Origin of the sequence: Pseudomonas sp. NFXW11 (assembly GCF_049887815.1) — a bacterium.
In the GTDB taxonomy this organism is placed as follows: Bacteria; Pseudomonadota; Gammaproteobacteria; order Pseudomonadales; family Pseudomonadaceae; genus Aquipseudomonas.
The window spans coordinates 55,956-168,635 of sequence record NZ_JAGEKI010000006.1 but is presented as its reverse complement, the minus strand read 5'-3'; the positions used below and the strand labels follow the sequence as shown (position 1 = coordinate 168,635).

At 64.3% G+C, this 112,680-nt stretch carries 105 protein-coding genes and 1 pseudogene (1 of these 106 cut by a window edge); 55 read left to right on the top strand and 51 right to left on the bottom strand.

Going from position 1 to position 112,680, the window contains the following annotated elements; translation table 11 throughout:
- Positions 1-677 precede the first annotated feature (677 nt).
- From J4P02_RS11810 to J4P02_RS11790, 5 genes are all read right to left on the bottom strand, one after another.
- Complete coding sequence (locus tag J4P02_RS11810; RefSeq protein ID WP_426190305.1) at positions 678-6,827, bottom strand: filamentous hemagglutinin N-terminal domain-containing protein; 6,150 nt, start codon at positions 6,825-6,827, stop codon at positions 678-680.
- 348 nt (positions 6,828-7,175) lie between these two features.
- On the bottom strand, positions 7,176-9,026 hold the full coding sequence (locus J4P02_RS11805) for an amidohydrolase (protein ID WP_426190303.1): 1,851 nt from the start codon (positions 9,024-9,026) through the stop codon (positions 7,176-7,178).
- A 25-nt stretch (positions 9,027-9,051) separates the two neighbouring features.
- Positions 9,052-9,630, bottom strand: coding sequence for an antibiotic biosynthesis monooxygenase (locus J4P02_RS11800; protein WP_426190301.1), 579 nt, complete (start codon positions 9,628-9,630; stop codon positions 9,052-9,054).
- 72 nt (positions 9,631-9,702) lie between these two features.
- Complete coding sequence (locus J4P02_RS11795; RefSeq protein WP_426190299.1) at positions 9,703-10,530, bottom strand: alpha/beta fold hydrolase; 828 nt, start codon at positions 10,528-10,530, stop codon at positions 9,703-9,705.
- Positions 10,531-10,635: 105 nt separating this feature from the next.
- Entirely contained in the window at positions 10,636-11,277 is a 642-nt protein-coding gene (locus J4P02_RS11790; protein WP_426190297.1) for a hydrolase, read from the bottom strand.
- 160 nt (positions 11,278-11,437) lie between these two features.
- Between J4P02_RS11790 and J4P02_RS11785 the strand changes: the two genes are divergently transcribed.
- The 7 genes from J4P02_RS11785 to J4P02_RS11755 all read left to right on the top strand — a co-directional run bounded on the left by J4P02_RS11785 (position 11,438) and on the right by J4P02_RS11755 (position 21,861).
- Entirely contained in the window at positions 11,438-12,334 is an 897-nt protein-coding gene (locus J4P02_RS11785; protein WP_426190295.1) for a LysR substrate-binding domain-containing protein, read from the top strand.
- Positions 12,335-12,470: 136 nt separating this feature from the next.
- Positions 12,471-16,199: a beta strand repeat-containing protein gene (locus J4P02_RS11780; protein ID WP_426190293.1), complete on the top strand. Its 3,729-nt coding sequence runs from the start codon at positions 12,471-12,473 to the stop codon at positions 16,197-16,199.
- Positions 16,200-17,024: 825 nt separating this feature from the next.
- Positions 17,025-18,389: a glutamine synthetase family protein gene (locus J4P02_RS11775; protein WP_426190291.1), complete on the top strand. Its 1,365-nt coding sequence runs from the start codon at positions 17,025-17,027 to the stop codon at positions 18,387-18,389.
- Positions 18,390-18,510: 121 nt separating this feature from the next.
- The gene (locus tag J4P02_RS11770) at positions 18,511-19,821 is read left to right on the top strand and encodes an NAD(P)/FAD-dependent oxidoreductase (protein WP_426190289.1); all 1,311 of its coding nucleotides are present in this window, start codon (positions 18,511-18,513) and stop codon (positions 19,819-19,821) included.
- A 113-nt stretch (positions 19,822-19,934) separates the two neighbouring features.
- A complete protein-coding gene (locus J4P02_RS11765; RefSeq protein ID WP_426190287.1) occupies positions 19,935-20,951 on the top strand; it encodes a DUF2628 domain-containing protein in 1,017 nt (338 codons plus the stop codon).
- A 65-nt stretch (positions 20,952-21,016) separates the two neighbouring features.
- A complete protein-coding gene (locus J4P02_RS11760) occupies positions 21,017-21,403 on the top strand; it encodes a GFA family protein (protein ID WP_426190285.1) in 387 nt (128 codons plus the stop codon).
- Positions 21,379-21,861 (top strand): hypothetical protein, encoded by a 483-nt coding sequence (locus tag J4P02_RS11755; RefSeq protein WP_426190283.1) that lies wholly within the window; start codon positions 21,379-21,381, stop codon positions 21,859-21,861. Before J4P02_RS11760 ends, J4P02_RS11755 begins: the two co-directional genes overlap by 25 nt.
- A 52-nt stretch (positions 21,862-21,913) precedes the next feature.
- On the opposite strand, the gene nadE is transcribed toward J4P02_RS11755, so the two are convergent.
- Genes nadE through J4P02_RS11740 form a run of 3 tightly spaced genes read right to left on the bottom strand, consistent with a single transcriptional unit; the run spans position 21,914 to position 24,644 of the window.
- Positions 21,914-22,756: an ammonia-dependent NAD(+) synthetase gene (gene nadE / locus J4P02_RS11750; protein ID WP_426190281.1), complete on the bottom strand. Its 843-nt coding sequence runs from the start codon at positions 22,754-22,756 to the stop codon at positions 21,914-21,916.
- A 1-nt stretch (position 22,757) separates the two neighbouring features.
- Positions 22,758-23,987 (bottom strand): nicotinate phosphoribosyltransferase, encoded by a 1,230-nt coding sequence (gene pncB / locus J4P02_RS11745; protein ID WP_426190279.1) that lies wholly within the window; start codon positions 23,985-23,987, stop codon positions 22,758-22,760.
- 9 nt (positions 23,988-23,996) lie between these two features.
- On the bottom strand, positions 23,997-24,644 hold the full coding sequence (locus tag J4P02_RS11740; protein WP_426190277.1) for a nicotinamidase: 648 nt from the start codon (positions 24,642-24,644) through the stop codon (positions 23,997-23,999).
- A 180-nt stretch (positions 24,645-24,824) separates the two neighbouring features.
- Here J4P02_RS11740 and J4P02_RS11735 point away from each other — a divergent pair, with 180 nt between their 5' ends.
- From J4P02_RS11735 to J4P02_RS11725, 3 genes are read left to right on the top strand one after another with little or no spacing between them, the layout of a single operon-like run.
- Complete coding sequence (locus J4P02_RS11735; RefSeq protein WP_426190275.1) at positions 24,825-25,370, top strand: adenylyltransferase/cytidyltransferase family protein; 546 nt, start codon at positions 24,825-24,827, stop codon at positions 25,368-25,370.
- A 1-nt stretch (position 25,371) separates the two neighbouring features.
- Positions 25,372-26,079: an NUDIX hydrolase gene (locus J4P02_RS11730; protein WP_426190273.1), complete on the top strand. Its 708-nt coding sequence runs from the start codon at positions 25,372-25,374 to the stop codon at positions 26,077-26,079.
- 8 nt (positions 26,080-26,087) lie between these two features.
- The gene (locus tag J4P02_RS11725; protein ID WP_426190271.1) at positions 26,088-26,594 is read left to right on the top strand and encodes an NUDIX hydrolase; all 507 of its coding nucleotides are present in this window, start codon (positions 26,088-26,090) and stop codon (positions 26,592-26,594) included.
- On the opposite strand, the gene J4P02_RS11720 is transcribed toward J4P02_RS11725, so the two are convergent.
- The gene (locus J4P02_RS11720) at positions 26,591-27,493 is read right to left on the bottom strand and encodes a LysR family transcriptional regulator (protein WP_426190269.1); all 903 of its coding nucleotides are present in this window, start codon (positions 27,491-27,493) and stop codon (positions 26,591-26,593) included. The two genes, J4P02_RS11725 and J4P02_RS11720, sit on opposite strands and share 4 nt — an antisense overlap.
- A 102-nt stretch (positions 27,494-27,595) precedes the next feature.
- Here J4P02_RS11720 and J4P02_RS11715 point away from each other — a divergent pair, with 102 nt between their 5' ends.
- Complete coding sequence (locus J4P02_RS11715; RefSeq protein WP_426190267.1) at positions 27,596-28,771, top strand: aspartate aminotransferase family protein; 1,176 nt, start codon at positions 27,596-27,598, stop codon at positions 28,769-28,771.
- A gap of 19 nt (positions 28,772-28,790) precedes the next feature.
- Here the strand turns inward: J4P02_RS11715 and J4P02_RS11710 are convergent, their stop codons facing one another.
- Positions 28,791-29,324, bottom strand: coding sequence for a DUF4174 domain-containing protein (locus J4P02_RS11710; protein ID WP_426190265.1), 534 nt, complete (start codon positions 29,322-29,324; stop codon positions 28,791-28,793).
- A gap of 273 nt (positions 29,325-29,597) precedes the next feature.
- Here J4P02_RS11710 and J4P02_RS11705 point away from each other — a divergent pair, with 273 nt between their 5' ends.
- On the top strand, positions 29,598-30,923 hold the full coding sequence (locus tag J4P02_RS11705) for a hypothetical protein (protein ID WP_426190263.1): 1,326 nt from the start codon (positions 29,598-29,600) through the stop codon (positions 30,921-30,923).
- Between the two features lie 7 nt (positions 30,924-30,930).
- Here J4P02_RS11705 and J4P02_RS11700 read toward each other — a convergent pair whose 3' ends face one another.
- Positions 30,931-32,058, bottom strand: a complete 1,128-nt coding sequence (locus J4P02_RS11700) for a saccharopine dehydrogenase family protein (RefSeq protein WP_426190261.1) — start codon at positions 32,056-32,058, stop codon at positions 30,931-30,933.
- A gap of 403 nt (positions 32,059-32,461) precedes the next feature.
- Between J4P02_RS11700 and J4P02_RS11695 the strand changes: the two genes are divergently transcribed.
- From J4P02_RS11695 to ppnN, 4 genes are all read left to right on the top strand, one after another.
- Positions 32,462-33,331 carry an isocitrate lyase/PEP mutase family protein gene (locus tag J4P02_RS11695; protein WP_426190259.1) on the top strand — a complete coding sequence of 290 codons (870 nt, stop codon included), beginning with the start codon at positions 32,462-32,464 and terminating at the stop codon, positions 33,329-33,331.
- Between the two features lie 83 nt (positions 33,332-33,414).
- Positions 33,415-34,164, top strand: coding sequence for an SIR2 family NAD-dependent protein deacylase (locus J4P02_RS11690; RefSeq protein ID WP_426190257.1), 750 nt, complete (start codon positions 33,415-33,417; stop codon positions 34,162-34,164).
- Positions 34,165-34,215: 51 nt separating this feature from the next.
- Positions 34,216-34,881, top strand: coding sequence for a suppressor of fused domain protein (locus tag J4P02_RS11685; protein ID WP_426190255.1), 666 nt, complete (start codon positions 34,216-34,218; stop codon positions 34,879-34,881).
- Positions 34,882-35,107: 226 nt separating this feature from the next.
- Positions 35,108-36,481: a nucleotide 5'-monophosphate nucleosidase PpnN gene (gene ppnN, locus J4P02_RS11680; protein WP_426190253.1), complete on the top strand. Its 1,374-nt coding sequence runs from the start codon at positions 35,108-35,110 to the stop codon at positions 36,479-36,481.
- 156 nt (positions 36,482-36,637) lie between these two features.
- Here the strand turns inward: ppnN and J4P02_RS11675 are convergent, their stop codons facing one another.
- Positions 36,638-37,672 carry a hypothetical protein gene (locus tag J4P02_RS11675; protein WP_426190251.1) on the bottom strand — a complete coding sequence of 345 codons (1,035 nt, stop codon included), beginning with the start codon at positions 37,670-37,672 and terminating at the stop codon, positions 36,638-36,640.
- A gap of 200 nt (positions 37,673-37,872) precedes the next feature.
- Between J4P02_RS11675 and J4P02_RS11670 the strand changes: the two genes are divergently transcribed.
- Together J4P02_RS11670 and J4P02_RS11665 are read left to right on the top strand one after the other, a co-directional pair.
- Positions 37,873-38,244, top strand: coding sequence for a DUF2784 domain-containing protein (locus J4P02_RS11670; RefSeq protein WP_426190249.1), 372 nt, complete (start codon positions 37,873-37,875; stop codon positions 38,242-38,244).
- Positions 38,245-38,382: 138 nt separating this feature from the next.
- Positions 38,383-39,120, top strand: coding sequence for a TetR/AcrR family transcriptional regulator (locus J4P02_RS11665; RefSeq protein ID WP_426190247.1), 738 nt, complete (start codon positions 38,383-38,385; stop codon positions 39,118-39,120).
- On the opposite strand, the gene J4P02_RS11660 is transcribed toward J4P02_RS11665, so the two are convergent.
- Together J4P02_RS11660 and J4P02_RS11655 are read right to left on the bottom strand one after the other, a co-directional pair.
- Positions 39,117-39,938, bottom strand: coding sequence for a helix-turn-helix domain-containing protein (locus tag J4P02_RS11660; protein WP_426190245.1), 822 nt, complete (start codon positions 39,936-39,938; stop codon positions 39,117-39,119). The genes J4P02_RS11665 and J4P02_RS11660 overlap by 4 nt on opposite strands.
- Positions 39,939-39,981: 43 nt before the next feature.
- Positions 39,982-40,440 (bottom strand): GNAT family N-acetyltransferase, encoded by a 459-nt coding sequence (locus J4P02_RS11655; protein ID WP_426190243.1) that lies wholly within the window; start codon positions 40,438-40,440, stop codon positions 39,982-39,984.
- 144 nt (positions 40,441-40,584) lie between these two features.
- On the opposite strand from J4P02_RS11655, the gene J4P02_RS11650 reads away from it, so the two are divergent.
- From J4P02_RS11650 to J4P02_RS11640, 3 genes are all read left to right on the top strand, one after another.
- Positions 40,585-40,971 carry a DUF6713 family protein gene (locus tag J4P02_RS11650; RefSeq protein ID WP_426190241.1) on the top strand — a complete coding sequence of 129 codons (387 nt, stop codon included), beginning with the start codon at positions 40,585-40,587 and terminating at the stop codon, positions 40,969-40,971.
- A 26-nt stretch (positions 40,972-40,997) separates the two neighbouring features.
- Positions 40,998-41,318, top strand: a complete 321-nt coding sequence (locus J4P02_RS11645) for a DUF2834 domain-containing protein (protein WP_426190239.1) — start codon at positions 40,998-41,000, stop codon at positions 41,316-41,318.
- Positions 41,319-41,885: 567 nt separating this feature from the next.
- On the top strand, positions 41,886-42,935 hold the full coding sequence (locus tag J4P02_RS11640) for a 3-oxoacyl-[acyl-carrier-protein] synthase III C-terminal domain-containing protein (RefSeq protein WP_426190237.1): 1,050 nt from the start codon (positions 41,886-41,888) through the stop codon (positions 42,933-42,935).
- A gap of 144 nt (positions 42,936-43,079) precedes the next feature.
- Here J4P02_RS11640 and J4P02_RS11635 read toward each other — a convergent pair whose 3' ends face one another.
- Entirely contained in the window at positions 43,080-44,435 is a 1,356-nt protein-coding gene (locus J4P02_RS11635) for an MATE family efflux transporter (protein WP_426190235.1), read from the bottom strand.
- Positions 44,436-44,568: 133 nt separating this feature from the next.
- A complete protein-coding gene (locus J4P02_RS11630; RefSeq protein ID WP_426190233.1) occupies positions 44,569-45,552 on the bottom strand; it encodes an MDR family oxidoreductase in 984 nt (327 codons plus the stop codon).
- 258 nt (positions 45,553-45,810) lie between these two features.
- Between J4P02_RS11630 and J4P02_RS11625 the strand changes: the two genes are divergently transcribed.
- Positions 45,811-46,746 carry an ankyrin repeat domain-containing protein gene (locus J4P02_RS11625; RefSeq protein ID WP_426190231.1) on the top strand — a complete coding sequence of 312 codons (936 nt, stop codon included), beginning with the start codon at positions 45,811-45,813 and terminating at the stop codon, positions 46,744-46,746.
- A 215-nt stretch (positions 46,747-46,961) separates the two neighbouring features.
- A complete protein-coding gene (locus J4P02_RS11620) occupies positions 46,962-47,903 on the top strand; it encodes a class I SAM-dependent methyltransferase (protein WP_426190229.1) in 942 nt (313 codons plus the stop codon).
- A 24-nt stretch (positions 47,904-47,927) separates the two neighbouring features.
- Here the strand turns inward: J4P02_RS11620 and J4P02_RS11615 are convergent, their stop codons facing one another.
- The 6 genes from J4P02_RS11615 to J4P02_RS11590 all read right to left on the bottom strand — a co-directional run bounded on the left by J4P02_RS11615 (position 47,928) and on the right by J4P02_RS11590 (position 54,752).
- Positions 47,928-48,386 carry a GNAT family N-acetyltransferase gene (locus J4P02_RS11615; RefSeq protein ID WP_426190227.1) on the bottom strand — a complete coding sequence of 153 codons (459 nt, stop codon included), beginning with the start codon at positions 48,384-48,386 and terminating at the stop codon, positions 47,928-47,930.
- 136 nt (positions 48,387-48,522) lie between these two features.
- Complete coding sequence (locus tag J4P02_RS11610; RefSeq protein ID WP_426190225.1) at positions 48,523-50,382, bottom strand: hypothetical protein; 1,860 nt, start codon at positions 50,380-50,382, stop codon at positions 48,523-48,525.
- Between the two features lie 88 nt (positions 50,383-50,470).
- Positions 50,471-51,592 carry an agmatine deiminase family protein gene (locus J4P02_RS11605; protein ID WP_426190223.1) on the bottom strand — a complete coding sequence of 374 codons (1,122 nt, stop codon included), beginning with the start codon at positions 51,590-51,592 and terminating at the stop codon, positions 50,471-50,473.
- A gap of 73 nt (positions 51,593-51,665) precedes the next feature.
- Positions 51,666-52,787, bottom strand: coding sequence for an extracellular solute-binding protein (locus J4P02_RS11600; RefSeq protein ID WP_426190221.1), 1,122 nt, complete (start codon positions 52,785-52,787; stop codon positions 51,666-51,668).
- Position 52,788: 1 nt separating this feature from the next.
- Positions 52,789-53,697, bottom strand: a complete 909-nt coding sequence (aguB, locus tag J4P02_RS11595) for an N-carbamoylputrescine amidase (protein WP_426190219.1) — start codon at positions 53,695-53,697, stop codon at positions 52,789-52,791.
- Positions 53,694-54,752: an agmatine deiminase family protein gene (locus J4P02_RS11590; protein ID WP_426190217.1), complete on the bottom strand. Its 1,059-nt coding sequence runs from the start codon at positions 54,750-54,752 to the stop codon at positions 53,694-53,696. The genes aguB and J4P02_RS11590 overlap by 4 nt, the downstream gene beginning before the upstream one ends.
- Positions 54,753-54,889: 137 nt before the next feature.
- On the opposite strand from J4P02_RS11590, the gene J4P02_RS11585 reads away from it, so the two are divergent.
- Positions 54,890-55,759, top strand: coding sequence for a LysR substrate-binding domain-containing protein (locus J4P02_RS11585; RefSeq protein WP_426190215.1), 870 nt, complete (start codon positions 54,890-54,892; stop codon positions 55,757-55,759).
- A gap of 148 nt (positions 55,760-55,907) precedes the next feature.
- A complete protein-coding gene (locus J4P02_RS11580) occupies positions 55,908-56,483 on the top strand; it encodes a LysE family transporter (protein ID WP_426190588.1) in 576 nt (191 codons plus the stop codon).
- A gap of 10 nt (positions 56,484-56,493) precedes the next feature.
- Here J4P02_RS11580 and J4P02_RS11575 read toward each other — a convergent pair whose 3' ends face one another.
- The gene (locus J4P02_RS11575) at positions 56,494-57,375 is read right to left on the bottom strand and encodes a LysR family transcriptional regulator (protein ID WP_426190213.1); all 882 of its coding nucleotides are present in this window, start codon (positions 57,373-57,375) and stop codon (positions 56,494-56,496) included.
- Between the two features lie 123 nt (positions 57,376-57,498).
- Between J4P02_RS11575 and J4P02_RS11570 the strand changes: the two genes are divergently transcribed.
- The 4 genes from J4P02_RS11570 (at position 57,499) to J4P02_RS11555 (ending at position 61,645) form a co-directional block, all read left to right on the top strand.
- Positions 57,499-58,026, top strand: a complete 528-nt coding sequence (locus J4P02_RS11570; RefSeq protein WP_426190211.1) for a GNAT family N-acetyltransferase — start codon at positions 57,499-57,501, stop codon at positions 58,024-58,026.
- Between the two features lie 109 nt (positions 58,027-58,135).
- The gene (locus tag J4P02_RS11565) at positions 58,136-58,852 is read left to right on the top strand and encodes a FadR/GntR family transcriptional regulator (RefSeq protein ID WP_426190209.1); all 717 of its coding nucleotides are present in this window, start codon (positions 58,136-58,138) and stop codon (positions 58,850-58,852) included.
- 120 nt (positions 58,853-58,972) lie between these two features.
- Complete coding sequence (lhgO, locus tag J4P02_RS11560; protein WP_426190207.1) at positions 58,973-60,166, top strand: L-2-hydroxyglutarate oxidase; 1,194 nt, start codon at positions 58,973-58,975, stop codon at positions 60,164-60,166.
- 150 nt (positions 60,167-60,316) lie between these two features.
- On the top strand, positions 60,317-61,645 hold the full coding sequence (locus tag J4P02_RS11555) for an MFS transporter (RefSeq protein ID WP_426190205.1): 1,329 nt from the start codon (positions 60,317-60,319) through the stop codon (positions 61,643-61,645).
- An 85-nt stretch (positions 61,646-61,730) separates the two neighbouring features.
- Here the strand turns inward: J4P02_RS11555 and J4P02_RS11550 are convergent, their stop codons facing one another.
- From J4P02_RS11550 to mqo, 3 genes are all read right to left on the bottom strand, one after another.
- Entirely contained in the window at positions 61,731-62,528 is a 798-nt protein-coding gene (locus J4P02_RS11550) for a DeoR/GlpR family DNA-binding transcription regulator (RefSeq protein WP_426190203.1), read from the bottom strand.
- A 68-nt stretch (positions 62,529-62,596) separates the two neighbouring features.
- Positions 62,597-63,319, bottom strand: a complete 723-nt coding sequence (locus J4P02_RS11545) for a GNAT family N-acetyltransferase (RefSeq protein ID WP_426190201.1) — start codon at positions 63,317-63,319, stop codon at positions 62,597-62,599.
- 254 nt (positions 63,320-63,573) lie between these two features.
- Positions 63,574-65,211, bottom strand: a complete 1,638-nt coding sequence (gene mqo, locus J4P02_RS11540) for a malate dehydrogenase (quinone) (RefSeq protein WP_426190199.1) — start codon at positions 65,209-65,211, stop codon at positions 63,574-63,576.
- A gap of 726 nt (positions 65,212-65,937) precedes the next feature.
- Here mqo and J4P02_RS11535 point away from each other — a divergent pair.
- The 4 genes from J4P02_RS11535 (at position 65,938) to J4P02_RS11520 (ending at position 68,946) form a co-directional block, all read left to right on the top strand.
- Positions 65,938-66,432 carry a PaaI family thioesterase gene (locus J4P02_RS11535; RefSeq protein WP_426190197.1) on the top strand — a complete coding sequence of 165 codons (495 nt, stop codon included), beginning with the start codon at positions 65,938-65,940 and terminating at the stop codon, positions 66,430-66,432.
- A gap of 174 nt (positions 66,433-66,606) precedes the next feature.
- Positions 66,607-67,302: a DUF1963 domain-containing protein gene (locus J4P02_RS11530; RefSeq protein WP_426190195.1), complete on the top strand. Its 696-nt coding sequence runs from the start codon at positions 66,607-66,609 to the stop codon at positions 67,300-67,302.
- Between the two features lie 99 nt (positions 67,303-67,401).
- Positions 67,402-68,247, top strand: coding sequence for a CAP domain-containing protein (locus J4P02_RS11525; RefSeq protein WP_426190586.1), 846 nt, complete (start codon positions 67,402-67,404; stop codon positions 68,245-68,247).
- A gap of 153 nt (positions 68,248-68,400) precedes the next feature.
- The gene (locus tag J4P02_RS11520; protein ID WP_426190193.1) at positions 68,401-68,946 is read left to right on the top strand and encodes a hypothetical protein; all 546 of its coding nucleotides are present in this window, start codon (positions 68,401-68,403) and stop codon (positions 68,944-68,946) included.
- A 121-nt stretch (positions 68,947-69,067) separates the two neighbouring features.
- Here the strand turns inward: J4P02_RS11520 and J4P02_RS11515 are convergent, their stop codons facing one another.
- Both J4P02_RS11515 and J4P02_RS11510 read right to left on the bottom strand, forming a co-directional pair.
- Positions 69,068-69,703 carry a hypothetical protein gene (locus J4P02_RS11515; RefSeq protein ID WP_426190191.1) on the bottom strand — a complete coding sequence of 212 codons (636 nt, stop codon included), beginning with the start codon at positions 69,701-69,703 and terminating at the stop codon, positions 69,068-69,070.
- A gap of 164 nt (positions 69,704-69,867) precedes the next feature.
- Positions 69,868-70,539: an ATPase gene (locus J4P02_RS11510; RefSeq protein ID WP_426190189.1), complete on the bottom strand. Its 672-nt coding sequence runs from the start codon at positions 70,537-70,539 to the stop codon at positions 69,868-69,870.
- A gap of 256 nt (positions 70,540-70,795) precedes the next feature.
- Between J4P02_RS11510 and J4P02_RS11505 the strand changes: the two genes are divergently transcribed.
- Both J4P02_RS11505 and J4P02_RS11500 read left to right on the top strand, forming a co-directional pair.
- Positions 70,796-71,434: a LysE family translocator gene (locus J4P02_RS11505; protein ID WP_426190187.1), complete on the top strand. Its 639-nt coding sequence runs from the start codon at positions 70,796-70,798 to the stop codon at positions 71,432-71,434.
- A gap of 11 nt (positions 71,435-71,445) precedes the next feature.
- The gene (locus J4P02_RS11500) at positions 71,446-71,931 is read left to right on the top strand and encodes a hypothetical protein (RefSeq protein WP_426190185.1); all 486 of its coding nucleotides are present in this window, start codon (positions 71,446-71,448) and stop codon (positions 71,929-71,931) included.
- 25 nt (positions 71,932-71,956) lie between these two features.
- On the opposite strand, the gene J4P02_RS11495 is transcribed toward J4P02_RS11500, so the two are convergent.
- The 3 genes from J4P02_RS11495 to J4P02_RS11485 form a co-directional block, all read right to left on the bottom strand.
- Positions 71,957-72,139 (bottom strand): DUF1289 domain-containing protein, encoded by a 183-nt coding sequence (locus J4P02_RS11495; protein WP_426190183.1) that lies wholly within the window; start codon positions 72,137-72,139, stop codon positions 71,957-71,959.
- A 3-nt stretch (positions 72,140-72,142) separates the two neighbouring features.
- Positions 72,143-72,514, bottom strand: coding sequence for a hypothetical protein (locus J4P02_RS11490; protein ID WP_426190181.1), 372 nt, complete (start codon positions 72,512-72,514; stop codon positions 72,143-72,145).
- Positions 72,515-72,781: 267 nt separating this feature from the next.
- The gene (locus J4P02_RS11485) at positions 72,782-74,347 is read right to left on the bottom strand and encodes a L,D-transpeptidase family protein (protein WP_426190179.1); all 1,566 of its coding nucleotides are present in this window, start codon (positions 74,345-74,347) and stop codon (positions 72,782-72,784) included.
- Positions 74,348-74,493: 146 nt separating this feature from the next.
- Here J4P02_RS11485 and J4P02_RS11480 point away from each other — a divergent pair, with 146 nt between their 5' ends.
- From J4P02_RS11480 to J4P02_RS11460, 5 genes and pseudogenes are all read left to right on the top strand, one after another.
- Positions 74,494-75,219: a murein L,D-transpeptidase catalytic domain family protein gene (locus J4P02_RS11480; protein WP_426190177.1), complete on the top strand. Its 726-nt coding sequence runs from the start codon at positions 74,494-74,496 to the stop codon at positions 75,217-75,219.
- A 180-nt stretch (positions 75,220-75,399) separates the two neighbouring features.
- Positions 75,400-75,921: an alpha-ketoglutarate-dependent dioxygenase AlkB family protein gene (locus J4P02_RS11475; protein WP_426190175.1), complete on the top strand. Its 522-nt coding sequence runs from the start codon at positions 75,400-75,402 to the stop codon at positions 75,919-75,921.
- Positions 75,922-76,008: 87 nt separating this feature from the next.
- Complete coding sequence (locus J4P02_RS11470; protein ID WP_426190173.1) at positions 76,009-76,890, top strand: alpha/beta fold hydrolase; 882 nt, start codon at positions 76,009-76,011, stop codon at positions 76,888-76,890.
- A gap of 237 nt (positions 76,891-77,127) precedes the next feature.
- Positions 77,128-77,898: pseudogene (locus tag J4P02_RS11465) on the top strand (MCP four helix bundle domain-containing protein); the annotation flags it as partial.
- Complete coding sequence (locus J4P02_RS11460) at positions 77,893-78,756, top strand: methyl-accepting chemotaxis protein (RefSeq protein WP_426190584.1); 864 nt, start codon at positions 77,893-77,895, stop codon at positions 78,754-78,756. The pseudogene J4P02_RS11465 and the gene J4P02_RS11460, both read left to right, overlap by 6 nt.
- Before the next feature lie 140 nt (positions 78,757-78,896).
- Here the strand turns inward: J4P02_RS11460 and J4P02_RS11455 are convergent, their stop codons facing one another.
- Positions 78,897-80,231 carry a PLP-dependent aminotransferase family protein gene (locus J4P02_RS11455; RefSeq protein WP_426190171.1) on the bottom strand — a complete coding sequence of 445 codons (1,335 nt, stop codon included), beginning with the start codon at positions 80,229-80,231 and terminating at the stop codon, positions 78,897-78,899.
- 97 nt (positions 80,232-80,328) lie between these two features.
- Between J4P02_RS11455 and J4P02_RS11450 the strand changes: the two genes are divergently transcribed.
- The gene (locus J4P02_RS11450; RefSeq protein ID WP_426190169.1) at positions 80,329-81,225 is read left to right on the top strand and encodes a DMT family transporter; all 897 of its coding nucleotides are present in this window, start codon (positions 80,329-80,331) and stop codon (positions 81,223-81,225) included.
- A 15-nt stretch (positions 81,226-81,240) separates the two neighbouring features.
- Here J4P02_RS11450 and J4P02_RS11445 read toward each other — a convergent pair whose 3' ends face one another.
- On the bottom strand, positions 81,241-81,966 hold the full coding sequence (locus J4P02_RS11445; RefSeq protein WP_426190582.1) for a CPBP family glutamic-type intramembrane protease: 726 nt from the start codon (positions 81,964-81,966) through the stop codon (positions 81,241-81,243).
- A gap of 531 nt (positions 81,967-82,497) precedes the next feature.
- On the bottom strand, positions 82,498-84,786 hold the full coding sequence (gene metE / locus J4P02_RS11440) for a 5-methyltetrahydropteroyltriglutamate--homocysteine S-methyltransferase (RefSeq protein WP_426190167.1): 2,289 nt from the start codon (positions 84,784-84,786) through the stop codon (positions 82,498-82,500).
- 105 nt (positions 84,787-84,891) lie between these two features.
- Between metE and J4P02_RS11435 the strand changes: the two genes are divergently transcribed.
- Positions 84,892-85,812, top strand: coding sequence for a LysR family transcriptional regulator (locus J4P02_RS11435; RefSeq protein WP_426190165.1), 921 nt, complete (start codon positions 84,892-84,894; stop codon positions 85,810-85,812).
- 37 nt (positions 85,813-85,849) lie between these two features.
- Here J4P02_RS11435 and J4P02_RS11430 read toward each other — a convergent pair whose 3' ends face one another.
- Entirely contained in the window at positions 85,850-86,179 is a 330-nt protein-coding gene (locus J4P02_RS11430) for a hypothetical protein (protein WP_426190163.1), read from the bottom strand.
- Positions 86,180-86,503: 324 nt separating this feature from the next.
- The gene (locus J4P02_RS11425; RefSeq protein ID WP_426190161.1) at positions 86,504-87,604 is read right to left on the bottom strand and encodes a polymorphic toxin type 44 domain-containing protein; all 1,101 of its coding nucleotides are present in this window, start codon (positions 87,602-87,604) and stop codon (positions 86,504-86,506) included.
- Positions 87,605-87,968: 364 nt separating this feature from the next.
- Between J4P02_RS11425 and yfcF the strand changes: the two genes are divergently transcribed.
- Complete coding sequence (yfcF, locus tag J4P02_RS11420; protein WP_426190159.1) at positions 87,969-88,601, top strand: glutathione transferase; 633 nt, start codon at positions 87,969-87,971, stop codon at positions 88,599-88,601.
- A 107-nt stretch (positions 88,602-88,708) separates the two neighbouring features.
- Here the strand turns inward: yfcF and J4P02_RS11415 are convergent, their stop codons facing one another.
- Positions 88,709-89,230, bottom strand: a complete 522-nt coding sequence (locus J4P02_RS11415) for a DUF1993 domain-containing protein (RefSeq protein WP_426190157.1) — start codon at positions 89,228-89,230, stop codon at positions 88,709-88,711.
- A gap of 176 nt (positions 89,231-89,406) precedes the next feature.
- Here J4P02_RS11415 and J4P02_RS11410 point away from each other — a divergent pair, with 176 nt between their 5' ends.
- Positions 89,407-89,841 (top strand): hypothetical protein, encoded by a 435-nt coding sequence (locus tag J4P02_RS11410; protein WP_426190155.1) that lies wholly within the window; start codon positions 89,407-89,409, stop codon positions 89,839-89,841.
- A gap of 25 nt (positions 89,842-89,866) precedes the next feature.
- On the opposite strand, the gene J4P02_RS11405 is transcribed toward J4P02_RS11410, so the two are convergent.
- Positions 89,867-90,328, bottom strand: a complete 462-nt coding sequence (locus tag J4P02_RS11405; protein WP_426190153.1) for a methyltransferase family protein — start codon at positions 90,326-90,328, stop codon at positions 89,867-89,869.
- A gap of 89 nt (positions 90,329-90,417) precedes the next feature.
- Here J4P02_RS11405 and J4P02_RS11400 point away from each other — a divergent pair, with 89 nt between their 5' ends.
- Together J4P02_RS11400 and J4P02_RS11395 are read left to right on the top strand one after the other, a co-directional pair.
- Complete coding sequence (locus J4P02_RS11400; protein WP_426190151.1) at positions 90,418-90,819, top strand: GFA family protein; 402 nt, start codon at positions 90,418-90,420, stop codon at positions 90,817-90,819.
- Between the two features lie 38 nt (positions 90,820-90,857).
- Positions 90,858-91,202 carry a hypothetical protein gene (locus J4P02_RS11395; RefSeq protein ID WP_426190149.1) on the top strand — a complete coding sequence of 115 codons (345 nt, stop codon included), beginning with the start codon at positions 90,858-90,860 and terminating at the stop codon, positions 91,200-91,202.
- Here the strand turns inward: J4P02_RS11395 and J4P02_RS11390 are convergent.
- Complete coding sequence (locus tag J4P02_RS11390; RefSeq protein WP_426190147.1) at positions 91,199-91,822, bottom strand: cell wall hydrolase; 624 nt, start codon at positions 91,820-91,822, stop codon at positions 91,199-91,201. The two genes, J4P02_RS11395 and J4P02_RS11390, sit on opposite strands and share 4 nt — an antisense overlap.
- Positions 91,823-92,049: 227 nt before the next feature.
- Between J4P02_RS11390 and J4P02_RS11385 the strand changes: the two genes are divergently transcribed.
- From J4P02_RS11385 to J4P02_RS11375, 3 genes are all read left to right on the top strand, one after another.
- Positions 92,050-92,583: an RNA polymerase sigma factor gene (locus tag J4P02_RS11385; protein ID WP_426190145.1), complete on the top strand. Its 534-nt coding sequence runs from the start codon at positions 92,050-92,052 to the stop codon at positions 92,581-92,583.
- The gene (locus J4P02_RS11380) at positions 92,576-93,538 is read left to right on the top strand and encodes a FecR family protein (protein ID WP_426190143.1); all 963 of its coding nucleotides are present in this window, start codon (positions 92,576-92,578) and stop codon (positions 93,536-93,538) included. Before J4P02_RS11385 ends, J4P02_RS11380 begins: the two co-directional genes overlap by 8 nt.
- Before the next feature lie 102 nt (positions 93,539-93,640).
- Positions 93,641-96,079, top strand: coding sequence for a TonB-dependent siderophore receptor (locus J4P02_RS11375; RefSeq protein WP_426190141.1), 2,439 nt, complete (start codon positions 93,641-93,643; stop codon positions 96,077-96,079).
- A gap of 57 nt (positions 96,080-96,136) precedes the next feature.
- Here the strand turns inward: J4P02_RS11375 and J4P02_RS11370 are convergent, their stop codons facing one another.
- The 4 genes from J4P02_RS11370 to J4P02_RS11355 form a co-directional block, all read right to left on the bottom strand.
- Positions 96,137-96,583, bottom strand: a complete 447-nt coding sequence (locus tag J4P02_RS11370; RefSeq protein WP_426190139.1) for an NUDIX hydrolase — start codon at positions 96,581-96,583, stop codon at positions 96,137-96,139.
- Between the two features lie 59 nt (positions 96,584-96,642).
- A complete protein-coding gene (locus J4P02_RS11365) occupies positions 96,643-97,275 on the bottom strand; it encodes a DMP19 family protein (RefSeq protein WP_426190137.1) in 633 nt (210 codons plus the stop codon).
- A 41-nt stretch (positions 97,276-97,316) separates the two neighbouring features.
- A complete protein-coding gene (locus J4P02_RS11360; RefSeq protein ID WP_426190135.1) occupies positions 97,317-98,105 on the bottom strand; it encodes a hypothetical protein in 789 nt (262 codons plus the stop codon).
- Positions 98,106-98,278: 173 nt separating this feature from the next.
- Positions 98,279-99,427, bottom strand: a complete 1,149-nt coding sequence (locus J4P02_RS11355; protein WP_426190133.1) for an MBL fold metallo-hydrolase — start codon at positions 99,425-99,427, stop codon at positions 98,279-98,281.
- Positions 99,428-99,622: 195 nt separating this feature from the next.
- Between J4P02_RS11355 and J4P02_RS11350 the strand changes: the two genes are divergently transcribed.
- Positions 99,623-100,213: a hypothetical protein gene (locus J4P02_RS11350; RefSeq protein ID WP_426190131.1), complete on the top strand. Its 591-nt coding sequence runs from the start codon at positions 99,623-99,625 to the stop codon at positions 100,211-100,213.
- A 114-nt stretch (positions 100,214-100,327) separates the two neighbouring features.
- On the opposite strand, the gene J4P02_RS11345 is transcribed toward J4P02_RS11350, so the two are convergent.
- Complete coding sequence (locus tag J4P02_RS11345) at positions 100,328-100,879, bottom strand: GNAT family N-acetyltransferase (RefSeq protein ID WP_426190129.1); 552 nt, start codon at positions 100,877-100,879, stop codon at positions 100,328-100,330.
- Between the two features lie 13 nt (positions 100,880-100,892).
- Complete coding sequence (locus J4P02_RS11340) at positions 100,893-101,732, bottom strand: EcsC family protein (RefSeq protein ID WP_426190127.1); 840 nt, start codon at positions 101,730-101,732, stop codon at positions 100,893-100,895.
- Between the two features lie 212 nt (positions 101,733-101,944).
- Here J4P02_RS11340 and J4P02_RS11335 point away from each other — a divergent pair, with 212 nt between their 5' ends.
- Positions 101,945-102,148: a co-regulatory protein PtrA N-terminal domain-containing protein gene (locus J4P02_RS11335; protein WP_426190125.1), complete on the top strand. Its 204-nt coding sequence runs from the start codon at positions 101,945-101,947 to the stop codon at positions 102,146-102,148.
- Positions 102,149-102,391: 243 nt separating this feature from the next.
- On the opposite strand, the gene J4P02_RS11330 is transcribed toward J4P02_RS11335, so the two are convergent.
- Positions 102,392-103,087: a response regulator transcription factor gene (locus J4P02_RS11330; RefSeq protein WP_426190123.1), complete on the bottom strand. Its 696-nt coding sequence runs from the start codon at positions 103,085-103,087 to the stop codon at positions 102,392-102,394.
- Positions 103,088-103,234: 147 nt separating this feature from the next.
- On the opposite strand from J4P02_RS11330, the gene J4P02_RS11325 reads away from it, so the two are divergent.
- The 4 genes from J4P02_RS11325 (at position 103,235) to J4P02_RS11310 (ending at position 106,952) form a co-directional block, all read left to right on the top strand.
- Positions 103,235-103,927, top strand: coding sequence for a response regulator transcription factor (locus J4P02_RS11325; RefSeq protein ID WP_426190121.1), 693 nt, complete (start codon positions 103,235-103,237; stop codon positions 103,925-103,927).
- Positions 103,905-105,272, top strand: coding sequence for a sensor histidine kinase (locus J4P02_RS11320; RefSeq protein WP_426190119.1), 1,368 nt, complete (start codon positions 103,905-103,907; stop codon positions 105,270-105,272). Before J4P02_RS11325 ends, J4P02_RS11320 begins: the two co-directional genes overlap by 23 nt.
- 304 nt (positions 105,273-105,576) lie before the next feature.
- Positions 105,577-106,371 (top strand): glycosyltransferase, encoded by a 795-nt coding sequence (locus tag J4P02_RS11315; protein WP_426190117.1) that lies wholly within the window; start codon positions 105,577-105,579, stop codon positions 106,369-106,371.
- 71 nt (positions 106,372-106,442) lie between these two features.
- Complete coding sequence (locus J4P02_RS11310) at positions 106,443-106,952, top strand: ClbS/DfsB family four-helix bundle protein (protein WP_426190115.1); 510 nt, start codon at positions 106,443-106,445, stop codon at positions 106,950-106,952.
- Between the two features lie 74 nt (positions 106,953-107,026).
- Here J4P02_RS11310 and valS read toward each other — a convergent pair whose 3' ends face one another.
- From valS to J4P02_RS11285, 5 genes are all read right to left on the bottom strand, one after another.
- Positions 107,027-109,591 carry a valine--tRNA ligase gene (gene valS, locus J4P02_RS11305; RefSeq protein WP_426190113.1) on the bottom strand — a complete coding sequence of 855 codons (2,565 nt, stop codon included), beginning with the start codon at positions 109,589-109,591 and terminating at the stop codon, positions 107,027-107,029.
- A 122-nt stretch (positions 109,592-109,713) separates the two neighbouring features.
- On the bottom strand, positions 109,714-110,001 hold the full coding sequence (locus tag J4P02_RS11300) for a barstar family protein (RefSeq protein WP_426190111.1): 288 nt from the start codon (positions 109,999-110,001) through the stop codon (positions 109,714-109,716).
- Positions 110,002-110,104: 103 nt separating this feature from the next.
- Positions 110,105-111,037, bottom strand: coding sequence for an alpha/beta hydrolase (locus J4P02_RS11295; RefSeq protein ID WP_426190109.1), 933 nt, complete (start codon positions 111,035-111,037; stop codon positions 110,105-110,107).
- An 80-nt stretch (positions 111,038-111,117) separates the two neighbouring features.
- On the bottom strand, positions 111,118-112,017 hold the full coding sequence (locus tag J4P02_RS11290) for an alpha/beta hydrolase (protein ID WP_426190107.1): 900 nt from the start codon (positions 112,015-112,017) through the stop codon (positions 111,118-111,120).
- 346 nt (positions 112,018-112,363) lie between these two features.
- On the bottom strand, positions 112,364-112,680 hold the 3' end of the coding sequence (locus J4P02_RS11285) for an AraC family transcriptional regulator N-terminal domain-containing protein (protein ID WP_426190105.1). It continues 586 nt past the right edge of the window; only the last 317 of its 903 coding nucleotides appear in the window; the start codon falls outside the window, past its right edge; its stop codon occupies positions 112,364-112,366.

Below are 112,680 nucleotides of genomic sequence, written 5' to 3'. Positions count from 1 at the left end.
TACTCTCATAAATAGACATTGACGAGTTCTTATAAGACTTCAACCTAACCATCATTCCATCATTCCATCATTCCATCATGCAAAGTCGCAAACGCATTGAGCCCTGGAACGCTATTCAACAAATCACTTACTGGCGTCCCGTAACATATTGAATAAAAACCACCACACCTACTTCCCAGGTAATCATTCAGCCCAATATTCTTTCCCTCCCTTATATTTCCACCCTTCATTTCCCGAGGAGCAAAACCACCCTTTAACGGTTCAAAAATTACGCTTTTTTCTCGATCCACCCTGGCCTAACATCTGGCTCTCGCCCTGCAGGATACTCATACCACTCCATCAACGCCCCAGTCGCCTAAAAAACAAAACAACTACTCTTATCTTCTGTTTCATATCGCCAGGATTTTATGATCCCAGATCCGGAAACCAATATAGAGTACCGGCACCCCATAAGCCATGTAATGTAATAACGAACACCACCCCCCTCATCCACGACCTTATCAAAGGTTGCATTCTTATTACTAGGCGACCAGTATTGGTGTAAACAGTTCGGCATGCATTTTGGAGGCCAAAAATGCGACTCGAATGGAGTACCAACAAGTCCGTCCATCGCACTAACCCAAGTAGAATAGAACGGTGAAGAACAGCCTAGAACAAACATAAAAAACAACAAGCTACTAATTTTCTTTTTCATTATCTCTCACCGACCTTATCAAGGGTCTATATTTTTCAAAAATCGCCCCATAGTTAATGATCAACGCTGGAGGTATGCTACCAATATTTTCAAGAAGACTCATATCGGGCTTCTCCCCCAAAGAACCGCCCAACTGCCATTTCAAGCTTTTCAGCTCAACCAGCCTATTCATCCAGGTATCATGCAAGGTCGCAAATGCGTTAAATCCAGGAGCTTCATTTAAAAAATTACTAATAGGCATTCCATGACAGATAGCTAGTAGTGAGACACATGCTTGGTTTAAACCAACATTATTTCCCTCTCGCACGACCCCACCCACAGTAACGCGCGGTACAAACCCTCCATCCAACTCTTGAAAAACGTTGCTTTCAGGCCTCTTTACCCCAGGTCTAACATCTGGTTCTCGCCCTGCAGAATACTCATACAACTCCATCAACGCCCCAGTCGCCGCAATACTCAGCCAGGTCTCTTTGTCCTTACCACTCAACACACCTTTCAGCACGGTATTGGCTGCATAGGCCTTCAACCGCTCGATGTAATTACCGTCATAAACATAGTTACCTTCCGGTGTTAACGTTCGCCCCATTTCGTTGGTGAAAGCGGCTCCGAAACCGGCAATCGCCGCACTGGACACATAGCCTTTCAAACTGTCTTCGCCGAATACATCCTTGGCCACCCTCCCCAAGTTGCCCTTGTTATTGATGGCGCTGGCTGCGGCCGTGCCCGCCATGGAGGACAGCGCAGCAGTCGCCATCGCATTACCCCAGCCCGCAGCCACAAAGGACCCGGTTGTGGCCGTAATCCCACCTGCGGCCATGGCTGTTCCACTACCGGCAGACCCCACACCCGCAAATGTTGTACCCAATGCTCCACTCGCGGCACCTGCCGTAAATGCAGCGACAACGATGACAATCGCCAACATAGCCCCTTGGCCAAGACTGGAATGACTGTATTTGAAACTGTCGTGAATCTCTTGGACCCTGCGCCAGTCCACATCACCCCGTTGTTCTGCCTCCTTGAGCCATGCCAGTTGCGGGTCCGCCTTGACCATCATGTCAATGCTCTGACTGATGGTGCGTTGGTCGATGTGATTGATATCGATCTTCAGTCCATCCAGTGCCCTGATCGCTACCTTTCCTTGCGCGATCAACGCTGTCTGACGCAAGGTCTCATCGGTACTGCCCTTCCCCTTGGCACTGGTCCAAGCAAGACTGCTATTGCTCTTCTCGTGACTCTCCTGATGCAGGTCCTTTACCCCTGCAAAGGTGATCTCGCCGCCGCTGTCCAGGGTGATGTCCTGGCCACTTTCCAGTTGGGCCGCCTGGTACTGCTGATCGCCCTCGCTCTTGAGCGTCAGGCCAGCGCCCGCGCTGATGCTTGCGCCCACATGGCGGATGTCCGTCTCTTCATCACGCCGGGTTTTCTTCTGGCCCCAGCTGCCGCTTTTCTTCATGTCGTACAGCGAGTAGTCGCTGTCTTCGGCGGCCAGCAGCTGTAGCCTGTCGCCCGCCACCAGGTAGGCTTCATCCCCCGCCGTAATGCGGCTGGAGATCAGCGTCAGGTCCTGGCCGGCGGCCAGCGCCACATTCCCACCGGCCTTGACGCTGCTCTGCACTTGCTGGAGGTGATCCTCCTGCCGCGTGACCTTCCTGGTCTTGCTATAGGCGTGCTGCTCATCCGCCGCGGAAACCAGGCTCAGGTCTTGCGTGGCGCTGATGCCGATATTGCGCGCAGCCTCGATCTGGCTGGCGATGGCGCTGATATCACGCCCTGCGCTGATGTCCAGGTCGCGCCCGGCCTGCAGGCCAGAGCCGTGCTGGGTCAGGCTGAGGTCGTTGTCGCGAACCCCGCGGTGGTTGCCGATCACTTGCTGCACCGACGTCAGGTTGACGTCGCGACCTGCGCTAAGGCGGGCATCGGCACCGCTGCTGAGCAGGCCGCCGCGGTTGTGCAGGTCGCGCCCGGCGTTGAGCAGCAGCTGGTTAGCCGCCTCCACTCGAGCGGCGTTGTCGACGAAGTCGCGCTGCTGGCTATAGCGACCGTTGCTGCTCTGGTGGCTGCTCAGGCTGCGTTCGTTGATCAGGTCGCCACGGCTTGCGCCGAGGCTCAGGTCACGTCCGGCAATGATGCCGCCGGCGCTGTTCACCAAGTGGTTGTCGGCCAGCAGGTCGAGGCGATTGCCGGCTTCCACCAGGCCGCTGTTGACCAGGTTGTGCCCGGCCTGGGCCGAGAGGTTCTGAGTGGCGTGCAGGGTGCCGACGTTGTGCAGGTTTTGCCCGACGATCAGCTTCAAGTCGCTGCCGGCGATCAAGGCGCCGTTGGGTGCCAGGCGACCCTTGGCCTGGGCCAGGTAGAGCACCGGCACCAGCACCTGCTCGCCATTCACCTCGGCGTTTTCCAGCCAGACGATATCGTGGGTCAGGGCCGCCACCTGCTCCGACGTCAGGGTCACACCCACTGCCAGGTTGAGCGCGTCCTTGCTCTTGATGGCGTTGTCCATCAGGTACTTGAACAACTTTTCGTCGGTGTTCTGGCCATCGATAAAGCGCTGGCCAGTACGAGCCACGACCGCTTGCTGGATCAGCTTCTGCTCGTAGAAACCGTCCCCCAGGCGTTTGGCACTGGCATCCGGGTCGTAGCCGAGGTTGGCCAGCAGGTAGTCCGAACTCATGAACTGCTTGAGGTCGGTGAGCGCCGGGTTGGTTTCGATCAGGTATTTGTGCGGATTACCCGGTTCTCCATCGGCACTGGGCAGACGGAACAGCCCGTTGTGCTCGCCGGGCAGGTTGAAGCCGGGCAGCTCTAGCGGGTTGACCTGTTGCTGGGCCAGATCCGGCGGCAGCTGCTGGTTGAGGCTCACCCGGGTGGAGAAGCTGCTGCCCGGCGCTGATGTATCGGTGCGCCGGCCACTGCCAATGTAGCTAAAGCCCGGGCGCACCACGCTGTTGTCGACGCCGTTGCCGGCATTGATGCTAGCCGCACCAGCCGCCTGGATCACCGCGGCGTAGCGCTGGTCGCCAGTGCTGAGCGTTCGCGTTGTGCCCAGGTTGGTCCATTCGCGTTCGGTCATGCCGATAAAGCCGGCCAGCGCCCCTTCCAGGCCACCCAGGTCGTCAGGCGTATAGCCCGCGCTCTGAAACCAGTACTTGTTGTTCAGCGCATTGGCGACGTTGTGCCAGGCCCCGGCATCGGTGGTGCGTTTGGACATGAACACCCGGGTGGTTTCGGTTTCGCCGGTTTCCACGCCACGGTTGAACAGATTGTTGGCCGTGACCGTCAGGTTGCCCGCCGCGGCAATACTGCTGCTGTGGTTCAACAGATCGCCTGCATGGATATTCAGGTTGGCCCCGGTGCTGATGCTCGATGCTGCGCTGGCAGCGGTCACTTCAAACCTGTCGCGCTGGAGGATTTCCCAGGCACGGTTGCGCTTGCCTCCCTTGCAATCGCCGGCGTTGACCCCCTGTATGCAGGCGATCTCTCCGATGCGCGCGGTATAGATGCCGCCGTTGCCGATGGTCAGCACGTCGCGCAGGTTCTCGACGGTGCTGGCGGCGAGCGTCATGGAGCCGTCGCTTTGCAGCGATCCGGAACGGTTGACGATGCTGCTGGCCAGGCTGCCCTGGCCGTCTCGGTCGACGCTCAGGTCGCCCAGGCTGTAGATATCGCCGTAGTGGTTGCTCAGTCTATCGAGGCGCAGGCTCATGTCGCCGCCGCTGAACACCAGCCCATGGTCGTTGACCAGGGCGCCAGTGCTCAGGGTCAGGTCACGGGCGGCACCGAGGGTGCCCTGATTGTTGATGTCAGCGGCGCGCAGATCGAGGTTGGCAGCGGAGGTCAGGCGCCCGGCGTTGTGCATCTGCCCGGCCACCGCGATGCGGCTGTCGCCACCAGCGGCGATGCTGCCCTCGGCCCCCAGGTACAACTGCCCGGCCGCAAGGGCCAGGTTGCCGCGACTGCTCAGCCGGCCATTCCCCGCGTAGCGGCCCCGCAGATCGAGGCTGAGGCTGCCGTCGCTGGCGATCAGGCCATCGTTGTGCCAATCGCCACCGTTGCCGATCAGGGCGTCGCCGGCCAGCAACTGGCCGCTGGCGGTCTGGCTGAAATGATTGACGTTGACAGTCAGGCGCCCGGCCTGGATGACGTTGCTGTTGCTCCAGCTGTCGGCATTGAGGGTCAGGCCGCCACGGGTGACGATGCTGCCACCGGCGCCGGTGACATGGGCGCTGGCAATGTCGAAGGTGCCACGGCCCATATGCAGCAGACTGCCGCCGCCATTGAAGAAGGAGCCAAGCTCCAGGTGCAAATCGTGGTTGGCGCTTTCCAGGGTGCCGCTGCGGTTGTCCAATAGCCCGCCAATCTCGAAGCGGCTGCTGCCGGCAGTGCCCAGGGCGCGCAGCTGGCCGGCCTGGTTGTCGAGGCTGGCGGCCTTGATGCTCAAGTCGCTGTCGCTTTCGATAATGCCCAGGCGGTTGTTCAAGGCACCGCGCAAGTCGAGGTCGATCTGCCGGCCGGCGACCTGGCTGTCATGGCTGCCGCGGTTGTCAGCGCTGTTATCGAAGCTGTCGGCACTGACTTTGACCAGGCCCTTGGCGTACAGGCCGCCATTGCGGTTGTCGAAGTCACCGCCGGTGATCAGCGCGTCGCCGCTCTGCGCGGCAATCCGCCCGCCGTGGTTATCGATGCCGGCCCGGGCCTTGAGGGTCAGATGCTGGGCCTGGATCACGCCGCCCTGGTGATGGCTGTTCGGGTCATAACCGTTTTTCAGCTTGCCGCTGAGCTCGGCTGTCATTACCCCTTGCTGGCTGGAGAGCACGCCACCACGGTTATCCAGGGTGCCGGCAGTGACCGTCACCTGGCGCTGGCCGCTCAGGGTGCCGCCCTGGTTGTTCAAGGCCTGGGTTGCAGTGGCGCTAAGATCGCGGCTGGCCAGCAGCGTCTTGCCGCGGTTATCGAGGTGCTGCGCGGTCAGTATCAGATCGCCATGGGCATTGCGGCTGTCATCAAGGTTGACCCCGGCTTCGATAATGCCCTGGTTGCTCAGTTGCCCACCGCTGCTGAGCTTGATGCTGTCCCGCGCCGCCAGGGTTTTGTGGTTGGTCAAGTCGCCCCGGGTTCGCACCTTGAGCTCGCTGCCGGCGTAGATCGAACCTTGAGCCTCAAGGCTGCCGGCCTTGATCGCCACCGCGCCCTTCTCGGCGCTGGCCTCCACCATGCGCAATTGACCATCGGCATCCAGCTGGATATCGCCGCCGCTGGCAATCAGCTTGCCGTCGAGCTTGACCCCCACCCCGGCCTCGGTGCCCACCAGCTTGATGGCCCCGGCGTACATACCGCCCAGGGCCGAAGAATCGATGGCCAGTTGCGGTGCATCCGCCGGGTTGACGGCCCGCGCCGTGGCTTCAAGAGTCTGGGCATCGACATCGTTGGCCCCAGCGATTACCGCCAGGTGCTTGGCCTGGATTTGCGCATTGATCCTGGCGCTGCGGGTGATGATTTCGAAGCGGTCGATATTGCTGGCATTCAAGCCCGCACCTTCGATGGCCACGCTGCCCTGGTCCACCTGGTAACGCTGCAACTGGCCGTTCTCAATCATCGGCTTGCCGGTGGTCAAGGTGGCTTGCGGCGTGTTGATGAAACCGCAGCCATTGCAGGTGATGCCATAGGGGTTGGCGACGATGACATGGGCTCCCTGCCCCGCCACTTCGGTGTAGCCCTTGAGCTGGCTGGGGCTGCCGCCGTTGACCTCGTTGAGAATCACATGGGCCGCACGACCGCCCAGGCCGCTGTTACCGAGAATGATCCCGCCCAGCTGGGTGGACTGGGTGCGGTTGGTGGCGTTGTTGAGGATCACCCCCTGCTGGCCGACGTTGTAGTCGCTGAACTGGTTGTGGGACAGCCCGCTGCCATTGGGCGCGGCAATATTGACGATGGGCACGCCATTGGCCGCCAGGCCCAGGTGGGTGCCGCTGCCATTGACCACAATGCCGTCGGCCATCACCACCAGCGGCTGCCAGAACATCATGTTGGCCAGGATGAACGCCAGGCCACGCTTGGGCAGCCCGCAGAAGGACTCACGGGATTGCAGGGCAGCCGAAGGCTGGCGAGCCAGGAAGGCAAATTGACCAACGTCCATGTCGGGTGTCTCGGATACAGGGCGAAAGAACAGCGCACGCCCGCAGGTGCACGCAGCCTCGAGGCCAGGTTCGCCAGGCAACGCCTGGCGCTGGCGCACTCTCAGGAAACCGGCGGCGAAGGAATGGGAAAGACGACAGGGCCATGAATATGGCTGGCGCATGCCCTCGCAACCGCGCCGATACTAGGCGCGCGCCGCGGAGCGAAAAATCAGATAGATCCCAAAGTCCTTGGAAAATATCTTGATCAGTTTCAGTGATGGGTAGCCTTGGAAGGCATAGCGAAAGCCTGCTGCCCAGAATCGGGCAGCAGGCTTTTTATCAAGAACAACGAACAGAACAGCTCGACATCAAAAGGCAAAACACGAACAGCCAAACGCCCCCCAGAACCCCTGGAAATCACTCACCGGCACATTCGACAGTCGCGCCCGTTCATGGCCATGGGCATGTACCGTGCAGGGCCCGCTGCATTGGTGCACCTGGTTCTGTAGCGGCGCGCCGGGTTTCCAGTGCCCTGGCACCTTGGCCACCGGCGACCAGTCCGGGGTTACCGGCAAGGTCGGCGGCGCCAGTTTGTCGAAGTCGCCGGCGGCATGCACCACCTTGCCGTCTACCACGGTGAGCAGGGATTCGATCCACTTGATCGCCTCTTCCTCGACGCTGAAATAGTCCGCCGACAGCGCCACCAGGTCCGCCAGTTGGCCAACCTTGATCTGGCCCTTCTTGCCCTGCTCCGAGGAGAACCAGGCACTGCCGTGGGTGTAGAGCTCCAGTGCGGTGTCACGGCTCAGGCCCTGGGGATACAGCTCCAGGCCGCCCACCGTGCGCCCGCTGACCATCCAGTACAGCGAGGTCCAGGGGTTGTAGCTGGAAACCCGGGTGGCGTCGGTGCCGGCGCCCACCGGTATGCCTTCGGCGAGCATGCGCTGGATCGGTGGGGTCATCTCGGCGGCCTTGGCGCCGTAGCGCTCGACGAAGTACTCGCCCTGGAAGGCCATGCGGTCCTGGATGGCGATGCCGCCGCCCAGGGCCCGTACCCGCTCGATGTTTTTCGGGCTGATGGTTTCTGCATGGTCGAAGAACCACGGCAGGCCATTGAAGGGAATGTCGCGGTCGACCTTCTCGAACACATCGAGCATGCGCGAGATGGACTCGTCATAGGTGGCGTGCAGGCGAAACGGCCAGCGCTGCTCCACCAGGTGGCGCACCACCGGTTCCAGTTCCTGTTCCATGCTCTGCGGCAGGTCGGGGCGCGGTTCGAGGAAGTCCTCGAAGTCGGCGGCGGAAAACACCAGCATTTCCCCGGCGCCGTTGTGCCGCAGAAAGTCGTCGCCCTGGCCATAGGTGACGCTGCTGGTCCAGTTTTTGAAGTCCGCCAGTTCTTCCTTGGGCTTCTGGGTGAACAGGTTGTAGGCGATGCGTACGGTCAGTTGCTGCTTGGCCGCCAGCTCGTTGATCACCTGGTAGTCGTCGGGGTAGTTCTGGAAACCGCCGCCGGCATCGATGGCGCTGGTCACCCCCAGGCGGTTGAGTTCACGCATGAACTGGCGGGTGGAGTTGACCTGGTATTCCAATGGCAGCTTGGGGCCCTTGGCCAGGGTCGCATAGAGAATCATCGCGTTGGGCCGGGCGATCAGCATGCCGGTGGGGTTGCCGTTGGCGTCGCGGACGATCTCGCCACCCGGCGGGTTCGGCGTGTTGCGGTCGTAGCCCACCACCCGCAGCGCGGCGCGGTTGAGCAAGGCGCGGTCGTAGAGGTGCAGGACGAACACCGGGGTATCGGGCGCGGCCTGGTTCAACTCCTCCAGGGTCGGCATGCGTTTCTCGGCGAACTGGAATTCGTTCCAGCCACCCACCACTCGTACCCACTGCGGCGCCGGGGTGCGTTGCGCCTGTTCCTTGAGCAGGCGCAGGGCATCGGCCAGGGACGGCACGCCTTCCCAACGCAGCTCCAGGTTGTAGTTGAGGCCGCCGCGGATCAGGTGCAGGTGCGAGTCGTTGAGCCCGGGAATCACCGTGCGCCCCAGCAGGTCGATCACCTGGGTACCGGCGCCGCGCAAGGCCATGGCCTCGGCATCCTCGCCCACGGCAATAAAGCGCCCGTCCTTGATCGCCACCGCACTGGCCCGGGGCTTGGCCCGATCCACGGTGTGCAGGCGGCCGTTGAACAGAATCAGATCGGCAATTGCATTGGCTTGCATGGCATTGCTCCTAAAAAGTGGGAAATCAGCCGGCGCGCTGGGGTTGCAGCCAGCGGCTGAACAGTCGGGTGACCCGGGGCATAAACACATAGACCACCAGCAGCACGATGCTCAGGGTGATCAGCACCGTGGCGGGTACATAACCGCCTAACCAGGGCAGCCAGGCGAACAGCGGTTTCCACAGCTGGGGCACCAGGAAACTCAGCGGCAGGATCACCAGGAAGGTCACGCAGGCCTGTTTCCAGCGCGGTGGTGGAGTGGCCGCGCCGCTGTCCTGGGGGGTGAACCAGAATTCCCGTTCGGCGTTGATTTCAGTCTGGTCGCCGTCGGCCAGCAAGTGCTGGGCCTGCTGCACCAGGTTGCGGCGATCGTCGGAGTCCAGCCAGTGCTGCAACTGCTCGGTGCTGGCAAAGCGCAGCACGCTGGTGAACAGCCCGAGGCCGCCACTGTGGCCGCGCACCACATCGATGCCCAGGTGCCCGGGGTAGCTGCGGGCCTTGGCGATGATCTGCCGCAGCCAGGTTTCATAGGCCTGGTCCTGGCCCTGCTTGATCCGGTGCCGTACCAGCAGGGTGACCACACCGTCGGTGAGTTCGATATTCATCTGAAGGCTCCGCATGTCCGGGAGATGAAGGGATGGCACGGGCCGACTCGCGCCCGTGCCGCACCGTTAAGTTCAGGCCTGGCGCAGGAAGGCCAGCAGGTCCTGGTTGAGCCGTTCCTTGTGGGTGTCGGTCAAGCCATGGGGCGCACCGGGATAGACCAGCAGTTGCGCATGCTCGATCAGTTCGGCCGAAGCCCGCCCGGCGGCATCGATGGGCACTATCTGGTCGTCGTCGCCGTGCACCACCAGGGTCGGGATATCGAACTTCTTCAGGTCCTGGGTGAAGTCGGTCTCGGAGAAGGCCTTGATGCAGTCATAGGCGTTCTTGTGCCCGGCCTGCATGCCTTGGCGCCAGAAGCTGTCGATCATGCCCTGGGACACCTTGGCCCCCGGCCGGTTGAAACCGAAGAACGGTCCGCTGGCGATGTCCCGATACAACTGCGAACGGTCGGCCAGGGCTCCGGCGCGGATACCGTCGAACACCTCCAGCGGCAGGCCGCCGGGGTTGGCCGCGGTCTTGAGCATCAGTGGCGGCACCGCCGAGATCAGCCCGGCCTTGGCCAGGCGCGCGGTGCCATGGCGGCCGATATAGCGCGCCACTTCGCCGCCGCCGGTGGAGAAGCCCAGGAGCACGGCATTCTTCAGGTCCAGGTGTTCCAGCAACTGCGCCAGGTCGTCGGCGTAGGTGTCCATGTCGTTGCCGTCCCAGGGCTGGCTGGAGCGGCCATGGCCACGGCGGTCGTGGGCGATGACCCGGTAGCCGTGCTCGGCCAGGAACAGCATCTGCGACTCCCAGCTGTCGGCATTCAGTGGCCAGCCGTGGCTGAAGACCACGGGCTGACCGCGGCCCCAATCCTTGTAATAGAGTTCGCTGCCGTCGCGGGTGGTGAAAGTGCTCATCTCAAGTGTCCTTGCTGTTTGAGGAAGACGCCGGACGCACCAGGCATCCGGCCTGTCTGGGTGTAGCACGGCGGTTCGGACGCCGCCGTCGACGCAACCGGCCAATCAGGCCCGCCGTTGCGGCGCCTTGTGCACCATGCTGTAGGCGTAGTCCACGCCCATGCCATAGGCGCCGCTGTGTTCCAGCACCAGGCCCATCACCGCGTCGTAGGTGTCCTTGTGTGCCCAGTCACGCTGGTATTCCAGCAGCACCTGCTGCCAGGTCACCGGCACCGCGCCGGCCTGGATCATGCGCTGCACGGCCATGTCGTGGGCTTCCTGGCTGGTGCCGCCGGAAGCGTCGGTGACGATGTACACCTCATAGCCTTCGGCCAGGGCTTCAAGGGCCGGGAAGGTCAGGCAGACCTCGGTCCACAGCGCCGCCATCACCAGTTTCTTGCGCCCGGTGGCCTTCACCGCCTCCACCAGCTTGCGGTCTTCCCAGGAGTTCATCGAGGTGCGCTCGATGGGCTGCTGGCCAGGGAACACCGCCAGCAGTTCCGGCCAGATGTAGCCGCTGAAGCTCTCGGTTTCCACCGAGGTGAGGATGCTCGGCACGTTGAAGATCTTGGCCGCCTTGGCCAGGGCCACGGTGTTGTTCTTCAGGGTCTGGCGGTCGATCGACTGCACGCCGAAAGCCATCTGCGGCTGGTGGTCGATGAGGATCAGGGCGGAATTGGCAGGGTTGAGCAGTTCACGAATGGACATGGCGCGTTTCCTTTTGCAGTCAGAGTGGGGGGTGAACATGACCGGCGGATGGCGCTGCGTGCGCCCTGATGCGTCCGGCTTGGTGGCTAATTTAGGCCCTGGCCGAAAAGGGAACAATTCCCTAAAATCTGGATTCATTGATTCCAATTTGGGGACAATCATGGACCGTATCCAATGCATGCGCGCGTTTGTCGTCACCGTCGATGAAAACGGCTTCGCCGCCGCCGCGCGCTCGATGGACGTACCCCGCTCCAAGGTCAGCAAGCAGATCCAGGCCCTGGAAGAAGCCATCGGCGTGCAGCTGTTGCAGCGCACCACCCGCAGCCTGCACCTGACCGAGGCCGGCGCCGAGTACTACGAAACCGCCCGGGAAGTGCTGGCCGCGGTGGACGAGGCCGAGCAGCGCGCCCGCGACGGCATCGCCGAATTGCGCGGGGTGTTGCGGGTCAACGCGCCGATGTCCTTCGGCCTGCGTCGGCTCGGGCCGCTGGTGCCGCTGTTTCACCAGCAGCATCCGCTGATCGAGTTGCAGCTGGTGCTCAGCGACCAGCAGGTGGACCCGGTGCGCGGTGGTTTCGACGTGACCCTGCGCATCGCCAGCCTGCCGGACTCGTCCATGGTGGCCCGGCAACTGGCGCCGGCACCACGCATCATGGTGGCCTCCCCCGCTTACCTGGCACGGGCCGGCACACCCCAGCAGCCCAAGGACCTGAGCAGCCACCAGTGCCTGAACTATGGCTACCTGCAAAGCGGCGTCAGCCTGCAATTGAGCAATGGCAGCGACCTGCAGCGAGTGCATGTCACCGGCCCCTTGCACGCCAACAACGGCGACCTGCTGGCCCAGGCCGCCGAAGCCGGCATGGGCATCGCCCTGCTGCCCGACTTCATAGTCGAGGACGCCCTGGCCGCCGGGCGCCTGGTGCCGGTGCTGTGCGACTGGCAGGCGCCGCCCATCAGCATCAACGTGGTCTACCCCTCGGCCCGGCGCGTGCCGCAGAAGACCCGGGCCTTTATCGATTTCCTGGTGGGGCACCTGAAGAAAACAACCTCAGACTGATGATCGTTGTTGATATTTATCTTCAGGTTTGGTCTAAAACGGCCGAAATCGATGGAAGCGATATCTGCCTCAAGTAGAGGCTGCGGGCACGTTTTTTCACGGTATCTGGTTCAACATCAACGCAAGGAAGACGTAAATGGCAATTATCAATGGGACAAACGGCGCTGACACGCTGACAGGTACCAGTGGGTATGACGAAATCAATGCCCTGGGCGGGAATGACGTAATCAAAAGTAGTGCCGGAGGGGACAAGATTGATGGTGGTGCCGGTGTCGACACGGTCGACTACTCGGCCTCGCCCGCCGGGGTAACCGTGGAAGTACGCTACGGTACCGGCCCGGCCGGCAAGGGTGGAGATGCCGAAGGCAGCACCCTGACCAACATCGAAAACGTTATCGGCTCGGCCTTCAATGACGTCCTGATTTCCGGCCCGGATCACACCTCTACCGCCATCCGCCTGGAAGGCGGCGCGGGTGACGATATCTACTACATCAACACCGGTGCCCGGCCGACCATTATCGAACAGGCCGGCGGCGGCAATGATGAAGTCCGAGTGACAGTGGCCTATCCGAGCGGCACCTATCTGGCGGCCAACGTCGAGCGCATGACCTACATCGGCAGCCAGGACTTTATTGGTTACGGCAACGACAGCGACAACATCATCACCGGTGGCTCAGGTAACGACACGCTCTACGGTGGCGCGGGGGCCGACCAGTTCTTCGGCGGTGCGGGCCTGGACATTGCCGGCTATACCGACAGCAAGACCGGCGTGACGGTCAATCTCAAGACCGGTGTGAACACCGGCATCGCCGCAGGCGACACCTACTCCGACATCGAGACGATCAAGGGTTCAAGCTACAACGACACCTTTGTCGGCAATGGCTTGGGCATGCATTTCGACGGCGGCGCCGGTGTCGACACCGTCGACTACTCCACTTCGTCCGCCGGTGTGACTGTGGAAGTGCGCTTCGGCACCGGCCCGGCCGGCAAGGGCGGAGATGCCGAAGGCAGCACCCTGACCAGCATCGAAAACGTCATCGGCTCGGCCTTCAATGACGTCCTGATTTCCGGCCCGGATCACACCTCTACCGCCATCCGCCTGGAAGGCGGCGCGGGTGACGATATCTACTACATCAACAGCGGTGCCCGGCCGACCATTATCGAACAGGACGGCGGCGGCAATGATGAAGTCCGAGTGACAGTGGCCTATCCGAGCGGCACCTATCTGGCGGCCAACGTCGAGCGCATGACCTACATCGGCAGCCAGGACTTTATTGGTTACGGCAACGACAGCAACAACATCATCACCGGCGGTTCGGGTAATGACACGCTCTACGGTGGTGCGGGGGCCGACCAATTCTTCGGCGGTGCGGGCCTGGACATTGCCGGCTACACCGACAGCAAGACCGGCGTGACGGTCAATCTCAAGACCGGTGTGAACACCGGCATCGCCGCAGGCGACACCTACACCGACATCGAGACGATCAAGGGTTCAAGCTACAACGACATCTTTGTCGGCAATGGCTTGGGCATGCATTTCGACGGCGGCGCCGGTGTCGACACCGTCGACTACTCTACTTCGTCCGCCGGTGTGACTGTGGAAGTGCGCTTCGGCACCGGCCCGGCCGGCAAGGGCGGAGATGCCGAAGGCAGCACCCTGACCAGCATCGAAAACGTCATCGGCTCGGCCTTCAATGACGTCCTGACCTCCGGTCGTGATCACACCGCCACCGCCATCCGCCTGGAAGGCGGCGCGGGTGACGATATCTACTACATCAACACCGGTGCCCGGCCGACCATTATCGAACAGGACGGCGGCGGCAATGATGAAGTCCGAGTGACAGTGGCCTATCCGAGCGGCACCTATCTGGCGGCCAACGTCGAGCGCATGACCTACATCGGCAGCCAGGACTTTATTGGTTACGGCAACGACAGCGACAACATCATCACCGGCGGTTCGGGTAACGACACGCTCTACGGTGGCGCGGGGGCCGACCAGTTCTTCGGCGGTGCGGGCCTGGACATTGCCGGCTACACCGACAGCAAGACCGGCGTGACGGTCAATCTCAAGACCGGTGTTCACACCGGCATCGCCGCAGGCGACACCTACACCGACATCGAGACGATCAAGGGTTCAAGCTACAACGACACCTTTGTCGGCAATGGCTTGGGCATGCATTTCGACGGCGGCGCCGGTGTCGACACCGTCGACTACTCCAACTCGTCCGCCGGGGTGAATGTGGAAGTGCGCTTCGGCACCGGCCCGGCCGGCAAGGGCGGAGATGCCGAAGGCAGTACCCTGACCAGCATCGAAAACGTCATCGGCTCGGCCTTCAACGACGTCCTGACCTCCGGTCGTGATCACACCGCCACCGCCATCCGCCTGGAAGGTGGCGCGGGTGACGATATCTACTACGTAAGCAACGGCATCACCCCGACCATCATCGAACAGGCCGATGGTGGCAATGATGAGATGCGTGTGACAGTGGTCAACCCAAGTCATACCTACATGGCAACCAACATTGAGCGCCTGACCTTTATCGGCAATGGCGCTTTCACCGGCTGGGGCAATGACCTGGATAACATCATCACCGGTGGTTCAGGTAACGACACGCTGTACGGTGGCGCGGGGGCCGACCAATTCTTCGGCGGTGCCGGTTACGACACGGTGGGGTACCTCGACAGCAAAGTGAGTATGACGCTCAACCTCAAGACTGGCGTGCATTCCGGCATCGCGGCCGGTGACACCTACACCGATATTGAAGCAATCAGGGGCTCCAACCTGAATGACATCTTCTACGGTGGAACTTCCGCCATGGGCCTGGATGGGGCCGCCGGACAGGACCTGGTCAGCTACGAGCTGTCGGAGAGCGCAGTGACCATCGACCTGTCTACAGGAACCAACTCCGGAGATGCGCTGGGTGATACCTACAGCAACATCGAAATCTTCCAGGGCAGCAACTACAACGACACGCTGTCGGGTTCGCGGTTAGGTGACATTTTCATTGGCGGCACCGGTGCAGATGTCATTAACGGTCGTGAGGGGCAGGACAGTGCCTGGTATGTCACCAGTACGACCGGCGTCACGATCAACCTGCAGACCAACGTTAATCAGGGTGGCGATGCCGAGGGTGATGTACTGCTCAACATTGAGCGTGTGGTGGGCAGTCACTTCAACGACAGCCTGACGGGTGATGCAAGCGTCAATTATCTGGAAGGCGGGCTGGGCAACGACGTCATATACGGCGGCGACGGCAACGATTATCTGTATGGTGGGCTGGTTTCGCAGATCGGGCCTTTCAGTCTTGAAGGCCTGAACAGTGGGCCGCAGGCCGATACTTTGTATGGCGGTAATGGTAACGACACCATTGTCACTGCAAGCAACGATCAGGGCAGTCGGGCCTATGGTGAAGCCGGGGGCGATGTCATCACCGTTGTACACGGCATGGCCGACGGCGGTGAAGGTAACGACCTGCTGACGGGCACAGGCCTGGGGTTTTCTCTACTGGGTGGTGCAGGTGATGACCAACTGGTGTTGCGGGCCAGTGGCTGGGCCAATGGAGGCGAAGGTGACGACATCTACACCGTCGATACGCGGGCATTGGTGACTATCCAAGACGACGGTACTAGCCGCGGTGACAAACTGGTGCTGTCGAACATCAAGAGCACCTATTTGCTAGTGGACCGCATCGGCGATGATCTTTACCTGCACCAGTCGAGCTTCAGTGCAGGCCAGACTCCACAGGAGGGTGTACGCCTCAAAGACTGGTTCGCCGGTTACGACACCATCGAGCAAATCCAGACATCTGATGGGCAACTGATCGGCCTGCCAGCTCACACTAATGCGTTCGCTTCGTTCGGTTGAACGACTGACGTCTTCAACTCGTTGAGCTGTCTGGATGAAAAGGGATGGGCCGTTAACGGGCTCATCCCTTTAGGTCCTGTCGATGGCCAATTCGCGGCGTTGACATAGTGTAGCTTGGGCATTTTGGTCAGGAGCATGAAGACTCTAGCGCCCACAGCTGGCGCTTGCTGCCCGGGGTCTACTAGCGCTCGTTAAAAAAAACAGACACCCCATCAAGGGTCAATGCGCCGCTCTGCAACGCGGCTTTGCGCGACAACAGCAGGCTCGGATCAGGGAATTACCGGGCACTCCCCCCCTTACATTGGCTGGCGGATTCTTGCAGTATTGATCCGCCCTGGAGCGCGACGACCACCGATACGTCCCTCCAGTGCCCAGTGCAAAACCACAATAATCACAACGCACTCGACTGCGAGATCACCCGGCACATGCCTTCCCAGAGCCCGTATCACGGATTCGCCAGCGCTACGTCCACAGCCCCGTACAGCGGCTGTGACCAGGCTGTCGACGCTCGCTTGCCGTGCCCTCGCCCAGGTGCCCACCCCGCGCAACCGCCTTATGAGGTCCATGAGGAGCGCATCGCCGTTAGCGGCTGTTACCGGCTCGGCAGGTGCCGCCCATGAAGCTTCTGGTCAACCTGCCCATGGCCCTGTGCCGTTCCCGTCTGCGCCACTCCTCACGTCCTCCGGATAGCTCGCTGCTGGCTTGACTGCGCGTCCCCGCGCGTTCCCTCCAGACCTGATTTCTGCCCTTGCAACCGGCCCGTGCGCGGCGTCGTTGCAGGCCCTGAAAACCTGTGCGCCCGAACGGCGCCAAGCGAGTACATCGATGAATTTTGCCGCCCTAGACGAAGCCCGTGATTTCCTGGCCGCCAACCCCGATATCGACATGATCGAGCTGTTTATCCTCGACGCCAACGGCGTGCCCCGGGGCAAGCTGCTGCACCGCGAAGAACTGCTGGCGGTGTATGCCAGCGGCCGCCCCCTGCCCAGCACCATCCTCGGCCTGACCCTGAATGGCGACGATGTGGAGAACTCCGGCCTGGTCTGGGATGTGGGCGATATCGACTGCCGCGCCTACCCCCTGGCCGGCAGCCTGGTGCGCTTGCCCTGGCGACAGATTCCCACCGCTGCGGTGCAGGTCAGCATGCACCCGCAGGAGGGCCTGCCCGCCAGCATCGCCGACCCGCGCCACCTGCTGATCAGGGTGATAGACGGGCTCAAGGCCGAGGGTTATCACCCGGTGATGGCTTGCGAGCTGGAGTTCTACCTGCTGGACGCCAAGCGCGATGCCAATGGCCGGCCGCAACCGGCGCTGGATGCCGATGGCGGGCGCCCACGTACCACCCAGGTCTACGGCCTGCGCGAGCTGGAGCAGATCGAGCCGTTTCTCGCCGACCTCTACGCCGCCTGCAAGCAGCAGGGCATTCCGGCACGCACGGCGATCTCCGAATACGCCCCGGGGCAGGTAGAAATCACCTTGGAACACGGTGACGCGCTGCAGGCCATGGACCAGGCCGTGCGCTACAAGCGCCTGGTCAAGGCGCTGGCCCACAAGCATGGGATGCAGGCGTGCTTCATGGCCAAGCCCTTCGACCACCTGGCCGGCACCGGCATGCACATGCACCTGAGCATCGCCGATGCCGCGGGCAACAATCTGTTCGCCAGCCAGGACCCGGCCGGCACCCCGCTGCTGCGCCAGGCGGTGGGCGGCATGCTCGCCTGCCTGCTCGACTCGTTGCTGCTGTTCTGCCCCAACGCCAACTCCTACCGGCGCTTCCAGGCCAACAGCTACGCGCCGCTGGCGCCCACCTGGGGCGTCGACAACCGCACCGTGAGCCTGCGGGTGCCGGGCGGCCCGGCCAATAGCCGGCATATCGAACACCGCATCTGCGGCGCCGACGCCAACCCCTACCTGGCCGCCGCGGCCATCCTCGCCGCCAGCCACCACGGCCTGCGGCAACAGCTCGACCCGGGGGAGCCGGTCCAGGGCAACGGCTATGCCCAGGCCAAGCAGCTGCTGCCCACCGATTGGCTGACCTCGCTCGATGCCCTGGAGCGCTCGGCCTGGGCCCGGGATACCCTGGGCAGCGAGTTCCTCGGGGTGTACCTGGCGGTCAAGCGCGCCGAATACCGCCAGTTCATGGCCGAAGTCGGCGAACAGGACTGGCGCTGGTACCTGACCCAGGCCTGACGCCCTTTTTGTGCTGCCGCGCAGGCGCCTTGGCCCTGGCGCGGCAGCGCAAGCACAACCTGCCAAGCGTTGGCCGCGACCTGCACCGCGGCCCGCTCGATCGATTGACCAGGAGCCCTGCATGACTGTCTTCAACCCACAAACCCCGGCCGCCGAGCGTTGCCCCAGCTACTACAGCGCCACCCTGAACCAGGAAACCCAGTACCCGACCCTGCAAGGCACCCAGCAGGTGGATGTAGTGATCATCGGCGGCGGCTTCACCGGCGTCGCCAGCGCCGTGGAGCTGGCCGAGCGCGGGCTGAAAGTCGCCATAGTCGAGAGCCACAAGATCGGCTGGGGCGCCAGCGGGCGCAACGGCGGCCAGGTCACCGGCAGCCTTTCCGGCGATGCCGCGATGCGCAAGCAGATGCGCCGCAGCCTGGGCGACGAGGTGGACGATTTCATCTGGCACCTGCGCTGGCGCGGGCACCAGATCATCCGCCAGCGGGTGGAGAAATACGCCATTGCCTGCGACCTCAAGCACGGCCACCTGCACGCCGCCTACAAGCCCAGCCACCTGCCGGGGCTGCGCGCCGACTATGAAGAAGCACTGCAGCGCGGCCTGGGTGACGAGGTCAGCCTGCTGGACGCGGCCCAGGTGCGCGAGCTGCTGGAAACCGAGCTGTACCACGGGGCGATCAAGAACACCCGCAACCTGCACCTGCACCCGCTGAACCTGTGCCTCGGCGAGGCCCACGCCGCCCACAGTCTGGGGGCGCTGATCTTCGAGCACAGCCCGGTGCTGGAGATTGTCCACGGCCCACGGCCGGCGGTGGTCACCGCCCAGGGCCGGATCGACGCGCGCCAGGTGCTGCTGGCCGGCGATGTCTACCACAAGCTCGAACCCGGCCAGCTCAAGGGCAAGATTTTCCCGGCCATGGGCGGCATCGTCACCACCGAGCCCCTGGGCGACCTGGCCAAGCGCCTGAACCCCGAGGACCTGGCGGTCTACGACTGCCGCTTCGTGCTCGACTACTACCGCATGACCGCCGACGGCCGCCTGCTGTTCGGCGGCGGCGCCAACTATAGCGGCAAGGACTCGCGAGACATCGCAGGCGAACTGCGGCCCTGCATTGAGCGCACCTTCCCCGCCCTCAAGGGCGTGGGCATCGATTTCCAGTGGAGCTGCGCCATGGGCATCGTGATCAACCGCATTCCGCAACTGGGCAAGCTCTCGGACCACGTCTGGTACTGCCAGGGTTATTCCGGGCACGGCGTGGCCACCAGCCACATCATGGGCGAAATCATGGCCGAGGCCCTGACCGGGCACCTGGGGCGCTACGACACCTTCGCCGCCTGCAAGCACATCCGCGTGCCCCTGGGCGACCAGCTGGGCAACCCGATGCTGGCGGCGGGCATGTGGTACTACCAGATGCTGGAGAAGTTGCGCTGAGGACTGGGCCACCCTCCACGGTTCGCTGAAGCGGCTTGCTGAACCGCCCCGTTGTTCAGTAGGCTGCCCGCCCCTCGAAGGCATGGACCGCCGCGACGCCGCGGGCGGTCCCTGTGCTTCGCCGTGTTCAGCCCCGCCCAGGCCCAAGACCCGGGCACAGCGAGACCGCCGTTATCCGAGTCCTCGACCAGGAAAGAATCGACCGTATCAATCAAGACCTGACCCGCGCCTGGAAGGCTGATGTTGAAACCACCTGCGTCCTGTCCGGCATCCTGCTGCTGCCCTGCCTGATCCTCATCGGCCTGCTAGATGGCCCGCTGTTCGCCAAGGTCATCCTCTGCGGCTTCCTCTGCCTGATGGTCGGTGGCTGGTGCACCGCCAAGTGGCTGAACGCCCAGGGGCAACCCAGGGCCGACGTCACCGGAGTGAAGGTGGAGCAGTTGAAAGGCTACTTCGACCGCCGCAGGGTTCGAACCGCTGGCAAGCCCTATGTCGAATACAGTTTTGGCAAGCATTGCCTGCACATCCAGACCTCCGCCAGCAGCTTCTTCAGTGGCGATACCCAGCTGAAGCTCAACCGCCGCTATCGCGTCGACGCCCTGTACCTCACCGGCCGCTCCAGCGACTACACCGGCTACTACCTGCTGGAAGAGACCTTCAAGGAAATCTTCGATGACAGCGACCTTAGCCCCGAGGAGAAAATCCAGGTTGCCGAGCGTGAGAGACGAATCAAACAGGATCTCAAGGAGCAACAGAAGCGCCTCTACCGTCTTTACCGCAACCCCCAGGGCGAGCTGCAAGCGGTGGCCATCGGCTTCAACTTTGCGGCGTGCTTTCTCACCCTGCTCTGGTCGTTCTGCTCCGGCCTGCACGGGGTCACCGGTCTCACCCTGGCAGCCCTGGGCCTGACCCTGCTGATCCCGGATACAGGCAACGGCCACCCCTGGTTCGTCCTGGGCTGGCTGCTCAGCGCCGGGGTGTTTGGCGCCTGTGGCAACCGCTGGCGAGAAAAGCAGCTGCTGCGCAAGGGCTTCGTCCAGGTCGATGCCCTGATGTCCTGCAATCCCGACCAGGCGAAAGTGCAATACAAGCGAAAGATCGAAGAGGCCGCACCGGGATTCGGCCAATAGTGCGGGGTGGTATCGGCGCGGCATGCTAGATTCGCCACGCCAGCACACATTCAGGGAGAACCCAGATGACCGAACAGATCCACCAAGGCGGCTGCCTGTGCGGGCAGATCCGCTTTAGCGCCCAGGGGCCTGCCGCCAATCCCCATACCTGTTCCTGCAAGCTGTGCCAGCGCCATAGCGGTGCGTTGACCCTGGCCTGGGTCGAGTTCACCCGGGATCAGGTGAGCTGGACCGGCCCTGGCGGCGTGCCGGCCACGTTCAGGTCGTCGGACTGTTCGAGCCGGGCCTTCTGCCCGCACTGCGGCAGTTCCCTGGGCGCCATCGACGACGAGCCGACCATCGCCCTGCTGCTGGGATGCTTCGACAACAACCTGGACCCGGCCCCGATGCCGACCCGGCATTCGTTCCAGGACCTGCAGCCGCGCTGGTGGCCTATCGGGGAGACGCCTTGACCGTGGTGGACACAAGCACGCCCCTCGCCGCGAATATCTGGACCTGGTACGGCCAGGACCAGTACCGCTGGATAGTCCTGGTGGCGGAGCTGGGGCCGGTGCTGGAGTTTCTCGCCGCCACGGCGCAGCGCCAGCGGGTGGATATCGGTTGCTGTGCGGAGTGCAATCTGTGGTCCGAGCAGCTGGAATATCTCGAGCGCTTCGTGCAGCAGTTTCCACCGCGCCTGGCGCCGCTGCTGCACAGCAAGCTGCAAGCCCTGCTCAGTGGCGGCGAAGCCCTGAGCCGCGAGGCCTATGGCATGACCCTGGAAGACAACGGCTTTGAACACCCGCAATGGCAGCCGCTACGCGAAGGCGCTCGGGAGGCGCTGGAGCTGCTGGGTTGGTCGCAGGTGCGGGAAGATATCGGCGAACTGGCGGAGGAATGCCGAGCAGCGTTGATCAAGTGGCGGGAGTGAGTGCGTTGGGCTGAAGGCCAGGCTGGCGGAGCGCCGCCCGGCCAGCTCCTGACTAGGTCAGATTGTCGTCCAGCGGGCTACGCGGCAAGGCGCGTTTGTGCGCCGTGCGCCGGTAGGCGCTTTCCACCAGCAGGCGCACCGCCTCGGGCACCGGCTCGCCCATCAGGTAGGCATCGATCTGCTCATAGCTGCAGCCATAGGCCGCTTCATCCAGCTTGCCCGGCGCTAGCTCTTCGAGGTCGGCGGTGGGCGCCTTGTGCACCAGCTGCCCGGGGGCGCCCAGGGCTTGCGCCAGTAGCCGTACCTGGGTCTTGGTCAGGCCCGACAGCGGGGCCAGGTCGCAGGCTCCGTCGCCGTACTTGGTGAAAAAGCCCATCAGCGCTTCCGCGCCGTGGTCGGTGCCCACCACCAGCCCGTTGCTGAAATTGGCCACGGCGTATTGGGCAATCATCCGTGCCCGCGCCTTGACATTGCCCTTGGCAAAATCCGTCAACGCCGCCGAAGGTTGCAGGCCGTCGATGTGCAGCTGGCGCATCAGACCGTCGACGCTGTCGGCGATATTGCAGCTGCTGATGTCATCCGCCCGGATAAACTCCAGGGCCGCCTGGGCATCGCGCTCATCCGCCTGCTCACGGTAAGGCAGGCGCATGGCGATAAAGCGTGCCGCCTGCCCTGCCCCGCGCAGTTGCTCTACCGCCAGCTGGCACAGGCGCCCGGCGACCAGGGAGTCGACGCCACCGCTGATGCCCAGTACCAGGCTGGTGCAGCCGGACTCGCGCAGCACGTGCTGGATGAAGGCCACCCGCCGGGCGATTTCGGCGGCTTCGCCACCACGTACCAGGTGCCGGTCGATGCCCAGTTCCCGGGCGATGCGTGTTTGGGTTTGGCTGCTCATATCAGGCCTCCAGGGGCGAATTGGCCAGGTTGACGTTGAACACCTGGGCCGCGTACCTGAGGAACGACGGGTCTTCGCAGACGTTCTTGATCGGGTCATCGGAGAACTTCACCACCGGTTCGCCATGCACCCGCACCAGCTTCATCACGATGCTCAGGGGCTCGACCCCCTCGACATCGCAGGCCAGGCTGGTGCCCATGCCGAAACCGAATTTCGCCTTGCCACGCACATGGCGCAGGATCGGCAGGCATTTCTCGAAGTTCAGGCCATCGGAGAACATCAGGTCCTTGCTCCTTGGGTCGATGCCCAGTTCGCGGTAGCGGGCCAACACCTTGTCGGCCCAGAGGATCGGGTCTCCGGAATCCTGACGCAGGCCGTCGTAGAGCTTGGCGAAGTACAGGTCGAAATCCTTGAGGAAGAAATCGGTGCTGATGCAGTCGGTCAGGGCGATGCCCAGGCGGCCACGGTATTCGCGCACCCAGTTCTCCAGCGCGGCGTTCTGGCTCTCGCGCAGGCGCCCCAGCTGCTGGTGCACCATCAGCCACTGGTGGGCCATGGTGCCGATCAGCGGCAGGTCGAACTCATAGGCCAGGTGGGCGTTGCTGGTGCCGACAAAGACCCCGGGAAAGTCGCTGTGCATGATCTTCACCACTTCGCGCTGGGCCTTGAACGACAGGCGCCGGCGGGTGGAAAAGTCCGAGACGCGCAGCTCGGCAAGCTCTTCGCGACTGGCGTTTTTCTCCAGCCATTCGAACTTCTGGTAGAGCTTGCGGGTGACGTCCTCGAGCTCGACCTCGGGGTATTTTTCACGGTTGCGCAACTCGCTGACCATGGCCAGCACCGGCTGCTCGAACATGATGCAGTGCAGCATCGGGCCGCGAACCCGAATGCTCAGTTGGCCATCGACCGCCGCCACGTGGATATAGCGCAGGTTGAAACGGAACAGGCCAAGGAACTGCTCGAAGTCCGGGGTCAGGTACTCGCGAAAACGCTTATTGAACAGAAAGCGCTGTTCACCTTCGCGCATCTGCAACTGGGCGAGTTTTTCCAGTTGCTGGCGAATCTCTGGAATCAGGTGCACCAGGGATTCCCGGGAACGCACGATGAACTGGTATTCCACATCGACATTGGGGTGCTGGTGCAGCACCGCCTGCATCATGGTGAAGGTGTAGTAGTCGGTGTCCAGCAAGCTCTGGATCACGCCGTTGTCGCGGTCAAATGCACTTTCCATGATGACTCCTCAAACGCTGGCCAGTCTGGCGGTTGCTTCGCGGCTCGCGGCCACCCTGATACCCGCTTGTTGCATGTCCTCGATGGCCTGGGTGGCGCCCTCGGGGCTGATGGCCCGGCACGCCGGCAGGTGGACGATCACCTGAAAACCGGCGGCGGCCAGTTGCAGGGCGGTGGTCTTGACGCAGAAATCCAGGGCCAGGCCGCCGACTATCACCTGCTGCACGCCCCGGCTGTTGAGGTACTCGATCACCCCGGTGGACAGCTTGCCGTGCAGGTCGTGGTAGCAGGCGCCATAGGGGTGCAGGTCCGGCTCCACGCCCTTCCATACGAAGTAGTCGTAATCGTAGGGCGCGGGCAACTCGTCCAGCAGCGTGAAACCCTCGGTGCCCGGTACGCAGTGGCTGACCCAGGTCAGGTCGGCGTGCGCCAGGCCGGTGGGCTGGAGCATCTGTGCGTGGCTGGCCACCACCCAGGGCGCCTGGGGGCTGTGGGCATCCTTGCTGCCGATGCGCAGGCTGGCCAGGGTTGCGATGAAATTCAGCTCGCCGCCGATACGGTCACCTTCCGCCACCGGCAACTCGTCCGGGCACAGCGGGGTGAAGCTCTTTTGCGCATCGACATCGAAGGAAGCGGTGTAAAGCATTGGCCTGCTCATGGGGTGTCTCTCCTCTGCATGGAACATAAAGTACATGTCATGTACTTTCGTTGCAATCCCCTGGTGAAAATATTCATCTGCACCCTAGCTATATAGATAAACAATGATTGCTGAAGAAGTATTTCCCGCAGATAAAAGCAGTGATAAGGTACACGTCATGTACCAATCAAGGAGATACCGATGTTCGACCTGGCGGTCTATGGCGGCGCCTTCAACCCGCCCCACGCCGGCCACGCTCGGGTGATGCTCGAAGCCGCCCGCCATGCTCGACGGGTGCTGGTGGTGCCGAGCTATCGTCATCCGGATGGCAAGCCCATGGCCGACTTCGAGCAGCGCGCTACGTGGTTGCAGGCGATCACTGCGCACCTGCAACCCGAGTGCTGCGCCGAGCTGGCGGTGAGTCGCCTGGAACAGCAACTGGCCCTGGCCGACCCAGGCCCGGTGTACAGCTTCAGCCTGCTGCAACGCCTGGCCGACGACCTGGCCCTGGACGGCAAGCGCATCGCCCTGGTAGTGGGCGAAGACGTGGCTCTGCGGCTGCCGCACTTCTATCGCGGCGACGAACTGCTGCAGCGCTTTTCCATTCTCTGCATCGAGGAACAGCCCGGGGTGCGCAGCACGGTGCTGCGCCAATGCCTGGCCCGGGGCGAAACCCCGCCAAGCCAATGGCTGGCACCGGGGATGAATCCGCTAAACTACGGCCTCTACGCCGTCCACGGAAGTTGATATGCACGACCGCAACACCCCTACCAGCGCCTACCTGCACACCATCGACCTGTGCCTGCTGCGCTACCAGCGCGAGATCGGCGAGTTGCAGATCCTCCTGCATCAGCGCGACAGCGAACCTTTCGCCGGGCATTGGGCGCTGCCGGGCCTGGTGGTCAACGGCGATGTCGAGGACCGCAGCCTGAATGACGCAGTGGAACGCCTGCGCCGCTCCAGCAAAGTCGACCTGCCCCTGGCCTGGCTGGAACAGGTGGGCACCGTGGGCGATGCCTTTCGCGATCCGCGCTGCTGGTCGTCCTCGACCTTCTACCTGGGCATCGTCAGCGAGTCGGTGCAGCCCGCTGCGCAGCAGGATTTCTTCAGCCTGGCCGAGGTGGCCAGCGGTGCCTTCAAGCTGCCCTTCGATCACAACAGCCTGGTGGCCCAGAGCCGCGAGCGGCTGCTGTCCAAATCCCTCTACAGCAGCCTGCCGCTGATGTTTCTCGGCAACGAGTTCAGCGCCCCCGAGGCGGTGGGCATCTTCTCCCTGGTGCTGCAACGGCCGGTGCTCAAGACCAGCATCCGCCAGCGCCTGCTGAAGATGGCCGAAGCCGGCTACCTGGGGGAAACCGGACGCAAGAAAAGTGGCGATGGCGGCCGACCGCAAGCCACGCTGGAAAATCTCAAGCCCAATGGGCTGTACCTGTTCGATCGCTGTTTTCTGGAGTAATACCGTCCATGAGTGTTGTCGCTGAAAACCAATGCCTGCTGGAAACCCCCTACTTCAAGGTGGTTCGCGAGAACGGCTACTTCATCATCAAGGAAGCCCAGGCGGTGAACGGCGTGGTGGCCGTGCCGACCCTGGCCGATGGCCGGCTGATGCTGGTGAACCTCAAGCGCCGGGCCATCGGCGGCCAGTCCATCGAGTTTCCCCGGGGCGCCATCGATGCCGGTGAAAGCCCCTGCGAGGCGGCGGCCCGGGAACTGCTGGAAGAAACCGGCTCGCAGGCCCGCGAGGTGCGTCAGCTGGGGTTGCTGCACAGCAACACCTCGTTGATCGCCAGCGCCGTGGCGGTATGCCAGGTGCAGATCGCCGAGCAGCAGGCGGCCGCCACCGATGGCGAAGTGGACAACCTGCTGTGGGTCAGTCGCCAGGAGTTGCTGACAATGATCGCCAGCGGCCGCATCACCGATGGCCACACCTTGTCGGCGGCGATGATGTTGCTGGCCAGCGAGTCGGCCTAGCGCCCCCACTTTTCCAGGGCGAACTCGACGAAGCTGCGCAGCTTGGGCAGGCGGTAGCGGTCCTGGGCATAGAGCAGATGCAAGGCCCGCCAGGGCAGTTGATAGTCCTGCAGCACCGGCACCAGCCGGCCCTGCTGCAGGTCTTCCTCCACCAGCGCATCAGGCATCATCACCAGCCCCAGGCCGCCCCGCGCCGCACGGTGCAGGCCCGACGAGGTGTTGGTCAGCAATGAGCCGGACACCGGAATCAGTACGTCGCCCTCGGGCCCGTGCAGCGGCCACTGGGTGGCGGTAGAACTCCACTCGTCACCGGCCGGGTAGGCAAATGCCAGGCAGTTGTGCTGCTGCAGGTCCTCGGGCACTCGGGGCGTGCCGTAGCGCTGCAGGTACTCGGGCGCGGCGCAGATGGTCAGGGTGTAGTTCTGCAGCGGCCGGGCGATCAGCGCCGCGTTGTCCAGGTTGCCCAGGCGGAAGGCCACATCGAAGGTGCCGTCGCTCAAGTCGAAGCGCTGGTTGGCCAGGGTCAGTTCCACCTTGACCTGCGGGCAGCGCTGTCGGAACTCGCTCAAGGCCGGCGCCAGGCGCTCGGTGCCGAAGGTCAATGGCGCGGTGATGCGCAAGGTACCGGAAGGCTCGGCCTGAGCCTGCTCCGCCAGGCGCTCGGAGTCCGCTACCAGCCCCAGCACCGCCAGGCAACGCTGGTAATAGTCGCTGCCGAACTCGGTCAGGCGCTGGCGCCGAGTGGTGCGATTGAGCAGGCGCACCCCGAGGCGCTGCTCCAAGGCCCGCAGGTGATTGCCAACCATGGTGGTGGACATCCCGCATTCCCGGGCGGCGGCGGTCATATTGCCCGCCTCCACCACCTTGACGTACACCGACATCGCCTGGAACAGATCCATTATCAACCCTGACTTGAAGATGATTAAACCAAGCGCGAGTTTATCCAGCCAGGCGGGCTAACGATACTGGCAACACCACGACCTGAGCCGGAGTTACCCGCCATGACCGCCGCCTGCCTGATGAGCACCTACCAGCCTCTGTCCCTGAGTTTCGCCCGGGGCCTGGGCAGCCGACTCTGGGACCAGGCCGGCCGTGAATACCTGGATGCCATCGCCGGAGTGGCGGTGACCGGCGTCGGCCATAGCCACCCCAAGGTGGTGCAGGCCATCAGCGACCAGGCTGGCCTGCTGTTGCACAGCTCCAACCTCTACGACATCCACTGGCAACAGCAGCTGGCCAACCGGCTGACCCGCCTGGCCGGCATGGACCGGGCCTTCTTCAACAATTCCGGGGCCGAGGCCAACGAAACCGCGCTCAAGCTGGCGCGCCTGCATGGCTGGCACAAGGGCATCGAACAGCCGCTGGTGCTGGTCATGCAGAACGCCTTCCACGGCCGCACCCTGGGCACCCTGGCGGCCAGCGACGGCCCCGCCGTGCGCCTGGGCTATGGCCAGTTGCCGGGGGATTTTCTCAAGCTGCCCTTTGGCGATCTCAGAGCGTTGGAATCGGCCATCGCCGAGCATGGGCCACGCATCTGCGCGGTGCTGCTGGAACCGATCCAGGGCGAAAGCGGCATCCATCTGGCGCCCACGGGCTACCTCAAGGCGCTGCGGGAACTCTGCACCCGGCGCAACTGGCTGCTGATGCTGGACGAGATCCAGAGCGGCATCGGCCGCACCGGCCGCTGGTTCGCCTGCCAGCACGAAGGTGTGGTGCCGGATGTGATGACCCTGGCCAAGGGCCTGGGCAACGGCATTCCGATTGGTGCCTGCCTGGCCCGGGGCAAGGCCGCCGAGCTGTTCACCCCGGGCAGCCACGGCAGCACCTTCGGCGGCAACCCGCTGGCCTGCCGGGTGGCCTGCACCGTGCTGGAGATCATCGAGGAACAGGGCCTGCTGGCCAATGCCGAACGCCAGGGCGCGCGGCTCTTGCAGCGTTTGCGCGAAGCATTGCAGGGTCACCCGGAACTGCTGGAGGTGCGCGGCCTGGGGCTGATGATCGGCATCGAGCTGCGGCAAGTACCGCGGGACCTGGTACAGAAGGTCGCTCGCGAACAGGGCCTGCTGATCAATGTCACCCGCGGCCAGACCATTCGCCTGTTGCCGCCACTGGTGATCGATGAAGCCGAGGTGGAGATGATCGTCCAGGGCCTGGTTCGGGCCCTGAACTGGCGCTGATGGATGCCTGGGCCCGGGCTCAGTCGTCCAGGGCCTTGGGCGCCGCGGCGGGTTTGGCCGGCTTGCCGCCCTTGGTGGTGGCCGGCTTGGCCTCGGGTGCCGGCGCTGGAGCCGGGGCGGCCGCCTGTTTCTCTGCCGCAGGCAGTTGGTCGATAGCGGCAAACACTTCCTTGAGCTCGATGGCCCCGGAATGCTCGAGCTTCTTCTCGCCGTCCTTGCCCACCAGGATCACCTTGGTCTGGGCCCCGGCACCCAGCTTGAGGCTACGAATCAGGGCCATGGTGGATTGCGGGTCGATGTCCTTGCCATCACGCTGGCCAATGGTGTTGACCACCGTGTACAGGACCATATTGCGTTCGTTGAAGGCTTGCCGGGTGGCCGGCTCGTCCAGGGACTTCTTCAGGCTCACCAGGGTCGGGTCCACGGTGCTGGGCGCTATCACGATCAGCGGCCGGGACTTGCCCAGCTCCTGAGCCAGGGGGCCGTCGTCGGCGGCCAGTGCCGCACCGGAGACGGCCAGCAGAGTTGCGAGGGTCAATGACCGGATGAACATGCGTCTCTCCTTATATTTTCCACGCAGTAATGATTGCGCATTGCAGCAAAAGGTCCAGGCCGGGGACGCAAAATCTGACATTTTTCCGCAGCCACCCCGCCGCGGCTAAAAACGCGCCACAGGCCGCGAAAAACCAGACATGCCGGTGCTCACGCCGTGAACAGCACTGCCCGGGCCGTTTAAAAAATCTTGCGGCAAGGGATAGACTGCGCGCTTTTCCGGTCAATCCCCCCACCGTGAAGCCTTTCCAGCGCCACAAGGAGTACCGTGCGCATGTCCGAACCGAGTTCGAGCCTTTCCCCCCAGCAGCAGTGGCAAAAAGCCGTGCTGATGTACGCCAAGCGCATCAATCGCTATGTCGACACCGGTACCCGCGACGGCTTCAAGGGCTTGCATCAGCCGCGCGTGCCCGACTCCGAGCACCTGCTGCCGGCCTGGCAGGCGGCCCTGGAGGCAAGCAATCAGGGGCCCCATGATCCAGCCGCGCGCCTGGCCTTTCGCGAGGACTGGCCGCCGGCGCACTTCCCCCTGGTGCCCCGCCTGGAAAGCCAGGGGCGGATGATTCCGACCCTGGCCCTGCTGGCCGACGGCAGCCTGCTGGCACGCATCGGTGCGCCCTACGAGGCAGGCTCAGTGGTGCATATCGACAACGACTCGATCCACACCCTGGAGCAGGTGGAGGGCTTTGGTGTGTGCCCGCAGCGGCGTTATTTCGCCTGGGCGCGAGCCGAGGGCATCCAGCTCACCGACGGTTTCCAGGGCCCGCAGGTGGCCAGCTTCCCCTGGCCCGACCCGCACGCCGACGCGTCCGAGGGCCTGGAACTGGAACCCGCCGAGCGCCCTGACGCCACCTGCCTGATCCCCTTTCCCGACGGGCGCCGGGTGCTGCTGGTGAGTGCCAGGGGCGTGTTCGTGCTGGATGCCGCGGGCGCTACCCGGCTGCTGCCGCGCCTGGAAGATATCCAGCAAGAACTGGCCGAGGGCGTCGAGCCCGAGAACCTGAGCCTGGACCTGTGCATGGAGCATGGCGCGGTATCGCCGGACGGTCAGTGGATCGCCGTGGGCGAACAGAGCGGTTCGCACCTGGTCTACGACGCCCAGCTGCGCCTGGTGGCGCAGATCGGCCCCGCCAGCGAGTACCCGCACTTCGCCTGTTTCAACCAGCGCGGCGACCGCCTGCTGCTCAACGCCTGCCACTTCTATAACGGTGCCAGCCTGGGGGTGGCGGTGGCCGACTTGCCGGGGCTGTCCACCGACTACTACAGCGACGACCCACGCACCCCGGTGCTGCATGAAGGCGCCCGGGTGTATGCCGCGGCGTCACGGGGCGACGAGTTCATCATCGGCGATGCCTATGGCTACCTGCGGGCCTTCAGTGAAACCGGCGAGCAGCGCTGGCAGCACTATGTGGGCTCCAGCTTCAGCGCCATGGACATCAGCCCCGATGGCCAGACCCTGGTGGCCGCCACCTACGCCGGGATCATCGTCAAGATCGCCCTGGATGCCGGGCGCCCGGCCTGGCAGATCGGCACCGGCGAACACCATGAAGTGCAGCGCTGGCTGTTCTGGAAAGACTTCGCCAAGCCGCTGCAATGGTGAGGCTGGTCTAGGCCGGCTCGCGGGAGAAACGCACCTGCAACTGCAGGTGCTGGTCATCGTCGATGGCCCGCAGGTACTCCGCAACGCTCACCTCGCCGGCACTGGAGCGCGCCCCCGGGGCCGGCACATAGCCGTCGAGCAGCTTGCGCACCAGCGCCACCGCCGCACAGCTGGGGATCTCCGGGCCGTGGTCGTGGGTGGCGGTGAGTTGCGCGCTCATCGACAGCGGCTGGCCGTCCAGGCCCAGGCCATGCACATCCACATACATGGCGCTGAGGCCATCGCCAAAGCCTTCGAACCAGGTGCCGCAGCGATGCAGGCGTGCCGCCCAGGGCGCCGGGTCGCGCACCAGCCCCAGCTTCACCGCCTGGGCCAGCAAGGCATTGGCCAGGCCGGCGAGCTTGAGCCCGGCACCGGCCTTGAAGCTCAGGGTGTGGGCGCCGTAGCGCTCGGCGAACAGGTCCAGGTCCGGCACATCGACATTGGCCACCAGCCGCGTGCCCAGCCGGGGCAGCTTGCGCAGGGTCAGGCCCTGCCAGCCGATCACCGGGTGCGGCTGGCCGTCCTTGAGTTGCAGGATGGGTTTGCCGGCATAGGCCAGCACCCCCTGGATGGTGGAGAGGCCGGGCATCTTCGCCGACGAGGAAATACCGTGTTCGATGCGCTCGATCCGGGAAAAGCGTTCACGGTGTTCGTCGATGATCGCCGCCGACAAGGTCGGCACTGAACTGCAACCGCTGAGCAGCGTCACCCCGGCGGCCCGGGCGGCCTCATCCAGGGTGCCGATGCCGCGCACGAACTGCCGGCAGTCGGCCAGGTCGCAGTAGTTGACCCCAGCCTCGATGCAACCCCGGGCCACGGCATAGGACTGCCCCTGGAAGGGCCCGCCGGTATGCACCACCCAGTGCACCCCGAGGTTCTTGAGCGCCGGCACCCAGTGCGCCCCCAGGGCATCGCCGCACCAGCCCTGGCAGTGCTCCGCGCCCTCGGCTTGCAAGGCCGCAACCTTGGCCGCCAGCTTGTGCGGGTCGCGGCCGGAAATCAGCAATTGCACCCCGGGCATTCGGCTCAGATAGCGGCAGACGATGCTGCCGAAATTGCCATAACCACCGACCACCAACACCCTGAGCGTCATTGCCTGCATCCTTGAACAAAGCCATTGCGCGACCCGAAAGCCGCCATTCGAGGCGCGGCAGCTTCCATGATTTGGCCGGCAGCGACAAGCCCGGCAAGGCCCGAAAACTTTCGTCCGACAAAAAATGCCAATGCCGCTTCGGCATAATGCTATGCAAAATCCTCATCAACTAGGGCCTTTGCCCGTGATAGCCTCGCCCTGCTATGTCGGCCTCGCATAATAAACCTGCCGGTCCATCTGGCCGAGCGGGATACAGACGCCTTGCTTCTCCCCTTTGCTGCACCTTCCACTGCCCAATAAACGTTTCGCTGTGAGCCCTTCAATCATCGGCTCGCCAAGGGAACTGATTGCAAAATTTGACTCGACCCCAAGGTCGATCTGTCGATCCTATCTCGGAGCTGTTATGTCCAGGCTTTCCCATCAAGATTTGCGCCGCGGTTTCCGTGAACTGATCGCTTCCAACTCCTGCTACCACACTGCATCGGTGTTCGACCCGATGTCTGCCCGGATTGCCGCCGACCTGGGTTTTGAAGTGGGCATCCTCGGTGGTTCCGTGGCCTCGCTGCAGGTGCTGGCGGCCCCCGACTTCGCCCTGATCACCCTCAGCGAATTTGCCGAGCAGGCCACCCGCATTGGCCGCGTGGCCCAGTTGCCGGTGATCGCCGACGCCGACCACGGCTACGGCAATGCCCTCAACGTGATGCGCACCGTGGTGGAACTGGAGCGGGCCGGCATCGCCGCCCTGACCATCGAAGACACCCTGCTGCCCGCGCAGTTCGGGCGTAAATCCACCGACCTGATCAGCGTCGCCGAAGGCGTCGGCAAGATCCGCGCCGCCCTCGAAGCCCGGGTCGACCCGGAGCTGGCGATCATCGCCCGGACCAACGCCGGGATCCTCCCGGTGCAGGAAATCATCAGCCGCACCCAGCAATATGAACGGGCCGGCGCCGATGCCATCTGCATGGTCGGCATCCGTGATTTTCAGCAGTTGGAGCAGATCTCCGAGCACCTCACGGTGCCGCTGATGCTGGTGACCTACGGCAACCCGGCCCTGCGCGACGATGCTCGCCTGGCCGAGCTGGGAGTGAAGATCGCGGTGGACGGCCATGCCGCCTATTTCGCGGCGATCAAGGCCACCTACGACTGCCTGCGGGAACAGCGGCAGATCTTCACCCAGGCCTCGGACCTGAGCGCCACCGAGCTGGCCCACACCTACACCCAGCCCGAGGACTACATTGTCTGGGCCAGGGAATTCATGAGCGTCAAGGAGTAGCACCGGCAATTGGCCGGGGTGAGGCGCAACGCCTCAACCCTGGGCCGATTTCAGCGCACAAGCCCTGCAGTCGAGAATCCGCCATGGAATTTGATCCGCAACGCCTGGCTCGGGCCCGGCACTTGGTGGTGTTCACCGGCGCCGGCGTCTCGGCGGAAAGTGGCATCCCGACCTTTCGCGACGCCCTCAGCGGCCTCTGGGAACACTTCGACCCGGCGCGCCTGGCCACCCCGCAAGCCTTTCGCGACGACCCGACGCTGGTCTGGGGCTGGTATGAATGGCGGCGCCTGCAGGTGCGCAAGGCCCAGCCCAACCCGGCCCACCTGGCCATCGCCGAACTGGCCCGGCGCCTGCCGCGCCTGACCCTGATCACCCAGAACGTCGACGACCTGCATGAGCGGGCCGGCAGCCTTGACGTGCTGCACCTGCACGGCAGCCTGCACCAGCCCAAGTGCTTTGCCTGCAATCGCCCCTATAAGGGCGCGCTGCCTGATGTGCAGATGCCGCAACAGGGCGCACGCCTGGAGCCCCCGCGCTGCGGCGGCTGCAATGGCAAGATCCGTCCCGGCGTGGTGTGGTTCGGCGAAGCCCTGCCGCAGGCGATCCTCAAGCAGGCCTTCAAGGCCGCCGGCGAATGCGACCTGCTGCTCTCCATCGGCACTTCGGGGCTGGTGCAGCCGGCGGCGCAGATCCCCCAACTGGCCCTGGAGCAAGGCGCCGCGGTGCTGCATATCAACCCCCAGCCCCAGGCTTGCCTGGCACCCGCGGAATACCAGCTCACCGGCCCCGCCGGGCAGCGCCTGCCGGAACTTCTGCGCCAGGCCTTTGCCTGACGCCGCAACGGTTCAAGCCGAGCCGCCGATCTTGATCAAGGAAGCCTTCAGATGACCGACATCCCCACCTGCTCATGGCTCGAAGCTGCCTGGGAACAACGCGAGGAGCAGCTCTACCGAGAGCTGTTCGGCGATCTCGGCCCTGGCATCTACCCCCTGGACATGAGCATTTTCAGCGAGGTATTCGGCCAGGCCGAGGTCGACCCGCGCTGGCTGACCCACGGGGTTTTCGAAGTCGCGCCCAACGCCGGGCGCAATAGCTGGCTGTACGTGACCTCAGGGCTGTCCAATGCCTGGGAGGATGAGCAGCCCGAGCCGGACGGCTGGTCCGGGCTGGGCCAGGAGCTGCTGCTGGAAACCCGTGAACAGTCGCCCTGGGCCCTGCGCCTGCTGCGCAACTTCTGTGGCTACCAATTGCTACTGGCTGCCGGGCGCTATGGCGAGCAGGAGCCGCTGCAAGCCTGGGACCGGATGCGCACCCGCGAGCCCATCGACGGTGCCGACAGCACGCTGCAAGCCTTGCTGTTCATGCCCGCGCCGAACTTCGGCGGCACCCTGCAGCTGCTGTCCGGGCGCTTCGAGTTCCTGCAGATTCTCGGCCTGACCCCGGCTGAACACGCCTGGGGCCAGAGTCACGGCTACCCGGCCCTGGTGGAACGCCTGGCGGCAGCCGGGGTGTCGCCGGTCAATGACCCGCAGCGCCCCAGCCAATGCTGAGCACCCAAGAAAAAAATCGCCGCGACCAGGACAAATCGTCATTTTTCCCGCCACAGCGCTCTGGCATAAGGTAGATTCAGACAGCGAATAACCGCGCAACGACCTTTGCTTTCTCGCCCTGGCGCTGGAAACCAAGCCCCGAATCGGTGGCGCTGTTCACTGCCCCGCTGTTTTTCCGCCACTGCCGGCCCGTGCTGCAGTGGCGCCGCTTTCAGGAAATGGATGAATGCCGCAAAGACAAGTGATCAATGCTTCGGTCAGCCCGAAAGGCAGCCTGGAGACCCTCTCGCAACGTGAAGTGCAACAACTGAGCGCCGCCGGCTCCGGCAGCATCTATACCCTGTTCCGCCAGTGCGCCCTGGCCATCCTCAATACCGGCGCCCATGTCGACAACGCCAAGACCATCCTCGACGCCTATCACGACTTCGAAGTGCGCATCCACCAGCAGGACCGCGGCGTGCGCCTGGAACTGCTGAACGCCCCGGCCGATGCCTTCGTCGACGGCGAGATGATCGCCAGCACCCGCGAGATGCTGTTCAGCGCCCTGCGCGACATCGTCTACACCGAGAACGAGCTGGGCAGCCAGCGCATCGACCTGGACAGCTCCCAGGGCCTCACCGACTACGTCTTCCACCTGCTGCGCAATGCCCGCACCCTGCGCCCAGGCGTGGAGCCGAAGATGGTGGTGTGCTGGGGCGGCCACTCGATCAACACCGAGGAATACAAGTACACCAAGAAGGTCGGCCACGAGCTGGGCCTGCGCAAGCTGGACATCTGCACCGGCTGCGGCCCGGGCGTGATGAAGGGGCCGATGAAGGGCGCCACCATCGCCCATGCCAAGCAGCGCATGACCGGTGGCCGCTACCTGGGCCTGACCGAGCCGGGGATCATCGCCGCCGAGGCGCCGAACCCCATCGTCAACGAGCTGGTGATCCTGCCGGACATCGAGAAGCGCCTGGAGGCCTTCGTCCGCGTCGGCCACGGCATCATCATCTTCCCGGGTGGCGCCGGCACCGCCGAGGAGTTCCTCTACCTGCTGGGCATCCTCATGCACCCGGACAACCGCGACCTGCCCTTCCCGGTGATCCTCACCGGGCCCAAGAGCGCGGCGCCCTACCTGGAGCAGCTCAACGCCTTTGTCCTGGCGACCCTGGGCGAGGCCGCACAGCAGCACTACCAGGTGATCATCGACAACCCGGCCGAGGTGGCCCGGCAAATGACCGAAGGCCTGAAGACCGTCAAGCAGTTCCGCCGCGAGCGCAACGATGCCTTCCACTTCAACTGGCTGCTGAAAATCGACGAAAGCCTGCAACGGCCCTTCGACCCGACCCACGAAAACATGGCCAACCTGCAACTGAACCATGCCCTGGCGCCCCATGAACTGGCGGCCAACCTGCGTCGCGCGTTCTCCGGCATAGTCGCCGGCAACGTCAAGGACCAGGGCATCCGCCTGATCGAGCAGAAGGGCCCGTACAGCATCCACGGCGACCCGGCGATCATGCAGCCCCTGGACCAGTTGCTCAAAGCCTTCGTCGCCCAGCACCGGATGAAACTGCCCGGCGGCGCGGCCTATGTGCCCTGCTATCGGGTGGTCAGCTAAGCCTCCTGCACAGTACCAGACGCCGCCTTCCCTGATCGGGAACGCGGCGTTTTTTATGCTTGGGTGGCGAGGGAGCTTGCTCCCGTTCGACCGACCGACGCCCCGATCCACAGCAATGCTCCCTAGTCTGTCGCAGGCTGATGAGCCAGCGCCCGCTCAGGGATCCCAGCCCGTGCCGCCCCCCTGCTCCACCAGCGGCAATGGCTCCTGCAACTGCGCCTCGATCTGTCGGGCCAGGTAGTAGACCCCGGCCATCACCCCGTGCTCGGGGTCATCCAGCTGCTTGCGCCAGGCCTGGTCGAAGGCCGTGCCCAGGTCGCGTCGGGTCTGGGCCTGCAAGGTCTCGCGGTCGTTGCTCTGCACCAGCGCCCGCACCCCCGCCACGCCCACCGAAAGCAGTGCCCCGGCCACCCGACCCACCGCCGCCGCCACAGCGCCGGCCACCCCGCGGCTGGCGAACTGGGCCTGGAGCTTGTCACTGGTAACCTGGGCCACCTGGGCGACTCCTTGCGCCGCGGCAGCCGCCGGCTCGGCGTGAATCCGTTGCAACAGCGGCGCATAGGCCGGCAGGCGGGCCACCGGCTCGACCTGCAACAACTGCTGCAGCGAGGCGCGCTGCTCGGCTCCCGGCCCCAGGTCGATGGCGAGCACCTGGGCCAGGTGCTGATCCAGTTGCGGTGCGGGCAATCGATAGCGTGCGCTACTGAGTGCGACCTGCTGGCGCAGCAACTGCACATAGAACTCCATGGCCTCGCCGGTGATGCCATCGGCATCGATCTCCAGCGCCACCGGCGCCAGCACCCGCTGCTGGTACTGCTGCTGCAGGTAGCCGGCCAGGTGCCGTGAAGCCTGGGTGTCGTCGCCACCATTGTTGAGGGCATACCAGCCGACCTTGAGCGACAGCCATTCCTGGGTCCAGTAGCCACTGAACCAGGGGATGAAATTCTCGTCGGTCTGCTGATAGATACGCTCGCGCCAATGCTCCATGGAGCCCCGGGCATAGACTTCGGCCTGGTCCGTGGCGGAACGTGAGGCCACCAGCAGTTCGTTATCCAGTTGGCGCCAGGTGGCCGCTGCGACTGGAACCGGCGCCGGCTGTTCAACCCTGCGCCCGGCGCAACCGGCGAGCACCAGCAGCATCAGCCCCAAGCTGAGGTAGCACAGCCCCGAGCGAGCAGAACGCAGCAGCACCGAGCACAAGGCAAGTCCCTCCCGGCAAGCCGGCCAGGTTCGTCAATCCGCCCTGGCCCGTTCTCAGTATAGGTAGGGCGACACCTCTAGCCTGAGGCTGTTGGCCAGGCCGCAGAATTGCCACGCACAAAGGTTGCGGCCTCGGTATATTGCCCGCGGCGCTCGCGCCACGGACCTGCCTCTGCCCACAAGGAACCCCCATGCTCTACCGCATTGCCGCCGACAGCCTGGTGCTGTTTCACCTGTCCTTTATCCTCTTCGTGCTGCTGGGCGGCCTGCTGGTGCTGCGTTACCCCAGGCTGATGCTGCTGCACCTGCCCGCGGCGGCCTGGGGCGTGGCAGTGGAAGTGCTGCACCTGGAATGCCCGCTGACCCGCTGGGAGAACCTGTTGCGCCATGCCGCCGGCCAGGACGGCTACGGCGCCGGCTTTATCGAGCACTACCTGATCCCGCTGATCTACCCCGCCGGCCTGACCCCGGGCATCCAGCTGTGGCTGGGCAGCCTGGTGCTGCTGATCAACCTGTCGGTCTATGGCTGGCTGATCCGCCGCTGGCATCGCCGCCGCAACTGATGCCCCTGGCTGCCGCCACCCCGGGTTGCGGCAGCGTCCCCCCCTTTCAACCACCGCAACGCCAGACGGCAGCAGCTCGGCCAGGGCTTTCGCTATATACTTTTGTATATTGCGAATTCGATCCACGGGATGCCCTTCATGCACCACCCCTTACCCAGCAGCGCCGCCCTGCCCCTGCCAGCCCTGGCGATGGCCCCGGTACAGACCTCAGCGCCCGCCCCGGCCACCCGCGAACGTCGCTCACGGGTGCGCCATCGACAGCTGATTCTCGACGCGGCCCGGGACGAATTCGCCGCCCGCGGCTTCAGTGCCTGCCAGACCCTGGATATCGCCCTGCGTGCCGGGGTGCCCAAGGCCAACCTCTACTACTACTTCCACACCAAGGAAAATCTCTACGCCGAGGTCTTGCAGCCGCTGCTGGAACCCTTGCGCCAGGCCTCCCTGCTGCTGCATCAGGACGCCGACCCAGCCCTGGCGCTCAAGGCCTATATCCAAGCCCGGATGCAGATAGTCCAGGGCTTCCCGTTGCGCTCGAAGATTCTCTGCAGCGAGCTGCTGCACGGCGCGCAGCAACTGCCGGCCACGTGGCGCGCCAGCCTAGAGGAGCAGAACCGCAGTGAAGTCGCCTGCCTGCGCAGTTGGGCCGAGCGAGGCCTGATCGCCGCGGTCGACCCCGGGCACCTGCTGTTGTTTATCGGCGCGGCCACCCAGACCTACCCCACCCTCGGCTGGCAGATCGCCCTGCTCAACGGCCAGGCGGCCCAGGCCGCCGACTTCCAGGCAGTGGCCAACACCCTGACGCGCATGGTGCTGGCAGGCGCGCTGCCGACGTCGCACCCGGGCTCCATTCAGGCAGCCCGGCCCCTGGCGATCTAGCCCGGGTCGCTTGCAGCCAGGCTGGCGCAGGCCTGGGTCAGGGCCTGCCAGGTCTCCGGGTCGGCCGGTATCAGGTGCTCGATGCGCAGCGAAGCCACGGTGATGTCCTGGGGCATGCCGAAGGTGGTGAAGGTGGATAGAAAGCGCAGCTCACCGCCAGCCGTGCGGACCCGGGTCAGCAGCAAGGGCGTGGCCAGGCTCGGGGGCGTCGGCGACTCCCCAGGGCATGGCAGCCGAGCCAGCAACGCTGCCAGCCCCGGGTCATGGGCGGCTTCACGCAGGGCCCGCTGCCAGGCCACCTGGCGGATCTCCTCGGCGTTGATCAGGCAGTCGCCGAAACCGCCGGGGGCCAGCAGGCTCGCCAACAGGTTGAAGCCCTGGTCGATAGCCTCAAGCGGCAACCCCAGAAGCTGGAACAGTGCGCCGGTGGCGCTATTGGCCGCCAGCACCTGCCAGCTACTGTCGATAACAATGGCCGGTGCCGGATTGTTGGCCTGCAGCAAGTGCTGCAATGCCGTGCGCACAGGTGCCAGCTCCGCGGCATCCAGGGGCAAGGCGGCGTAGCGCGGCGCATAACCGGCGGCGAGAAATACCCGGTTGCGCAACTCCAGCGGCGTATCCAGGGTGGTCAGCAGGCTGTGCAGCAAGCTCGGACTGGGCTGGGCGCGCCCGGTTTCGACACAGCTCAGGTGGCGCTGCGAAATACCGGCCTGCAAGGCCAGGTCGAGCTGGCTCAGGCGCGCCTGGCGGCGCAACTCACGCAACTGCGCGCCCACCGACAAGTCCTGTGGCGGCGCAGCGGCAAGGGCTTCGAACATAGAGAGGGTTATCCTTGGCACGGGGCGGCGAGTGGCGTGGGGATCAACCAACAGCCTTGCAGAAGATCAGTTCCGGGTCGCCTTCGTCCAGGTTCTCGATCACCCCGCTGGGCTGAAAACCGGCCTTGGCGAACAGCCGTTGGGCCGCCTGGTTGGAACGGTTGGTGGAGGTGAACAGCCTGGCCGTGCGGCACGCTTGCTGCGCAGCACCCAGCAAGCGCAGTGCCACACCTTGCCGCTGCTGCCCGGGCGCCACCACCACCAGGGACACAAAGCCCTGGCCGAAGAAGTCATGCCTGAGCAGCAAGTAACCGGTCACCTGCTCGTTGCACATTTCAACCCAACCCTGGCCCTGCTCCAGCGCGATGCGCACTTCCTGCTCGCGCTCGGCATGAGCCTGGGCATAGCTGTCGCACTCGAGCATGGCCACCAGGTCCCCGGGGCCGGCCTTACGGATGCACCTTGCACTGCTGGGTTGTAGCGCCGGATCGGCCTGGCTCATGAACGTCATTCCTTGCAAGTGGGGGTCGCACGGGGCGCAGCAAAGCGTATCTGCCACGGGCCTGTCTATGACCTGCCAGGTCATTGAGCGGCCACGGGCCTGCCACTTAGCCTGTTGGCTCAACGTTGTTCAAGGAGTTTCGCCGTGAAACCAGCTGTATGGATGCTCTGCCTGGCGTTGTTCGCCGGGCATGAACTGGACGCCGTGGTGCAAGCCGAATGGCGCCTGCTGTATGGGCTGCGCGCCCTCGACCCCGCACTGGGCCGCGACCTGTTCATCGCCCTGCATGTACCGCTGTGCGCGCTGCTGCTCTGGCTCTGCAGCCACCCGCGCGACGCCGTGCGGCACAGCAGCCAGCGGCTGTTGGCGGGATTTGCCGTGGTGCATGCCGGGCTGCACTTCAACCTGCGCCAGCAACCGCTGTACCTGTTCGACTCGTTGCTGTCGCAGACATTGATCTTCGCCTGCGCCGCCGCGGGCCTGCTGTTTTTGCTGCTGGACCTGGGGCAGCGCCCCGGCACCCGCCACTGATGCCCTTCACCATCAAGGAAACCGCCATGCGCCGTCCCCGCCTTGCCTGGTTCTGCCTCACCCTGCTGACCCTGCTGGCGTTCAGCGCCTACACCTTGTTCACCCTGCTCCAGGCCGAACAGTCGCTGCTGCAATTCGGCCTGCAACTGCTGTCGCGGCCCGACACCGCGCAAGTGGTGATCGACCTGTACCTGATGGCGCTGCTGGCCTCGGCCTGGATGCTCGACGATGCCCGCCGCCGGGGGCGCTCGGCACTTTCGGTGCTGCCTTACCTGCTGCTGACGGCGGTTTTCGTCTCCATCGGACCGCTGCTGTACATCGTGCTTCGAGGCTGGCGTCGGGAATAGTCGCCCCCATCCACCCCACGACGGCGCATAGCAGCTGGCCCATGATTCGTGGACAGCCGTCGAAGAAATATCACCAGCCCGAGCCCCGCGCCGACAGCTCCAGTGAGGTTCTGCGATGCACGGCCGAGCGCGCTGTTGCCAGGCCAAGCCCTATGCCCTGGGCGCTCAGGGCCAACTTGCCAAGCTGAAGAAAGTATCGGAGCCATGGCGCAATGTTCGACACACACTTTTAGACCAGCAAGCCCATTGAATAATCATTGATGCACGTCATGAACCCCGTTCATCTGAAACTACAGGATCAGGCATTTTATTTTTATTTACTTAACTAACAAACGCACTAACACGCAACTTTAAACTCTGAAATATAAATTTCAGCAACGCCCTTGCACTCCTAATTTCCTGTGCTAGAAATAGGTGCTTCCATCACTTGCCGCAACTGAGGAAGACCTATCACTAGTTGGAAAAACCGACCCCCAACGAAAAGACCCGCTCTTAGCAAATAACCAATGAGTGTTTTACCCTTACACCGCCATCCACACGGATGAGCATTTCAAACAAGGATGTTGTATGAAAATTGTAGGACTTTCAGGAATTCTTCCTTCGCGAATCGTTACCAACCAGGATGTACTAGACCTGGTTGAAGAACACTCGAAAAGTACCTTTCAGGATGACTTGCCCAAAACACTGAAGACCATAGGCAAACTGCTCGACAAGAGTGGCATCGAAACCCGGCACTGGTCAGCGGCCGGAGAAAAACCCATGGAGTTGATGGCCACCGCCTTTGACTCAGCGTTGGCCCAGGCCAATATCAACAAGGCAGACCTGGACCTGTTGATTTACCCCAACGTTACCCGGGGCTTCATTGAACCCGCCAACAGTACCTTCATCGCAAAGGCCCTGGGCCTGAACTGCAGGAACTTCGACGTGGTCGATGCCTGTAATGGCTGGGTGACCGCCATGGACGTGATCAACAGCAAGATGGAAGCCGGTGAAATACGCTACGCGGCCATCGTCAACATGGAGTTCGGCATGTCTGACGGCGGGCCCGTGATGCCCAAGAACTTCTCCTTGCAGTCGCCATCGGAACTGGCCTACAAGTTCCCAAGTTTTACTATTGGCGAAGCAGTAACGGTCACCATCCTCAGCAATGAGGCACCTGGAAACTTCAAGTTCTCTTACATCAACCGACCTGATCTAAGCGATTTGTCGACCATTTCCCTGCCGGACTGGAAGCTGTTTTGCAACGAGGAAGATACCCCTCGCATTTCACCCACGGGCGGGCAATATCAATTCAACTCCTACGCTGCCGCCCTGCATGAAGATGGCCGCAATGAAGCCATTAAAGTGTTCAACATGCATAAGGTCAGCGGCGCGGACATTCATAAAGTATTCATTCATACCGGTTCACCCAAAATGTGGGAACACATTGGCGAGCTGATTGGCATCGATCACAAGTTGCATCACGTCGGACACAAGACGGGCAATATCATCACCGCCTCGATACCTTATGGAATCTTCGATGCCATGAGTCGCGGTGACGCTGAAAAAGATCAGTTCTGCATGGGCTGGGCGGGAAGTGGCGGGATGGTGTTTTCGGCCCTGTCATTCCGATTGTAAAGCGCCCCGGTCAACTTGCCGCGACCCTGCGGCAAGTTGAACATAGCCTGCCGCTCAGCGCGGTGTATCGCCCTGTGCTAAGCCCGCCACTGTGCTGTACCCCACAGCGCGCCATCATCCAACAGCAGCCAGAACCTGCACCTCTCAGATCAGGCGCTGGATCGGCTGGTGGCGCCACACCAGTTTGAAATAACCGACTTGCAACAGCAGCATGCTCAGGTAGGCCACCGGGAAGGCCATCCACACCCCTTGCAGGCCGAAGTGCGCATCCAGCGCATAAGCCGCCGGCACCTGCACGCCAATGATGCAGAAGATCGAAATCGCCACCGGCATCAGCACCGTGCCGCTGGCGCGCATGATGCCGCCCACCACCGCCTGGAAGCCAAACACCAGCAGGCTCCAGAGCATGATGTGCAGCAGGTGGGTGGCCTGTTGCAGGGCCGTCGGGTCGATGATGAACAGGCCCAGCAGCCAGTGGGAAATCAGGTAGCCGAGCAGCACCAGGGCCCCGGTCAGGCACAGGTTGATCAACAGGCCGGTGCGCAGGATCGGCGACAACCGCTCCAGGCGGCCGGCGCCGATGGCCTGGGCGCCGAGGATCGACGCGGTGATGGCAATCGACAGCGCCGGGAACTGCACATAGTTGACGATCTGGGTCACCGCGCCGTAGGCCGCCGTGGCCTGGGAGCCGTGGCGGTTGACCAGGGCCAGGATCACCAGTTCCGACAGCGAGATCACCACCATCTGCACCCCGGTGGGCAGGCCGATGCGCAGCACCTTGGCGAGGATCGCCCGGTCCAGCCTGAGTGCCGCGAGCAAGGTCCGATCGGGCGCCAGCGGGTGTTCCCGGCCGCGCAGGCGCCAGACCAGAAAGCTCATGGCAATCACATTGCTCGCCAGCCCGGCGTAGGCCGCACTCTGGATGCCCATGGGCGGCAGGCCGAGCCAGCCGCGAATCAGCGCCGGGGTCAGCAGCAGGCCCACCAGGGTCGAGACGCTCAGCGCCAGCAGCGGCGACAAGGTGTCGCTAACGCCCCGCAGCAACTGGGTGAACAGCACGAACACCAGCAGCAGCGGCATGATCAGCATCATCACCCGGGCATAACCCACGGCGTCATCCAGCACGTCCACGGGCGTGCCCAGGCCCTGCAGGGCCGGCCGGGCAAAGAGCATGCCCAGCAGCGCCCCGAGCAGGCCGATCAGGGCCCCAAGCAACAGCGTACTGCCAGCCACCGCCTTGACCGTGCCCAGCTCCCGGGCGCCCCAGGCCTGGCCGATCAGCACCGAAGCACCGGCCCCCAGGCCGATCACCAGGGCGATAAAGAAGAACACGATAGGGAACATTCCCGACACCGCCGCCAAGGCCTGGGTGCCCAGCATCTGGCCGATGTAGATGCCATTCAGGGTGCCGGAAAACGACTGCAGGAAATTCGACAGCACCATGGGCAGCAGAAAGATCAGGTACAGCTGCCAGAGCGGACGCTGGGCGGGAATCGACATGGGAACGGGCAACCTCGGTTCAAGGACGCAGGAGCGCAATCGGCCCCAAGACTGTGGCGACCGCCGTGATCAGGCTCGGCGGTTCGGCCGTCACGCCCCGAATACGGGGCGCGGGCAACCCACAGGGTTTATCTCAACGGTTGACATCCACCACCACGCGCCCGCGCACCTTGCCCTCGAGCAGGTCATGGGCCACGCCTATGGCTTCGCCCAGGGTCACCTCGCGGGTGATCTGCTGCAGGTGGCCGAGGTCGACTTCGGCCGCCAGGCGCTCCCAGGCATGCACCCGCTCGTGGTACGGGCGGGTCACGCTGTTGATCCCCAACAGGCTGACCCCGCGCAGGATAAAGGGCGCCACCGAGGCCGGGAAATCCATGCCCTGGGCCAGCCCGCAGGCGGCCACCAGGCCATCGGCGGCGGTGCCGGCACAGGCATTGGCCAGGGTATGGCTGCCCACCGAGTCGATCGCCGCGGCCCAGCGTTCCTTGGCCAGGGGCCGCCCCGGCTGCGACAGCTCGGCACGCTCGATGATCCGCGAGGCCCCCAGGCCCTTGAGGTAGTCGGCCTCCTCCGGCCGCCCGGTGGCGGCGATCACCGAATAGCCCTGGCGCGCCAACAGGCTGATGGCGAAGCTGCCGACACCGCCGCTGGCGCCGGTGACCAGCACCTCGCCGCGTTCGGGGCTCAAGCCGTTACGCTCCAGGGCGATCAGGCACAGCATGGCGGTGTAGCCGGCGGTGCCAATGGCCATGGCCTGGCGCGGCTTGAATGCCTCGGGCAAGTGAATCAGCCAGTCGCCCTGCACCCGGGCCTTCTGCACCAGCCCGCCCCAATGGCTTTCGCCCACGCCCCAGCCATTGAGCAGCACCTGCTCGCCGGCCCGAAAGCGCGGGTGACTGCTGGCCTCGACAGTGCCCGCCAGATCGATCCCGGGCACCATGGGAAACTGCCGCACCACCGGGCTCTTGCCGGTGATCGCCAGGGCGTCCTTGTAGTTCAGGGTGCTGTAGGCCACCCGGATGCTGACATCGCCCTCAGGCAGTTGCGCTTCTTCCAGCTCGGTCAGTTGGGCACGATAAGCTGCGGGGTCTTGGTCGATCAGAATGGCCTTGAACATCTTCAGCTCCGGAACAGGACGAGGGGCGATCATCGCGCCAGCAGCAGGTGCGCGGCGCAAGGTTGGCAGACACTACCCCGGGCCGCGGCGCGCCTCAAGCGGCAAAAGCCAGCGCCGGGTGGTTGACCAAGGCCTGGGCAGCGCCTGCCAGCGGTAATGCCTGGAATGGCCGCGTCGATTTTGCCCGCGCATGGCGCCAGGCCGTTCTGGAGCGCTACCATGGCGCCGTTTTCCGCCCCTCCGAATGGATTCCCGATCGTGTCCCACCTACTGGAAAAAGCCGCTGCCCGCGGTGATCTCGCCGCCCTGGAGCGTCTGCTGGACGCCGGCGCCAACCTGGAATGGCAACACAAGGGCACCGGCCGCAGCGCCCTGCTGGCAGCCACCATCGCCGGTCATCCCGCGGCCGTCAGCCTGCTGCTGGAGCGCGGCGCCAATATTCACCAGCGCTGCACGGCACTGGGCTACAACGCCCTGACCTGGGCCGCCTACAACGGCGACCTGACCATGGCCCGACTGCTGCTCGAACACGGCGCCGAACTCGACCCGGCTTCCCCCGAACTGCAACGCACCGCACTGATGACCGCGGCCCAGGCCGGCCATGGGCCCATGGTCAGCCTGCTGCTGGCGGCCGGGGCCGACCCGCATCGGCTGGATTTCCAGCAGCGCAATGCCTGGTCCCTGGCCGAGGAGAAGGCCCATGCGGCCGTCATGCAACTGTTGCAGCAAGCCGGTAGCCAGGCCCCGCCCGCGAGCGTCGAGCCCGCCGTACTGCCCTGGCCCGAACCCCTTGCCGACGAGGCCAGCGATGCCGACCCGGTGGCCCAGGTACGCGCCTATACCCTGGCCCTGGCGGCCTGGGAACAACGGGGCAATAGCTTGGGCCACGAGGCGCTCGACGCCGGTTTCTGGGCCGAACCGCAACAGCTTATCGAACGTTTCTGTACCCAGCGCCCACGGGCCTATGCCCGGGCGTCCTACGGTTATCCCAGCACCTATTCGCCAGCCGATGAACTGTTGGCCTGCGCACAGCTCAAGCCCGCCCAGGCCGAAGTGCTGATCCGCGACCCGGCCGCTCGGGCGTTGTGCTACGAGCATCGTTTCCTGCTCAAGCGGATCGCCGGGCAATGGCGGATCGACAGCGTCAAGCGCCGCCTGGCCGGTACCCAGAAATGGGCCAACGCCATTCTGTAACAAGCCAGCGACTGGCGACCTGGCACAGCATGGGCCGGCCGCGGTACGTCGAGTGAACGCCGGGGCAAAGCCCGCGGTTGGCGGATGCAGATTCCGCTTCGCCAGTCGCGCCTGGGCGATACCGCGACACAGCCAATCCGCGTCGACGGCCATGGCTATCTGCATGGGCCTGCCCGTGGTTAAATGCCGCCCCCGAAAAATGACCGGCCCCGCTGATGACACCTCTCGCCCTCGCCACCCTCAACCAGCACCTGCTCACCGCCCTGGCCGACGTGCCCGCCGAAACCCGACGCCTGTTCCATGGCCGTGGCCGCTGCTGGCCGGGGCTGGAACAACTGACCGTGGACTGGTTGCAGGGGGTGCTGCTGGTGTCGCTGTTCAAGGAGCCCGAGCCCGAGCAGCTCAGCGCCCTGGAACAACTGCTGGTGGACCTGGGCTCGACCGCGCAATGGGCCGCCAGCGGCGCCCGCAGCCTGATGCTGCAGCACCGCTACCTGCCCGACAGTCGCGGCGACTGGCTGCTGGGGGCGCCGGTGGAGTTCTGCACCATCACCGAGGAAGGCCTGCGCTACCAGGTGGACCTGGGCAGCAAGCAGAACAACGGGCTGTTTCTCGATATGCGCTACGGGCGCAATTGGGTACGGGCCAATGCCCAGGGCCAGCGGGTGCTCAACCTGTTCGCCTACACATGCGGTTTCTCGGTGGCGGCCATGGCCGGCGGTGCGGCCAAGGTGGTCAACCTGGACATGTCGCGGGCAGCCCTGAGCCGCGGTCGCGACAACCACCGGCTCAACGGCCACGACACCAGCCGGGTGGGTTTTCTCGGCCACGACCTGTTCAAGTCCTGGGGCAAGGTCAAGCAAGGCGGCCCCTACGACCTGGTGATCATCGACCCGCCGTCGTTCCAGAAAGGCAGCTTTGTGCTGAGCAAGGACTACGCCCGGGTATTGCGCCGCCTGCCTGAATTGCTGACGGAAAATGGCTGCGTGCTGGCCTGCATGAACGACCCGGCCTTCAGCGTGGAGTTCCTGTTGCAGGGCATGGCCGAGGCGGCGCCGCAGCTGCGCTTCGAACAACGCCTGGAGAACCCGCCGGAATTTCCCGATGCCGATCCGCAGTGCGGCTTGAAGGCCCTGGTATTCCGCCAGGGCCAATGACCGCAATGACTCGGTCGGGCGCGCCTACAGCGGCATCTGGTACTCGATAAAGCCCGACTTGGCCGCTACCCAGTCGTAGAGTTTCTGCGCACGCTTGTTGCTTTCATGGGTATGCCAGTACAGCCGTGCACAGCGCTGCTGGCGGGCAAAGTCCTGCACCCACTCGATCAGTAGTTTGCCGGCGCCAGTGCCACGCACCTGCGGCGCCACGTACAGGTCCTCCAGGTAGCAATAGTCGCCCGTGGTCCAGGTGGAACGGTGCAGCACCGAATTGACGAAGCCGATCAACTCGCCATTTTGTACCGCCACCGCCGAGTACACCGGCTCCTGCGGGTCGAAGAAACGCCTGAAGGTCGAAAGGCTGGTCTGCTCATCCAGGTTCACTTCATAGAACTCCTGATAGCCCAGCCACAGTTGCAACCACTGCTGTTGATCGCCCGGCTCGATTGGCCGTACCTGTACTGCTGCTTGCTGCTCGCTCATTGCGCACTCCTGTTGAAGATCCAGATCGGGCATCCGCCCCTGAGGGTTGATGGGAGCCAGTCTAGATCGCCAACGGACTGCCCGATCCGGCCAATTTCACTAGTGATGGCAGACCACTCTTACCCGGCACTTCAGCTCAAGGCTCGGCGAACCAGTCACGCGGCGGGGGCTTTTTCATCGCACCCGGACGCTTGGGTAGCAAGCCACCCTCGGCCAGGCCATCCACCAGCCAATCGCTGAGCTTGCCGTACAGGCTGCCCCTGGAGATCACAACCCCAAACTTGATGTACCAGCGCTGATACCATTTCATGCCGGAGCCATCGACGCCGAGCTTGATCAGCTTGTCCAGCCGCGCCTTCAGTGCCGGCTCGATGCTGCTGATGCGAAACACATCGTAAGGCCAGTCGCCCAGGGCTTCGGCGCGCCCCTGGCTAAGGCCGCCGCTGAGCTCGCCGGGCAACAACTCATCCATCAAGGGAATGATCGGCAGCTCCAGCACTCCCCCTGCACCCTTGCGCACCCATTTGGCCCCAGCAACTTTCTGCGTCGGGTCCAGGGAGGTGAACAAGGAATTGCTCACCGGCAGGGTAAAGATATCCGAGAGGAATTTCTGCGCATTGCGCCGCCCCAGCAGGTAGTCATGCTGGCGGAAATCCTGGCTGAAAAACCCCGAGAAACCGCCAAGGGCACCACACGCCAGATTGGGCTTATCCGGATCGCCGCCGCCACGGGACGGCGCAATCAGGTAGCGGCTGTAGACCTTTTCATCGGCCGCCAACGCCAGATCCTCGGGTTTGAAGCGCGCTTGGTTCTTCCAGGCCCCCAGCAGGCCGCCGATCACCGAGAACAGCTCGGGCGACTGCCCGGCCAAGGTTCCAGGCACTTGGGTAGGCGGATCGGGAAAGGGGTCGATCATCAGCAACGCCCGCCGGGTATCGACCCCATTACGTTCATTGCGCCCGATCAGCCCCGCCAGCTCCTGGCGGGCCAGATCCACCGGTTCATTGTTCATGGTGCCGCCGTCGACCACAAAGCTCTTGAACAGGCCCGGAGGCAGGATATTCAAGCAGTGCTGCAGGTTCACTGCCTGCGTCGGCTGGCTGTTGGTGCCGGGCAGCACCACGAAGCGGAAGTTGTAATCCGTGGCTAGCCGAATCATCGGTCGCGCGGCCAGCCCCACGGGAAAGGCCCCACTGGATAGCGCCGTCAGCCCCAACAGCGGCCATTGCCCGCTGCCCCGATTGCCCCAGTCCAGGGCAATATCGTCGCCCCGCAAGACGCGCGCGCCGCCGCCAAGGCTGTAACTGAGGGTGAAACTGCGGTAGTCGCGGTGCATCGACATTTCTAGCCCAGAGCTGTTCTGGGCGTTGAACGGCAGGAAATAAGGGACTCCGCGCAAGTTGGCCAGGGTGAAGATATAGCGGGTTGGGTCGCCCATGTAGGAACGATGGACCACGCCCTTGCCGGTGAACGCCAGGCAGTCATCGGTGATGCTCTGCAACACCGTACTGTCCAGCAACGAGCGCAGGACACTGTCCTTAGCGTCCAGGTCGCGGGTGGTCAGCAGTTGGTCCATGGAGATGTCCTGGACCCAGGCCTTGAAGAAGGGGTTGCGCCGGCCTTTGTTGAAAGCCGCGGTGCGCTGGCTCAGGGGCTGTTTCGAATAGCACTCGACCCCCAGTTCCGCGCTGCCCACATGCTCGAAATCATGACGGGCGGCCACCGCCATGATCGCCGCGCTCATGCTGCCGGCCGAAGCCGCCGCCACCACCTTGATCACCACCTGGTGCTGCGGCACCTGGTTCTCTTCGGCGCTGCCCTTGACCCGGGCCTTGGCCGCCTCCCAGGCATCCAGCGCCTCGAACAGGTAGTCCAGCGCCCCAGCCTCGTAGGCCCCGGCGGAAATCGCCCCGGCCATGACCAGGCCGATTTCGAAAGGCCCGTCCTGCGGTTGCCCGGTATCCAGCACGTAGTTGCCCAGCAGTTGATTGTCCATGGAATTCACCTGAGCTAGGGCGTCGCCAAATCGGACGCCTTCGACAGACTAGTCAGTGCTCGGGTAAACGCACGCCGTGATCAACGCCTCAACCAGGCAACTGGTGGGTCACGCAGTGAATGCCGCCGCCACCGGCGGCGATCGCGTCGATATCCAACTGCAACACCTTGCGTCCGGGGTAGAGGCTGGTGAGCAGGTTCAGCGCCTTGAGGTCGGCCTGCGGGTCGCCGAACTGCGGCGAGATCACCGCGCCATTGATCACGAAGTAGTTGATATAGCCGGCGGCGAAATCATCGTTGCCGCGGCTGAAGCGGCTCTTGCGCGGGTTCAGCGGCGGCGACAGGGTGTGCACCTTGAGTGTGCGGCCGTCGGCGTCGGTGGCCTTGCGCAGGATCTCCAGGTGCTTGAGGGTGACCGCGTGGTCGTAGGAGTCGGGGTCGTTGTCGAGGTTGGCCACCACCACTCCGGGCTCGACGAAGCGTGCATAGAAGTCGACGTGGGCATCGGTGATGTCACGGCCCTTGATTCCCGGCAGCCAGATGATCTTGCGCAGGCCCAGGCGCGCCTTGAGTTCTTCCTCGACCTCGGCCTTGCTCCAGTCGGGGTTGCGATTGCGGTTGATCCAGCTGCTTTCGGTCATGATCCCGGTGCCGTGGCCGTCCACCTCGATACCGCCACCCTCGCCCACCAGCTCGCTGCGCTGGTACACCGCCCCAGCAGCCGTGGCCATCTGCCGCGCCAGGCGTGCGTCATTGGCGTGGCGCTGCTTGTTGCCCCAGCCGTTAAAGTTGAAGTCCACCGCCCCCAGCCGGCCCTGGTCAGTGGTCACGAAGTTGGCGCCGATGTCGCGCATCCAGATGTCGTCCAGCTCGGTGATCACGTAGCTGACGTTGCGGCTGCCGCAGAGTTCTTCTGCCAGGTCGCGCTCGTGCTCACGACAGAACACCGTCAGCGGCTGATAGGCGGCGATGGCCCGGGCAATGCGCCCCTGGGCCTCTTGCACATCGCCAGTGAAGTCTTCCCAGATCGCATCCTGGGCACCGAAGGCGATAAAGGCCCGCTGTTGGCGTTCGCCTTCGTCGGGCATGAACCAGCCCTCCTGTTCATTGGCCAGGGCACTGCGGCTATTGAAGCCCAGGCCCAGGGAACTGATGGCGGTGACACCGGCCAGCAGCGAGGTCTGCTTGATGAATTGACGTCGGGTGGGCATGGGGATTTCTCTCACTGGGGGTTTGCTCAAGGTAGTACAGCGGCAGGCAAGGCTCACGCCTGCCTGCCGGGTTTCAGGGACGGCTGACCGTTGCGGTCTTGAACTGGGTCCAGACCCGCATGCGCGCACGCATATCGGCCTGGGGAATGTCACGACCGGGTATCAGCCGTTCGAAGGTGGCGGCATCCGGGTAGATATCCGGGTTGTGGCGCATCTGCGGGTCGACACTGGCTCGGGCCTTGGCGTTGGCCGTGGGGTAGCCGGTGAAGTTGCTGATGGCCGCCATGTTCTCGGGCCGGGTGACGAAGTTGATAAAGGCATAGGCGTATTCCGGGTGCCGGGCGTCCTTGGGGATGGCCATGGTGTCCATCCACACCGTGGTGCCCTCGCGGGGAATGCGGTACTGGAAGCTCACTGGCTTGCCGGCGGCATCGGCGGTGCGCTGGGCCTGGGTCATGTCGCCGCTGTAGCCCAGGGACAGGCACAGGTTGCCATTCACCAGGTCGGTCACCGGCTGCGACTGGAACTTGCGGATATAGGGCCGCAACTGCCCCAGCAGCTCGGCGGCGGCGCGCAGGTCCTCGGGCTTGGCGCTGCGCGGCTCGCGCCCCAGGTAGTGAAGGGCCACGGCCAGCACTTCGTCGGGCGAATCGATAAGCGAGATCCCGCAGTCGGCGAAGCGCGCCGCCAGCTCCGGCTTGAACAGCAGGTCGAGGCTGTTGACCGGGGCGTCGGGCAGGCGCTGGGCGATCTGCTGCGCGTTGTAGGTCAGGCCGATGGTGCCCCAGGTGTAGGGCACCGTGGCCTGGCTGGCACGCGGATACTGGCTGCGCAACTGCTTGAGACCGGGTTCGAGATCCTCCTGGCCGGTCAGCTTGGCCGGGTCGAGGTTCTGCAGGCTGCCGGCACGCATCAGCCGTTCGGCCACGGTGTCGCCGGGGAAGATCAGGTCGTAGCCGCTGCCGCCGGTCATCAGCTTGGCCTCCAGCACCTCGCTGCCTTCCATCACGTCGTAGATCACCTTGATGCCGGTTTCGGCGGTGAAACGACTCAGGGTGTCCGCGGCGAAATAGTCGGCCCAGTTGTACAGCCGCAGGACCTTTTCCGGTTCTTGCGCCTGGGCCTGGCCGGCGATCAGGGTCAAGGCCAGCAGCCCGCCGAGGGGCCGCTGCCAATATGTGCCTATGCGTGGCATATCATGCCTCCCGAGGGTTCCAGCGTGAGTGGATGCGCTGGCCGTCGAGGCTCAGCAAAGGCCCGTACATTTCCGGCCGGCGGTCGCGGAAAATCCCCCAGGTGCGTCGGTCCTCGGCCATCGCCGCCAGATCCAGGCGCTGCAGCAGAATCCCGCTGCCGCTGCGGTCGGCCTCGGCCAGCATCTTGCCTTTGTGATCGCAGATAAACGACGAACCGTAGAATTCCATGTGCAGCTGCGGATCGCTGGTGGCCACTTCGCGACCGATGCGATTGGCCGCCACCAGCGGCAGCAAGTTGGCCGCGGCATGCCCGCGCATGGTCATCTGCCAGTGATCCCTGGAATCCAGATCCGAGGCCCCCGGCTCAGAGCCGATGGCGGTGGGAAACAGCAGCACCTCGGCGCCCTGCAAAGCCAGGCAGCGGGCGGTTTCAGGGAACCACTGGTCCCAGCAGATGCCCAGGCCCAGCCGGCCGAAGGCGGTGTCCCAGACCCGGAAACCGGTATCGCCGGGGCTGAAGTATTCCTTTTCCTGGTAGCCCACGGCGTTGGGAATATGGGTCTTGCGGTACACCCCCAGCAGGCGCCCGTCGGCATCGGCCACGCTCAGGGAGTTGAAGAAGGCATTACCGGCGCGCTCGAACCAGCTCAGGGGCAGCACCACCCCCAGCTCCCGGGCCAGGTCGGCAAAACGCTTGAGCAAGGTGCTGCGGCTGTATTCCTCGGCCAGGTCGAGGTGCTTGTGCTGCTGCTCGATGCAGAAGTACGGGGTGGCGAACAGCTCCTGCAGCAGTATCACCTGGGCGCCCTGGGCCGCCGCCTGGCGCACCAGTTGCTCGGCCCGGTCGAGGTTGCCCGGTAGGTCCCAGGTGCAGGGCATCTGGGTGCTGGCGATGATCAAGGTGCTCATGCCGACACCTCCAGGGGCCATTGCGGCTGCTGCTGGGTGATGCAGTGCACGCCACCGCCGCCATGGGCCAGGGCGTTGATCCGTACCGGCACCACTTCGCGCCCGGGGAAGGCCCGGGCCAGCACGGCGGCCGCCTGGTGATCGGCCTCGATACCGTAGGCCGGCATGATGATCGCGCCATTGGCAATGTAGAAGTTGGTGTAGGACGCGCAGAACACTTCGGCCCGGGCATCCACCGCGGCCGTGGCCTCGAACAGCTCGATCAGCTCGAAGCGGCGCCCACGGGCATCCCGCGCCAGTTCCAGGGCACGGCGGTTCTCGCGCACCACTTCGGCATACACCGAACCCTGGTCGTGGGTGGCATCCACCAGCAGCACACCGGGGCGAGCGAAGGCGCACACGCCATCGACATGGCCGTCGGTCATGTCGCCGGTGACGTAGTCCGGGTCTCCTGGCAGCCAGATGGTTTTCTCGATGCCCAGCAGGCGGCGGAAGCTGTCCTCGATCTCGGCCTTGCCAAGGCCCGGGTTGCGGTTGGGGTTGAGCAGCACCGACTCGGTGGTGATCAGGGTGCCCTCGCCGTCCACATGGATGGCCCCGCCTTCATTGGCCAGCGGGCTGCCGAAGCAGGCCAGCCCCAGGTCGTCGAGCAGGCGCCGGGCCAGGCTGCGGTCCAGGTCGTGGGCTGATTTGCCGCCCCAGGCGTTGAAGCGCCAGCTGACCCCGGCCAGCCCCTGCTGCGGATGAATCACGAAGCTTGGGCCGGAATCGCGGCACCAGCTGTCGTTCACCGGCTGCACGATCAGCTCGACAGCCTCGACACACAGCGCACGGGCACTGTCCAGGGCCGAAGGGTCGACCACCAGCTTCACCGGTTCGAAACGCGCAATGGCATTGGCCACCCCGGCGAAATCCGCCTGCACCTGGGCCAGGGTCATGCCCCAGACCGACTCCCACAAGCCCTGGTTGTGTGGCCAGACCATCCAGGTCGCGGCGTGGGGCGCCCACTCGGCGGGCATGCGCCAGGCGCGGGTTTGATTGTCATTGCTGTGCATGGGCCTTGAACCTCTCAAGTAAGGTTTTGTTATCAGTCGTTAACAGGTGCCGTACAACAGGACCCATGCTATGGCTTTGAAAAACCGCCAACAAACGATATATTTAGCCCATTTCTGATTAGCCGAACTTATCGATCATGTTAAAACACTGGCCTCCCCTGAACGCCTTGCGAGGCTTCGAAGCCGCCGCCCGACTGGGCAGTTTCCACAAGGCCGCCGAAGAGCTGCACCTCACCCAGTCGGCCATCAGCCAGCAGATCCGCAGCCTGGAGACCTTCCTCGAACAGCCGCTGTTCTATCGCAGCGGTCGCGCCGTGAGCCTGACCGATGCCGGCCACGACCTGCGCAGCACCACCCAGTCGCTGCTGCAACAGCTGGCGGTGGGCATCCGTCGCCTGGAGCAGTACCGCAAGCCCAACCAGCTGGTGGTCAACACCAGCCCGGCCTTTGCCCGCCACTGGCTGCTGCCGCGCCTGGGGGAATTCAACCGCCTGCACCCGGAAGTCGACCTGTGGCTGTTCACCAGTTTCGAGCCGCCGGACATGGCCACCCAGACCATCGACCTGACCCTGCGCGACGACCTCAGCGCCCAGGCCGAATGCAGCTACCTGGAGCTCTACAGCGACCGCCTATACCCGGCCTGCCACCCATCCCTGCTGGAGCAACCCCGGGAGTTGCGCACCACCTTGCATGGCGAGCGGGAAATGGACTGGAGCCACTGGCTGGTGGAAGGCGGCGCGGACATCGGCCAGCGCAGCAACGGGCTGAATTTTTCCGACCCGGGCCTGCTGCTGGACGCCGCCTGCGCCGGCCACGGGATTGCCCTGGTCAGCCAACTGCTGGCCCAGCAAGCTCGGGCCCAGGGCCTGCTGGCCCCCTTGTGCGAACACAGCGTGCGCGGCCCGACCTGGGCCTGGCTGGTGCACCGCGACAGCGAAGCCAGCCCGCTGACCCGCAGTTTCTGCCAGTGGCTGCAGGGCGCGCTGGAGCACGGGGCCGAAGCCTGAACACGGCGCTGCAAAACCGCTTTGCATTTGTGCCGCTAACCGCACCGCAGGTAGCGCCTTAAGCTGGCGCCGGTGCAATCCGCACCGCTGCGAGGAGTCGCCTGTGTTAGCTGTTCTCGACATCAACTGGCCGCTGTGGCTGTCCACCATGCTGCCCATGGCGCTGAGCGCCGGCCCGGGCAACCTGACGGTGGCCAGCTGCGGCGCACAGAGTGGCGTGCGCCGCTCGCTGCGCTTCATTCTCGGCCTCGACCTGACCTACCTGCTGCTGGCCCTGCTGGTGGGCCTGGGCCTGTACCACAGCCTGGCCAGCCAGCCGCGGCTGCTCTGGGGCCTGCGGGTGGCCGGCAGCCTGTACATTTTCTGGCTCGGCCTGCGGCTGTTGCTGCGGCCTCTGCGCAAGCCCGGCGAGCGGGCCGTGGCCCTGCAGTTTCGCCATGGCGTGATGCTGCAACTGGGCAATGTCCAGGGCCTGGTGATGTTGCTGGTGATGTTCTCCACCTTCAGCCCGGGGCGCGAGGCCGGCAGCCTGGCGGTGCTGGCGCTGAGTGCCGCGCTGATTGCCCTGAACCTCTGCGGCCACCTGCTCTGGGCCTGCCTGGGCTCAAGCCTGCAACTGCTGCTGCGTGAACGCCCGCGGCTGCTGCTGGCGCAAAACGCCCTGTTCGGCCTGATGCTGATGGCCGTGGCGGCCTGGCTGCTGCTGCGCCAGGGCGCGAGCTAGGCAGCGTGGTTCAGTCGGGCTGCAGGCCGTGGCGCTGCAGCAACTGGTCGAGGAACTCCACCACCCGATCGATGCGCTCATGGCCCAGGGTCGCCAGGTTGCGCAGCAGCCAGATCTCGCCACGATGCGCCGGGATCTGCGTCAGCACCCGGTGCAAGCCCAGGGATTCGGCGATGTACACCGGCAACGCGGCAATCCCCAGCCCTGCCTGCACCGCCTGGAGTTGCGCCTGCAGATTGCCGGTGCGCATCCACAAGGGCTGGCCGCCACTGAGCTGATCCAGCCAACGGGCCAGCGGCAGGTGGGCCAGGTCCTGATTCCAGCCGATCAGCGGGTGCTGGCACAGCTGTGCCACGTCCTGCGGGCAACCATGGGCCGCGGCATAAGCGTGGGAGCAGAACAATGCCTGGGTCAGGGCGCCCACCCGGCGTAGGGTGAAGTTGCCCGCTTCAGGGCGCTGCAGACGCAGCAGCAGGTCGCTGTGACTCTGGGTCAGTTTCACCGAGCGCGCCGCGTTGACGAAATCGAAGCGGATCTGCGGGTGCTGCAGACGAAACTGCGCCAGGGCGGGAATGATCAGGTGGCTGCCCATCAGTTCCGGACAGTCGATGCGCACCACCCCCGCCAGGCGCGCGCCGGGCTGGGACATCTGGCGCTGCATCAGCCTGAAGCGTTCTTCAGCCTCCAGGGCCATGGGCAGCAGGGCCTGGCCGGCCTCGGTGAGGCAATAACCCTGGGTGGTCTTGAGGAACAGCAAGGTGTTCAAGGCCTGTTCCAGCACCAGGATCTTGCGCGAGACCGTCGACGCGGCCACCTGCAGCGCCTGCCCGGCGTCGGTGATGTTGCCGGCATTGGCGACGGCAATGAAATACCGCAGATCGTCCCAATTCACCCTTGCCTGCCTTATGCATAAAATCCCAGGCCGGGGATCTTATGCGAAATTGCCACCACTGCGGTCAGGGTTTTCTCCGGTACAGTACCCCGAGCCTTAGCTACCAACGGATCTGGAGCCCCCATGCTGGAACTGCATAGCCCTCGCCTGCACCTGCGCCCCCTGAACACCCATGACTGGGAGCTGTTCCTGAGACTGCACAGCGACCCGGAAAACCTGCGCTATGTCTGCGACCCGCTTTCCCGGGAGCAGATCGAGGAGCGTTTCACCTCGCGCCTGCCGCACTGGAACCTGGATTCCAGCCACTGGTTGTGCCTGGTGATTCGCGACCGCCAGAGCGGCGAGGAACTGGGTTTCACTGGCCTGCGGGTGCATGACCGGCTCAGCGCCGAAGCCGAAGTGGGCTACCTGCTGGCCCCCGGTCATCAAGGCAAGGGGCTGGCTACCGAGTCCCTGCGTGCATTGATCCAGTACGCCCGCCACAACCTTGGCCTCGAGCGCCTGGTGGCCACAGTCACCGACGGCAATACGGCCTCCTGCCAGGTGCTGGAACGCTGCGGCTTTGTCTTCCAGCAGCGTGACGAAGGGGCCTTCCGGATGGGCGGCAAGGATTACGACGATCTGATTTTCAGCTGCCATCTGCACGCCTGAACCCGCCCCCCGCCAAGGCTGCCCAGCACTGCGCCGTGGGTTTTTCTTGACAGTGAAAAATCCCAACGGCTATTGTCTGACAACCTGACTACCAAGGTTTTACCCTCCCATGCTTGAACTCCAGCGACCCGACTCTCTCGTTGTGCGGGTGGTCAATGCGCTGCGCCGCGAGATCGATTCCGGGCGCCTGGCCCCCGAATCGCGCCTGCCCACCGAGCAGCAGTTGGCCGAGCAACTGAATGTCAGCCGCTCGGTGGTTCGCGAAGCCATTGCCCAGCTCAAGGCCGACGGCGTGCTGATCGCCCGGCGTGGCCTGGGTTCGTATATTTCCAAGACCCCGGCCGGCACGGTGTTTCGCTTCCCCCACAGCGAGGGGCGGATGGCCGACCTGGCACAGATGTTCGAGATGCGCCTGTGGATCGAGACCCAGGCCGCCTCGATTGCCGCCCAGCGCCGCGACGCCAACGACCTGCAACGCATGCAAGCGGCCCTGCAGACCATGCACGACCAGCGCAGCGACCTGGAAACCGCGGCCCTGGCCGATGTGGCCTTCCACCGAGCCATTGCCGAAGCCGGCAAGAACGATTATTTCGTGGCCTTCCACGACTTCCTCGGCAGCCAGCTGGCCAGCGCCCGCAAGACTGCCTGGGAAAACTCGGCCCTGCCCCAGGTGGGTGGTTCCGCCGATGCCCTGCAAGAACACCAGGCGCTGTACCAGGCCATTGCCGAGGGCGACGCCCTGGCCGCCGCGGCCTGCGCCGATGCCCACCTGCGGGCTTCGGCCAAGCGCCTGGGGCTGGAACTCAACAGCAACGCAGCAACCTAGATTCAAGCCACAAGCTTGCAGCTACTGGCTTGAAGCTTGTCGCTGCTTTTTTATCGGATTAGTTAGTCTGACAACCTGATAACCAGACCGAACAGATTAGACGCAAGGTAACCAAGAACAATGATCTACGACTATTGCATCATCGGCGGCGGCATCGTCGGCCTGGCCACGGCCATGGAGATCCTCAAGCGCCAGCCCGGCGCTTCGCTGGTGATCCTGGAAAAGGAAACCAGCCTGGCCAAGCACCAGACCGGGCATAACAGCGGGGTGATCCACGCAGGCATCTACTACGCCCCGGGCAGCCTCAAGGCCGACCTGTGCAAGCGCGGCGCCGAGGCCACCAAGCAGTTCTGCAGCGAGCACGGAATCAAGTTCGAGGTGTGCGGCAAGGTGCTGGTGGCCTCCAACGCCCTGGAGATGCAGCGCATGGACGCGCTGTACCAGCGCTCGCAGCAGAACGGCCTGAAGGTCGAGCGCCTGGACGCCGAGCAACTGCGCCAGCGCGAACCGAATATCGTCGGCCTGGGCGGGCTGTTCCTCGATGCCACCGGCATCGTCGACTACCGCCAAGTCTGCGAGACCATGGCCCAGGTGATCCGCCGCGCCGGTGGCGAGATCTGCCTCGGCCAGAGCGTCACCGCGATCCAGGAATACCCCGACAGCGTCAGCGTCTGCAGCCATGGCGGCGCCTGGCAAGCGAAGAAGCTGGTGGCCTGCGCCGGCCTGCAATCGGACCGCCTGGCAACCCTGGCCGGGGTGCAGATCGAACACCAGATCATCCCCTTTCGCGGCGAGTACTTCCGCCTGCCGGCGTCGAAGAACAACATCGTCAACCACCTGATCTACCCGATCCCCGATCCGGAGCTGCCGTTCCTCGGCGTGCACCTGACCCGCATGATCGACGGCAGCGTCACCGTCGGCCCCAACGCGGTGCTGGGCCTGGGCCGGGAGAACTACAAGAAGTTCTCGATCAACTGGCGCGACGTGGCGCAGTACGCCAGCTTCCCCGGGTTCTGGAAAACCCTCTGGCAGAACCTCGGCTCCGGCACCACGGAAATGAAGAACTCGCTGTTCAAGTCCGGCTATCTGGAGCAGTGCCGCAAGTACTGCCCGTCCCTGCAAGTCGAGGACCTGCTGCCCTATGAAGCCGGTATCCGCGCCCAGGCGGTGATGCGCGACGGCAGCCTGGTGCACGACTTCCTGTTCGCCCAGACCCCGCGCATGTTGCACGTGTGCAACGCGCCCTCGCCCGCCGCCACCTCGGCGATTCCCATTGGCTCGATGATCGCCGACCGGATTTTCCAGGCCGACTGAAACCCACGCGCCACTGAAGCCTCGGGCCGTATCCGGATACGGCCACGCGGCCCCGTGTCGCCGCCATACCGCCAGCGCCCCACAACGGGCGCCCGGCAAGACTCGCGTCAACTCGACAATAAATACAATGATTCAAGAGGATGTACGGCTATGAGCGCAGTTGAAACCAGCAGTACTGCAGCGGAAACCCCAGCACAAACCAAGAAACGCCTGCGCAAGGTCGCGGCGGCCACCATCTTCGGCTCGATGCTGGAGTGGTACGACTTCTACCTCTACGCCACCATGGCGGCCATTGTCTTCTCGAAGATCTTCTTCGATAACAGCGACCCGAAAAGCGCCACCCTGATGGCCTTCTCGACCTTTGCCATCGGCTTTATCGCCCGCCCCTTCGGCGGCATCCTGTTCGGCTACCTGGGGGACAAGTTCGGCCGCAAGCAAGTGCTGGTGCTGACCTTCTGCCTGATGGGCGTGTGCACCGCGCTGATCGGGCTGATTCCCAGCTATGCCTCGATCGGCATCTGGGCGCCCATCCTGCTGGTGGCGATCCGCATCATCCAGGGCCTGGGGGCCGGCGCCGAACTGTCCGGCGCGGCGGTCACGTCCTATGAGCACGCCAGCGAGGGCAAGCGCGGCAGCCAGGGCGCCTGGCCGGCACTGGGGCTGAACCTGGGCCTGCTGCTGTCGTCGCTGACCATCTACCTGCTGACCATCAACGGCAACGAATTCCTGCTGGCCGGCGGCTGGCGCATTCCCTTCGTGTGCAGCATCGTGCTGGTGGCGGTCGGCCTGTGGGTGCGCAACAGCATTCCGGAAACCCCGGAGTTCAAGGAACTGAGCCAGGAACAGCAACCAGCCAAGGCCTCGCCGCTCAAGGCGCTGCTGCAGAATGACCTCAAGGGCCTGGCGGTGGTGTTCTTCGTGGCCATCGGCTACAACGCCCTGAGCTACATCTTCAAGACCTTCTCCCTGGCCTACCTGACCCAGTACAAGAACGTCGATGTGCATGTCACTTCGCTGTCGGTGACCATCGCCAGCCTGGTGGCCATCGTTGCCGTGCCCTTCTTCGGCTGGCTCTGCGACAAGTGGAGCAGCAAGACCGTGCTGATCCTCGGCGGCCTGTTCTCGGCGCTGTTCGCCTACCCCTTCCTGGCCCTGCTGAATACCGGCGACAGCCTGATGATCTACCTTGCCATCGGCGTGGGCACCGGCATCCTGGCGCCGATGATGTTCGCCCCCCAGGGCTCCTTCCTCAGCCGCCAGTTCCCCACCGCCACCCGTTCCTCGGGCTTCGGCACCGGGCGCGAGATCGGCACCGCCATCGCCGGCGGCCTGGCGCCGCTGGGCGCGCTGTCGCTGGTGACCGCCTCGGCCACCCACTCCACCGACGGCGTGGTGATCATCCTCGCCGTGGCGGCGGTGCTGGTGGTGGCGTTCGCCCTGTGCGACCAGGGCCACAGGCATTCGGCGTTCAAGAACTGAGTGACGCTTGAAGATTCGATCGCCAGCGTCGGCTGGCGGTCGAACCCGCGGCCAGCGAGCCTGCCGCTATCCAGACAGAGGCTAGCTAGCCGAACGCCGCGCCAACCTGCAGCACCTCGATTCCCTGCCGACGGTAATCCTCGATATCTCCGGTGATCACCTCCTGCTCGGTAATCAGCCGCTGCAGGCGGTTGCAGGGCACCACCACAAAGGGCTCCATGGCCCCGAGCTTGTCGGCGGTGGTCACTGCTATGACCTCGCTGGCGCTGTCGAACATCGCCTGCTTGAGCGGCACTTCATCGAAATGCAGGGAGCTGAGGCCGATCTCCGGGTGGATGGCGCAGACCCCGGTGAACAGCAGGTCGGCCTTGATGCCCTGGATCATCCGCAGCGCCTCGTGGCCACTGACGCACAAGGTCGCCGGATTGAGCTGGCCACCCACCAGGATCACCTTGACCTTGGGGTGTTCGGCCAGGGCCACGGCGATCAGCGGCGAGGCGGTGACCGCGGTGAGGTTGAGATCGCTGGGCAGCGAGCGGGCGATCTGCAAGGTGGTGGAGCCAGAGTCGAACATCAGCGTCTGCCCCTCCCGCACCCACTGCACGGCGTAGCGCGCCAGGCGCGCTTTTGCCTCATTGGTTTCACTCACCCGAGCGAAGTAGTCCTTGCCGCTGTCCTTGGGCCTTGGCAGCGCGCCGCCATGCACCCGCTGCACCAGGCCGCTGGCGTCGAGCTCGGCCAGGTCGCGGCGGATGGTGTCTTCGGACACCGCGAAATGCCGGCTCAGCTCGGCGGCCATGACCTTGCCGTCGCGCTCCAGCAGCAAGAGGATCTTTTGTCGACGCAAAGATGGCAGCTCGGCCGCCGGATGCTGGTTTTGCATGTTGATGCCCGCTATTGCGTGTTTTCGCGAGATTAAACAGCCAACCAGGCGAAAACAAGCAACATCAATCAGCGGATCAACTGCGGCGCTCGCGAGCTGTACAGGGCGACTTCACCCAGGCGCTCGCGCACCAGGGCCTGGGCCTGGCGGGTGAGCTGGTCCAGGTGCCGGTCGCGTTTTTTCTCCGCTTCCAGCATCGCCTTGCGCCCGTGTTGGGCCAGTAGGTAGCTGTGGATCTGCCGCACTTCCAGCGACTGGTAGATGGGCGCCACATCCAGCACCGCCAGCAGGCCGTCGCTGCTGTGGTCACGGGTGTTCATCAGCACCTGCGGGCCACGGGCGCCCACCAGCTGGAAGCCCAGGGCCTCGAAGCAGCTGACCTTGGCCACGTTGCAGGCCAGTTCCGCGTGGGGGTAGCGCACTCGCATGGCTTGCAGCATCTGCCGGGCGATGCCCTGGCGTCGCTGACCTTGCAACACCGCCATATAGGCCACGGCGCAGGCCTGGGGATCGTCCTTGAGCGGCAGGTAGAGGATGAAACCCAGTACCCGCTCCGGCTCCAGCGGGTCGCTGGCCACCAGCAGCTCCACGGCCAGCTCCCGGGAACCGTCCATGGCTTGCAGATACAGGTGCACCTCGAAGCCGACGCCGTACTGGTAGAGGTTGTACAGCAGGTTGCTCGGGGCGATGGCCACCGCGCTGATGTCGCTGATGTAGTCCACCACCATCTGCTGGATCTGGCTCTGGATGGCTTCGGGCGGCGGGGCTTGGAACAGGGTGATGCTGGACATCGAGGCGGTGACTCCGAGGATTGGGGCATGCCCGGCTACGGCGGGCGCGTAATGATAACCCGGCGCGGCGGCGCAGGCGCACAACCGGGCAGCCTATAGGGCACGCCGGGATGGCAAACAAACAGGAGGGGATCGAGGGAGAAGCGAGCTACAGGTTGCGACGACATTCGAACTGCCGTCACAACCGGCAGAAAAGACGGATGCGCAGCGGCATCCGCGGTGCCCCACCCGACGAGAGCGGGTGGGGCCGCAGCTTACAGCGCCATGTCGGCCGCTGGGTTGCTCTGTGGCTTGGCCATGCTGGCCGGAGCCTGCGGCGCTGCGCCCTTCACCGCCGGTGGCGGGGTCAGTTGCAGCACTTCGGCGGTGTAGGCCCATTCTTTGGCCACACGCTCAGGGCTGTCGTTCAGGGCAGTGCCGTAGCTTGGGACGATCTGCTTCAGCTTCTCCTGCCAGGCCGGGGTCGCTACCTGGTCCTTGAAGACTTTCTGCAGCACGCTGAGCATGATCGGCGCGGCGGTCGAAGCACCCGGGGAGGCGCCCAGCAGGCCGGCGATGCTGCCGTCCTGGGAAGCGACGATCTCGGTGCCGAGTTTCAGCACGCCACCCTTCTCTTCGTCACGCTTGATGATCTGCACGCGCTGACCGGCCTGCCACAGGCGCCAGTCTTCTTTCTTGGCGTTGGGGAAGTATTCCTGCAGGGCGGCGAAGCGGTCGTCATCCGACAGCATCAGCTGGCCGGCCAGGTATTCCACCAGCGGGTACTGTTCGATGCCCACTTTGGTCATCGGCCAGAAGTTGTGGGTGGTGGTGCTGGTCAGCAGGTCGAGGTACGAGCCTTCCTTGAGGAACTTGGTGGAGAAGGTGGCGAATGGGCCAAACAGGATCACCCGCTTGCCGTCCAGAACCCGGGTGTCCAGGTGCGGTACGGACATCGGTGGCGCGCCGACCGAAGCCTTGCCGTAGGCCTTGGCCAGGTGCTGCTCGGCCACAGTGGCGTTGTCGGTCACCAGGAACGAGCCGCCCACTGGGAAGCCGGCATATTCGTTGGCTTCAGGAATGCCCGATTTCTGCAGCAGGTGCAGGGCACCGCCGCCAGCGCCGATAAACACGAACTTGGCGTCGGTCTCGGTTTTCGAACCGTCTTTCAGGTTCTTGTAGGTCACGCGCCACGAGCCATCTTGGTTGCGCTCGATTTCCTGCACTTCGCTGGACAGTTTCAGGGCGAAGTTAGGCTGGGCTTGCAGGTGGGCGACGAACTGGCGAGTGATTTCGCCGAAGTTGACGTCGGTGCCGATCGGGCTCCAGGTCGCAGCGATCTTCTGCGCCGGATCACGACCTTCCATCATCAGTGGAACCCACTTCTTGATCTGCTCGGCGTCCTCGGAATACTGCATGCCGCTGAACAGCGGGCTAGCCTGCAGGGCTTCGTAGCGTGCCTTGAGGAACTTGATGTTGTCATCGCCCCAGACAAAGCTCATGTGCGGCGTGGAGTTGATGAACGAACGCGGGTTCTTCAGAACACCGGCCTTGACCTGCCACGACCAGAACTGGCGGGAGATCTGGAAGGCTTCGTTGATCTCGATGGCCTTGGCGATCTCGATCTTGCCGTCCTTGCCTTCCGGGGTGTAGTTCAGCTCGGCCAAAGCGGAGTGACCGGTGCCGGCGTTGTTCCAGCCGTTGGAGCTTTCTTCAGCTACGCCATCCAGGCGCTCGACCATCTCCATCGACCAATCCGGTTGCAGCTCATTGAGCCAGACCCCGAGGGTCGAACTCATGATGCCGCCGCCGATCAGCAGCACATCCACTTTCTTCGGCTCAGCCGCTTGCGCGGTCGTGAGACCCAGGGTCATCGCCAGCCCGATCAGGGCCGTGTTCACTTTCTTCAACATTCTGTAGTACCTACGATAGAACGCCATCCGCCGTCCGATCCTCGATCCTGCTGGCTCAAGGGCTATGCGAAACAGGCATTTCGCAGATCCTGAATGAGCGCATTCAAAAAGAACTGGAGGGTGGGCACACAAGGCCGACGAGACAGGCTCGACCTCAGTTTTATATCGCTCCGGCGCTGACTTCTTGTCGTTTTTGGCTTCAGCTACTGTGAGTGACAGTTGTTACTCGGGGGCTGGTCACGGGGCCCAACCACAGGCAATGCCGCCCCCTGCCCGCCGCCAACCGAGCGACGCGCAAGCCTGGCGCCGTGAGCACGGAGCCAGCCGCATTAAGGAGAGGTCGGGTTCAACCCAAGAAGGTCAAGACACTGCCTGGTATAACGTTCGGCCGTTTTGCCCAGACAGCCTCACCCTCTTGCAAGAGCCTGCCGAGGTCTCTTGAAGCTAAGCATGGGGGAGGTATTTCTGCACAAACGATGAACCGATTCAGCGCAAGAATATCATTACGGCATCAGCCTGTCTTGGCCGGACCGGCTCGTCGCACCTGGAAATACCTCGCGCGGCAATACGACATTCGCCGCAGGCAATGCGTCACAACGCCGCTGGCCAGAGGCAGAACTTGCCCGCCCTTGGCGTGCAGGCGCACCACGGGCATCATGGGTGCCCGCTGCACCGGCCAGGCCCGATGCCCGGCAACGCCCACAGTCAAGGACAAGAAGAACAACCATGCACCCGACTTCCCTGCAAGACCGCACCGCCCCCGAGGGCGTGTGCTTCGGCTGCGGCAGCAGCAACCACCACGGCCTGCATATCAAGAGCCACTGGCACGAAGACGCCGTGCATGTGGTCGCCGAGCACCTGCCGGAAGCCAAGTACTGCGGCTGGCCGGAACTGGTCTACGGCGGCCTGATCGCCATGCTGGTGGACTGCCACTCGAACTGGACCGCCATGGCCTACCACTACCGCAACGAGCAGCGCCAACCCGGCAGCCTGCCACGCATCGACTGCGTGACCGGCAACCTGGGCATCAAGTTCATCAAGCCCACGCCCATGGGCGTGCCCCTGACCCTGCGGGCCAGGGTCGAAGGTGAAGTGGGCCGCAAGAGCCGAGTGATCTGCGAGGTGTATGCCGGTGATGTGCTCACCGCGGTGGGCGACTCGATCTTTGTCCGGGTCGACACCTCGCAACTGGCCGCCTCGGCCCATGGCCGCGAAGGCTGAACCGGCCCAGCGCCCTGGAGCAGGCGTTGGGCACAGGCTTTCGGGTCATTCCAAAAGCCGCGGCCACCCCCATGGTGATGTACGAGCACGCACCGGCAATCAGGCCCTGCATCGGGCACGCGGTTCTTGTAAGATCCGCGCGCCCTCTCCCACACAAGGACGCAGTACCCGACCATGGACATTCAGGACATCCAGCAACGCCTGGCCAAACCCGCACTGGAACTGATCGCCGGCGGCTTTCGCCCCAGCCACAGCGACCAGGAAAGCTGGCTGGGCCGGGTCTTTCTGTTCCGTGAAGAGGAAGAGCTGCCACGCAACAGCGCCGGGGAAACCCTGCTGCCCTATGCCCAGCTGTACCTGCCTGCCCTGCCCTGGCACAGCCCGCTGCTGGAGGGTGTGCGGCTGCTGACGGTGTTTATCGCCGAGCCCTTTCCCGACGTCTTCGAGCCCATGGGCGAGCGCTGGCTGGTGCGCGAGTACCGTGACCAGGATGTGCTGGTGCGCAAGGAACTGACGGCTCCGGGGGCCTTCCTCAAACCCCTCCCGGTACAGGTGCAACCGATCGCCGCGGACTATCCGCTGTGGGACGGCGGCGGCGTGCCCGAGGATGTGGAACAGGCGGTTCTGCAGCTGGAGCGTTCCGGCAGCATCGAGTGCTACTACGACCTGATCGAACACTGCTACGGGCACAAGTTGGGAGGCTATCCATCCTTCTGCCAATCGGGCGTCGACCCGGGCGAGGGCTTCGAGTTCGTGATGCAGATTTCGTCCGACTCCACCCTCGGCCTGAACGTGGTGGACAGCGGTAGCCTGATCTTCTGGAAACATCGCCAGACGGGTGAATGGGCGCTGTACTACGACTTCCACTGAGGCGCCGCGACTGACCGCGATTTCATCCAGGCCCTGATGAAAAGCCCCGGCGCCGGGTGCATCATGGGCGCAGTCTTTTTTCGGGAGAGGCCCATGCCCATGCGTTCATTGCTGTTGCCTGCCGCCGTGCTGTCCCTGGGCCTTGCCGGCCCTGTCAACGCCCTGGCCAATGATCAGTCGCAGTTGATCGAAGCGATCAATGCTTACCGCAGCCAGCCACAACGCTGTGGCAAGCAGGCCTCGCCCGAGCTGGCGCCGCTGGCCAGCGATCCACGGCTGATATTGCCGGTGGAGAATCTCGGCGACCTGCAGCAGGCCCTGGCGCGGGTGGCCTATCCGATGGTCAATGTGCAGGCCATCAGCCTGTCCGGCCCGCGTGATGCCCAGGCGGCGATGCAGGCGGTGCGCGAGAGTTTCTGCCAGGTGGTGCTGGACCCGCAGTTCGTCGATATCGGGGTCAATCGCCTGGGCACTCAGTGGCGCATCGTCCTGGCGCGGCCGCTGCTGGCGGCGCGCCTGGGCGACTGGCAAGCCGAGGGCCAGCAATTGCTCGGGCAGATCAACCTGGCCCGCAGCCAGCCCCGGCAATGCGGCGGCCAGGCGTTCGCCGCCAGTGCGCCCCTGGCCTGGAACGCCACGCTGGGCAGCAGCGCCGAGGACCACAGCCGGGCCATGGCCAACCAGAACTATTTCGATCATCAGGACCGTGACGGCCGCACCCCGGGCGACCGCGCCGAACTGGCCGGTTATGCCGGGCAGCAGGTGGGCGAAAACATCGCCGCCGGCCAGGACAGCGTGCGCAAGGTGGTGGACGGCTGGCTGGCCAGCCCCGGGCATTGCGCCAACCTGATGAACCCGGCCTACCGCGAGCTGGGCGCAGGTTATGCCGTGGACCCGAAAAGCGATGCCGGCATCTACTGGACCGCGATGTTCGGCGCGCCCTGAACCAGGTGACCAGCACCGGGATCGCCTGAGCCTGGCCAGGGCGACCTCGGTTCTGGGGATTATCGAGCCGGGCATTGTCAGGCCAATGGCGCCTGCCGATAATCGCGCCCCCTGCCTCACTCACTCACTCACTCACTCACGCAAGGAAACGCAGTGAAGAAGTCTCTATTGTTGGTCCCATTGCTCGCAGTGCTGCTGCAAGGTTGTGGCGTGACCATGACCCGCTACGAACCCAGCTACGACAATGTCCAGCGCCTCAAGCAGCAGCAACCCCTGCAAGCCATTGGCACCCCCCAGGTAACGGCTGCGGCGGGCCAGGGCTCGTTGTCGGTGCGGGCCAATCCGATCCGCTCGCCCAGTGGCAGCATCAGCCAGCATATCCAGCTGGCACTCAGCGAAGAGCTGCGCCGCGCCGGCATGCTCGACCCCCAGGCACCACGCCAGTTGCAGGTAGTGATAGTGAAGAACCAGCTGGAAGCCGGTGTCGGCAGTGGCAACGGCCAGCTGGCCGCGCATTTCACCCTGAGCAAGGACAGCCAGGTGCTCTACGACGCCACCCAGGAAGTCAGCAGCCGCTGGAACAGCAGCTTCTTTGGGGCGGTTGCCATTCCTAACGCCGCCAATGCCTACAACCCGCTGGTGCGTGAACTGCTCAAGAGCCTGTACAGCGATCCGCGGTTTATCCAGGCCCTGAAATAGCCGTCCGCGTGCCGTGAACCATCAGCCTGCCCCGAGGGCAGGCTGACTCAGCAGCCGCCCTCTGGCGCTGGCGGCTCGGGAAACCCCGAGTTCCCTTTGCGCCAGAGCGGCCGCGCCTGTTTCAGCCGCGGTTCTCCATGACCTTGAGCGACGAGTACTTGAGCTGGTTCTTCTCGACCATCTGCTTGAGCAGGGCATTGACCTGACGACTGAAGGTATCGGTCACCGCCTCTTTCGGCGTGTAGGCCACCATCGGCAAGAACAGCAGCCCCATCCAGGTGTTGATCCCATCCTGGTTGCTACCGGTGCCCAGGGGTTGGCCCTGTGCATCCAGTACTTCCAGGCTCATGGTGTATTTGTCGCTCGCCACGGCCGGAACCACCATAAAGGTCAGGCCACTGATAAAGGCGAATGCCAGCTGACCACCACCAGGCGGATGGTTGTAGACCTTCAGGCGCAACTGATAGTCACCCGGTTGTTTCTGGAACTCGTCCAGGGTGACCCGGCCAAATAGCCCGGAATCGCTCAGCAGCTTCTGCAACTGCGGCTTGAGTTCATCCCGGGCCTGGGGCAACTCCAGCGCGGAAGGGTTTTGCGGCAAGCCCTGATAAAAGGCGAAGTCGACAAAGACATTCGGTTTGTTGGCGTAACTGGACATCGACGGCAGCGTTACCGGCGCCACTTGGTCCTTGGTGAAACTGGCGCAACCGCTCAGCATCAGTGCCAGGCTGAGGCCCAGAATCTTGGCGAATTTCATGACTACTTCCTTGGTAGATTGCACGGCATCGCCATGACCGGAGATGCTCGGGGCGGATTCTAGAGATCAGCGAGCAATAGTAAAAGGCCATCATCGAGCATCGAGCAATTCTCAGCCAAGAAAAAGCCCCGAAGATTCGGGGCTCGTTCAGGCCGGCTTGCACTTCACTGATTGGTTGCCACCTGCCCCGCTTCCTGATTGACCAGGGCTTTGAGCGATGCATCGAACTGCTTCAGCGCATCGACCTGCAACTCGGTCTGCTGGTTGATCTGCGCAGCGATTTCCGGCGCCGCCTTGCCCCGCACCCAGACCGAAGGCAGGTCCTTGGCCTGAATCCCTTCTGCCTGACCGATATATTGCAGGTTGGCGTCATAGAACTTGGCGATAAAACGCGCCTCCACCCGGCTGTTGCGCTTGGTCACCAGCTGGCTGTAGGTGTCGAGCATCACCACCACATCGGGGTGGGCCTGGACCACGGCATCGATGCTGTCGTAGACGGTCACGGTAGCGAAATGCTTGTGCAACGAAGCCATCAGCCAATTGATCGCCCGCTGCGGGTCGGAGCTGTCGACAAAGGCCGCGCTGATGCGTGGATCGAGGCCGGCATTTTTCGCCCCATTGAGCGCCACCGAATGGTAGTGCTCCAGGTACTGCAGGGTACTGACGGTGTTCTCGCTGTACAGCACGCCGACCGACTGCGCCTGTTGCAGGTTGGCGCCGCTGTCGCTCATGGGCAGGAAATGGCAGGCGTTGTCATCCGTGGCGAGGGCCATCGCAGAAGTTCCGTTTCCCGCAATCAAGACCAGCGCCAGGGCCAAAAACGTCGAGATTCTCATCGGGTGATTCCTTCTGCAGCAACACGGTGTAGGCATCATCTTCCTCTTTTAGCAGAAAAACGGAACCTGCACTTTTTGATGATAACTATCGATTGCAGCAATGGTGTAAGGCCGCTCGCGGGCGAGCGGCAGCTGCAAGCTGCAAGCTGCAAGCTGCAAGCTGCAAGCTGCAAGCAAACTTGATGCTCGAAGCTTGCAGCTTGTCACTGCCTCTATAGAATCCGTGCTCCCCCCTTCTGCCCTGCGAGTTCGAACCATGGATGCTCACTCGATCCTGACCTACACCTTGGTGGCGGCGATCGCCATTGCCAGCCCCGGTCCCGCCACCCTGGTGGCGCTGCACAACAGCGTGACCTATGGCGCCAAGTCCACCTTGTGGTCCTCCCTGGGCAATATCAGCGGGCTGTTCTGCATGTCCGCCGCGGCCATGCTCGGCCTCGGGGCGCTGATCGCCAGTTCCGAATGGGTGTTCAATGCGGTGAAGATCCTCGGCGCCGGCTACCTGTTCTACCTCGGGGCCAAGCAGTTGCTGAGCAAGAGCCCGTTGCTCAGCGAACGCAGCGCGCAGCACAAGCTGGGCACGCCGCCGCGGCTGAAACTATTCAAGTCGGCGTTCCTCACCGCCGCCACCAATCCCAAGGCGACTATCTTCTTCACCGCGCTGTTCCCGCAGTTCATCGACCAGCATGCGCCGCTGCTGCCACAGTTCTTCATCCTGACCCTGATCTTCATGGCGCTGTCCCTGGGCTCGCTGACGGTCTATGCCCTGCTGGCCTCGCGGGCCAAGGGCGTACTGACCCGCCCGGCGCTGTCGAAGTGGGTCAACCGAGTCGTGGGCTCGACCTTTATCTTCTTCGGCAGCAGCATCCTGGCCATGCGCCGGCAAGCGGTCTAGGTCATCACGCCATGCAGATCGATCTGCTCAACGAAGGCATGCTGGGCCACTGGCAGGCCCGCGCCGGAGTCGAACAATGCGAGTTCCAGTTCGGCACGCGCCTGATCTATGTCCAGCATCCCCAGGGCCAGCCAGAGACCCCATGGCTGACAGCGGCGCAGCAAGTGGTACAGGCAACCTGGGATGACATGCCGACCGCCATGGCCTTCGCCGTAGAACAGAGCAAGGCCACGATGCCCGAGCTGTGGAAGCTCTACGAGAGGTTGTCGTGGGCCCCACCGCTGTTGCTGATCTATTCGATCCACTTCGATCTCGACAGCCCCTACCCGTCCTACTGCATTTCCGAGAACCCGGATTTCGACTGGGATCTACAAGTGCAAGTGGAAGACCAACCGGGGCAGGACCACTTCCGAAGCTTCGCCCAATACCAACCCGGTGATCACTATTGGCTGACCGTCCGGCGCCTGGGTGCCGGGCGCTTCGAGCTTGACCGCTGACAAAGCCTGCAACTGATTCGCGGCCTCAGCCCTTGCCCTTGCGCAAGGCCTTGAGCCGCGTATTGGCCCGCTGCACGGCGGCCATCTTTTCCGGGCGCTTCATGCGCTTCCAGGTGCGGATCTCGTCCTTGCTGCGTCCGCAGCTCACACACAGATCACCGCGCAGCTGGCACAGGGCGATGCAGGGGTTGTCGATTTCCTTGGCCATGCTTCAGGCCCGCCCGGGGCGCAGGCGCTTCAGGCGTTGGGCCCAATCACCACCATTGATTCGCTGGCACTGTTCTTCACTGTCGAAAAACACATGGGCCGCCACGCGCTCAAGCTGCACATCGGCTTCCGCCAGGGCTTGGGCAGTCAGTTCGATCAATAACGCGCTCTGCCCGGCTGCCAGGGCCTGGTCCTTGTGCGCCTGGGTTTCGAATACCCAGACCACCACCAGGCTGGTGGGAAAGGCGGCGTAATCCACCTCGTGGGTCAGCCAGGAAAAGCCGACGACTTCCGCTTTGGCGCTCTCGCAGGCCCGGGTCAGGGTGCTGGCCAGCAGCCGCTCCATGGCGGCCTGCTGGCGTTTGTTCAATGGCATGGCAGGGTCTTGAAGAAAAAAGGCCGCACAAGATACCCGATACGGCCGCCAGGCGCGCCGTTGCCGAGTCGCCTGAGCGGGTGTGGCGAGGGAGCTTGCTCCCGCTCGGGCGCGCAGCGGCCGCAAAACCTCAATCCGCGATCTACCTGACAAACCACGGACTCAAGCCTTGGCAAGGCTGCGCCTTGCAGCGCGAGCAAGCTCGCTCGCCACTGGGCTTGTACCTCCGCTTGCGGCTGACAACTTGCCGCTTGCAACTGCCCTGCTTCAGATCTTGCCGCCCAGGGCGCTGGACAAGACTTCGTCATGCCCATAGATATCCGGCGCGTACAGCAGTTGCCCGTGGCTGTCGGCTTGCACCGTCCAGTAGCTGAGGAGGATCGGCACCGGCTTGGCCAGGCGGAACTCATGGGTCAGGCCGGTGGCCAGCAGGTCGTTGGTGCGCAGGCGCTCGGCCGGGCTCAGCAACCAGTCACGCAGTTGCAGCGCCTGCTCGACCCGCACGCAACCCGAACTGAAAGCCCGCGGCCCCTTGCTGAACAGGGCCTGGCTCGGGGTGTCGTGCAGGTACACCGAAAACGGGTTGGGAAACCGAATGGCGATGCGCCCCAGGGGATTGCGCGGGCCGGCGCCCTGGCGCAGGAGGATATTGCCAGGGCGTTCCCAGTCGATGTCTTCAGCGGCCAGGGGCTGGCCATTGGCGTCCAGCACCTGCAGGTTCTGGCGATTGAGGAAGCCCTGGTCGCGACGGATCTCCGGCAGCTTGTCTTCCTTGAGGATGGTCGGCGGCACGGTCCAGGTCGGGTTCAGGGTCAGGCGCGTGACCTGGGACTTCAACAGCGGCGTCTGGCGTTCGGCACGGCCGACCTGGGTGCGGGTCTGCCACACCACTGCGTCGTGCTGGTAGAAGGTCAGCTGCGCCGCGGCGACATTCACCAGCACGATGTTGGCTTCGAAATCCTGGGCCAGCCAGCGCAGGCGCTCGAGGTTGATGCGCAGCTGCTCGCGGCGCAGCGTGGGGCTGACATTCAGTTCCTTGAGGGTGCCCGCCCCCAGCACTCCGTCCGCCTGCAGCGAGTGGCTGAGCTGGAAATTCTTCACCGCGCTTACCAGCGCCTCGCTGTAGGTGTTGTCCCCATCGACGCTGGGGCTTGGCAGATAACCGCCGTGGTAAAGACGCTGGGCCAGGTCCGGCACGCGCTTGTCCTGCATGGCCGGGCGCAGCAAGGGCCCACCGGCCACCGCCGACCAGCTCGGCAAGGGTTGCTGGCGCAGCCGGGCATAGGCCTGGCGCAGATTGCGGTATTGCTCGAGACCGGGGCGCGCCTGCTCGAAGGCTGCGGCGAGGTTCGCCAGGCCCGGCCCGGCGATCGCCAGCAACCGCGCCTGACGATCATCCGGCAGTGGCTGGGCGCGCCACAAAGGCTCGAAGCGGCTTTGCGCCAAGCGGCCATAATGCAGGTCCTGCAAGGCTTGCAGGTACTGCTGGCTAATCTGGATATCGCTGCACAAGTCGTCCCCCGCCGCCCCCTGAGCCGGCAGGCGATAGCGCCCCGGGTCCAGGCCATCATCGACCAGTTGCGCCAGTTGCTCCTGCAACGCGGTCAGCCGCCCTGCGGCCGACCACAGCGGCTGTTCACCCAACTGCTGATAGAAACTCTGCAACAACTGCCGGCTGGCGGCGTCCAGGTGCAGTGCCGGACAAGCCGCCGCCCAGGGGGCCGCTGGAGCTGATTGCGGGCTCGCCGTCGTGGCAGGCAGGTCCTCGGCCAGCGCGACCAATGGCGCTGCGAGCAAGCACAGGCTCAAGTAACATGCGGTTTTTTTGAACAACTGCTTTACTCCAATCCGTGGCCCGGAGGGCCAAGCCTTACGGCAGATGCAGAAACGATCAGGCCTGGGGATTAAACATATAGACCAGACTGCCGGGAAAACGACAGGACGTCAGGAGCCAAAGTGACCATGGGGATTCTCTATACATGTTGACCTTCTTGCGCCGATTCTGCCTGGCGGCCATTGCCCTGGGTACTGTTTGCAGTCCTTCCTTCGCCGCCAGCAAAGCTCACCCCAGCGCCAGCCCGGCACTCTACGCCAGCCTCACCCACGCCGCACCTGAACTCAATCCCCTGGCCCTGAAAAGTGCCCTGAGCGCCATGCAATGCGCAGTGGCCAGTGGCGCTCGACAAGCCCGTCACCTGGCGGTGATCGACTACTCGCAACCCTCCACCGCCCGGCGCCTGTGGATCTTCGACCTGCGCAGCAAGAAGCTGGTGCTGCGCGACCTGGTGGCCCACGGGCAGAAATCCGGGGAAAACTTCGCCACCCAGTTCTCCAACCGCCTGGGCAGCTACCAGTCCAGCCTGGGCCTGTTCCGCACCCAGGAAAGCTATGAAGGCAGCCATGGCTACTCCCTGCGCATGGACGGCCTGGAGCCCGGTTTCAACGACCGGGCCCGGGACCGGGATATCGTGATTCATGCCGCCGACTACGTGAACCCGCTGTGGAGCCAGCGCCAGGGCCGCATCGGCCGCAGCCAGGGTTGCCCGGCGGTGCGTCCGCAAGTGGCGCGCCAGGTGATAGACAAGCTCAAGGACGGCCAGTTCATGTTCTCCTGGTACCCGGATAAACGCTGGCTGAAATCATCGGCCTACCTCAACTGCCAACCGCGCCAGGTGGCGAGCATTCTCAGCGCCACCGATGGCTGAGCAGCAGGCGGCAACGCCCGGTATAGAGGCTCCGCTGTAGCACAAGGCGAAAAGCCGCAGGCTTTATCCGGGCGCGATCAAGTGGCACACTGCAAGCCCCATCAAGGACCGATAAGGCGCGAGCCCGGCAGCGGCAGTCGCGCCGCTTCCCGTGCTGTTCCGCGCCTCAGGCAGAGCCCCATGACCGCACCGGCAATCGATTATTTCCCCGACTTCATCAACCACCCGCAGCACCTGTTCGAGCACCTCAAGCAGTCGGTGCTCTGGGACGAACGCATGCGCGCACGCAAGACCGCAAGCTTCGGCGCGCCCTATGACTACTCGCAGATCAGCTACCCGGCGGTGCCCATGCCCGAGGCCCTGGAGCAACTCTGCGAGCCCATCGAGCGGCTGCTGGGTTTTCGCCCCAACAACTGCCTGCTCAACTATTACCCCGACGGCCAATCGTCCATGGGCTTTCATTCCGACGACAACCAGCAACTGGTAGCCGGCACCGGGGTGGTGATCGTTTCCCTGGGCCACCCGCGCGCGATGGTCTATCGCCACAAGCTCAGCGGCGCCAAGTTCGACTACAGCCTGGCCAGCGGTTCGCTGCTGCATATGTCGGACGAGTTGCAGAAGGAATGGCTGCACGCGATTCCCAAGCAAGCCGACGCCGGGGAACGAATCAGCCTGTCGTTCCGCCAACTGCAACAGCGCTAGTGCTGGACTCGGTCCGGATCGACCCTTGACTCAGGGCTGCGGCTGTCGACAATGCCCGCCTGTATTCAGCGCATCCGCCGAGGCCCCATGCAGTTGCTCCCCTGGTCCCATCCGTGCCCCGAAGGCTTCACCCTGCGCGGCCTGCGCTCGGCGCCCTCGGGCAAGCCGCTGCTGCACTTTCTCCACGGCAACGGCTTCTGCTCCATGGCCTACCAGCCAATGCTGGAACTCTTGGCCGAGTCGTTCGACCTGTGGCTCAGCGATGTCCAGGGTCACGGCGATAGCGACCACGGTGGCCCGTTCCTCGGCTGGAACCGTACCGCGCAACTGGCGACCGAAGCTTTCGAGGCCGGGCGCGGAGCCTATGGCCCGGTGCCCTGCTACGCCGTCGGCCACAGTTTTGGCGCCGTGCTCACCTGCCTGATCGTCGCCGAGCACCCGCAGCTGTTTGCCAAGGCGGTGATGCTCGACCCGGTGATCTTCACCCCCTCGATGCTCGGCTCACTGAAACTGCTCGGCGCCCTGGGCCTCAATCGCCGACATGCCCTGGCGCGCAAGGCCGCCAGTCGCCGCCGGCATTGGCCCGACCGTGTCGCGGCCAAGGCCGCCCTGGCCAACCGCGGGATCTTCAAGGGTTGGAGCGAGGAAGCCCTGAACGCCTATGTCGAACACGGCCTGCGGGACGAAGGCCAGGGTGTGGCGCTCAAATGCGCCCCGGAGCGTGAAGTGGACATCTTCAGCTCGGTGCCGCGGCGCCTGTGGCCCTCGCTGCGCCATCTGAGCACCCCGAGCCTGGTGCTGCACGGGCGCGACAGCTACCCCTTCGTCGCCCGCTCGATCAAGCGCTGGGCGGCCCTCAACCCGCACCTGCGTACCCGTGAAGTCGCGGGCCAGCATTGCTTTATGCAAGAGAGCCCGGCTACCAGCGCCAGCTTCATCACCGGCTTCCTCAAGGCACAAGCTGACTGATCAGTCGCCGCGCAGCAATATCACTGTGATATCATCGCCCGGTTTCCCGGCCGGGGTCGTGCACCCTGGCACCCCGGGATCACCCGCAATACAAAGGCGCCGCCTAGATGCGCCTCCCGCCTGCCTTGTGTGCAAACGACCGTCGGCACCCGGAGCCTGCTCCACAACGTGCCGTACCGATACAAACCGCGACTCGCCTCGCCGGTTGTAATTTTTGCTGCCACAAGGAACAGCGTCATGCTCTTGAGAACGATGAACATTTCCCGCCGCGCAGGGCTCAGCTTTGCCCTGATCGCCCTGCTGGCCCTGGGCCTGGGTGGTTTCTCCCTGCTGGAAATGCAACGCATGAACCAGCAGTCCCTTGAGGTCGACCAGAACTGGCAGCCGTCCATTGTGGCGGCCAATGCCGTGGCCCTGACCAGCACCCAGATCCGCACCATCACCCTGCGCATGCTGGTGGTGCGCGACAGCAACGATGTCCAGGCCCTGCTGACCCGCCTTGGCCAACTCGACCAACAGCTCGAGCAACAGCAGGCCGACTACGAAAAGCTGATCAGCGCCCCCGAGGAACGCACCGCCTACGAGCGTTACCTGAGTGCCCGCACCGCCTACCTCAAGGACCAGCACCAGGTGCTGGAACGGATGCGCCAGGGCCAGAAGGAAGCGGCGATCGAAATCGTCGACGGCGGCCCGTTCCTGGCCAACGCCGACAGCATGCTCAAGGAGCTGCTGAGCATCATCGATATCAACACCCGTGGCGGGGTCGCTGCGGCGGCGCAAAGCAGCCAGGTGTTCCAGAATGCCAGCGCCATGGTGCTGCTGATCATGCTGGTGGTGGCGGGCCTGACCATCGCTCTGGCACTGCTGCTGACCCGCAGCATCGTGCAACCCCTGGGCCAGGCTGTGCAGGTGGCGGAAACCATCGCCAGTGGCGACCTCGGCCAGAACATCGCGGTCAGCGGCAAGGATGAGCCGGCGCGCTTGCTGCAAGCCCTGCAGACCATGCAGGCGAGCCTGCGCAGCACCCTGCAGCGCATCGCCGACTCCTCCAACCAGCTGGCCTCGGCTGCCGAGGAACTGCACGCGGTCACCGAGCACTCCAGCCAGACCCTGCACCAGCAGAGCAATGAAGTGGAACAGGCGGCCACCGCGGTCAACGAGATGACCACCGCCGTGGAAGAAGTGGCGCGCAACGCGGTCAGCACCTCCGAGGCCTCCCAGGAAACCGACCGCACCGCCCATCACGGCCGCGAGCAGGTGCAGCACACCGTGGACTCCATTGGCCAACTGGCCGAGGACGTGACCCTGACCTGCGAACGGGTCGAGCACCTGGCGGTGGACGTGCGCAATATCGGCCAGGTGCTGGAGGTGATCCGGGCGATTGCCGAGCAGACCAACCTGCTGGCCCTCAACGCCGCCATCGAGGCCGCCCGGGCCGGGGATGCCGGACGCGGTTTCGCCGTGGTCGCCGACGAAGTGCGAGCCCTGGCCCACCGCACCCAGCAGTCGACCCAGGAAATCGAAAGCATGATCAACACCATCGAGGAAGGCACCGAAGGCGCGGTGAGCGCCATGCGCACCAGCAACGAACGGGCCCACCTGACCCTGGAAGCCGCCCGCGCCTCGGGCCTGGCCCTGGACCAGATCACCCAGGCCATCACCGCGATCAACGAACGCAACCTGGTGATCGCCAGTGCCAGCGAAGAACAGGCCCAGGTGGCCCGGGAAGTGGACCGCAACCTGGTCAACATCCGCGACCTGTCGACCCAGACCTCCGCCGGCGCCCACCAGAGCAACGCCGCCAGCCAGGAACTGTCACGCCTGGCCGTGGACCTCAATGGCCTGGTCACACAATTCAAGCTCTAGAAGCAGCAGAGAAGCAGCTACAAGCGGTAAGCTTCTAGCGGCAAGAACAGGGCAAAAACAGCAGCAAGCTGCAAGCGACAAGAACGGCGGCAAGTGTTTGCTTCTGCTTGCAGCTAACCACTTGCCGCTTGCAGCTGCTGTCAGAACGCATAGCGGGCGATGACTTGCCTGACCTTGTCCAGGGCCGGGCCCAGGTGCTCCAGGTCCACCGAGCCCAGGGCCAGGCGGATGGCGTGGGGCACCGGGGCGGCGCTGACAAAGGGTGCGGCGGTGGACACCGAGATGTTCTCCCGCAGCAAGGCCATGGCCACCTGGTCGGCGCGCACTTCCTCGGGCAATGGCAACCAGAGGAAGTAGGAATTGGCGTGGCCCACATAATCCAGCCCCGCCAGGCGCTCGCGAGCCAGGGCTTGGCGGCGTTGCGCATCCTCACGTTTTTCCTGCTCCAGGCGCCCCACGGTGCCGTCTTCGAGCCAGCCGCAGACCAGGGTGGTCATGATCCCCGGGGTGTTCCAGGTGGTGGCGCGGATCGAGCGCTCCAGCGGCGCGACCCAGGCCGGCGGCGCCACCAGGAAACCGACCCGCAGGCCGGCGGCCACGCTCTTGGAAAAACCCGACACATACACCGTGGATTCCGGCGCCAGGGCGGCCAGGGGCGCCGGTGGCTGCTCGGCCAGGTAGGCGTAGGCGGCGTCCTCGATAATCAGCAAGCCATGCTCGCGGGCAATCGCCACCAGGCGCTGGCGCCAGGCCAGGTCCAGCACCCAGCCCATGGGGTTGTGCAGGGTCGGCATGGCATACACCGCCTTGACCCGCCGGCGCCGACACAATGCCTGCAACGCGTCGAGGTCCGGCCCCTCGGCAGTCAGGGTGATGGCCTGCAGCTCCAGGCCGTGGGCATCGGCCACCACCTTGAAGCCCGGGTAGCTCAGGGCATCGACGGCCACCACATCCCCCGGCTTGAGCAAGGCCATCACCGTGGTCGCCAGGCCATGCTGGGCGCCGCTGACCAACAGCAGGTGTTCTGCGCTCACCGCCAGCCCGCGACTGGCCAAGTGCCGGGCCACCGTGGCCCGTTCATGGGCGCGACCGGCGTGGGGCTGGTAACGCAGCAGGGCTTCCAGGTCGCCGGCCGAGGCCAGCTGGCGTAGCGCCGCCCGCAGCAGCTCGGCCTGCCCCGGCAGCGCCGGGTAGTTGAAATTCAGGTCCAGGGTGCCGGCGGCGGTGGCTTGCTGGTCCACGCCCTGGCCCGGCGGCAAGGCGCTTTCACGAACGAAGGTGCCACGCCCGGTCTCGCCGCTGACCAGCCCCATGGCCTCCAGTTCGGCGTACACCCGCGAGGCGGTGACCAGAGCCAGGCCTTCCCGTGTCGCCAGCTCGCGATGGGTGGGCAGGCGGCTGCCGGGGGCCAGGGCCCCGGTGCGAATATCGGCGGCAAAGGCATCGACCAACTGCTTGTAACGGGCGCGGGCCATAGGCAAATGTATCCATGACAATTTTTTGATTGTGCTGATTCTGAAACCTAGGATAAGCGCCATGCAAGCCTGCCCTCCTCCTGACGAGCCTCTTTCCATGTCAAGCACCTCCAACCTGCAATCCACCACGCTGGGCAACCCTGCCGGCGGCTGGCTCAACGGCTTTATCGGCGTGCTGATTTTCAGTGGTTCGCTGCCGGCGACCCGGGTCGCGGTGCTGGAGTTCGCGCCGCTGTTCCTTACCGTGGCTCGGGCCAGCATTGCCGGCGTGCTGGCTTTGGCCATCCTGCTGCTGTTCAAGCAACAACGCCCGCAGCGCTCGCAGCTGCTGCCATTGGCCATAGTCGCCCTGGGGGTGGTGCTGGGCTTTCCCCTGCTGACCGCCCTGGCCCTGCAATACGTGACCTCGGCCCACTCCATCGTGTTTCTCGGCCTGCTGCCCCTGGCCACCGCGGTGTTCGGCGTGCTGCGTGGCGGTGAGCGCCCACGCCCGGTGTTCTGGCTGTTCTCGCTGCTGGGCAGCCTGCTGGTGGTGGGTTATGCGCTGTCCCAGGGCCTGAGCGCCTCGCCGCAGGGCGATGGCCTGATGCTGCTGGCAGTGCTGGTCTGCGGCCTGGGTTATGCCGAGGGCGCCAAGCTGTCGCGAACCCTGGGCGGCTGGCAGGTGATTTCCTGGGCCCTGCTGCTGTCATTGCCGGTGATGCTGGCCCTGACCCTGTACAGCGCCCCGCCAACCTTCAGCGGCATCAGCCTGCCAGCCTGGGGCAGCCTGGCCTATGTCTCGCTGTTCAGCATGTTGATCGGCTTTGTGTTCTGGTATCGCGGGCTGGCCCAGGGCGGCATCGCCGCAGTCGGCCAATTGCAATTGCTGCAACCCTTCTTCGGCCTGGCCCTGGCCGCCGGCCTGCTGCACGAACAGGTCAGCCTGGGCATGCTCGGGGTCACGGTGGCGGTGATCCTCTGCGTGGCCGGAGCCCGGCGTTTCGCCAAATAAGCCTGATGCCGTGCCTTAGATCGGCACGGCAATCAGCCCGATCACCGTGGCATGGGCCACGGTCGCCGCCAGCACGCCATAGCGCACCCGCAAGCCGGCGCACAGCAGCCCCTCCAGCAGGGTGAACAGCAGTACCGGCCAACCGGCGCGGGTCACGCTCAGGGCCAGGAACGAATGGCAGGCGGCAAAGGCCAGGGCACTGAGCAGCGCCGCTCGCCAGGGCGAGCAGAACTGCTCGAGATGACCCTGCAAAAAGCCGCGAAACAGCACCTCCTCCAAGGCATTGCCGCCCAGGGCCAGCAACGCCATCGCCAGCAGCCAGAGGGCCCCGGCCTGTCCCCAGCCAATCCCCGAATGCCACCTTAGGGGCAAGCCCAGCGCACAGCCGGCCAGCAACCCCAGCAGCAAGCCCAGCGCCAGTCCGCCCTGCTTCCACACCACCAGGGCCCAGAGCTCCGGGGCGACCCGCGCAAGGCCGGCCACCGCAGCCAGGGACATCAGCCCCAGCGCCGCCAGCACCAGCGGATTGGCGATAAAACCTATCTGTGCGCCGGCACCCAGGGACCAGAACTGCAACGGCGTCATCACATCGCGCATCAGCACGAACCCCAGCAACAGGATGGCGATGCGCAGCCCGGGCAGGCTCCTGGGGGTGAGGCCAAACCACAGGGCGAACAGTGTGAGGCCGGGAAGCAGATAGATCAGGTAATCGCCGATCAGGGCGAAGGCCGCGGCCATCAGCAGGGCCACCGAAACGACCGGGCAGCGCCCGCGACGAAAAGAGTGCGGGTCATGCCAGCAGTCCATTGCAGGAAGGGGCTGCAAGAATGGCGCAATCGGGGGTTGCAGCACAATGCCCGGTCAAGCCCGCAAGGGCCCCGGGGCAACACTCGTCAACCGAGAAATGGCAGCGCGCAGGACGGCGCAAGAAAGGGATGGGTGGCGCGCCCACCGGGCGAACCACCGATGCTCGGGCCGAGCCCGGCTTCAGGTCGGGGAGATGGTGGCCAGCGCGCCGATTGCAATGGTCAAGGCCAAAAATCCAAACAAGAAAAACGCCATCTTAGTCATCAGGCCTCCTGAACATTAGGGATGCGGTGCAGCGGGCCCGGGCTTTTGCGCAAAGCCTGGGCGGGCGCGCCATTTTCAGACCGCGGCTGTTCTGATTACAGAGGCAGATAGGCGATAAAAATACGGATCAGATACCTGGCTACAGCGCCAGGAACCGGAGCACCCTGCCGTGCTCCGGTTGCAGGTGTTGCCAGCCAGGGATCAGGCCAGTTCCTTACGCAAATGACGGGCTGCAGCGACCATATGCACCAGGGCCGCTTCGGTCTCCAGCCAGCCGCGGGTCTTCAGGCCGCAGTCCGGATTGACCCACAGGCGCTCGGCGGGAATGCGCTGGGCCGCCTTGCGCAGCAGGTTGGCCATTTCTTCGGCATCCGGCACCCGTGGCGAGTGGATGTCGTAGACCCCCGGGCCGATCTCGTTGGGGTAGGCGAAGGCTTCGAAAGCATCCAGCAGCTCCATGTCCGAACGCGACGTCTCGATGGTGATCACGTCGGCATCCATGGCGGCGATGGACTCGATCACATCGTTGAATTCGCTGTAGCACATATGGGTGTGGATCTGGGTTTCATCACGCACGCCACAGGCGCACAGGCGGAACACTTCGGTGGCCCAGTCCAGGTAGTGCTGCCACTGGGCACGGCGCAGCGGCAGGCCTTCGCGGAACGCCGCTTCGTCGATCTGCACGATCTTGATGCCGGCAGCTTCCAGGTCCAGCACTTCGTCGCGAATCGCCAGGGCCAGTTGCCGGGCCTGCACCTCGCGGGACACATCCTCCCGCGGGAAAGACCACATCAGCATGGTCACGGGGCCGGTGAGCATGCCCTTCATCACTTTGCTGGTCAGGCCCTGGGCGTAGCGGATCCACTCCACAGTCATGGCTTTGGGGCGGCTCAGGTCACCGTAGATCACCGCCGGCTTGACGCAGCGGGAACCGTAGCTCTGTACCCAGCCGAAACGGGTGAACACATAGCCCTCCAACTGCTCGGCGAAGTACTCGACCATGTCGTTGCGCTCGGCTTCGCCGTGCACCAGCACGTCCAGGCCCAGGCGTTCCTGCACCTGCACCGCATGGCGGATTTCGCTGTGCATGGCTTCGGTGTATGCGGCGGCACTGAGCTTGCCCTGCTTGAACGACTGGCGTGCCAGGCGGATCGAAGCGGTCTGCGGGAAGGAGCCAATGGTGGTGGTGGGAAACAGCGGCAGGTCGAGGCCGGCACGCTGCTTGGCGATCCGCCGGGTGAACGGCGATTGGCGCTGGCTGTCTTTGGCGCTGATGGCCGCCACCCGAGCCTTGACCGCCGCCTTGTGGATGCGTGGCGAGGCCGCGCGGCTGGCCTGCACCGCACGGCTCTGCTCCAGGGCCGCGAGCACCGCCGGGGCCTCCGGCTGGTTCACGGCCTGGGCCAGCAGCGCCACTTCCCGGCATTTCTGCACGGCGAAGGCCAGCCAGCTCTTGAGCTCGGCATCCAGCTGGTCTTCCCGCTCCAGGTCCACCGGGCTGTGCAGCAGCGAGCAGGAAGGCGCCACCCACAGGCGCTCGCCCAGACGCTCATGGGCGTGCTGCAGGGTGGCCAGGGCTCGCTCCAGGTCACAGCGCCAGACGTTGCGGCCGTTGACCAGGCCCAGGGACAGCACCTTGTAGGCCGGCAAGCGGTCGAGGATGGTCGGGTATTGCTCGGGGGCACGCACCAAGTCGATATGCAGGCCGTCCACCGGCAGATTCGCCGCCAGGCCGAGGTTCTCTTCCAGGCCGCCAAAATAGGTGGCCAGCAGCTTTTTCAGCGGATCGCGCTGGATCTGGTTGTAGGCGCGCTCAAAGGCGTTTTTCCAGTCCTGGGGCAGATCCAGCACCAGGATCGGCTCATCGATCTGCACCCACTCCACACCTTGCTCCGCCAGGCGCTGGAAGATCTGGCCGTACAGCGGCAACAGGCGATCGAGCAATTCCAGCTTGTCGAATTCGGCGCCCTTGGCCTTGCCCAGCCACAGGTAGGTCAGCGGGCCGATCACCACCGGTTTTACCTTGTGTCCCAGGGCGCGGGCTTCCTCGACCTCTTCGAAGAGTTGCTCCCAGCCCAGCTGGAACTGCTGCTCGGCGCTGAATTCCGGTACCAGGTAGTGGTAGTTGGTGTCGAACCACTTGGTCATTTCCTGGGCATGGGCACCGCCACAGCAGCTGTCGCTGACGCCACGGGCCATGCCGAACAGGGTGTGCAGGGTGGCCTGGCCGTTCTGCGGGCGGAAACGCTCGGGGATCACGCCAAACATCAGGGAGTGGGTCAGGACCTGGTCGTACCAGGCGAAATCGCCCACGGGCAGCAGCTCGATACCGGCGTTCTTCTGCAGCGCCCAGTGAGCCTTGCGCAGTTCACGGCCAACGGCACGCAGGCCGGCTTCGTCGAGTTCGCCCTTCCAGAACGCCTCTTGCGCTTTCTTCAATTCGCGGTCGCGGCCTATGCGCGGAAATCCCAGGGAATGAGCCAAAGCCATGACATGCAACTCCAATGAATTTGATGGGAGCCATTGTCGACATTCGCCGCCAAGTGAGACAAACTCATTTTAATCCTGATCAACACAAGTTCTATTCATAATCAAATGATCGATATCCGTCACCTGAAAACCGTCCAGGCCATGCGCGACACTAGCAGCCTGGTGGCAACCGCCGAACGCCTGCACCTGACTCAATCCGCCATTTCCCACCAGCTCAAGGAACTCGAGGAGCGCCTGGGCATGACCCTGTTCCTGCGCAAGTCCAAGCCCATGCGCTTCACCAGCGCCGGCCTGCGCATGCTCAAGCTGGCCGATGCGGTGCTGCCGCTGCTGCGCGAGGCCGAGCGCGACTTCGGGCGCCTGGCCGAGGGCAGCGCCGGCCGCCTGCACATGGCGATTGAATGCCACAGCTGCTTCCAGTGGCTGATGCCTACCATCGATGAATTTCGCAGCGAATGGCCGGAAGTGGAGCTGGACCTGGCCTCGGGCTTTTCCTTCGACCCCCTGCCCGCCCTGGCCCGGGGCGACCTGGACCTGGTGGTGACCTCCGACCCGTTGCAGATCAGCGGCATCACCTATGTCCCCTTGTTCACCTACGAAGCCTTGCTAGCGGTGGACAACCAGCATCCACTGGCGACCAAGCCACTGATCCTGGCCGAGGACCTGGAGCCACTGAACCTGATCACCTATCCGGTGGAGCGCGACCGGCTGGATATCTTCACCCGCTTCCTCGACCCCGCCGATATCGAACCGGCGCAGATCCGCACCTCGGAGCTGACGGTGATGATGATGCAACTGGTGGCTTCCGGGCGCGGCGTGTGCTGCCTGCCCAACTGGGCCATCCATGAATACAGTTCACGGGGCTACGTCAGCGCCCGCCGCCTGGGTGAAAAGGGCCTGTTCGCCACCCTGTATGCCGCGGTGCGCAGCGATACCCTGGAAACGCCCTACATGAGCGATTTTCTCCTGACCGCCAAGGACACCTCGTTCAACACCCTGGAAGGGGTCAGCGCGGTACGCGAATGATCAGCTCGGTTCCAGCCTGGGCGGGACTCTCGATGAACTAGCGACGGGCCAACTTGTACCTCAGGCAGTCATCGTAAAAGCCTTTGCGCAACGCCTCGGGCTTGATCCGTGAAGGGCTGTCGTAGGTCTGCTCGGTGATGCCCAGGGCCATCATGCGCATCCAGCCCTTGCTGAACTTGTAGCGCTGGATCTTCTGCCGCGCCGCATACAGCGACACCCCGGACAGTTTCAATTCCTGGGCCCTGGCAGCAGTACCGGCACCCCAGCTGCAAACGTAACGATCATTGGCCTGCAGTTCCCTGGCCTGGGCCATTCCGACCCCACCCAGCAGGGCCGAGGACGTTAGAGCAATCAATACACGGCGCATTTAGCCTTCACCTAACCACCTGAAAATGAAGTGATTTTGGCGATATCTCGGGCACTGCGGGGCCAGTACTCGGCGCGTTCGATCAAGGCAAAATGCCTGCCCATGCTGGCCAGGCATGGGAGCCGGCAACCACCGCCCTGCTCGCCCCACAAAAAATGCACAAACGCATAACGTCGCACCGACATAAAGTCAGTGCGCCGTGTGGTTGCTGTGCTTGCCCAAGGCAAAGGCAAGTGCTGCTCGAACCTGTCGAACAGCAACTTGCTCAACCTCCGGCAAGTAGCGAAGTTGCCTTGGCTTAAAGGGAGTGAAGATAAAAGTTAGTTAGTAACCTTTGCTCTTGGCATAGTCGATGCCCGCCTTGACCCAAACCTGGTCCACCGGATCGTCGCCATAGGGCGCTTCGGCCCAGAACTTCTGGAATTCTTCTTTCGAAGTACCGGCCAGGGACTGGGCCGCACCTGCCGCGCGCAACAGCACCTGCTCGGAAATGCCCGCGGCCGCGCCGACGGCGCCGTAGTTGAAGTTGCCGAACTCCTGGAACTGGGCACCCTGCTGCTTGTAGTCCCACGGTCCCTTGTTGCGCACTTGCTTGTAGAACCAGCTGAAGAGGAACCCGTCGCCACCATGGCTGAAGTAGTCCTTCTGGGCCTTGGAGGCTTCGAGGTTGCCATCCAGGGAAACACCGGCCGGAATCACCGGCACCTCCTTGCGTGCGGCGCGTTCCTGGGCCTGGCGCAGGGCCTCCGCGGCCAGGCGTAGCTGCTCCAGACGCTTGTCCTCCTGAGCCTGGGCTGCGGCGACGCTGGCGGCTAGCGCAGTGGATTTTTCCGTGAGCCGGCGGATCTTCTCGGACAGCAGATTGCTCTCGTAGGCCGCACCATAGGAGGTGACGAAGTCCTGATAGGCCTTCTTGAAGTCCAGCGGACGGCGCTTGTAGTAGGTATTGGAGAAGTCCACGGCATTGGCCTTCATGTCCTTGCCCAGGGGGTTGCGGCCAAAGAAGGCGTTGGCGGTTGCCGTGCTTTTGCCCAGCGCTTGCTGGTTGCTGGCCAGCAGGCCATCCACCAGGGCTTTCTCCTTCTTCAACTGGTCCAGGGGCGACAGGGCTTCGCTGCCCATGGCCGTGGCAATCTCGGCATCCAGTTCGGCAGCCACGGCAGGCAGGTGCGCAGCATAGGCGTCGGCGATCTGCTTCTGCGTGGTAGCGGCGAGCACCACTTGGGTCATGGTGCTTTCGGGGTGGGCAAAGTTGACCCGCTTCATCAGCTGGTCGATGTTGGAAAAGTCGCTGGTAATGCCATTCCACGGCAGTGGCTTGGCGATATAACCGGGGTTGATCACCGGTGGCAGCGGAATGGGCGGCAAGGGCGTCGGTGGATTCGGCGTTACGACAATCGGTGGCAAAGTGATGGAATTGGACATGAGTTTCTCCGCAGCGTCATGAAGGGTCATGACACTTTGATCAAGTATTGAAAGGCCAAATTGCTTTAGCGGTTATTGCAGTTCGCCAGTCACCAGAGGGCACTTGCTGCCCTCGGATCAGGGTGCTGGCGCAGCGGAGTAACTGTATATAGACACAGCTTTCGAGGCAAGAAAATTATGCATTAATGCATATCAATTCAATAACTTATGCATTGACGGTTGCCGCTCAGCAGCTAGCCCACATGCTGGCCAGCGCCCGGGCCAATCAAGTATTCCAATGAGGAATACGGGCATAAAAAACCTGCATTGTATTTATTCTCCAGGTTCTCTTAGCGTGTCTCCTCCCCCTTTCGGAGATCATGCCGTGACCGCTTCCCGCCCGCGCCTGTACGTCGATGCCCAGTTCACCAGCCCCTACGCCCTGTCGGTGTTCGTGGCGCTACGGGAAAAGGGCATCGACTTCCAAATGTTGCCCCTGGACCTGGATGCCGAGGCCCAGCACGCCCCGGACTACGCCCGGCTGTCCCAGACCCAGCGGGTGCCGACCCTGGTGCATGACGGCTTCGCCCTGGCGGAGTCCTCGGCCATTGCCGAGTACCTGGAAGAGCTCTACCCGGAGATTGCGGTCTATCCGCGCGATCGCCAGTTGCGGGCCAAGGCGCGGCAGGTACAGGCCTGGCTGCGCAGCGACCTGCTGCCGATCCGCCAGGAACGCTCGACCCTGGTGGTGTTCTATGGCCAGCGCGGCGGCCCGCTGTCGGCCAGCGCCGAAAGTGCGGCACGCAAGCTGATCGACGCGGCACAGGCCTGGCTCGGCGACGGCCGCAACCACCTGTTCGGCCAATGGTCGATCGCCGACCTCGACCTGGCGTTGATGCTCAATCGCCTGATTCTCAATGGCGACCCAATGCCAGAGAACCTGGCCAACTACGCCCGGCGCCAATGGCAGCGGCCGGCGGTGCAGGAATGGCTGGCCCTGGCCCGGCCGCCGCTGTAGGCGCTGCGCCCCACCCGGCACAAAAGCCCTCCCGGTGACCCGGGAGGGCTGCTTGGATTGTTCGGTCGCGAGCCGTCAGGAGGCGTGCAGGGGCAACGGCTCACCGTTCATGACGGCCGCAAGTAGGCAAACATATGCTGGGCATACTCGGCCTTGCCCAAGGGCACGCCGTTGTGCCGCAGAATGCTGTAGGCGGTGACCAGGTGGAAATAGAACTGCGGCGTCGCCCAGTTACGCGCGAACTCCTCGCCGGTCATGTCGAAGGCAATGCCGTTGTGCAGCTCGATGGCGATGGCCCGCTGGCCACTGCTGTCGATCAGCTCGCGGTCCGCCGCCGCCAGGAACGCCAGGGTGTCTTCGATCAGTGCCGTGGCCTCGACCAGGCTGGCCGGCGCCGGCAGTACGCTCAGCGGCTGCCCGCTCAGGCGCTGTACCGCTTCCCGGGCCTGGGTGCAGGCAAAACGAACCTGGGCCGCCAGGTCGTACATATCCGGTGCCAGCCTCGACTGCAACAGCACCTGGGACTCGAAACCCAACTCCCGCGCACGCTCCTCGCCCTTGGCCAGAAAGCCCTTCAGGGCGCGCAACATCTGGGCGAAACAGGGGACGGTGATGGCATAGACCGACATGGGTGTTCCTCGATGAGATAAAGACACCGGGGCCGGTTGCTGCCCGTCGCCCCGCCGCAAACGCCGATGGATCCTAGCAGATGCCTTCCCTCCTTCAACGCCAGAAAAGTACCCCTGGGCCAATCCGGCTGGTATGGTGCGCCCCTTGAGAATTACACCGCCTGACAGTGAGGAAAATGACCTTGAGCAGTGAAGCAAAAATGACCGGCGACCTGTTCGAAGTCGACAAGCGCCTGGCCCTCAAGCCCATCGTCGATTTCAACACCTACCTGCGCGCCGCCTTTGCCGACGGCCCCTGCACCTGCGGCCGCTGCGTCGCCAGCCAGGGTGATGAAAGCAGCTACGAGCACAAGCACAATTTCACCTTCGCCGGCCACACCTGCCACCGCCGCTTCGCCAGCACCGCCGGCAGCGATGTACTGCAGGCCCTGAAGAAAGCCTGGCTGTCCTACACCAAGGCCGAGCTGCCGGGCAGCGGCGAGCTGGACCTGCCAACGGTCAAGGAATTCGTCGAGCCCGAGCTGCACCAGCGCTTGCTGCCACTGTTCCTGGCCAGCGGCCTGGTGCTGGACGTGGACGGCCAGTTGCAGCTTCAGGCGCAGGCCGCCTGAGCGAAGGCCTAAGGCCCTAGAGCCACTAGAGCCAGCGCCGCACCTGCTGCCGATAGGCCGCGAACTCGCTGCCGAACAGCCGCCCCAGGGCCTGCTCTTCCGCGGCGATCTGCCAGCGGTTCATGTACAGGATAAAACCCGCGACCCCGAGCAATGCCAGCGGCGCCGCCAGGTACAGGCCCCAGGCGGTCAGTACCAGGGCGAAGCCCAGGTACATGGGGTTGCGGGTGTAGCGGTAGATGCCAGAACTCACCAAGGCCGAAGCCGCCTCGGGCTTGAGCGGGTTGACCGTGGTCCGCGCCTGGCGGAATGCGACCGCGCCCAGCAACGCCACCCCCAGCCCCAGTACCACCAGGGGCAAGGCCAGCAGCAAGCGCAGGCCGAGGCCCGCAGCAAGGCCCGGTGTCCAGCGCGCCAACAGCCCCATCAGTACCGCGAACAGCAACGCCACCAGCGGTGGCGGAATCCGGTTGTGCAATCCTCCCATGGGATTTTTCTCCTGCAGGTTGGCTGGCCCTTTATAAAAGCGGGCATCGGCTGCAACAATACCCGCCCCGCCCTATTGGAAACAGGCACATGCACCCTCCCCACCAAGGCAGCTGCCTGTGCGGCGCAGTGAGCTATCAAGTCGATGGCGCGCTGAAAGCCGTGACCCACTGCCACTGCCACAAGTGCCAGAAAGGCCATGGCGCAGCCTTCGCCACCTATGCCAGCACCCCGCGCAGCCACCTGGTAATCCGTGATCCCGGTGCCGTGCTCAAGCACTACGAGTCGTCTCCCGGGGTGCTGCGGCAGTTCTGCTCGAACTGCGGTTCATCACTGTTCTGGAGCAGAACCCAGGGTGAATTCGCCGACTGGATCTCGATTGCCGCCGCCACCCTGGATACGCCCTTCAGCCCGCCCAAGCAGAAACATCTCTGCGTGCAGCAGAAGGTCGCCTGGCATCAAATTCTCGATCAGCATCCGCAGGTTGAATGATCAGGCCCAAGCGCAGTTCACCAAAAGACCGCACCAAGATGGATTCAAGCTTCAGTCCTGTATGGCTGCTACCCCTGCTTGAGCAGCCCTTCGCCGAGGTCAGCACCGACCTGGCTGGCGCCCTCGCCAGTTTGAACTTCGCCGCGCCAGCACCCGAAACGGTGTGCTTGCGTCAGTTGCTGCTAAGCGCCCTGGCCAGCGACTCCGAGTATTGGGCGCACTGCGCAACCCACTGGCTGGAACAGGGCTTCCCGCTGGACCTCGAGCTCTGCCAGACCCTGCTGCAGCATTGCTCGGACAAGCGCTTCACCCAGGCCATCCGCCACCGACTGCAACCGCTGGCCAGGCGCTGGCTGCGCCTGAACGCCCCTGCCCCGCACTAGCGTGCCGCCACACTCTTGGGCTTGTAGAACAGGAAACTGCCGATCTCGGCGGTCTTGATATAGACCCGGGCCCACTCCGGCGAGACGCTGCGATCGTGGAAATACAGGGCCCCGTCGGTGCGGTCCGCCAACTGCTGGTTCAACGCCTTGCGCGCGATCTCCTTGGCGATGGTATAGCGACCCTCCTCCTCCACCTGATCGGGACGGCCATCGCACCACCAGGAGAACTGACACGGGCTTTTTTCCGAACCCTGCTTGACCACTTCGCACACCGTGCCGGGAAAACCCTCATGACCCAGGCGATTGATCACCACATTGGCCACGGCTTCCATATCCGCCGACTCGCCGCCCTTGGCTTCCCAGTAAATGGTTCGCGACAGGCAGGTGATGGCGTCATCCACGGGCGCCTGGCCGGCGGGGTCCACGGCCTGGACTTCGCTCTTGGTGATGGGCGCAGCCTTGGGTTCGACCTTCGGGCTCTGCTTGTCCGCGGCCTTCTGCTCCAGGGCCTGGGCCTTGTCTTCGGCAGCGGCCTGGGCGGCCGGTTGCGGGTCCGCCGCCCAGGCCTGGGCGCTGAGCAATAACAGGGTGCAACAAAGAATCCGGGTCATATGGCACATGATCTATCCCTTCCAGTCAGCCTATGGGGCCCCATGGCCACGAGGGGCCTTCTGTGTCGACCATGGCGCAAGAAAATCATTCCCGGGGCGCTCAAGGCGTCGAACGGCCTGGCCTGGAACGACGGCCAAGCGCTGAAGCTACAAATGTGCTGGTAATGATAAGAATTCTCATTAGAATGCCGAGCCATTCACCCAGGTGCCGCATCAGGCAGTGAGGGCCGTGGCCGATGGAAACCGCAGACAACCAACAACAACTCAGCGCGCTGTTTATCGCCCAGCGCGGTGGGCTGATCCGCATGCTGGCGCGCGTGGTGGGTTGTGCCAGCCTGGCCGAGGACCTGGCCCAGGAAACCTACCTGCGCGTGGCCAAGGCCCTGAACAGCCGTCCCATCGAGCATTTGCAGCCGTTTCTCTACCAGACCGCCCAGTACCTGGCCTTCGACCATCTGCGCAGCCAGCGCAGCAAGCGCCGCTTCGAGTACCAGCCCAGCGACGACAGCCAGCTCAACCAGGTGGCCACGGCCGCCCCCGGCCCGGAAAGCCACGCCCAGGGCCAGCAGCAGCTGCAACTGTTACAGCAGGTACTGGCCAGCCTGCCCAAGCGCCAGCAACAGATCCTGGTTTTGCATAAACTGCACGGCCTTGCGCAGGGCGAGATTGCCCAGCGCCTGCAGGTTTCCCTGAGCACGGTGGAAAAAGACCTGCGCCATGCACTCAATGCCTGCATCAAGGCCACCGACCGGCAGAACCCCGATGACTGAACACCCCACAGCCCCTTCCAGCGACGCCCTGCGCGATCAGGCGAGCTACTGGTTCACCCAGCGCGAGGCCATGGCTCACAACCTGCTGCTGCGCCAGCGTTTCGAACAGTGGCGCAGTGCCGATGGGCAACACGCCGAGGCCTACCGGGCCGTGGAAAATCTGTGGCAGGCCAGCGCCTTCGAACAAGCCCTGGAACACCTGGCGCTAGACCTGGACCTGCCCGCCGCGCCCCCGCGCAAGGTTCGCCGGCCCGCGCGCTGGCTGGCCACTGCTGCGGCGCTGCTGCTGATGCTTGGGGTGGCCTGGGTTGGCGACCTGCCGCTGCGCCTGCAAGCCGATCACCTGACCGGGATCGCCCAGCTCGAACGCTTCGACCTGGCCGACGGCTCGCACATTGTCCTGGGCAGCGACAGCGCCATCAGCAGCAACTTCAGCGCCAGCCACAGGCGCATCCGCCTGCTGCGTGGCGAGCTGTATATCGAGGCCTTCCACGATCAGTCCCGACCGCTGACCATCGAGGCCGGCAGCGCCACGGTGACCGTGGTCGGTACCCGTTTCAGCGTCAGCCGCCAGGCCGAGGGGGTCACAGTGGCAGTGCGTGAGGGCCGGGTCCGCCTGGCCGAACAAAATGGCCAACAGAGCCTGCTGCAGGCCGGCAACTGGCAGCGTGTGCAAGACCATCAGCTGCAACCCCTGAACCTCGAGGGCAGCGAGCGGCAGATGGCCTGGGTCAACGGCCGCCTGTCCTTCCAGAACACCCCCCTGGCCGAGGTGCTGGGGCAAGTGCGGCGCTATTACCGGGCGCCGATCCTGCTGTTCAACCCCCTTGCCGGGCAGCAACAGGTCAGTGGCAACTACCAGCTCGACGACCCGCTGGCCATAGTCCAGGCCCTGAGCAAGGTCAGCGCTATCCAGCTCACCCGCCTGCCGGGGGGCATCCTGCTACTGCGCTGAGCAGCGGCCCGAGGCCAGGCGAAAAATGTTTTACGGCTTTGCCGAAGCCAACCCGTCAGGGTGTTTGCCTTTGCAAATCATTCCTATTCGTACGGGACTTCCATGCACCTTCCAACACTGACCCCGGCCCGCAGCATTCTCGCGCTGGCCATCTGCCTGACCTGCAACCCTGTGGCCGCCGTCGAGCCCGCCGCGGCCCCCGGCACTCAGGCTGCCGCCCTCCACAGTTTTGCCATTGCCCGTCAATCCCTGGCCAATGCCCTGGACCAACTGAGCAACCAGAGCGGCCTGCAGATCGCCTACGCCTCGAGCATGGCCCAGGGGCTGGAATCGCCGGGGGTCAGCGGGCGGATGAGCGCGGAACAGGCGCTGAGCAAACTGCTGGCCGGCACCGGCCTGGGCTTCGAACGCAACGGCAACAATGCCGTGCTGCTGACCCGCCTGGCACAGAGCGGCCAGGCCATGGAACTGGAGGCCACGCAGATCACCAGCAACCAGCTGGGCACCGTCACCGAGGGCAGCGGTTCCTACACCCCCGGCACCATCGCCACCGCCACGCGCATGGTGCTGACCCCGCGGCAGACCCCGCAGTCGATCACCGTGGTCACTCGCCAGCATATGGAAGACTTCGGCCTCAACAACGTCGACGACGTGATGCGCCATACCCCGGGCATCACCGTTTCGGCCTACGACACCGACCGCACCAACTACTACGCCCGCGGTTTCTCGATCAACAATTTCCAGTACGACGGCATCCCTTCCACGGTGCGCAACGTCGCCTATTCGGCGGGCAATACCCTCAGCGACATGGCCATCTACGACCGGGTGGAGGTGCTCAAGGGCGCCACCGGCCTGCTCACCGGCGCCGGCTCCCTGGGGGCCACCATCAACCTGGTGCGCAAGAAACCCACGGCCGAGTTCAAGGGCCATGCCTCCCTGGGCATGGGCTCCTGGGACAACTACCGCAGCGAACTGGATATCAGCGGCCCGCTGACTGAAACCGGCAACGTCCGCGGCCGCGCAGTGGCCGCCTACCAGGACAAGCAGTCGTTCCTCGACCACTACTCGCGCAAGACCTCGACCTACTACGGCATCCTCGAATTCGACCTGTCCCCCGACACCCTGCTGACCGTCGGCGGCGACTACCAGGACAACATCCCCAAGGGCTCCAGCTGGTCCGGTACCTTCCCGCTGCTCAACGCCACCGGCGATCGCAACAGCATGCCGCGCTCCTACAACAACGGCGCGACCTGGAGCGGCTGGGAACAGTACACCCGCACCGCCTTCGCCATGCTCGAGCATGACCTGGGGGATGGCTGGGTCACCAAGCTGCAGCTGGACCACAAGATCAACAGCTACCACGCCGAACTCGGCTCGATCCAGTTCGACGAACCGCAGACCAACGGCACGGCCAAGGTCAATGCGCAGAAATACACCGGCGACACCGTCAGCGATTCCGCCGACCTCTACCTCAGTGGGCCTTTCAGCCTGTTCGGCCGCGAGCACGAACTGGTGCTGGGCGGTTCCATCGCCAACTCGCGCTGGACCGGCAAGGGCTACTGGTCCCCGGACTTCCCCGGTGGCAACGGCAATGTGGTGGACTTCTATCAATGGCGCGGCAAGCTCCAGCGGCCGATCTGGGGCCAGCCGGCCCAGCGCACCGACGACACCGTGCGCCAGACCGGCACCTACATGACCACCCGGCTGAACCTGATGGATGACCTGAACCTGTTCCTGGGTGGGCGCGTGGTCAACTATCACCTCACCGGGCTAACCCCGTCCTACAAGGAAAGCGGACGCTTCGTGCCTTACATCGGCGCGGTCTACGACCTCAACGACAACTTCTCGGCCTACGCCAGCTACACCGATATCTTTATGCCCCAGGAAAGCTGGAACAAGGATCGCAACAGCACGCTGCTCAATCCGGACGAAGGCCAGAACTACGAGCTGGGGCTCAAGGGTGAGTTCTTCGAAGGCCGCCTGAACAGCAGCCTGGCCTACTTCGAGGTGCACGAAACCAACCGCCCGGTGCCGGACGACGCCTACAACAACCAGACCCCGGCGCCGAACAACTATGCCTTCAAGGGCGCCAAGGCGGTGACCAAGGGCTACGAGCTGGAGGTGTCCGGCGAGCTCAGCCCGGGCTGGCAGATCCAGGCCGGCTACACCCACAAGGTGGTGCGCGACGACCAGGACCAGAAGATCTCCACCTTCGAACCCGAGGACCAGGTCAACCTCTACACCAGCTACAAGCTCAAGGGCGACCTGGACCAGTTGACCGTCGGTGGTGGCCTGCGCTGGCAGAGCGTGGGCTGGTACTCGATCTACAATTCGCCGCGGCAGATCAACCAGGACATCTCCCAGGAGGCCTACTGGCTGGTGGACCTGATGACTCGCTACCAGATCACCAAGAACCTCTCGGCGACCCTGAACGTGAACAATATCTTCGACAAGTCCTACTACACCAACGTCGGTTTCTATAACTCGGCGGCCTACGGCGAACCGCGCAATTTCATGCTCAGCACCCGCTGGGATTTCTGAAGAAAACGCTGCGCCGGGCACCCGTGCCCGGCATGCTAGCGAGCGGCACCAGCCGCTTCAACCCAGCAACCCGGCCTGCCTCAGCAACCCTTCCAACCCCGCAGGCACCAGCGGCGTTTGCTCGGTAAAGCTGCTGCTGTCATGCCAGCGGGCCACGAAGGGCGCGCCATCGCTTTCCGCGGCATCGAGCTGGGCCCGCAGGTAGAGGCTCTCATCGTCGAAGCGCGCGTCGTACACCTGAACCAGCTCATGGCCGGGTTTGCCGGCGAAGGTAAACAGGCTTTCCAGGGTGCCGATCAGGCGCAGGCTGTTGATCGACTGGCCCAGTTCCTCCTGCACTTCCCGGACAATCGCCTGGGCGCTGTGCTCGCCAAAGTCGATGCCGCCGCCAAGGGGGCGAAACAGCAGCTGCTGGGTGTCGGCATCGAGGAATTGATTGACCAGGATCTTGCCCTGGTGATGGAAGACACAGAGCGCAAGGGCGCGAATACGGGGTTCAGGCATGATCCGGGAACGTCCATTTAGCGGGAAAAAAGGCGCGGGATTAGAGCACGACTGCAGGCTTACTCGCCAAGGTAAAAGTACTTCACCGCCAACGCCGGAATCTCCTCCATCGCCTTCCACAGTTGCTCATCCAGCTCGCCGCTGATCAGTTCATGCTGCTCGTCGCTCAACAGCCCGGGAATGTCCCAGCGCTGCTCCAGTTGCGGATGATCCACAAGGTGCTCGATCAACCGCCGCTGGCGGCTGACCAGCGCCCGGGCGCCGCGCGCGCCTATGGCCTGCAGGGTATCGAGCGCCAAGCCGCAGGTCTGTTCGCCCCAATTGCAGAAGAACTGCAGAAAACCGCCGTTGTAGCCGTCCGCCTCCAGGCGCCAGAGCGCGACTATGGCTTGATCGTCTGCCGGCAATGACTCCAGTTGCCAGTCCAGGGCCTGCAAGCGGCTCATGGATTCGTTGCACAGCGAATCCCAGATCCAATCGATGGCATCGACGTCGGCCGCCGCTTCACCCAGCTCCGGCCAGGACACGGAGCGGCCTCGGCGATCGATGAGAAAACCCGCACGCTGCTCGGGCGTGGCCTCTTGCAGCTGGCGGTGACGGGTCAGGGGCTGACGCAGCTGCAAGCCGTCGGCCCAACCCAGGCAAAGCATTTCATCGTCAAAACTGACGTGGATGATGGGGCTCAGGTTCATCAAGCAAGACCTTCAGGCAAAGGCATCGACCCAAGCCTTATCTAGTGGTGGTTGGCCAGGCGGGGACGCCGGCGAATTTCGTTGAAGAGGCTGAACAGCAACCCGCCCAGCAGCCCGAGCAGCAGGAACGGAAACACCCCGCGATTGAGCAAGGGGATCCAGTAGTCCAGCCCGCTGGCCCCTTTCAGGGAGTGAATATACAACCCCGGCGCCCCGCTCAGCAGCCAGATCAGCAGGCCACTCAGGCCACCGCCGAGCACATAGCGCCAGCGCGTGGCGAACAAGCGCTCCACCAGCCAGAGCATCGGCCAACCGACCAGCATGCCGATCCAGGCGCCGACCATCCCGCCCATCAACAGCACCGGCAGGCTTTCCGAACCCTTGGGATACAGCGCCACTGCCACTGCGCCCAAGGTCAGCGCCCCGGACAGCGGCACCGCCAGCAGCCGCCCCCAGCCTCGGGACTGGCCGTGATCAGGCGGTGCAGGCAAGCGCTCGATGCCACGCAGCACCAGGCTCGACAGGGCCCCGAGTGCCAAGCCGCCGAGCAACGCCAGCAGCAAGTGCCGGGGCGAAGGCCCCAACAGCAGCCCGGCCACCAGGGCCTGCAACAGGCTGCTGCCGAGATGGCGCCAAGGGGCCCCGGGGCAACGCCGGTCACCCCACAGCAACAGCGGAATGCCCAGGAGCATGGCGATCACACTGCCAAACAGAAAGCCGGAGAACAGCTGCGAGGCCGCCCAACCGTTGACCAGCCCCTTGATCAGCGCATACACCAGCGCAGCGCACAGCGGTACGGCAAACAAGCGAAGTTCGGCATTGCGCGGCATCGGGTTCCATCCTGGACAGGCACAGTGAAGCGGGCTGAATGATCGAGGCTTTCTACAGCACTGCGGCCTGTCGATCCAGCACTGGATGGCGCCAGCCCCAGGCCGCGAATGAGGATGGCGCATGCACCGGCAAACAGCTGTGGAGCGTCACCGCCAGGACCACTTAGCGTCACTCACTGCGCCGCCGGCAGCTGCACCTGCGAAAGCGGCTTGGGCAGCACCACGCGGATTTCGGGAAACATGGTTTCCAGGTCCTTGATCAGGCCCAGCGGGGTTTGCAGCGGCAGGGTCCGCGGGGCGGCGGTCGGGTCGTTGCCGAAGAAGTTTTCCCAATGCCCCACCAGCACCAGCCTGGGCTTGAGCACCTTGAGCAGCGCCTGGGGATAGAGCGACACCTGATCCCGGCTGGCGGCGCAGATAATCGCCACGTCAAACGCCTTGGCGTCGGCGATCATCGGCGGAAAACCGAAGGGCGGGTCTGAGGCGCTGTCCTGGTAGTGAATACGGTACACAGGCCGGCCATCATCGCCCAGCAGGTCGATGACCCAGGCCAGGGTCGGGTAACCGGGCTTCCAGTCCAGGGTGTGGCTCGGCAGTTGCTCAAGATCATGGCCGTAAGCCCCGGGAATCAGGTTGGTCCGAAAGATATGCCCGGCATGCATGCTGTGCAGCGGCATGGCCCTGATCCGTCCGGTCGCCGGGTGACCGGAGGGCCAACTGACGGCGCCATCGCGAACCTGCTCGCCGGAAGAATAGAACCAGGTCCCGCGGTAGGCGGGGTCACGGTGATGGGACAGCTGGTCGATACTGGGCACCACGATCCGCTCGGCCGGCAGTTGCGCCCGCAGGACATGGCCCACGGTCTGGTTGCCGTAGACCTTGGCCCTGGGCGTGTGCACCTGCATCACCCGCGACACGTCCATCAGGTGATCGTAGTGCGCATGGCCCACCAGCAGCATGCTCACGTCGGCGGCCTCGGGCATGTAGCGGTCGATCTTCTGCGCATCGACGGCCACCCCCAGCGGCGGCAGGCCCTCGACACCCAACAGTGCCGGGTTGCTGAAGGACGGCGCCAGCAGCAAGGATTCGCCCCGCCAGTGCAACAGCCAGCCGCCAACGCCGAGAAACTCGATCCTGGGTTCTTGCAGGCCATGCTCGTCGCTGACCTTGAGTCCGATGCGCTGGGCATCCTGGGTGCAGCCGGCCAACAGCATCAGCCCGGCCAGCAGCACCCCCTTGGCCCGCCCCCAATGGGGAGAGTGAGCAGTGGCTGGCGCTGATGGTCGATCGATGGGTGAAACCAATAGGGTCATCCATGGCATGGGATTTCGCTCCTGAAACCTGGGCCTAGTTCAGTCAAGAAATCCGCTTTGCGCCACTGTCGGCCGAGTATTTCTGTAGCCGCAGCCGGGTCAACATCGATGAGTACCGAGAACCCTGATGGCACGGGGAAGCGCAACAAGGTATACAGCAGGACGAAAACCACCACGGTATCCACCGCAAAGGATCATGCCCCGATGTTATCTCCACAGCAGGCCTGCAGCCTGGTACTCGCCATGCATGACGGCACCCTCCGCGATGGCCAGCCGGAACGCTTTGCCATCCAGTCTTGCGAGCTGACCGCCCATGGCGATTACTGGGCGGTGTGCAGCAACAGCGAAGACTATGTGCTGCGCGGCATGACACAGTACTGCTATGTCGGCGTCAGTGCCCACCTGGTCAATGTGCACAGCGGTGAAATCGAGACGGTCGCCAACTGCTTCAGTGTTGAAGACTACCTGCAAGACAAGTACGACCTGCGCGCCGCGGCAGGCCAGTGCTATGTGCTGACCCCCGCATTCGGCCGCGACGACAAGCCGGCGATGATCAATCTGCGACGCAAGCTCGGCTGCTCCTACCCCGAGGTCATCCGCATGCTGTGCGCCGAGCAGCGCCACTGGCTCACAGGCCTGCGCCGGCACCTTGAAGCGGTACAGCGACTGCTCGGGCAGCAGAACATCGCGACCCAGGTGGAGATGGTGCCTGAAGCGGCCGGGGCGTTTGCCATAGGGGTGGAGACCTGGTACCAGGACGCCGCCCTCAAGGCATTGCGTGCCAGACTGCAGTGATCGCCCCTTCCTCCTTCTGCAAGGCCGCTGCCACCAACGCCTGCATTGCCTGCCCGGGCGCACATAGTGCAGTGCTGCAAGACCTGCCCCAGCGCGAGAGGTCTTAGCCGCCCATCACCTGGCGCAAAACTCCGCCCGCAACAACGAGTACTGCACCAGATCATGATGGGCACCCAGCCAATACCCCGCTTGCCGTGCAACCCCTTCGCGCACAAACCCCTGCCGCTCCAGCAGCTTCAGGGACGCCAGGTTCTGCGGATGCACCTGTGCCTCGATGCGGTTCAGCGCCATATGGGCAAAGCCCCAACCGACAATGGCTTGCAGCGCCTCCCCCATCAGCCCCTGGCCCTGCGCCGACTTCGCCAGTTCGAAGCCGACGGCGCAGCTGCGCCACTGCCGATGCCATTTGAACAGGCCACAGGTGCCCAGCAGGCCCGGTTGATCGTGGCGCTCGATGCCCCAGCGGGTGCCGGGGTTGGCCAGGGTTCGCCAGCTGGCGAACAGCGCCAGCAGTTGCTCGGCCTGTTGATAGTCGGTGATCGGCTCGGTGCCAAACCACTGCATGGCCTGGGCATCACTGTGAATCGCGAACAGCGCCGGGACATCGGCCGGGCCCAGCTCCCTGAGGATCAGGCGCGGGGTGCGCAGCACGGGAAAGTCACTCATGTCGATAGCCGCCCTAGCCTGCCCGCTGCTTGCCCATGATGTGCGCATATTCGTCCTTGATCTGCTCATAGCCGTACTGCTGCTCCAGGCGCTTGACGATGAAATGCCCGCGGGCCATGTCCTGGTAGAAATCGGTGAACAGCGCATTGATCGCAGCGCCGGTCACGGCGCCGATCACCGGCACCGCCTGGGCCGCGAACTTGGCGGAGATGGTCACGCCAAAGCGCGTCGCGACCTTCTCGATGAGCAGCGCCAGCCACTTGCCCAGTTGCCCCGGCGACAGGCTGCCGAGCGCTCCGGCACCCTGCTTGGCGGCCATCGCCGCCAGCTCCTTGGACAGCTGCTGCATGGCCTGGGTGGTGAAGCTGCGGGTGATGTAGTAACCGGTTTCCGTGGCGCCGTCGGCCTGGCTGTTGCCGCCCATGGCGAACACCTCGATGCAGGCCTGCTTGGTGGCGAAATCCCTGAGGTCGAAGCCTTCGCTGCGGGCCACATCGGCCACCGAGCGCATCATGATGGTGGTGGAAATCGGCAGCTCGATAAACAGCGTGGCAAAACCGAAGGCCCCACCCAGCGCCCCCGAGGTGGCGGCATAGGCCTTGTGCAACCAGGTCGATGCGGGTTTCTTCGGGCTGTTGTCCAGGCTCCACAGCGCGGCATCGGCCGAGCTGTGCAGGGCCGCCGCCACTGCGCCGTTGATCTTCTTGGCCACCACATCAGGCAGGGCCTTGATCGCGGTCTCCACCGGCGAGCCGATCAGCCCGGACAGCCGCGCCGTCAACGCCGGCGACTCCAGCAGGCCGACGGCGCGCTTGAGGTCCTGATAGTCCTGGGGGTGGTCTTTGATATTCACAAGCTTACCTGCGCAGTGCACCGTTCAAGGCCTGCAAGTTAAAGGGTTTAGGCCGCGCTGAAAACTGTCCATGTCGAGCCACTCGCCCCACGCGCAACCCAGGATGTCAAAAAGTTCATGCACCGGGGAACCGCTTGCCAGGCCCTGCACGTCAGTATCAGCCCAAGCCCGCCCTACCGGCGCCGGCCAACACCGACTCACGGAGACTGACCATGAATACCCTCAAATCCCTTTTGCTTCTGACCCTGATGAGCGCTTCGGTGGCCGCCCTGGCCGAAGGCGGTGGCGACACCGTGATGGCACGGATGGAAGCAGCCAGAGCATCGTCGGCAACCCACCAGGAGCAGGCACAACAGGCCACGGCTGTTGCCAGCAACCAGAAGGCGGCGGCCAGTGATAGCGCGCGCTCGAACTGAGGCCAAGGGCACTTGCACCCAGTGTTTGGCAGCCAGCAGCGCAGGCATGGACTGTAAGCCCATGCCCACTCGCCGGGCCCACTGCCGCAAGGATGCACCCACCCAGTCGCCGGCTCGCCGTGGTGCAACGGGACTGTCCAGCGGGTCGAAATTCACGACCCAGGCCCCGGGTGGCGGAGTGTTCCGCCAGCCCGAGTGCTGCCATCAGCACCGCACGCTGACAACGGCATGCAACACCCGCCCCTATGCTCCGGGCGTGCTGCTTTCCTCCACCAGGCAATAACCGGCGCCCGGGACAGTGACGATCAGTGGCAGGCCAAAACCCTCTTGCAGTTTGCGCCGCAAGCGATAGATATGCTTGTCGATGACGTTGTCGTTGGGGTCGAACTCATAGTCCCAGGCACTTTCCAACAACATGGCACGGGTCACCACCTGGCCATGATGGCGCATGAGCTTTTCCACGATCAGGGCCTCACGCGGCGCCAGGCTGACACTGCGCCCCTGGCGGCTGAGGGAACGTGCGGCGCTGTCCAGCGCTAGCCCACCCACGCGCAACAGGCCCGACGTGCCCGGGCGCGGGTCGCGGCCACGCATCAGGGCCTCGAGCCGCGCCAGCACTTCGACAAAGGCATAGGGCTTGCCCAGGTAGTCGTCACAACCGGCCTGCAAACCCTCGACGCGCTGGCGGGTCGAGGCCAGCGCACTGAGCATCAGCACCGGGGTCGGCACGCCGCTGCGGCGCATCTCGCGCACCAGCGCCAGGCCATCCATCCCCGGCAGGCAGCGGTCGACGATCAGCGCGTCGTATATCCCCTCCTGCGCCATGGCCAGCCCGTCACGACCGTCTGCGGTGGTGTCCACCACATGCCCGCTCTCGCTCAAGCCGCGCGACAGGTAGGCGGCGCTACGCGCATCATCCTCCACCAGCAGAATTCGCACCTTGACCTCACAGCCCGTGAATTAAACTTTTGTTCATCTTGCCGGCAGCCCAGTGTAAAAATCGAGCCGGCACACTATGCCACCAACGCCACCGCCAACGCGCGCGGGCGCCCTGTTTTTTCATCGGCGAAACAGTCAAGCACACCTATGAGCCACGTACTGGTTATTGAAGATGATCCTGTCACGGCCCGGGAGATCGAGGCCGCCTTGCAGGATCACGGCTTTGCCGTGACCCGGGTGGACAACGGCCGCGACGGCCTGTTGAACGCCATCAGCGAGCCTTTCGACGTCATCGTTCTGGACCGCATGCTGCCCGGCGCCCTCGACGGCCTGGGCATGCTCACCGCCCTGCGCGCTTCTGGCAACCACACCCCGGTGCTGATTCTCAGTGCCTTGGGTGCCCTGGACGAACGGGTGCGCGGGCTGCGCGCCGGCGGCGACGACTACCTGACCAAGCCCTTCGAGTTCATCGAACTCACCGCCCGGCTGGATGCCCTGTGCCGACGCCGGGCGCCAGCCGGCACGGTGGAAGTCGACAACCGACTGCGGGTTGGCAACCTGGACATCGACCTGCTGCGGCGTACGGTGCGCCGTGGCGAACGCAAGGTCGAGCTGCTGCCCCGCGAATACGCGCTGCTGGAATACCTGGCGCAGCATGCCGGGCAGGTCGTCACCCGCACCATGCTGTTCGAGGCCGTGTGGAACTACAGCTATGACGAGCGCACCAACGTGATCGATGTGCATATCGGGCGCCTGCGCCACAAGATCGATGCCGAGGGCGATACGCCGATGCTGCACACCATCCGGGGGTCGGGTTATGTCCTACGTGCGCCTGAGTGAGATTCCACGCACCACCAGCTTCCGCACCGCGCTGCTGTTCCTGGCCCTGTTCGGCTGTTCGTTCTTCGCATTGTTCGGCTACATCTACTGGCAGACCACCGGCTATCTGCTGGCCGAAGTCGACACCGCCCTGTACCACGAGGTCGAGCGCCAGAGCGCCCAGGCACCGGCCTTGCGCCACCAGGAAATGCTCGAGCACGCAGCCCAGGACCCCGAAGGTCGGCACCCGCAGGGCCTGTTCGACGCCAGCGGCAACCCGCTGGCAGGGGCGATCCGGCAACTGCCCGCCTCGGGCGCTGACGATAAGCCCGCGGAGTTCATCTGGGACAAGAGCCACGGCCATGATCGGCCGATCCGCTACCTGCTGCGCCGGCTGGACGATGGCGGCACCCTGTTGCTGGGCCAGGATATCCACGACATTCGCGAGTTCGACGAACTGCTGGTCAACGCGCTGATTTCCGGCGGTTCACTGCTGTTGCTGGTGGGTTTGCTGGGCGCCATTGCCCTGGGCCTGTCCGCGCGCCGACGCCTGGAGGTACTGAGCCGCTCGATCCGCAAGATCGTCGAGGGCGACCTCAGCGGGCGCCTGCCCACCCGTGGCAACAATGACGATATCGACCGTATCGCCGAGGTGGTGAACGGCATGCTCGACGCCCTCGAACGCTTGATGAGCGAGGTCAAGGGGGTTTGCGACGATATTGCCCACGACCTGAGAACCCCGCTGACCCGATTGATCGCCGGGCTGGAACGGGCCCAGCGCCGCAGCCTGTCACCCCAGGCCTGTGGCGCCACCATCGACACCGCTCTGGGCGAAGCCAAGGGGCTGATGCAGACCTTCAGCGCACTGCTGCGCATCTCGGAAATCGAGGGCAGCGCCCGGCGCAGTCATTTCACCCCGGTGGACTTCAACCAGATCGCCGCGGATGCCGTGGAGCTGTTCGAGCCACTGGCGCAGGAGCGTGGCATCGGCCTGGCGTTCCACCCCAGCGCGGACGCCTGCAGGCTGCTGGGCGACGCCCAGTTGCTGTTCGACGCCACCTGCAACCTGCTGGACAACGCCATCAAGTTTTCTCCCGAGCAGAGCACGGTCACGGTGAGCATCAGCACCCGCGAGCAGCACTGCACCCTGAGCATCCGCGACCAGGGCCCGGGCATTCCCGAGGCGGAACGTGAAGCGGTATTGCGCCGCCTCTATCGCGGCGAATCCAGCCGCCATACCCCCGGCAACGGCCTGGGCCTGAGCATGGTTTCCGCAGTGGCTCGCCTGCACGAGATGCGCTTGCAGATCAGCGACGCCCACCCCGGCTGCCAAGTACAGCTGAGCGGTGCGCTCCAGGGCGCCTGAGCCCTCTCCGGTATGACCTCGCAGCGCACGGTCCCCGAGGCCGTGCACTGGCAACCGAGAGCGCCAGCTCCTGGTGCCGGCCTAACCCCTTCCATATCCGCCCCGCCAGCCAACGCGGCTGACCGCAGCCTTCAGGCCTCGGGCCAAGCGGCAAACCTGTCAGAAAATTTAACCGGCGGGGAAGCGGCTGAAAGTTTGCCTTGCGCACAATCGACCTCAATTCGCAGCGCTGCGCCTGCTGTCGGCAACCCACGACACAGGCCCGCACCGCGCCAACTCTCGACCCACACAGAGCAGACCGAGCATGAGCCCATCCGCCTCCCGCCAGCCCGACTTCAGCATCGCCCTGGTCAACTACAAATCCCTGGAGCTGACCAGGACCTGCCTGGAACTGCTGCAGCGGGCCCTGCAAGGCCGCGAAGTGCCGGTCTTCGTGATCGACAACGACTCACGCGACGCCAGCCTCGACTACCTGCGCAGCCTGAGCTGGATCCGCCTGATCGAACGTCGCCCCAGCGCCCCCGAGGCCGGCCATGTCGCCCACGGCCGGGCCCTGGACCTGGCGTTGGAACAAGTCCAGACCCCCTACCTGCTGCTGTTGCACAGCGACACCTTTATCTACGATCCGCGGGTGTTCTCGCTGCTGCTCGAGCACTGCGCCGGGCAACCCGAGGTCGCCGCCGTCGGCTGCCTGGAACAACTCGACCGCGGCCTGCTGCGCTCGCTGTGGCGCCGGGTGTCCCGGTGCTGCAAACATTACAGCCGCCGTAGCCGGCGCGCCCTGGGACTGCCCGCGCGCGCGCCCAAGCCCTACAAGGAAACCCACCTGAAGAGTTTCTGCACGCTATGGAACGCTCGCCTGATCAAGGACTATGGGCTGCATTTGCAAATGGACCAGCGCAACCCCGGCTACGAGCTGCAAGACCGGCTCAGCGCGTTGCAACACCCGATCCGCCTGATCTCGCCACGCAAGCTGTTCACCTACCTGGACCACATCCAAAGCGGCACGGTGTCCGCCCAGGGTGGTTATTCCACGAATCATCGACGGCAGAAGATGTACCAGCAGATCACCGGCGAGCTGCAGGCACTGCCGCGCTGATTGAGCCAGGGCAAGGGCCCAGGGCCAAGGTGCTGCGACACTGGGCACCTGTGCGTAAAAGGAGCACCCACATGGCGATACCGCAAGATCAGGAGCAGCTGCTGCAGGCCATCGAACAAAACTTTGCGGCACTGACCCAGGCGCTGCAGGCCGTTCCCCCAGGGCGCATCGACAGCTGTCGCCTGGAGGGCCATGTCAAGGGCTCGCAGATTGGCATTGCCGACCTGCTGGCCTACCTGCTGGGCTGGAATGAACGGGTACTGGACTGGCTGGACAAGGATGCCCGCGGCGAGCCGATGGCGTTTCCCGCCGCCGGTTTCAAGTGGAATGAACTCGGCCGGCTGGCGCAGAAGTTCTACCTTGCCTATGCCGCTCTCGACTACCGGCAACGGCTGGAGCGCCTGCACCAGGTCAAGGAGCAGATCGTGGCGCACCTGCGCCTGCGGGACAATGCCGCGCTTTATGAACGCCCCTGGTATGGCAAGTGGACCTTGGGGCGCATGGTCCAGCTCAACACCGCCGCCCCCTATGCCAATGCCCGACAACGCCTGCGCCAGGGGCTCAAGCATGAAAACCCCTGATCGGCACCCGACAAGCCCCTTCCTGCAAGGCCGCGACACCAGGATCGGTGCCGCGGCCAGGGACCTTCTGCGGCTCAGCTCTGCAACCAGACCCGCGCCGCAAACCCCTCAGCCTCGATCAACACCAACTGCGCCACCTGCCCGGTTTCGGCAAGGTCTTGGCGGACCGTCTCCAGGTGCCTCAGGATCGGCGCCTGGTGCTCCACCTCGAGCCGCTCGACCGCGGCCTTGAGCGACTGCCGCGCATCGCTCTTGGCCTTGCGCAACGCCGCCAGCACAGCGCTGAGCGCCTCCAGCCAGGGCTCGACCAAGTCCTGCGCCGGATCACCCTCGGGCCAGGGCGCCTGGTGCACCGAACCCGGCTGCCAGGCATGCCAGAGTTCTTCGCAGACAAAGGGCAGAAAAGGCGCGAACAGCCGCTGCAGCACATGCAGGGCGCGGGCCAGGGCATTGCGTGCCGAATGCCCCTCCTCCCGATAGGCACGGCGCTTGACCAGCTCCACATAGTCATCGCAGAACCACCAGAAGAACGCCTCGATGCGCATCAGCGCGCTGCTGTAGTCATGCTGCTCCAGGGCCATTCGGGCAGCCCCGCTGAGTGCCCCCAGGCGCTGCAGCATGGCCTGGTCCAGGGGCTCGTCCACCGGCCCGGCCATCTCTCCCGGCAGGCCGAGCACCAGCTTCGACAGGTTGAACAGCTTGAGGGTCAAGCGCCGCCCGACCTTCATCTGCTGCTCGTCGAATGCGGTATCGCTGCCGGGGCGCCCAAGAGCCGCCCAGTAGCGCACCGCATCGCTGCCGTATTGCTCCAGCAGGGCTTGCGGGGTGACCACATTGCCCCGGGACTTGGACATCTTCTTGCGGTCCGGATCGAGGATCCAGCCCGACAGCAGCGCCTGGCGCCAGGGTACGGCGGCGTGTTCACAGTGGCTGCGCACCAGGGTCGAGAACAGCCAGGTGCGAATGATGTCGTGGCCTTGGGGCCGCAGGTCCATGGGGTAGACGCGCGGCATCAGGTCCTCGGGTTCTTCCCAGCCGGCGGCGATCTGCGGGGTCAGGGAACTGGTGGCCCAGGTGTCCATGATGTCCTGCTCACCGATAAAGCCCAGGGGCTGGCCACGTTGCTCCCCTCGGTAACCCGGTGGCGTGTCCTGGCTCGGGTCCACCGGCAGCGTCGCTTCATCGGCGACAATCGGCCGTTCGTAGTCCGCTTCGCCCTGGGCATCCAGGGGATACCAGAACGGCAGCGGTACGCCAAAAACCCGCTGGCGGCTGATCAGCCAGTCGCCGTTCAGGCCGCCCACCCAGTGCTCGTAGCGGCTGCGCATATGGGCCGGGTACCACTCCAGGGCCCGGCCGCGCTCCAGCAGTTGCCCGCGCAGCCCGGCGTCGCGCCCGCCATTGCACAGGTACCACTGGCGAGTGGCGATGATTTCCAGGGGCTGGTCGCCCTTCTCGAAGAACTTCACCCCGTGGCGAATCGGCCGCGGTTCGCCAAGCAAGGCGCCGCAATCGCGCAGCAATGGCAGCAGCAACTGGCGCGCCCGGGGCAGGCGGCTGCCGGCCAGGGCCTGGTAGGCGCGGCGCGCGGCCGGGGTGCTCAGCCACTCCGGGGTCTGCGCCAGCAGGCGCCCGTCCTGGCCGATGATCGCCCGGGTGGGCAACTGCAACTCGCGCCACCAGAGCACATCGCTCAGGTCGCCAAAGGTACAGACCATCGCCAGCCCGGTGCCTTTCTGCGGGTCGGCCAGGGCATGGGCCAGCAGCGGCACTTCGACCTCGAACAAGGGCGAGCGCAGACGCTGGCCGAAGCGCGCTTGGTAGCGCGGATCGTCCGGGTGCGCCACCAGCGCGACGCAGGCCGCCAGCAGTTCCGGGCGCGTGGTGGCGATGCTCAGGTCGGCACCCTCCAGGCCCTGGAACAGCAGGTCGTGGTAAGCCCCCGGCACTTCCCGCTCCTCCAGCTCGGCCTGGGCCACGGCAGTCTGGAAGCTCAGGTCCCACAGGCATGGGGCCTGCTGGCTGTACAGCTCGCCGCGACGGTAGTTGCGCAGCAAGGCACGCTGGCTGACCCGCTGCGCACGCTCACCGATGGTGGCGTAGGTCAGGCTCCAGTCCACCGACAACCCCAACTGCATGAACAGCCGGCGAAAGGCCTGCTCATCGATGGCGGTCAGTTGGTGGCACAGCTCGATAAAGTTGCGCCGGCTGATGGCCAGATAATCGGCGCGGCGCTCGGCCACCGCCGAAGGTGGCTGGAACTCTGGGTCATAGGCCTGTTGCGGATCGCAGCGCACGCCGTAGTAGTTCTCGACCCGGCGTTCGGTGGGCAGGCCGTTGTCGTCCCAACCCATGGGGTAGAACAGGCTCTTGCCGCACATGCGCTGGAAGCGCGCGATGATATCGCTGTGGGTGTAGCTGAACACATGGCCCATATGCAACGAGCCCGAGGCCGTGGGGGGCGGTGTGTCAATGGAGTAGATGGCGTGCCGTGGGGCACTGCGGTCGAAGGCGTAGGTGCCTTGCTCCAGCCAGCGCTGGGACCAGCGTGTTTCGAGGTGTTCGAGCGAGGGTGTGGCGGTGGGGTTGTGCGTCAGGCTTTCACGTTTAACGGTGACATAGCTTCCTCCTGTAATCACCAAGGGGCGCCGCAATATCGGCGCCGAGGAACAGATTTATAGAGCAAGGCCGGGCATTAGTAAATCCCTCTCTAGCGTGTGGGTGTCAGCCCCATCGAGGCACTGCGCAACGGCTTCGCTGCTCACTCGAAGCTGAGCTGCGTCGCCCACTCGGGGTAGTCGCGGCGCAAGCGTTCAAGGCTGCGCTCGAGCTGTAGGGCCTGGTCCGGCAAGCGCTGGGCGAAGGCTGCCCAGCCCTGCAAGCGCAACTGCCGGGGCAGCTCCACCAGGCCGCTGATGGCATCCCAGAAAGCATCCCAGTTGCAGCCGTAGCTGTCGGGAAAATTCAAGGCGTCACGCAGCAGTCGCTGCAGTTGCTGCGGGTCGTTGATGTGCTGCAAATCGATATTCAGGCACTGCAGGCGGGTCATGTGTCACGGCCTTGGGTCGGGGTCGGCGGCGCACAGCATAACCCAAGCCCTGGGGCTTGCAGAGCAGCGGCGGCGCCAGGGCTGGCGCCGCCGCTGCACCCTCTCACAGATGCTGTTTGAAGAACGGCACCAGGCGCTCCATGGCCAGCGCCACGGGCTCAGTACGGTCGTACAGGTCGTAGTGCGACCAGCCTTCTGCCACCACCAGGTGCTTGTCCCTGGACGCTGCACGGCCATAGATTTCACAGCCATCGCGATAGGCGCCGAAGCCGCCCGGCTTGTCGCCGACCACCACCATCAGCGGCTGGGTCAGCAGCACCTCGGCCTGGAGGAAAGCATCCCAGCCGAACGCCGCGCTGTTGAAGGAAAACAGCCCGCTGGTGGCGCCATTGGCGCTCTGGCCACGGGGCGATTTGTAGTAGTCGGTGGCTTCCAGCACATCGATATCGCTGATGCCACTCTGCTGCGCTTCGACCACGGATGGCGGCAGGTAGTTGATCACCTGGCGCGCCCCGCCCTGGGCTTCGGCGCCGCGCTGGGCAGCCATGGCCTGCAGGGCGGCGACGGGGTCGAAGTTGCTGAAGCCTTCGCGAATCAGGCGACCGAAGTTGACCCCGGTGATGGAAACCAGGGCCTTGATCCGGTAGTCGGTCATGGCGGCGTGGATGGTGTAGGCACCGCCACCGCAGACGCCGATGGCACCGATGCGCTGGGGATCGACATAAGGCAGGGTCTGCAGGTAGTCGATGGCGAAGCGGATATCCGAGACGCGCATCGCCGGGTCTTCGATAAAGCGTGGCTGGCCGCCGCTGGCGCCCTGGAAGCTGGCGTCGAAGGCGATGGCGACAAAGCCGGCCCGGGCCAGCCCGGCGGCGTAGACATTACCGGAGGTCTGCTCCTTGCAACTGCCGATGGGATGGGTGCTGACAATGGCCGGGTAGCGTCGATTCGGGTCGAAATCGGCAGGCAGGTAGATATCCGCTGCGCTGTCCCAACCCAGGTTCGGATAAGTGACGTGCTGGATGCTGATGCTCATGGGGCGTGCTCCTCTGGCGGCCCTTGGCCGCTGGCAGTGACGGGCTTGCGGGGGCGTGGATCACCCGGCAGATAGGTGCGTTACAGGTGCAGCCTGAAGAAAGGGCCGAGCTTGTCCAGGGCGATATCCACCTGCGGGCCGTCATAGAGGTCCATATGGGCCGCGCCCTCGATGATGAACAGCTGCTTGGGGCCCTGGGCCTTGGCATGCAGTTCCTGGCTGTGCCACAGGGAGCCCGCGGCGCTGCCGGCAATCACCAGGGTTGGCTGGCTCAGCAGTTGCTCCACCAGGTCGAAGGCGTCGAAGGCCACCCAGGCGCCGAGGCCATTCATCAGCATCTTGTTCTGCGCATTGGGGTGCCGGGCCCGAGCGGTGAGGTAGTAGTCGGCGGCTTCCTGCAGGTCACGGGGCGCGCTGCTGTCGCCCAGTTGCGGAACATAGGGCGCGTACGCCGCCTCGGCACCGCCGGCCTCGGCGCTGCGCTGGGCGGCCAGGGCATCGAGCACCGGCAACAGGTCGTTGATCGAACCCTGGCCCTCCCAGCCCTTGCGGGTGGCGGCGCCGACATTCACCGCGCTGGCCGTGGCCAGTGCCTTGATCCGCCGGTCCACCGAGGCCGCCTTCGCGGCAAAGCCGCCACCGGCGCAGATGCCCAGTACGCCGATACGTCCGGCATCGACAAAGCCCAGGGTGGTCAGGTAGTCGACGGCGCTGTAGATATCCGCCACGCGGTTCATCGGCTCGTCGAGAAAATGCGGCTGGCCGCCACTCTCGCCCTGATAGGAGGCATCGAAAGCCAGGGTCACGAAGCCCTGCTCGGCCAGGCGCCTGGCGTAGGTGCCGGCGGTCTGCTCCTTGACCCCGCCACCGGGGTGCACGCTGATGATCGCCGGATACTGCCGCCGCCCGTCGAAGTCGGCGGGGGTATAGAGATGGCCAGCCATCTGGATCTGGCGATTGTTGAAATGCACTTTTTGCATGATCTGCTCTCCACTCGTAGCCGGTGATGCGCCACGGACAACCCGGGAAGTAGGCCCGAACCACCGTTGCTGCACGCTGCAGGTAACGAAACCGGCCGGGAGCCCGCTTCGTCATTGAGCACAAGTATAGAAAAGCAGCGCACCGGAACCTTGCCTATTCCAAGCTCAAACTTGCCTGTTCCGCGGTTCATGCACATTGCTTGAAATGCCTGCCGGCCGTCGGTTGGGTGCCTTGCAACCAACACGCAACAAGCGCTGATGGGCAGCCGCAAGCGTCACCAAGAGCAGTCGTGGCTTGCAGCAGTGTCGATATGAGTTTGCCTGTTCCAACAACAGTGGCGAAGCGTCAGCCCGCCTGGCGCATACGGCGGATATCCCGTTGCGGCGGCGCGCCGAATACCCGGCTGTATTCGCGACTGAACTGTGAGGCACTTTCATAGCCCACCAGCCCGGCCGCGCGACCGGCGTCCAGGTGCTGGTTGAGCATCAGCTGCCGGGCTTCCTGCAAGCGCAGCTGTTTGTGGAACTGCAAGGGGCTGGCGCCGGTGATGGCACGGAAATGCTGGCGGAAACTGGACGGGCTCATATGCGCCTGCTGTGCCAGGTCATCGATGCGCAGCGGCTGGGTGTAGTTCTGCTTGAGCCAGGCCACGCTCTTGAAGA

Bases quoted from the DNA above. Each gene is read 5' to 3' on its own strand.
- J4P02_RS11810 (WP_426190305.1), bottom strand. From the start codon at position 6,827: ATGGACGTTGGTCAATTTGCCTTCCTGGCTCGCCAGCCTTCGGCTGCC.
- J4P02_RS11805 (WP_426190303.1), bottom strand. From the start codon at position 9,026: ATGCAAGCCAATGCAATTGCCGATCTGATTCTGTTCAACGGCCGCCTG.
- J4P02_RS11800 (WP_426190301.1), bottom strand. From the start codon at position 9,630: ATGAATATCGAACTCACCGACGGTGTGGTCACCCTGCTGGTACGGCAC.
- J4P02_RS11795 (WP_426190299.1), bottom strand. From the start codon at position 10,530: ATGAGCACTTTCACCACCCGCGACGGCAGCGAACTCTATTACAAGGAT.
- J4P02_RS11790 (WP_426190297.1), bottom strand. From the start codon at position 11,277: ATGTCCATTCGTGAACTGCTCAACCCTGCCAATTCCGCCCTGATCCTC.
- J4P02_RS11785 (WP_426190295.1), top strand. From the start codon at position 11,438: ATGGACCGTATCCAATGCATGCGCGCGTTTGTCGTCACCGTCGATGAA.
- J4P02_RS11780 (WP_426190293.1), top strand. From the start codon at position 12,471: ATGGCAATTATCAATGGGACAAACGGCGCTGACACGCTGACAGGTACC.
- J4P02_RS11775 (WP_426190291.1), top strand. From the start codon at position 17,025: ATGAATTTTGCCGCCCTAGACGAAGCCCGTGATTTCCTGGCCGCCAAC.
- J4P02_RS11770 (WP_426190289.1), top strand. From the start codon at position 18,511: ATGACTGTCTTCAACCCACAAACCCCGGCCGCCGAGCGTTGCCCCAGC.
- J4P02_RS11760 (WP_426190285.1), top strand. From the start codon at position 21,017: ATGACCGAACAGATCCACCAAGGCGGCTGCCTGTGCGGGCAGATCCGC.
- nadE (WP_426190281.1), bottom strand. From the start codon at position 22,756: ATGAGCAGCCAAACCCAAACACGCATCGCCCGGGAACTGGGCATCGAC.
- pncB (WP_426190279.1), bottom strand. From the start codon at position 23,987: ATGGAAAGTGCATTTGACCGCGACAACGGCGTGATCCAGAGCTTGCTG.
- J4P02_RS11740 (WP_426190277.1), bottom strand. From the start codon at position 24,644: ATGAGCAGGCCAATGCTTTACACCGCTTCCTTCGATGTCGATGCGCAA.
- J4P02_RS11735 (WP_426190275.1), top strand. From the start codon at position 24,825: ATGTTCGACCTGGCGGTCTATGGCGGCGCCTTCAACCCGCCCCACGCC.
- J4P02_RS11730 (WP_426190273.1), top strand. From the start codon at position 25,372: ATGCACGACCGCAACACCCCTACCAGCGCCTACCTGCACACCATCGAC.
- J4P02_RS11725 (WP_426190271.1), top strand. From the start codon at position 26,088: ATGAGTGTTGTCGCTGAAAACCAATGCCTGCTGGAAACCCCCTACTTC.
- J4P02_RS11720 (WP_426190269.1), bottom strand. From the start codon at position 27,493: ATGGATCTGTTCCAGGCGATGTCGGTGTACGTCAAGGTGGTGGAGGCG.
- J4P02_RS11715 (WP_426190267.1), top strand. From the start codon at position 27,596: ATGACCGCCGCCTGCCTGATGAGCACCTACCAGCCTCTGTCCCTGAGT.
- J4P02_RS11710 (WP_426190265.1), bottom strand. From the start codon at position 29,324: ATGTTCATCCGGTCATTGACCCTCGCAACTCTGCTGGCCGTCTCCGGT.
- J4P02_RS11705 (WP_426190263.1), top strand. From the start codon at position 29,598: ATGTCCGAACCGAGTTCGAGCCTTTCCCCCCAGCAGCAGTGGCAAAAA.
- J4P02_RS11700 (WP_426190261.1), bottom strand. From the start codon at position 32,058: ATGACGCTCAGGGTGTTGGTGGTCGGTGGTTATGGCAATTTCGGCAGC.
- J4P02_RS11695 (WP_426190259.1), top strand. From the start codon at position 32,462: ATGTCCAGGCTTTCCCATCAAGATTTGCGCCGCGGTTTCCGTGAACTG.
- J4P02_RS11690 (WP_426190257.1), top strand. From the start codon at position 33,415: ATGGAATTTGATCCGCAACGCCTGGCTCGGGCCCGGCACTTGGTGGTG.
- J4P02_RS11685 (WP_426190255.1), top strand. From the start codon at position 34,216: ATGACCGACATCCCCACCTGCTCATGGCTCGAAGCTGCCTGGGAACAA.
- ppnN (WP_426190253.1), top strand. From the start codon at position 35,108: ATGCCGCAAAGACAAGTGATCAATGCTTCGGTCAGCCCGAAAGGCAGC.
- J4P02_RS11670 (WP_426190249.1), top strand. From the start codon at position 37,873: ATGCTCTACCGCATTGCCGCCGACAGCCTGGTGCTGTTTCACCTGTCC.
- J4P02_RS11665 (WP_426190247.1), top strand. From the start codon at position 38,383: ATGCACCACCCCTTACCCAGCAGCGCCGCCCTGCCCCTGCCAGCCCTG.
- J4P02_RS11660 (WP_426190245.1), bottom strand. From the start codon at position 39,938: ATGTTCGAAGCCCTTGCCGCTGCGCCGCCACAGGACTTGTCGGTGGGC.
- J4P02_RS11655 (WP_426190243.1), bottom strand. From the start codon at position 40,440: ATGAGCCAGGCCGATCCGGCGCTACAACCCAGCAGTGCAAGGTGCATC.
- J4P02_RS11645 (WP_426190239.1), top strand. From the start codon at position 40,998: ATGCGCCGTCCCCGCCTTGCCTGGTTCTGCCTCACCCTGCTGACCCTG.
- J4P02_RS11640 (WP_426190237.1), top strand. From the start codon at position 41,886: ATGAAAATTGTAGGACTTTCAGGAATTCTTCCTTCGCGAATCGTTACC.
- J4P02_RS11635 (WP_426190235.1), bottom strand. From the start codon at position 44,435: ATGTCGATTCCCGCCCAGCGTCCGCTCTGGCAGCTGTACCTGATCTTT.
- J4P02_RS11630 (WP_426190233.1), bottom strand. From the start codon at position 45,552: ATGTTCAAGGCCATTCTGATCGACCAAGACCCCGCAGCTTATCGTGCC.
- J4P02_RS11620 (WP_426190229.1), top strand. From the start codon at position 46,962: ATGACACCTCTCGCCCTCGCCACCCTCAACCAGCACCTGCTCACCGCC.
- J4P02_RS11615 (WP_426190227.1), bottom strand. From the start codon at position 48,386: ATGAGCGAGCAGCAAGCAGCAGTACAGGTACGGCCAATCGAGCCGGGC.
- J4P02_RS11610 (WP_426190225.1), bottom strand. From the start codon at position 50,382: ATGGACAATCAACTGCTGGGCAACTACGTGCTGGATACCGGGCAACCG.
- J4P02_RS11605 (WP_426190223.1), bottom strand. From the start codon at position 51,592: ATGCCCACCCGACGTCAATTCATCAAGCAGACCTCGCTGCTGGCCGGT.
- J4P02_RS11600 (WP_426190221.1), bottom strand. From the start codon at position 52,787: ATGCCACGCATAGGCACATATTGGCAGCGGCCCCTCGGCGGGCTGCTG.
- aguB (WP_426190219.1), bottom strand. From the start codon at position 53,697: ATGAGCACCTTGATCATCGCCAGCACCCAGATGCCCTGCACCTGGGAC.
- J4P02_RS11590 (WP_426190217.1), bottom strand. From the start codon at position 54,752: ATGCACAGCAATGACAATCAAACCCGCGCCTGGCGCATGCCCGCCGAG.
- J4P02_RS11585 (WP_426190215.1), top strand. From the start codon at position 54,890: ATGTTAAAACACTGGCCTCCCCTGAACGCCTTGCGAGGCTTCGAAGCC.
- J4P02_RS11580 (WP_426190588.1), top strand. From the start codon at position 55,908: ATGCTGCCCATGGCGCTGAGCGCCGGCCCGGGCAACCTGACGGTGGCC.
- J4P02_RS11570 (WP_426190211.1), top strand. From the start codon at position 57,499: ATGCTGGAACTGCATAGCCCTCGCCTGCACCTGCGCCCCCTGAACACC.
- J4P02_RS11565 (WP_426190209.1), top strand. From the start codon at position 58,136: ATGCTTGAACTCCAGCGACCCGACTCTCTCGTTGTGCGGGTGGTCAAT.
- lhgO (WP_426190207.1), top strand. From the start codon at position 58,973: ATGATCTACGACTATTGCATCATCGGCGGCGGCATCGTCGGCCTGGCC.
- J4P02_RS11555 (WP_426190205.1), top strand. From the start codon at position 60,317: ATGAGCGCAGTTGAAACCAGCAGTACTGCAGCGGAAACCCCAGCACAA.
- J4P02_RS11550 (WP_426190203.1), bottom strand. From the start codon at position 62,528: ATGCAAAACCAGCATCCGGCGGCCGAGCTGCCATCTTTGCGTCGACAA.
- J4P02_RS11545 (WP_426190201.1), bottom strand. From the start codon at position 63,319: ATGTCCAGCATCACCCTGTTCCAAGCCCCGCCGCCCGAAGCCATCCAG.
- mqo (WP_426190199.1), bottom strand. From the start codon at position 65,211: ATGTTGAAGAAAGTGAACACGGCCCTGATCGGGCTGGCGATGACCCTG.
- J4P02_RS11535 (WP_426190197.1), top strand. From the start codon at position 65,938: ATGCACCCGACTTCCCTGCAAGACCGCACCGCCCCCGAGGGCGTGTGC.
- J4P02_RS11530 (WP_426190195.1), top strand. From the start codon at position 66,607: ATGGACATTCAGGACATCCAGCAACGCCTGGCCAAACCCGCACTGGAA.
- J4P02_RS11525 (WP_426190586.1), top strand. From the start codon at position 67,402: ATGCGTTCATTGCTGTTGCCTGCCGCCGTGCTGTCCCTGGGCCTTGCC.
- J4P02_RS11515 (WP_426190191.1), bottom strand. From the start codon at position 69,703: ATGAAATTCGCCAAGATTCTGGGCCTCAGCCTGGCACTGATGCTGAGC.
- J4P02_RS11510 (WP_426190189.1), bottom strand. From the start codon at position 70,539: ATGAGAATCTCGACGTTTTTGGCCCTGGCGCTGGTCTTGATTGCGGGA.
- J4P02_RS11505 (WP_426190187.1), top strand. From the start codon at position 70,796: ATGGATGCTCACTCGATCCTGACCTACACCTTGGTGGCGGCGATCGCC.
- J4P02_RS11500 (WP_426190185.1), top strand. From the start codon at position 71,446: ATGCAGATCGATCTGCTCAACGAAGGCATGCTGGGCCACTGGCAGGCC.
- J4P02_RS11495 (WP_426190183.1), bottom strand. From the start codon at position 72,139: ATGGCCAAGGAAATCGACAACCCCTGCATCGCCCTGTGCCAGCTGCGC.
- J4P02_RS11490 (WP_426190181.1), bottom strand. From the start codon at position 72,514: ATGCCATTGAACAAACGCCAGCAGGCCGCCATGGAGCGGCTGCTGGCC.
- J4P02_RS11480 (WP_426190177.1), top strand. From the start codon at position 74,494: ATGTTGACCTTCTTGCGCCGATTCTGCCTGGCGGCCATTGCCCTGGGT.
- J4P02_RS11475 (WP_426190175.1), top strand. From the start codon at position 75,400: ATGACCGCACCGGCAATCGATTATTTCCCCGACTTCATCAACCACCCG.
- J4P02_RS11470 (WP_426190173.1), top strand. From the start codon at position 76,009: ATGCAGTTGCTCCCCTGGTCCCATCCGTGCCCCGAAGGCTTCACCCTG.
- J4P02_RS11460 (WP_426190584.1), top strand. From the start codon at position 77,893: ATGCAGGCGAGCCTGCGCAGCACCCTGCAGCGCATCGCCGACTCCTCC.
- J4P02_RS11455 (WP_426190171.1), bottom strand. From the start codon at position 80,231: ATGGCCCGCGCCCGTTACAAGCAGTTGGTCGATGCCTTTGCCGCCGAT.
- J4P02_RS11450 (WP_426190169.1), top strand. From the start codon at position 80,329: ATGTCAAGCACCTCCAACCTGCAATCCACCACGCTGGGCAACCCTGCC.
- metE (WP_426190167.1), bottom strand. From the start codon at position 84,786: ATGGCTTTGGCTCATTCCCTGGGATTTCCGCGCATAGGCCGCGACCGC.
- J4P02_RS11435 (WP_426190165.1), top strand. From the start codon at position 84,892: ATGATCGATATCCGTCACCTGAAAACCGTCCAGGCCATGCGCGACACT.
- J4P02_RS11430 (WP_426190163.1), bottom strand. From the start codon at position 86,179: ATGCGCCGTGTATTGATTGCTCTAACGTCCTCGGCCCTGCTGGGTGGG.
- J4P02_RS11425 (WP_426190161.1), bottom strand. From the start codon at position 87,604: ATGTCCAATTCCATCACTTTGCCACCGATTGTCGTAACGCCGAATCCA.
- J4P02_RS11415 (WP_426190157.1), bottom strand. From the start codon at position 89,230: ATGTCGGTCTATGCCATCACCGTCCCCTGTTTCGCCCAGATGTTGCGC.
- J4P02_RS11410 (WP_426190155.1), top strand. From the start codon at position 89,407: ATGACCTTGAGCAGTGAAGCAAAAATGACCGGCGACCTGTTCGAAGTC.
- J4P02_RS11405 (WP_426190153.1), bottom strand. From the start codon at position 90,328: ATGGGAGGATTGCACAACCGGATTCCGCCACCGCTGGTGGCGTTGCTG.
- J4P02_RS11400 (WP_426190151.1), top strand. From the start codon at position 90,418: ATGCACCCTCCCCACCAAGGCAGCTGCCTGTGCGGCGCAGTGAGCTAT.
- J4P02_RS11395 (WP_426190149.1), top strand. From the start codon at position 90,858: ATGGATTCAAGCTTCAGTCCTGTATGGCTGCTACCCCTGCTTGAGCAG.
- J4P02_RS11390 (WP_426190147.1), bottom strand. From the start codon at position 91,822: ATGTGCCATATGACCCGGATTCTTTGTTGCACCCTGTTATTGCTCAGC.
- J4P02_RS11385 (WP_426190145.1), top strand. From the start codon at position 92,050: ATGGAAACCGCAGACAACCAACAACAACTCAGCGCGCTGTTTATCGCC.
- J4P02_RS11380 (WP_426190143.1), top strand. From the start codon at position 92,576: ATGACTGAACACCCCACAGCCCCTTCCAGCGACGCCCTGCGCGATCAG.
- J4P02_RS11375 (WP_426190141.1), top strand. From the start codon at position 93,641: ATGCACCTTCCAACACTGACCCCGGCCCGCAGCATTCTCGCGCTGGCC.
- J4P02_RS11370 (WP_426190139.1), bottom strand. From the start codon at position 96,583: ATGCCTGAACCCCGTATTCGCGCCCTTGCGCTCTGTGTCTTCCATCAC.
- J4P02_RS11365 (WP_426190137.1), bottom strand. From the start codon at position 97,275: ATGAACCTGAGCCCCATCATCCACGTCAGTTTTGACGATGAAATGCTT.
- J4P02_RS11360 (WP_426190135.1), bottom strand. From the start codon at position 98,105: ATGCCGCGCAATGCCGAACTTCGCTTGTTTGCCGTACCGCTGTGCGCT.
- J4P02_RS11355 (WP_426190133.1), bottom strand. From the start codon at position 99,427: ATGCCATGGATGACCCTATTGGTTTCACCCATCGATCGACCATCAGCG.
- J4P02_RS11350 (WP_426190131.1), top strand. From the start codon at position 99,623: ATGTTATCTCCACAGCAGGCCTGCAGCCTGGTACTCGCCATGCATGAC.
- J4P02_RS11345 (WP_426190129.1), bottom strand. From the start codon at position 100,879: ATGAGTGACTTTCCCGTGCTGCGCACCCCGCGCCTGATCCTCAGGGAG.
- J4P02_RS11335 (WP_426190125.1), top strand. From the start codon at position 101,945: ATGAATACCCTCAAATCCCTTTTGCTTCTGACCCTGATGAGCGCTTCG.
- J4P02_RS11325 (WP_426190121.1), top strand. From the start codon at position 103,235: ATGAGCCACGTACTGGTTATTGAAGATGATCCTGTCACGGCCCGGGAG.
- J4P02_RS11320 (WP_426190119.1), top strand. From the start codon at position 103,905: ATGTCCTACGTGCGCCTGAGTGAGATTCCACGCACCACCAGCTTCCGC.
- J4P02_RS11315 (WP_426190117.1), top strand. From the start codon at position 105,577: ATGAGCCCATCCGCCTCCCGCCAGCCCGACTTCAGCATCGCCCTGGTC.
- J4P02_RS11310 (WP_426190115.1), top strand. From the start codon at position 106,443: ATGGCGATACCGCAAGATCAGGAGCAGCTGCTGCAGGCCATCGAACAA.
- J4P02_RS11300 (WP_426190111.1), bottom strand. From the start codon at position 110,001: ATGACCCGCCTGCAGTGCCTGAATATCGATTTGCAGCACATCAACGAC.
- J4P02_RS11295 (WP_426190109.1), bottom strand. From the start codon at position 111,037: ATGAGCATCAGCATCCAGCACGTCACTTATCCGAACCTGGGTTGGGAC.
- J4P02_RS11290 (WP_426190107.1), bottom strand. From the start codon at position 112,017: ATGCAAAAAGTGCATTTCAACAATCGCCAGATCCAGATGGCTGGCCAT.